General features: G+C 64.5%; 104 protein-coding genes, 1 tRNA gene, 1 rRNA gene and 1 pseudogene (1 of these 107 running past the window's edge). 70 read left to right on the top strand and 37 right to left on the bottom strand.

Translation table 11 applies throughout. The annotated features are described in order from the left end of the window. A protein-coding gene (ilvA, locus tag ACIGGF_RS00535; protein ID WP_397519508.1) for a threonine ammonia-lyase IlvA crosses the window boundary here: on the top strand, nucleotides 1-233 show its end. Its footprint begins 1123 nt before the window's first position; the window shows 233 of its 1356 coding nt (coding positions 1124-1356); the start codon falls outside the window, past its left edge; it ends in the stop codon at nucleotides 231-233. Nucleotide 234: 1 nt separating this feature from the next. On the opposite strand, the gene ACIGGF_RS00530 is transcribed toward ilvA, so the two are convergent. Further along, entirely contained in the window at nucleotides 235-759 is a 525-nt protein-coding gene (locus ACIGGF_RS00530) for a TetR/AcrR family transcriptional regulator (protein WP_397519507.1), read from the bottom strand. A gap of 123 nt (nucleotides 760-882) precedes the next feature. On the opposite strand from ACIGGF_RS00530, the gene ACIGGF_RS00525 reads away from it, so the two are divergent. Next, nucleotides 883-2439 carry an MFS transporter gene (locus ACIGGF_RS00525; RefSeq protein ID WP_397519506.1) on the top strand — a complete coding sequence of 519 codons (1557 nt, stop codon included), beginning with the start codon at nucleotides 883-885 and terminating at the stop codon, nucleotides 2437-2439. Here the strand turns inward: ACIGGF_RS00525 and treZ are convergent. The 6 genes from treZ to ACIGGF_RS00495 all read right to left on the bottom strand — a co-directional run bounded on the left by treZ (nucleotide 2412) and on the right by ACIGGF_RS00495 (nucleotide 12637). Next, nucleotides 2412-4187, bottom strand: a complete 1776-nt coding sequence (gene treZ, locus ACIGGF_RS00520) for a malto-oligosyltrehalose trehalohydrolase (protein WP_397519505.1) — start codon at nucleotides 4185-4187, stop codon at nucleotides 2412-2414. The genes ACIGGF_RS00525 and treZ overlap by 28 nt on opposite strands. After that, nucleotides 4184-6559: a malto-oligosyltrehalose synthase gene (gene treY / locus ACIGGF_RS00515; protein WP_397519504.1), complete on the bottom strand. Its 2376-nt coding sequence runs from the start codon at nucleotides 6557-6559 to the stop codon at nucleotides 4184-4186. Before treY ends, treZ begins: the two co-directional genes overlap by 4 nt. A gap of 3 nt (nucleotides 6560-6562) precedes the next feature. Further along, the gene (glgX, locus tag ACIGGF_RS00510) at nucleotides 6563-8854 is read right to left on the bottom strand and encodes a glycogen debranching protein GlgX (RefSeq protein ID WP_397519503.1); all 2292 of its coding nucleotides are present in this window, start codon (nucleotides 8852-8854) and stop codon (nucleotides 6563-6565) included. 56 nt (nucleotides 8855-8910) lie between these two features. After that, a complete protein-coding gene (locus ACIGGF_RS00505; protein ID WP_397519502.1) occupies nucleotides 8911-11043 on the bottom strand; it encodes an acyltransferase family protein in 2133 nt (710 codons plus the stop codon). A gap of 200 nt (nucleotides 11044-11243) precedes the next feature. Then, entirely contained in the window at nucleotides 11244-11843 is a 600-nt protein-coding gene (locus ACIGGF_RS00500; protein WP_397519501.1) for a hypothetical protein, read from the bottom strand. Next, entirely contained in the window at nucleotides 11840-12637 is a 798-nt protein-coding gene (locus ACIGGF_RS00495) for a MerR family transcriptional regulator (RefSeq protein WP_397519500.1), read from the bottom strand. Before ACIGGF_RS00495 ends, ACIGGF_RS00500 begins: the two co-directional genes overlap by 4 nt. Nucleotides 12638-12784: 147 nt before the next feature. On the opposite strand from ACIGGF_RS00495, the gene ACIGGF_RS00490 reads away from it, so the two are divergent. After that, entirely contained in the window at nucleotides 12785-13651 is an 867-nt protein-coding gene (locus tag ACIGGF_RS00490) for a diguanylate cyclase domain-containing protein (RefSeq protein WP_397519499.1), read from the top strand. Between the two features lie 6 nt (nucleotides 13652-13657). On the opposite strand, the gene ACIGGF_RS00485 is transcribed toward ACIGGF_RS00490, so the two are convergent. After that, nucleotides 13658-14254, bottom strand: coding sequence for a CHAP domain-containing protein (locus ACIGGF_RS00485; protein ID WP_397519498.1), 597 nt, complete (start codon nucleotides 14252-14254; stop codon nucleotides 13658-13660). A 47-nt stretch (nucleotides 14255-14301) separates the two neighbouring features. Between ACIGGF_RS00485 and ACIGGF_RS00480 the strand changes: the two genes are divergently transcribed. The 3 genes from ACIGGF_RS00480 to ACIGGF_RS00470 all read left to right on the top strand — a co-directional run bounded on the left by ACIGGF_RS00480 (nucleotide 14302) and on the right by ACIGGF_RS00470 (nucleotide 18273). Continuing rightward, nucleotides 14302-15078: an SIR2 family NAD-dependent protein deacylase gene (locus ACIGGF_RS00480; RefSeq protein WP_397519497.1), complete on the top strand. Its 777-nt coding sequence runs from the start codon at nucleotides 14302-14304 to the stop codon at nucleotides 15076-15078. Nucleotides 15079-15569: 491 nt separating this feature from the next. Further along, complete coding sequence (gene secA2, locus ACIGGF_RS00475; protein WP_397519496.1) at nucleotides 15570-17873, top strand: accessory Sec system translocase SecA2; 2304 nt, start codon at nucleotides 15570-15572, stop codon at nucleotides 17871-17873. Then, the gene (locus ACIGGF_RS00470; RefSeq protein ID WP_397519495.1) at nucleotides 17866-18273 is read left to right on the top strand and encodes an META domain-containing protein; all 408 of its coding nucleotides are present in this window, start codon (nucleotides 17866-17868) and stop codon (nucleotides 18271-18273) included. Before secA2 ends, ACIGGF_RS00470 begins: the two co-directional genes overlap by 8 nt. 4 nt (nucleotides 18274-18277) lie before the next feature. Here ACIGGF_RS00470 and ACIGGF_RS00465 read toward each other — a convergent pair whose 3' ends face one another. After that, nucleotides 18278-18865: a TetR/AcrR family transcriptional regulator C-terminal domain-containing protein gene (locus tag ACIGGF_RS00465; RefSeq protein ID WP_397519494.1), complete on the bottom strand. Its 588-nt coding sequence runs from the start codon at nucleotides 18863-18865 to the stop codon at nucleotides 18278-18280. Nucleotides 18866-18989: 124 nt separating this feature from the next. On the opposite strand from ACIGGF_RS00465, the gene bioB reads away from it, so the two are divergent. From bioB to ACIGGF_RS00450, 3 genes are read left to right on the top strand one after another with little or no spacing between them, the layout of a single operon-like run. Next, the gene (gene bioB / locus ACIGGF_RS00460; protein WP_397519493.1) at nucleotides 18990-19982 is read left to right on the top strand and encodes a biotin synthase BioB; all 993 of its coding nucleotides are present in this window, start codon (nucleotides 18990-18992) and stop codon (nucleotides 19980-19982) included. Nucleotides 19983-20004: 22 nt separating this feature from the next. After that, complete coding sequence (locus tag ACIGGF_RS00455) at nucleotides 20005-20229, top strand: hypothetical protein (protein ID WP_397519492.1); 225 nt, start codon at nucleotides 20005-20007, stop codon at nucleotides 20227-20229. 54 nt (nucleotides 20230-20283) lie between these two features. Continuing rightward, nucleotides 20284-20817, top strand: a complete 534-nt coding sequence (locus ACIGGF_RS00450; protein WP_397519491.1) for a DUF2567 domain-containing protein — start codon at nucleotides 20284-20286, stop codon at nucleotides 20815-20817. Nucleotides 20818-20831: 14 nt separating this feature from the next. On the opposite strand, the gene ACIGGF_RS00445 is transcribed toward ACIGGF_RS00450, so the two are convergent. Then, nucleotides 20832-21530, bottom strand: coding sequence for an NUDIX domain-containing protein (locus ACIGGF_RS00445; protein WP_397519490.1), 699 nt, complete (start codon nucleotides 21528-21530; stop codon nucleotides 20832-20834). A 79-nt stretch (nucleotides 21531-21609) separates the two neighbouring features. On the opposite strand from ACIGGF_RS00445, the gene nadA reads away from it, so the two are divergent. From nadA to ACIGGF_RS00425, 4 genes are read left to right on the top strand one after another with little or no spacing between them, the layout of a single operon-like run. Continuing rightward, nucleotides 21610-22668 carry a quinolinate synthase NadA gene (gene nadA / locus ACIGGF_RS00440; protein WP_397519489.1) on the top strand — a complete coding sequence of 353 codons (1059 nt, stop codon included), beginning with the start codon at nucleotides 21610-21612 and terminating at the stop codon, nucleotides 22666-22668. After that, a complete protein-coding gene (locus ACIGGF_RS00435; protein WP_397519488.1) occupies nucleotides 22665-24233 on the top strand; it encodes an L-aspartate oxidase in 1569 nt (522 codons plus the stop codon). Before nadA ends, ACIGGF_RS00435 begins: the two co-directional genes overlap by 4 nt. 1 nt (nucleotide 24234) lies before the next feature. Continuing rightward, entirely contained in the window at nucleotides 24235-25110 is an 876-nt protein-coding gene (gene nadC / locus ACIGGF_RS00430; protein ID WP_397519487.1) for a carboxylating nicotinate-nucleotide diphosphorylase, read from the top strand. Between the two features lie 34 nt (nucleotides 25111-25144). Then, nucleotides 25145-25519, top strand: coding sequence for an RNA-binding S4 domain-containing protein (locus ACIGGF_RS00425; protein WP_397519486.1), 375 nt, complete (start codon nucleotides 25145-25147; stop codon nucleotides 25517-25519). Between the two features lie 52 nt (nucleotides 25520-25571). Here the strand turns inward: ACIGGF_RS00425 and ACIGGF_RS00420 are convergent, their stop codons facing one another. Next, entirely contained in the window at nucleotides 25572-26555 is a 984-nt protein-coding gene (locus ACIGGF_RS00420; protein WP_397519485.1) for a LysR family transcriptional regulator, read from the bottom strand. A 78-nt stretch (nucleotides 26556-26633) separates the two neighbouring features. On the opposite strand from ACIGGF_RS00420, the gene ACIGGF_RS00415 reads away from it, so the two are divergent. Next, nucleotides 26634-27050 (top strand): DUF5997 family protein, encoded by a 417-nt coding sequence (locus ACIGGF_RS00415; protein WP_397519484.1) that lies wholly within the window; start codon nucleotides 26634-26636, stop codon nucleotides 27048-27050. Here ACIGGF_RS00415 and ACIGGF_RS00410 read toward each other — a convergent pair. From ACIGGF_RS00410 to ACIGGF_RS00395, 4 genes are all read right to left on the bottom strand, one after another. After that, nucleotides 27047-27430: a YchJ family protein gene (locus ACIGGF_RS00410; protein ID WP_397519483.1), complete on the bottom strand. Its 384-nt coding sequence runs from the start codon at nucleotides 27428-27430 to the stop codon at nucleotides 27047-27049. The genes ACIGGF_RS00415 and ACIGGF_RS00410 overlap by 4 nt on opposite strands. After that, nucleotides 27427-27588 (bottom strand): hypothetical protein, encoded by a 162-nt coding sequence (locus ACIGGF_RS00405; RefSeq protein ID WP_397519482.1) that lies wholly within the window; start codon nucleotides 27586-27588, stop codon nucleotides 27427-27429. Before ACIGGF_RS00405 ends, ACIGGF_RS00410 begins: the two co-directional genes overlap by 4 nt. After that, entirely contained in the window at nucleotides 27585-28211 is a 627-nt protein-coding gene (gene rhtB / locus ACIGGF_RS00400; protein ID WP_397519481.1) for a homoserine/homoserine lactone efflux protein, read from the bottom strand. The genes ACIGGF_RS00405 and rhtB overlap by 4 nt, the downstream gene beginning before the upstream one ends. 237 nt (nucleotides 28212-28448) lie before the next feature. Next, complete coding sequence (locus tag ACIGGF_RS00395) at nucleotides 28449-28664, bottom strand: hypothetical protein (protein WP_397519480.1); 216 nt, start codon at nucleotides 28662-28664, stop codon at nucleotides 28449-28451. A 155-nt stretch (nucleotides 28665-28819) separates the two neighbouring features. Here ACIGGF_RS00395 and ACIGGF_RS00390 point away from each other — a divergent pair, with 155 nt between their 5' ends. From ACIGGF_RS00390 to hisI, 12 genes are all read left to right on the top strand, one after another. Then, nucleotides 28820-29287, top strand: a complete 468-nt coding sequence (locus tag ACIGGF_RS00390) for an SRPBCC family protein (protein WP_397519479.1) — start codon at nucleotides 28820-28822, stop codon at nucleotides 29285-29287. 112 nt (nucleotides 29288-29399) lie between these two features. Beyond that, nucleotides 29400-29918 (top strand): DinB family protein, encoded by a 519-nt coding sequence (locus ACIGGF_RS00385; RefSeq protein ID WP_397519478.1) that lies wholly within the window; start codon nucleotides 29400-29402, stop codon nucleotides 29916-29918. Nucleotides 29919-30007: 89 nt separating this feature from the next. After that, nucleotides 30008-31360 carry a histidinol dehydrogenase gene (gene hisD, locus ACIGGF_RS00380; RefSeq protein ID WP_397519477.1) on the top strand — a complete coding sequence of 451 codons (1353 nt, stop codon included), beginning with the start codon at nucleotides 30008-30010 and terminating at the stop codon, nucleotides 31358-31360. Beyond that, a complete protein-coding gene (locus ACIGGF_RS00375) occupies nucleotides 31357-32487 on the top strand; it encodes a histidinol-phosphate transaminase (protein ID WP_397519476.1) in 1131 nt (376 codons plus the stop codon). Before hisD ends, ACIGGF_RS00375 begins: the two co-directional genes overlap by 4 nt. Then, nucleotides 32484-33107, top strand: coding sequence for an imidazoleglycerol-phosphate dehydratase HisB (gene hisB / locus ACIGGF_RS00370; RefSeq protein WP_397519475.1), 624 nt, complete (start codon nucleotides 32484-32486; stop codon nucleotides 33105-33107). The genes ACIGGF_RS00375 and hisB overlap by 4 nt, the downstream gene beginning before the upstream one ends. Before the next feature lie 61 nt (nucleotides 33108-33168). Beyond that, nucleotides 33169-34287 carry an MFS transporter gene (locus ACIGGF_RS00365; RefSeq protein WP_397519827.1) on the top strand — a complete coding sequence of 373 codons (1119 nt, stop codon included), beginning with the start codon at nucleotides 33169-33171 and terminating at the stop codon, nucleotides 34285-34287. Next, nucleotides 34284-34913 (top strand): imidazole glycerol phosphate synthase subunit HisH, encoded by a 630-nt coding sequence (gene hisH, locus ACIGGF_RS00360; RefSeq protein WP_397519474.1) that lies wholly within the window; start codon nucleotides 34284-34286, stop codon nucleotides 34911-34913. Before ACIGGF_RS00365 ends, hisH begins: the two co-directional genes overlap by 4 nt. Continuing rightward, on the top strand, nucleotides 34910-35125 hold the full coding sequence (locus ACIGGF_RS00355) for a hypothetical protein (protein WP_397519473.1): 216 nt from the start codon (nucleotides 34910-34912) through the stop codon (nucleotides 35123-35125). The genes hisH and ACIGGF_RS00355 overlap by 4 nt, the downstream gene beginning before the upstream one ends. An 84-nt stretch (nucleotides 35126-35209) precedes the next feature. Then, entirely contained in the window at nucleotides 35210-35944 is a 735-nt protein-coding gene (gene priA / locus ACIGGF_RS00350) for a bifunctional 1-(5-phosphoribosyl)-5-((5-phosphoribosylamino)methylideneamino)imidazole-4-carboxamide isomerase/phosphoribosylanthranilate isomerase PriA (protein ID WP_397519472.1), read from the top strand. 6 nt (nucleotides 35945-35950) lie between these two features. Continuing rightward, nucleotides 35951-36781, top strand: a complete 831-nt coding sequence (locus ACIGGF_RS00345) for an inositol monophosphatase family protein (protein WP_397519471.1) — start codon at nucleotides 35951-35953, stop codon at nucleotides 36779-36781. After that, nucleotides 36778-37551 (top strand): imidazole glycerol phosphate synthase subunit HisF, encoded by a 774-nt coding sequence (hisF, locus tag ACIGGF_RS00340; RefSeq protein WP_397519470.1) that lies wholly within the window; start codon nucleotides 36778-36780, stop codon nucleotides 37549-37551. Before ACIGGF_RS00345 ends, hisF begins: the two co-directional genes overlap by 4 nt. Nucleotides 37552-37565: 14 nt before the next feature. Further along, entirely contained in the window at nucleotides 37566-37922 is a 357-nt protein-coding gene (gene hisI / locus ACIGGF_RS00335) for a phosphoribosyl-AMP cyclohydrolase (RefSeq protein WP_397519469.1), read from the top strand. Here hisI and ACIGGF_RS00330 read toward each other — a convergent pair. Further along, on the bottom strand, nucleotides 37913-38434 hold the full coding sequence (locus ACIGGF_RS00330) for a MarR family winged helix-turn-helix transcriptional regulator (protein WP_397519468.1): 522 nt from the start codon (nucleotides 38432-38434) through the stop codon (nucleotides 37913-37915). The two genes, hisI and ACIGGF_RS00330, sit on opposite strands and share 10 nt — an antisense overlap. A 120-nt stretch (nucleotides 38435-38554) precedes the next feature. Further along, nucleotides 38555-39016 carry a peroxiredoxin gene (locus ACIGGF_RS00325; protein ID WP_243610006.1) on the bottom strand — a complete coding sequence of 154 codons (462 nt, stop codon included), beginning with the start codon at nucleotides 39014-39016 and terminating at the stop codon, nucleotides 38555-38557. Nucleotides 39017-39231: 215 nt separating this feature from the next. On the opposite strand from ACIGGF_RS00325, the gene ACIGGF_RS00320 reads away from it, so the two are divergent. From ACIGGF_RS00320 to ACIGGF_RS00265, 12 genes and pseudogenes are all read left to right on the top strand, one after another. Further along, nucleotides 39232-40800, top strand: a complete 1569-nt coding sequence (locus ACIGGF_RS00320; protein ID WP_397519826.1) for an anthranilate synthase component I — start codon at nucleotides 39232-39234, stop codon at nucleotides 40798-40800. Further along, a complete protein-coding gene (locus ACIGGF_RS00315) occupies nucleotides 40797-41480 on the top strand; it encodes a TIGR02234 family membrane protein (protein ID WP_397519467.1) in 684 nt (227 codons plus the stop codon). The genes ACIGGF_RS00320 and ACIGGF_RS00315 overlap by 4 nt, the downstream gene beginning before the upstream one ends. Nucleotides 41481-41542: 62 nt before the next feature. After that, nucleotides 41543-42352, top strand: coding sequence for an indole-3-glycerol phosphate synthase TrpC (gene trpC, locus ACIGGF_RS00310; protein WP_222095782.1), 810 nt, complete (start codon nucleotides 41543-41545; stop codon nucleotides 42350-42352). A 135-nt stretch (nucleotides 42353-42487) separates the two neighbouring features. After that, the gene (gene trpB / locus ACIGGF_RS00305; RefSeq protein WP_397519825.1) at nucleotides 42488-43759 is read left to right on the top strand and encodes a tryptophan synthase subunit beta; all 1272 of its coding nucleotides are present in this window, start codon (nucleotides 42488-42490) and stop codon (nucleotides 43757-43759) included. Then, nucleotides 43756-44559: a tryptophan synthase subunit alpha gene (trpA, locus tag ACIGGF_RS00300; RefSeq protein ID WP_397519466.1), complete on the top strand. Its 804-nt coding sequence runs from the start codon at nucleotides 43756-43758 to the stop codon at nucleotides 44557-44559. Before trpB ends, trpA begins: the two co-directional genes overlap by 4 nt. After that, nucleotides 44556-45599: a prolipoprotein diacylglyceryl transferase gene (gene lgt, locus ACIGGF_RS00295; protein WP_397519465.1), complete on the top strand. Its 1044-nt coding sequence runs from the start codon at nucleotides 44556-44558 to the stop codon at nucleotides 45597-45599. The genes trpA and lgt overlap by 4 nt, the downstream gene beginning before the upstream one ends. After that, entirely contained in the window at nucleotides 45592-46461 is an 870-nt protein-coding gene (locus ACIGGF_RS00290; RefSeq protein WP_397519464.1) for a TM2 domain-containing protein, read from the top strand. The genes lgt and ACIGGF_RS00290 overlap by 8 nt, the downstream gene beginning before the upstream one ends. A 47-nt stretch (nucleotides 46462-46508) precedes the next feature. After that, nucleotides 46509-47093 (top strand): annotated as a pseudogene (locus ACIGGF_RS00285) (NINE protein); the annotation flags it as partial. Between the two features lie 277 nt (nucleotides 47094-47370). Next, nucleotides 47371-51939, top strand: a complete 4569-nt coding sequence (gltB, locus tag ACIGGF_RS00280) for a glutamate synthase large subunit (protein WP_397519824.1) — start codon at nucleotides 47371-47373, stop codon at nucleotides 51937-51939. Continuing rightward, nucleotides 51932-53437 (top strand): glutamate synthase subunit beta, encoded by a 1506-nt coding sequence (locus ACIGGF_RS00275; RefSeq protein ID WP_397519463.1) that lies wholly within the window; start codon nucleotides 51932-51934, stop codon nucleotides 53435-53437. Before gltB ends, ACIGGF_RS00275 begins: the two co-directional genes overlap by 8 nt. 122 nt (nucleotides 53438-53559) lie before the next feature. Beyond that, nucleotides 53560-54978, top strand: a complete 1419-nt coding sequence (gene pyk / locus ACIGGF_RS00270; RefSeq protein WP_397519462.1) for a pyruvate kinase — start codon at nucleotides 53560-53562, stop codon at nucleotides 54976-54978. After that, nucleotides 54979-55905: an acyl-CoA thioesterase gene (locus ACIGGF_RS00265; protein ID WP_397519461.1), complete on the top strand. Its 927-nt coding sequence runs from the start codon at nucleotides 54979-54981 to the stop codon at nucleotides 55903-55905. On the opposite strand, the gene ACIGGF_RS00260 is transcribed toward ACIGGF_RS00265, so the two are convergent. Further along, on the bottom strand, nucleotides 55871-56395 hold the full coding sequence (locus ACIGGF_RS00260) for a DNA-deoxyinosine glycosylase (RefSeq protein WP_397519460.1): 525 nt from the start codon (nucleotides 56393-56395) through the stop codon (nucleotides 55871-55873). The genes ACIGGF_RS00265 and ACIGGF_RS00260 overlap by 35 nt on opposite strands. Nucleotides 56396-56452: 57 nt before the next feature. Between ACIGGF_RS00260 and ACIGGF_RS00255 the strand changes: the two genes are divergently transcribed. After that, nucleotides 56453-56656: a hypothetical protein gene (locus ACIGGF_RS00255; RefSeq protein WP_397519459.1), complete on the top strand. Its 204-nt coding sequence runs from the start codon at nucleotides 56453-56455 to the stop codon at nucleotides 56654-56656. On the opposite strand, the gene ACIGGF_RS00250 is transcribed toward ACIGGF_RS00255, so the two are convergent. The 3 genes from ACIGGF_RS00250 to ACIGGF_RS00240 form a co-directional block, all read right to left on the bottom strand. Beyond that, the gene (locus ACIGGF_RS00250) at nucleotides 56632-57123 is read right to left on the bottom strand and encodes a DUF1772 domain-containing protein (protein WP_397519458.1); all 492 of its coding nucleotides are present in this window, start codon (nucleotides 57121-57123) and stop codon (nucleotides 56632-56634) included. The two genes, ACIGGF_RS00255 and ACIGGF_RS00250, sit on opposite strands and share 25 nt — an antisense overlap. A 48-nt stretch (nucleotides 57124-57171) precedes the next feature. After that, a complete protein-coding gene (locus ACIGGF_RS00245; protein WP_397519457.1) occupies nucleotides 57172-57882 on the bottom strand; it encodes an AAA family ATPase in 711 nt (236 codons plus the stop codon). A 253-nt stretch (nucleotides 57883-58135) separates the two neighbouring features. After that, nucleotides 58136-58212: transfer RNA gene (locus ACIGGF_RS00240), tRNA-Leu, on the bottom strand. 120 nt (nucleotides 58213-58332) lie between these two features. Between ACIGGF_RS00240 and ACIGGF_RS00235 the strand changes: the two genes are divergently transcribed. Then, nucleotides 58333-58965, top strand: coding sequence for an ANTAR domain-containing response regulator (locus tag ACIGGF_RS00235; RefSeq protein WP_397519456.1), 633 nt, complete (start codon nucleotides 58333-58335; stop codon nucleotides 58963-58965). A 173-nt stretch (nucleotides 58966-59138) separates the two neighbouring features. Beyond that, nucleotides 59139-60473 (top strand): ABC transporter substrate-binding protein, encoded by a 1335-nt coding sequence (locus ACIGGF_RS00230; RefSeq protein WP_397519455.1) that lies wholly within the window; start codon nucleotides 59139-59141, stop codon nucleotides 60471-60473. Nucleotides 60474-60612: 139 nt separating this feature from the next. On the opposite strand, the gene ACIGGF_RS00225 is transcribed toward ACIGGF_RS00230, so the two are convergent. The 4 genes from ACIGGF_RS00225 to ACIGGF_RS00210 are packed head-to-tail and all read right to left on the bottom strand — an operon-like array spanning nucleotide 60613 to nucleotide 64807. Then, a complete protein-coding gene (locus ACIGGF_RS00225) occupies nucleotides 60613-61413 on the bottom strand; it encodes an ABC transporter ATP-binding protein (RefSeq protein WP_397519454.1) in 801 nt (266 codons plus the stop codon). Then, entirely contained in the window at nucleotides 61413-62420 is a 1008-nt protein-coding gene (locus ACIGGF_RS00220; RefSeq protein WP_397519823.1) for an ABC transporter ATP-binding protein, read from the bottom strand. Before ACIGGF_RS00220 ends, ACIGGF_RS00225 begins: the two co-directional genes overlap by 1 nt. 52 nt (nucleotides 62421-62472) lie before the next feature. Then, nucleotides 62473-63462 (bottom strand): branched-chain amino acid ABC transporter permease, encoded by a 990-nt coding sequence (locus ACIGGF_RS00215; RefSeq protein WP_397519453.1) that lies wholly within the window; start codon nucleotides 63460-63462, stop codon nucleotides 62473-62475. Nucleotides 63463-63466: 4 nt separating this feature from the next. Then, complete coding sequence (locus tag ACIGGF_RS00210; RefSeq protein ID WP_397519452.1) at nucleotides 63467-64807, bottom strand: branched-chain amino acid ABC transporter permease; 1341 nt, start codon at nucleotides 64805-64807, stop codon at nucleotides 63467-63469. Between the two features lie 261 nt (nucleotides 64808-65068). On the opposite strand from ACIGGF_RS00210, the gene polA reads away from it, so the two are divergent. Further along, nucleotides 65069-67810, top strand: a complete 2742-nt coding sequence (polA, locus tag ACIGGF_RS00205) for a DNA polymerase I (RefSeq protein ID WP_397519451.1) — start codon at nucleotides 65069-65071, stop codon at nucleotides 67808-67810. A 76-nt stretch (nucleotides 67811-67886) separates the two neighbouring features. On the opposite strand, the gene trxA is transcribed toward polA, so the two are convergent. From trxA to ACIGGF_RS00190, 3 genes are all read right to left on the bottom strand, one after another. Next, the gene (gene trxA / locus ACIGGF_RS00200; protein ID WP_032394311.1) at nucleotides 67887-68258 is read right to left on the bottom strand and encodes a thioredoxin; all 372 of its coding nucleotides are present in this window, start codon (nucleotides 68256-68258) and stop codon (nucleotides 67887-67889) included. 115 nt (nucleotides 68259-68373) lie between these two features. Beyond that, entirely contained in the window at nucleotides 68374-69372 is a 999-nt protein-coding gene (locus tag ACIGGF_RS00195; protein WP_397519450.1) for a helix-turn-helix domain-containing protein, read from the bottom strand. A gap of 209 nt (nucleotides 69373-69581) precedes the next feature. After that, on the bottom strand, nucleotides 69582-70088 hold the full coding sequence (locus ACIGGF_RS00190; RefSeq protein ID WP_397519449.1) for a 2'-5' RNA ligase family protein: 507 nt from the start codon (nucleotides 70086-70088) through the stop codon (nucleotides 69582-69584). A gap of 10 nt (nucleotides 70089-70098) precedes the next feature. On the opposite strand from ACIGGF_RS00190, the gene ACIGGF_RS00185 reads away from it, so the two are divergent. Then, nucleotides 70099-71196, top strand: coding sequence for an isocitrate/isopropylmalate dehydrogenase family protein (locus ACIGGF_RS00185; protein ID WP_397519822.1), 1098 nt, complete (start codon nucleotides 70099-70101; stop codon nucleotides 71194-71196). A gap of 9 nt (nucleotides 71197-71205) precedes the next feature. On the opposite strand, the gene ACIGGF_RS00180 is transcribed toward ACIGGF_RS00185, so the two are convergent. Beyond that, nucleotides 71206-72033: a class I SAM-dependent methyltransferase gene (locus ACIGGF_RS00180; RefSeq protein ID WP_397519448.1), complete on the bottom strand. Its 828-nt coding sequence runs from the start codon at nucleotides 72031-72033 to the stop codon at nucleotides 71206-71208. 214 nt (nucleotides 72034-72247) lie between these two features. Here ACIGGF_RS00180 and rpsA point away from each other — a divergent pair, with 214 nt between their 5' ends. Then, nucleotides 72248-73726, top strand: coding sequence for a 30S ribosomal protein S1 (gene rpsA / locus ACIGGF_RS00175; protein ID WP_027497255.1), 1479 nt, complete (start codon nucleotides 72248-72250; stop codon nucleotides 73724-73726). A gap of 157 nt (nucleotides 73727-73883) precedes the next feature. Here rpsA and ACIGGF_RS00170 read toward each other — a convergent pair whose 3' ends face one another. Continuing rightward, a complete protein-coding gene (locus ACIGGF_RS00170; protein ID WP_397519447.1) occupies nucleotides 73884-74093 on the bottom strand; it encodes a hypothetical protein in 210 nt (69 codons plus the stop codon). Between the two features lie 129 nt (nucleotides 74094-74222). Here ACIGGF_RS00170 and coaE point away from each other — a divergent pair, with 129 nt between their 5' ends. Continuing rightward, nucleotides 74223-75440, top strand: coding sequence for a dephospho-CoA kinase (gene coaE / locus ACIGGF_RS00165; RefSeq protein WP_397519446.1), 1218 nt, complete (start codon nucleotides 74223-74225; stop codon nucleotides 75438-75440). Nucleotides 75441-75536: 96 nt separating this feature from the next. Next, nucleotides 75537-76967, top strand: coding sequence for a DUF2252 domain-containing protein (locus tag ACIGGF_RS00160; RefSeq protein ID WP_397519445.1), 1431 nt, complete (start codon nucleotides 75537-75539; stop codon nucleotides 76965-76967). Between the two features lie 7 nt (nucleotides 76968-76974). Here the strand turns inward: ACIGGF_RS00160 and ACIGGF_RS00155 are convergent, their stop codons facing one another. Continuing rightward, nucleotides 76975-77508, bottom strand: coding sequence for a DUF402 domain-containing protein (locus ACIGGF_RS00155; protein ID WP_397519821.1), 534 nt, complete (start codon nucleotides 77506-77508; stop codon nucleotides 76975-76977). Between the two features lie 90 nt (nucleotides 77509-77598). On the opposite strand from ACIGGF_RS00155, the gene uvrB reads away from it, so the two are divergent. Together uvrB and ACIGGF_RS00145 are read left to right on the top strand one after the other, a co-directional pair. After that, nucleotides 77599-79761 carry an excinuclease ABC subunit UvrB gene (uvrB, locus tag ACIGGF_RS00150; protein ID WP_397519444.1) on the top strand — a complete coding sequence of 721 codons (2163 nt, stop codon included), beginning with the start codon at nucleotides 77599-77601 and terminating at the stop codon, nucleotides 79759-79761. Nucleotides 79762-79811: 50 nt separating this feature from the next. Next, nucleotides 79812-80678, top strand: coding sequence for a hypothetical protein (locus tag ACIGGF_RS00145; protein WP_397519443.1), 867 nt, complete (start codon nucleotides 79812-79814; stop codon nucleotides 80676-80678). Between the two features lie 6 nt (nucleotides 80679-80684). Here ACIGGF_RS00145 and ACIGGF_RS00140 read toward each other — a convergent pair whose 3' ends face one another. Together ACIGGF_RS00140 and ACIGGF_RS00135 are read right to left on the bottom strand one after the other, a co-directional pair. After that, entirely contained in the window at nucleotides 80685-81542 is an 858-nt protein-coding gene (locus ACIGGF_RS00140; protein ID WP_397519442.1) for an ABC transporter permease, read from the bottom strand. Then, entirely contained in the window at nucleotides 81539-84460 is a 2922-nt protein-coding gene (locus ACIGGF_RS00135) for an alpha/beta fold hydrolase (RefSeq protein WP_397519441.1), read from the bottom strand. The genes ACIGGF_RS00140 and ACIGGF_RS00135 overlap by 4 nt, the downstream gene beginning before the upstream one ends. A gap of 182 nt (nucleotides 84461-84642) precedes the next feature. Between ACIGGF_RS00135 and ACIGGF_RS00130 the strand changes: the two genes are divergently transcribed. Next, nucleotides 84643-85095 carry a universal stress protein gene (locus ACIGGF_RS00130; RefSeq protein ID WP_032378962.1) on the top strand — a complete coding sequence of 151 codons (453 nt, stop codon included), beginning with the start codon at nucleotides 84643-84645 and terminating at the stop codon, nucleotides 85093-85095. Between the two features lie 70 nt (nucleotides 85096-85165). Here ACIGGF_RS00130 and ACIGGF_RS00125 read toward each other — a convergent pair whose 3' ends face one another. The 3 genes from ACIGGF_RS00125 to ACIGGF_RS00115 all read right to left on the bottom strand — a co-directional run bounded on the left by ACIGGF_RS00125 (nucleotide 85166) and on the right by ACIGGF_RS00115 (nucleotide 89654). Beyond that, nucleotides 85166-87487, bottom strand: coding sequence for a HelD family protein (locus tag ACIGGF_RS00125; protein WP_397519440.1), 2322 nt, complete (start codon nucleotides 87485-87487; stop codon nucleotides 85166-85168). 157 nt (nucleotides 87488-87644) lie between these two features. Next, the gene (locus ACIGGF_RS00120; RefSeq protein WP_397519439.1) at nucleotides 87645-88832 is read right to left on the bottom strand and encodes a DoxX family membrane protein; all 1188 of its coding nucleotides are present in this window, start codon (nucleotides 88830-88832) and stop codon (nucleotides 87645-87647) included. A gap of 132 nt (nucleotides 88833-88964) precedes the next feature. Beyond that, nucleotides 88965-89654, bottom strand: coding sequence for an MBL fold metallo-hydrolase (locus tag ACIGGF_RS00115; protein WP_397519820.1), 690 nt, complete (start codon nucleotides 89652-89654; stop codon nucleotides 88965-88967). Nucleotides 89655-89905: 251 nt separating this feature from the next. On the opposite strand from ACIGGF_RS00115, the gene uvrA reads away from it, so the two are divergent. Continuing rightward, the gene (gene uvrA, locus ACIGGF_RS00110; protein ID WP_397519438.1) at nucleotides 89906-92836 is read left to right on the top strand and encodes an excinuclease ABC subunit UvrA; all 2931 of its coding nucleotides are present in this window, start codon (nucleotides 89906-89908) and stop codon (nucleotides 92834-92836) included. 79 nt (nucleotides 92837-92915) lie between these two features. On the opposite strand, the gene ACIGGF_RS00105 is transcribed toward uvrA, so the two are convergent. Then, nucleotides 92916-93302, bottom strand: a complete 387-nt coding sequence (locus tag ACIGGF_RS00105; protein WP_397519437.1) for a DUF1844 domain-containing protein — start codon at nucleotides 93300-93302, stop codon at nucleotides 92916-92918. 460 nt (nucleotides 93303-93762) lie between these two features. Between ACIGGF_RS00105 and infC the strand changes: the two genes are divergently transcribed. The 20 genes from infC to ACIGGF_RS00005 form a co-directional block, all read left to right on the top strand. Then, nucleotides 93763-94422 (top strand): translation initiation factor IF-3, encoded by a 660-nt coding sequence (gene infC / locus ACIGGF_RS00100; protein ID WP_397519819.1) that lies wholly within the window; start codon nucleotides 93763-93765, stop codon nucleotides 94420-94422. A gap of 116 nt (nucleotides 94423-94538) precedes the next feature. Next, nucleotides 94539-94733: a 50S ribosomal protein L35 gene (gene rpmI, locus ACIGGF_RS00095; protein WP_008715923.1), complete on the top strand. Its 195-nt coding sequence runs from the start codon at nucleotides 94539-94541 to the stop codon at nucleotides 94731-94733. Nucleotides 94734-94819: 86 nt separating this feature from the next. Then, nucleotides 94820-95209 (top strand): 50S ribosomal protein L20, encoded by a 390-nt coding sequence (rplT, locus tag ACIGGF_RS00090; RefSeq protein WP_032378959.1) that lies wholly within the window; start codon nucleotides 94820-94822, stop codon nucleotides 95207-95209. Between the two features lie 38 nt (nucleotides 95210-95247). Then, on the top strand, nucleotides 95248-96054 hold the full coding sequence (locus ACIGGF_RS00085) for a TrmH family RNA methyltransferase (protein WP_397519436.1): 807 nt from the start codon (nucleotides 95248-95250) through the stop codon (nucleotides 96052-96054). Nucleotides 96055-96194: 140 nt separating this feature from the next. Then, a complete protein-coding gene (gene pheS, locus ACIGGF_RS00080; protein WP_397519435.1) occupies nucleotides 96195-97262 on the top strand; it encodes a phenylalanine--tRNA ligase subunit alpha in 1068 nt (355 codons plus the stop codon). 54 nt (nucleotides 97263-97316) lie between these two features. Further along, a complete protein-coding gene (pheT, locus tag ACIGGF_RS00075) occupies nucleotides 97317-99803 on the top strand; it encodes a phenylalanine--tRNA ligase subunit beta (RefSeq protein WP_397519434.1) in 2487 nt (828 codons plus the stop codon). 69 nt (nucleotides 99804-99872) lie between these two features. Further along, nucleotides 99873-100469, top strand: a complete 597-nt coding sequence (locus tag ACIGGF_RS00070) for a hypothetical protein (RefSeq protein WP_397519433.1) — start codon at nucleotides 99873-99875, stop codon at nucleotides 100467-100469. A 52-nt stretch (nucleotides 100470-100521) separates the two neighbouring features. Continuing rightward, nucleotides 100522-101577 carry an N-acetyl-gamma-glutamyl-phosphate reductase gene (argC, locus tag ACIGGF_RS00065; RefSeq protein WP_397519432.1) on the top strand — a complete coding sequence of 352 codons (1056 nt, stop codon included), beginning with the start codon at nucleotides 100522-100524 and terminating at the stop codon, nucleotides 101575-101577. Further along, nucleotides 101574-102812, top strand: a complete 1239-nt coding sequence (argJ, locus tag ACIGGF_RS00060) for a bifunctional glutamate N-acetyltransferase/amino-acid acetyltransferase ArgJ (protein ID WP_397519431.1) — start codon at nucleotides 101574-101576, stop codon at nucleotides 102810-102812. Before argC ends, argJ begins: the two co-directional genes overlap by 4 nt. Next, the gene (gene argB, locus ACIGGF_RS00055) at nucleotides 102809-103723 is read left to right on the top strand and encodes an acetylglutamate kinase (RefSeq protein WP_397519430.1); all 915 of its coding nucleotides are present in this window, start codon (nucleotides 102809-102811) and stop codon (nucleotides 103721-103723) included. Before argJ ends, argB begins: the two co-directional genes overlap by 4 nt. After that, nucleotides 103720-104925, top strand: coding sequence for an acetylornithine transaminase (locus ACIGGF_RS00050; protein WP_397519429.1), 1206 nt, complete (start codon nucleotides 103720-103722; stop codon nucleotides 104923-104925). The genes argB and ACIGGF_RS00050 overlap by 4 nt, the downstream gene beginning before the upstream one ends. Next, a complete protein-coding gene (argF, locus tag ACIGGF_RS00045) occupies nucleotides 104922-105857 on the top strand; it encodes an ornithine carbamoyltransferase (RefSeq protein WP_397519428.1) in 936 nt (311 codons plus the stop codon). Before ACIGGF_RS00050 ends, argF begins: the two co-directional genes overlap by 4 nt. Continuing rightward, nucleotides 105854-106369: an arginine repressor gene (locus ACIGGF_RS00040; protein WP_397519427.1), complete on the top strand. Its 516-nt coding sequence runs from the start codon at nucleotides 105854-105856 to the stop codon at nucleotides 106367-106369. Before argF ends, ACIGGF_RS00040 begins: the two co-directional genes overlap by 4 nt. Before the next feature lie 51 nt (nucleotides 106370-106420). After that, complete coding sequence (locus ACIGGF_RS00035; protein WP_397519426.1) at nucleotides 106421-107620, top strand: argininosuccinate synthase; 1200 nt, start codon at nucleotides 106421-106423, stop codon at nucleotides 107618-107620. Further along, the gene (gene argH / locus ACIGGF_RS00030) at nucleotides 107617-109065 is read left to right on the top strand and encodes an argininosuccinate lyase (RefSeq protein ID WP_397519425.1); all 1449 of its coding nucleotides are present in this window, start codon (nucleotides 107617-107619) and stop codon (nucleotides 109063-109065) included. Before ACIGGF_RS00035 ends, argH begins: the two co-directional genes overlap by 4 nt. 109 nt (nucleotides 109066-109174) lie before the next feature. Next, complete coding sequence (locus tag ACIGGF_RS00025; RefSeq protein ID WP_397519424.1) at nucleotides 109175-112192, top strand: AMP-binding protein; 3018 nt, start codon at nucleotides 109175-109177, stop codon at nucleotides 112190-112192. 101 nt (nucleotides 112193-112293) lie between these two features. Continuing rightward, nucleotides 112294-112500, top strand: a complete 207-nt coding sequence (locus ACIGGF_RS00020; RefSeq protein ID WP_397519423.1) for a Trm112 family protein — start codon at nucleotides 112294-112296, stop codon at nucleotides 112498-112500. A 13-nt stretch (nucleotides 112501-112513) separates the two neighbouring features. Continuing rightward, nucleotides 112514-113179: a DNA-3-methyladenine glycosylase gene (locus ACIGGF_RS00015; protein ID WP_397519422.1), complete on the top strand. Its 666-nt coding sequence runs from the start codon at nucleotides 112514-112516 to the stop codon at nucleotides 113177-113179. 38 nt (nucleotides 113180-113217) lie between these two features. After that, nucleotides 113218-114492 (top strand): tyrosine--tRNA ligase, encoded by a 1275-nt coding sequence (gene tyrS, locus ACIGGF_RS00010; protein WP_397519421.1) that lies wholly within the window; start codon nucleotides 113218-113220, stop codon nucleotides 114490-114492. A gap of 564 nt (nucleotides 114493-115056) precedes the next feature. Then, nucleotides 115057-115343 (top strand): 16S ribosomal RNA (locus ACIGGF_RS00005); the annotation flags it as partial.

Below are 115343 nucleotides of genomic sequence, written 5' to 3'. Positions count from 1 at the left end.
CGCAGGAGCCCGGGGCGCTGCGTCGTTTCCTCGACGAGGTACTCGGACCCGACGACGACATCACCTTGTTCGAGTACGTCAAGCGCAACAACCGGGAGACAGGTGCCGCGCTCGTCGGTATTCAACTGGGTGCAGCGGACGGGCTGTCCGCCCTCCTGGAGCGGATGAGAGCCTCCCACCTGCAGGTGGAGCAGCTGGAGCCGGGTTCGCCGGTGTATCGCTACCTGACCTGAGTCACCGACCGAGCAGGCGATCGACGACGCGTTTGTGCAGTTCGGGGTCCACGGGAGGTAGATCGAGTACTGCTGCGAGGTAGATTCCGTCGCCGACGAGTCGGACGATTTCGGCCTGCACCGGATCGTCGATTTCGGCCCGTAGGCCTTCGTCCCACTGTTGCATCATGTCGACGACCGCATCCTGCACCTCGCCGGAGTTCCCATCCACGCTCCGCAGTGCCGCCAGTGTCGATCGGTACAGCTCGATTTCTTTCTCCGAGATGCAATCGGGTGGTTGCAAATACCATTCCGCGACGGAGGTGCCACCTTCGCCGGCGTCGGCGCGCTGCTGATCGGCTTGAACAGCGAGTCGTCGCACCATGGCGGCAACCAACGAATCCTTGGTCTTGAAGTGGTAGAGCAGGCCGCCCTTCGAGACTCCGGCTGCGGCAGCAACGCTGTCCAGAGTCACTTTCGTCATGCCGTGTTCGAGCAGCATTGTTTCGAGTGAATCGAGAATGCGGTCGCGGGTGTCCGATGACATGAAACTCACTTTACCGGCTGGACGGTTCGAGGTACTCTCGTTCACTGTACCGGCTGGACGGTTGGTACGTGATCGGCTTCGGGCGGCTTCTGCCGTTACCGAGTCCAGAACTGAGGAGATCCAGTGAGTGACGTGCGCACCGGTTCGGTGCACGAGGTCGGCGGAGCGTCCGAGCATCGGGCCGGTCCCAAAGATTGGCTCGGTCTGGTGGTGTTGGCGTTCGCGGTGCTTCTCATCGCCGTCGACGGCACCGTCCTCGACCTGGCTCTGCCGTTCGTCAGCGCGGATCTGGCACCGACCAGCAATCAGCTGCTGTGGATCATCGACGTCTACTCCTTCGTCCTGGCCGGCCTCCTCATCACGATGGGCACTCTCGGCGACCGCATCGGACGTCGTCGACTGCTGCTGATCGGTGCCGCCGGCTTCGGTATCGCCTCGCTCATTGCCGCGTTTTCCGTCAGCGCGGAGATGCTGATTGCCGCACGGGTGCTCCAGGGTATTTCCGGCGCGACGCTGATGCCCGCGACTCTCGGCCTGATTCGCACGATCTTTCTCGATCCGCGCCAGCGGGTCGCCGCTATCGGAGTGTGGGGCGCGATGGCCGGTGGCGGGGCTGCCGCAGGCCCGCTCGTGGGCGGCTGGCTTCTCGAACATTTCTGGTGGGGATCGGTGTTTCTCATCAACCTCCCGGTGATGATCGCGTTGATCGCGCTGGGTCCACTGGTCATTCCGGAGTCGAAGGATCCGAACCCGGGTCGTTTCGATCTGACGAGCTCGGCGCTGTCGATGCTCGCCATCGTGCCGATGGTGTTTGCGGTGAAAGAGACTGCGGCGCATGGATTCGATGTGGTGTATCTGCTCTGTGCGGTGGTCGGTGCAGTTGCCGGGTTCGTCTTCGTCCGTCGCCAGCGGACTCTCGAGGCCCCGATGATCGATATCCGGTTGTTCGCCAACCGTGCCTTCTCGACGGGTGTGGCCACGAACTTCCTGTCCGTGTTCGCGCTCGCCGGCGTGTTGTTCTTCGGCTCGCAGTATCTGCAGCTGGTACTGGGCAACAGTCCGCTCGAAGCCGGGCTGCTGTTGCTGCCGGGTACGGCAGCCAGCATCGTGACCTCACTGCTCGCAGCGGTTCTGGTTCGGTACTTCACGGCAGGCACGGTTCTGGGTGCAGGCATGTTCGCCGCTGCTGCGGGCGCAGGCATCCTGGTCGGTCTCGGAACGGACACCAGCCCGGTGCTGTTCATCGCCGGATTCGTTCTGGTGGGGGCCGGTGTCGGTTTCGCGCTCACGCTGACGTCCAACCTGGTGGTCAGTGCCGTCGAACCCGAACGGGCGGGAGCTGCCTCGGCGGTCTCGGAAACCGCATACGAGCTGGGTATCGCGCTGGGTGTCGCCATCCTCGGCACCGTGGTGATGGCCATCTTCCGACGCGGGATCGACACCTCACAACTCGCTCCCGAACTGGGTGCCCGGGCAGCGGAAACACTCGGCGGTGCCGATGCGGTGGCTCGGGAACTGCCGGATTCGGTGGCGACGGTCCTGCTGGACTCCGCACATGCCGCGTTCGTCTCGGGCATGCACGTAGCGGCCGTCGCCACCGCGGTGGTGCTGGCGATCACCGCCGTGTTCGTGTTGGTGAATTTACGACACAGTCACGATTCGAGCACCGTGACGGAGTGACCGGGAACCGTTGTGGCGGAGCTGGTCTCGTCCGGTTCGGTCGGCTCCCACTCGAGCAGTGGTGAGCCGCCGACCGGCACCGTCACAGCGGATTCGGACAGGTTGCACACCACGCTGAGCCGGCCGCGCCGAACCACTATCCAGTGCTTGTCCTCGTCGTACTCCACCTTCACGTGGTCGAGCCACGGGTCGGTCAACTCGGCCCGGTCACGGCGCAGCCGCAACAGATCACGGTAGAGCGTCAACAGCCTGGCATGGTCGCCGTCGCCCAGCTCGGACCAGTTCAACTTCGATCGCTCGAAGGTCTCGGGATCCTGGGGGTCGGGGATATCGCTCTTGTCCCAGCCGTGTTCGGCGAATTCCGCCTTACGTCCCTCTGCGGTTGCCTTACCGAGTTCGGGCTCGGGATGCGAGGTGAAGAACTGGAACGGAGTCGACGCTCCCCATTCCTCTCCCATGAAGAGCATCGGGGTGAAGGGCGAGGTCAGCACCAGAGCGGCCTTGATCGCGAGCTGGCCGGGGGACAGGTAGAAGCCGGGTCGGTCGCCGATCGCGCGGTTACCGACCTGGTCGTGGGTGGTCGTGTAGGTCACCAGCGAACTGGCCGGGATTCGGCGCGTGTCCAGTGGGCGGCCGTGGATGCGGCCGCGGAAGCTGGAGTACGTTCCGGCGTGGAAGAAGCCTCGCCGCAGTGTGTTCGCCAACCCCTGGAGCGATCCGAAATCGCCGTAGTACCCCTGCCGTTCGCCGGAGACCGCGGCATGGATCGCGTGATGTACGTCGTCGTCCCACTGCGCGTCGAGCCCGTAGCCGCCACCCGACCGTGCGGTGATCAGCGACGGATCGTTCAGGTCGCTTTCGGCGATCAGGGTCAGGGGCCGACCCAGATGCGCTGACAGCGTGCGGGTTTCGATCGAGAGCTGCTCGAGCAGGTGCACCGCGGTGTGGTCGACGATCGCGTGCACTGCATCGAGACGCAGCGCGTCGATGTGGAACTCGGAGAACCAGCGCAGAGCATTGTCCAGGGCGTATCGCCGCACTTCGCCCGAGTCTGCATCGGCGTAGTTGATCGCCTGACCCCAGCTGTTGGCCCCTTCGGTCAGATAGGGGCCGAAACGATCCAGGTAGTTACCGGACGGGCCGAGGTGGTTGTAGACCACGTCGAGGACGACGCCGATGCCGCGGCCATGGCAGGCGTCGACCAAGCGTTGCAGGCCTCCCGGTCCGCCGTACGCCTCGTGCACGGTGTACCAGAGCACGCCGTCGTATCCCCAGTTGTGTACGCCGTTGAAGCCGTTGACCGGCATGATCTCGACGAACGTGACGCCGAGATCGACGAGGTGGTCGAGCTTGTCGATGGCCGCATCGAAGGTGCCCTCGTCGGTGAACGTACCGATATGCAGTTCGTAGATGGACGAACCGGGGAGCTGACGCCCGGTCCACCCCGAATCGGTCCAGAGCGTGGGATCGGTGTCGTACACCTGGGACAGCTCGTGCACGCCGTCGGGCTGTCGGGGTGATCGCGGATCGGGGAGCGCCTTGTCCGCGTCGTCGAGGAGGAACCCGTAGCGACTGTCCGCAGCAGCAGTCACCTCTACTCGCCACCACCCGTCCGAGGAGCGCTGCATGTCGTGTACCGAGTCGTCGAGTTGCAGGCGGACTTTCTGCGGAGTCGGTGCCCATACTGCGAACTCACGGGTCGTGGCCGAAGAAGTCGTTGCCGGAGATGTTGTGGTTGCGGATGTCACGGTGTCACCGTTCCTTCGTTGTCGCGCACCAGAAGTGCAACCGGGAGTGAGGCGAACACCTCGGCCACCGAGACGGTGCCCGTGTGTTCGGCGTCGGTGATGCGGTCGCGCCATCTACCGTCGGGCAGCGTCACGAAGGTCTCCCCCCATCCGTTTTCGGAGATGCCCAGCGACAGCCGGGTGGCCAAGGCGATGACGTCGGCGCTCCCGGGAACCGGACCGCGCGCGAATCCGACGAGATGGTCGGCAGCGGACCCGTCCGCGACGATGGGCGCGTAGGTGCCGCCGACGAAGCTGTCCGGCCGCTCGCGTCGTACGTGCAGTGCCGATCGAACCACGGCCATCTTGGCCGCGCCGGTGTCCACGGACGGCGGACCATCGGTGGACGCGGCCAGCATGGACCGTCGCACCGAGTAGTCGACCGGTCTGCGGTTGTCGGGGTCCACCAGCGAGTCCTCCCACAACTCGGTGCCCTGGTAGACATCGGGGATGCCGGGGCCGGCCAGGTTCAGCAATTTCTGCCCGAGTGCGTCCGAATAGCCGTGCGGAGCGAGCTTCTGAACGAGCATCGTCATCGAGCGCGCGACGGCACCGTCGAAGATCGCGTCGAGCCAGCCGTGCACCGCGGACTCGAAGTCCTCGTCCGGGTCGGTCCATGTCGTCCGACGGGCGGCCTCGCGGATTGCCTTCTCCGCGTAGGCGTGCACGCGTTCACGCAGCTCGGACGTGATCACTCCGTCCACCGGCCAGACTCCGAAAAGGTTCTGCCACAAGAACATTCCTGTTGTTCCATCGGGGCTCGGGGTGAGCTCTTCCCAATCGGTGATGCACCGGGCCCACAGTTCGGGAGTTTGCGAGAGCACCCCGATCCGCGCGCGAACATCCTCGCCGCGTTTGGTGTCATGGGTGGACAGTGTCGTCATCGCGGCCGGCCAACGCTTCGCGCGGTCTGCATTCTTCAGATGGAAGTACGCTGGGCTGCAACCGAAACGAGAAGGATCGCCGCCCACCTCTTGCAGCGAGATCAATCGGTTGGTGCGGTAGAACAAGCAGTCCTCGACACCCTTGGCCGTGACCGCACCGCATACCTGGTCGAACCGCACCGGGGATTCGGTCCCGGCGATCAGGGCCGTGGTCAGAGCATCAAGGCCCGGTGCCAGCTCGGGTCGATCGTCGCCGATTTCGGCGACGACTCCCGGAAGCACACCGGCCAGCGGCGCGTAATCGGTGCGGTACACCGGCACCGCAGCGACGACGGCGACGATCGCGTCGACGACCGAGTCGATATCGACGGAGGTGCCGGATTCGCGGATGACGGCGCGTGCGAGGCGTCGGACCTCGGGGGACAGGTCGCCGCGTGCAACCGCGGTTTTGAGGTCCAGCTCTGTCTCGTGCAGCGTCTCCTCGTCGTAGGCGATGCCCGAGCGCACCTGCGACAGAGCTGTCAGTGCCGGTGCGCCGTCCGGGTCGACGAACACCCCACCGACAGCGGCCAACGCGTCGTATCCGGTGGTTCCGTCGACGGGGAGCGACTCGTCCAGCGGTTCGCCGTCGGCCAGAATTTTCTCGATGACCAGCCAGCGGTCGGGACCGAGCAGCCCGCGGAGCTCGGTGAGGTAGCCGGCGGGATCGGCCAAGCCGTCGGGGTGGTCGACGCGTAGGCCGTCGATCAGGCCGTCTTCGATCCAGCTCGCCACCTGACGATGCGACTCGGTGAAGACGTCGAGGTCTTCCTGCCGAATTCCGGCCAGGCCGTTCACCGAGAAGAAGCGTCGGTACCCGATCAGTCCCGCTGACCAACTGACGAGGCGGTAGGCCTGACGGTCGTGCACGGCCTGAGCGTCGTCACCATCGGTGCCGTCGGCGATGGGGAAGCGGTGCTCGTAGAACGCGAGCAGCGGTCGGTCCTCGGTGCGGTCGACGGTCAGCTCGGCGACGTCGCCGTCGCTCCCGAGGACGGGAATGGCAATCTTGCCGTCGACGCCGTTGTCGGCTCCGAAGTCGATGTCGAAATACGTCGAGTACTGGGAGTCGCGGCCGCGTTCCAGCACGTCCCACCACCACCGGTTCTGCCGCGGATCCTCCACTCCGACGTGGTTGGGGACGATGTCGACGATGATCCCCATGCCCAGTTCGGCGGCGCGAGAATGCAACCGCGTCAACGCATCTCGGCCACCCAGGGCGGCTGACACGGTGGCGGTGTCGGTGACGTCGTATCCGTGTGTCGACCCCTCCGTCGCAGTGAGAATCGGTGACAGATACAGGTGAGTGACGCCGAGGTCGTGCAGGTAGTCGACCACGTCGGAGGCGTCGGCCAGGGTGAAGGCATCGCCCCGCAGTTGTAACCGGTAAGTGCTGGTGGGCAGCGGCATATGTCAGGCAGTCTTTCGTAGAACGAGCAAGGAACGAGCGGTGACTTTCACCGGTGTACCCGCTTCTATCGATTTCTCACCCGCTCCTGTGCGCGTTGCCGTATCCAATGCGACGGTCCACTCCTTGGCGTAGTTGCCATCCGGGGTGACGAACTCGAGAGTTTCGTGATGTGCGTTGAAGCACAACAGGAACGAGTCGTCCACCACTCGCTCCCCGCGCTGATTGGGTTCGGGGATTCCGTCGCCGTTGAGGAATACGGTCAGCGACTTGCCGAAGCCGCTGTCCCAGTCCTCGGGAGTCATCTCTTCGCCTGCGGGGGTGAGCCAGGCTATGTCTCGTGCCTGCTCGCCGGTACGAATGGGACGGCCCTCGAAGAACCGGCGACGACGGAAGACAGGGTGCTCGGCGCGTAAGGCAATCGCGTTGCGCGTGAACTCGATCAGTTCGGCGTTGGTCTCGGCGAGCGACCAGTCCATCCATGCCAGTTCGGAGTCCTGGCAGTAGACGTTGTTGTTACCCTGCTGAGTTCGTGCCATCTCGTCGCCGTGCGCAATCATCGGCGTGCCCTGGCTGAGCAGCAAGGTTGCCATGATGTTGCGAATCTGGCGGGCCCGCAGATCGAGGATCTCGGGATCGTCCGTCGGGCCCTCGACGCCGCAGTTCCACGACCGGTTGTGGCTCTCTCCGTCGTTGTTGTCCTCGCCGTTGGCCTCGTTGTGCTTGTCGTTGTACGACACCAGGTCGTTGAGGGTGAACCCGTCGTGGGCGATGACGAAGTTGATGCTCGCACCCGGTCGACGGCCCGTCGCCTCGTAGAGGTCGGACGATCCGGTCAGGCGTGACGCGAATTCGCCCAGGGTCGCGGGCTCGCCCCGCCAGTAGTCGCGCACGGTGTCGCGGTACTTGCCGTTCCATTCGGTCCACAGGCCGGGGAAGTTGCCGACCTGGTAGCCGCCCTCGCCCACGTCCCAGGGCTCGGCTATCAGCTTCACCTGGCTCACGATCGGATCCTGTTGCACCAGATCGAAGAAGGCGCTCAGTCGATCGACGTCGTGTAGCTCACGCGCCAGGGTCGATGCGAGGTCGAACCTGAACCCGTCGACGTGCATCTCGGTGACCCAGTAGCGCAGCGAGTCCATGATGAGCTGCAGGGTGTGAGGGTGTCGAGCGTTGAGGCTGTTGCCGGTTCCGGTGTAGTCCATGTAGTGCTCGAGGTCACCGTCGACGAGCCGATAGTACGCGGCGTTGTCGATGCCGCGAAAGCTGATGGTGGGACCCATGTGGTTGCCCTCGGCTGTGTGGTTGTAGACCACGTCGAGGATCACCTCGATCCCGGCGGCGTGGAACGAACGGACCATCGCTTTGAATTCGGTCACCGCTGCACCGGGCGATTGGTGCGAGGAGTACTCCGCATGAGGAGCGAGGAATCCGAAGGTGTTGTAGCCCCAGTAGTTTCGCAATCCCTTGTCCAGCAGTACTTGATCCTGCATGAACTGGTGCACCGGCATCAGTTCGATAGCCGTGACACCGAGATGGTTGAGGTGGTCGATGATCACCGGATGCGCCAGCCCGGCGTAGGTCCCGCGCTCGGCCTCGGGGATGTCGGGGTGGTTGATCGTCATCCCTTTGACGTGGGCCTCGTAGATCACCGTCTCGTGGTACGGGCGCTTGGGGGCGCGATCGGCCTGCCAGTCGAAGAAGGGGTTGATCACGACGGTGGTCATCGTGTGTCCGAGCGAATCATGCTGTGGGAAATCGCTGTTCGGTACATCATCATGTGCGACGAGAGCTTCCTCGATGACGTCCCCATCGGCATCGGCGAGGTCGGCAGCGTCCCCGACTGGAACCTCGGTGGCGACCGGATCCGCCGATTCTTCGTCGGCCGGCAGCTCGGCTTCGGGCTCGGGAGCAGGAGCATCCATGTTGTAGGAGAACAGTGAACGGTCACCGTCGAACGAGCCCTCGAAGGCCTTGCCGTACGGATCCACCAGCAACTTGCTGGGATCGCAGCGATGCCCGGCAGCGGGATCCCAGGGGCCGTGAACGCGATATCCGTAGCGCTGACCCGGTACCACCGTGGGCAGGTACGCATGCCACACGTAGCCGTCGGACTCCTCGAAGCGAATGCGAGTCTCGGTGCCGTCCTCGGCGATCAAGCACAGGTCCACTGCTTCCGCGACCTCGGAGAACAAGGCGAAATTGGTTCCTGCTCCGTCGTAGGTCGCGCCCAGCGGATAAGCGGATCCCGGCCATACGGCGATGGCAGGCGTGTCGTCGGAGGGTTCGTGCAGCATGGATCAACCCTACTGTGGCCGGTGGGCCCGGGCTTACCGAGCGCGCGGTGCTCACCTCACGGTCCGGTCCACCAGCCGGTGGCCGATCCGACCTGTCTTCCCAGCTCTGAGGTCAGAGTTCGCGCGTAGGTCGACGTGAGGTGGTGCTCGTCACGATAGATCAGTACATTTCCTTGCTCGACGCGGCACACGGTGTCGTCGCAGACGGCACCGGACAGGTCCAGCGCGGAGAACCCGGGCATCTGGAACGAGGCCGCCAGTGCCGGATTGACAGGATCGAATGCTTCGTCCCTAGCAATGCCGCACGATGTGGCAGTGCCGCCGTCGGCCAGACAATCGTTTGCTCGATAGGGCAGCCACGGGGTGTCCCGAACGCCCAGAATTCCGACACCGTCCGCTGCGAGTTGCCGCCACACTGCGGTGTAGAAGGCGGGGGTGTAGTCCCCGGGGAGCCCCTCCCGAGGCCGCGTGGCCGTGGTGAACAGGTAGGCAGGCTTCATCGCTGCGACCTCGGCGAGCACGGTTTGCGTCCAGTCGAGGCAATCCGGGTATTCGTCGACACCGAGCATCGGCATCGTGTCCACGCTCAATGGGCAGCCCATCTTCAGGAACGTGACGACCTTGAACCCGTGCTGCATACCGAGTGGATCGAGGGCCGACAACCAGTGCTCGGCGTGTGAGCCGCCCGCCAGCACGATGGTTCGGTCGGCGTCCGGGTCTCCGTACGTACACGAGATCGCGTCGGGATTCTCGAAGTCGGCAATGCAGCCTTCGAGCGTGCTGGCGGGTAGATCTTCGGGAGCCGAATACAGCGGGGGGCGGACGTCGGCCGGTTCGGCGCGAACCCCGTCGGTCAGTTCGAGGGCGCCCGGGTAAGTCAGTTCGTCGACCGAGCCGTCGGCCTGCACTGCGGTGACCGACCGGTCGATGTGGGCGTTCCAGCCAATCGAGCCGACCGTGACGGCGACTGCGGCGATCCCTGCGGTGGCAGTGACCGCGATGCGGCCCGGAGTGAATGTGCTCGACTGCGTGGGTCGCTCGATCAGCCGGACGGTCAGCCACGCGAGTACGACCGACGCCCCCACGATTCCAAGACCGCCGAGCACGTCGGCATGGGATCTGCCGGTAACCGACAGGTAGAAGATCAACAGTGGCCAGTGCCACAGGTACAGCGGAAACGCGATCGACCCGACCCAGGCGAAGAACCGGTTGGACAGTGTGGTCGCGACGGCCGTCTCGGAACCGGCGATGATCAACGCCAATGTTGCGAGCACCGGGATCAACGCCAGGGGACCGGGAAACGCAGTGACTCCGTCGACGACGAAACCGCACGCGACGATCACGGTCATGCCGAGAACGGACAGGGCTCCGCGCGCCTTGGCAGCCCAGCGAGACGGCGGCGAGGCTACGTCGACCGAGCTGTTGGTTCGCGCAGCGAAGACCGCCGCCAGCGCGGCACCGAGCATGATCTCCCAGAGCCGTGCACCGGTGTCGTAGTAGTTCCACGCCTGATGCCGTCGAACACCGTCCGCGGCGTACACGAACGAGACAACGGCGATCATGGTGAAGATCACCGCGAAAGTGCGCGGTCGAAGACTTCGCGGTCCTTTCGGGCGGACGGTACGCAGTACCCATGCGAGGCCGAAGACGACAGCGATGGCGAAGAGATAGAACTGGAATTGCACCGCGACCGACCACAGATGCTGGACGGGACTCACCGAGGGGTCGGCTGCCAGGTAGTCGTTCGCTGTCGTCGCCAGTTGCCAGTTCACGTAGTAGAAGACACCGGAGACGAGTTGGTCGCCCAGGTCTGCCCAGCGGGTGCGCGGCAGTAGGAACACCGACGCGACGGCCACTGCCAGCAGCGTGATCAGCAGCGGGGGGCCGAGTCGGCGCAACACCCGCGTGACCCGGGTGATCGGATTCAGGCTTGCTCCGGCCTCGGCCGACCGGAGCAAGGATGCGGTGAAGAAGAAGCCGGACAGCGTCAGGAAAACGTCGACGCCCCCCGATACGCGGCCCATCCAGATGTGGAAAACGACCACGAGTGCGATCGCGACGCCCCGCAAGCCGTTGAGATCCCGCCGCTGCGGTGGTCGACCCTGTGTGCCGGGCACCGAACTGGGTTCGCCCTGGACCGTTGCCGAAAAATCGGTGGCCGAGTTTCCGTAGGTCGGGTGTACGTGCATGAGGGGAAAGTTGCTCCGGCTGTCGATCGACTACTCGTTCGGGTGTGCGATACCGGGCAAACAATACGTGTACTTGGGGTGAAGCACTTCTCGGAGTCTGCTTTCGGCGTCGAGCTGAGCGTGGAAGCCGAATGGTTGGACGACGTCGTGATCTCGGCCTCGTTGTCGCATTCGCACCCGAAGTTGTTCGGCCGGCACTGTCACGGGATCGGTACCGGTGTGGACCGAGAGAGCGCGGCGACCAGTGCTGCGGAATCGTCCACCTGAACTTCGAAGGCGTGCGCAGTACCGTCCACCCTCCACCGCTTCAGAGGCGCGGGTACCGTAACCGTTGTAGCGCAGGACAATTCGATGTCCACGGTGCTCCCGTCCTGATTCGGTAGTACCAGTCTGCCGCCGTCGAGAGTCGGTGCCACGAGGCCGTAGCGGCGGTGGATGCGGGCGGAAACGATGCTCGCGCGGTCCACTGTCGCGACGACCTTCCCAGAAATGCGCAGGGTGAGCGTCGCCGGCGAGAGAACGTGGGGATGGACGCGGGCCAGGGCGACCGACGAGGCGAGCGCGACCAGCGACGCCAGCGACAGTGCGGCCACCACTGCGCTGATCCACGGCACAGGAATGAGCAGATGCAGAACAACCATCTCGATAACGGTGACGACGCCGAACATTGCCGGCATCGCGAGAGTGCCACGTACTGCCGTGAATGCCGTCGAGTCTGCGTCCATCGGCGCGCGCCGCCCCCTCGCCCACAGCAGCAGTGCGTGCCATCTGCCGACCTGCGTCGGAATGTCGGCCGTCATCGAGGATCACCAGGGCGGCTCGGTTCGCTGGTCTGCAGACGTGCGATGGCGTCGATGATCACTGCGCGCTGAGCGGGATCGGGCACGATGTCGTCGAGACTCAGTGGGCCTGCCTCGCGGGCAGTGGCATAGGTCCCCGCCGAGACGAGAGCGTGTATGTCGAGTACCGATGCCAAATCGGTTGCGAGCGAATCGATATCGGCTTCCACCTCCTCGACGTTTCGGCCCTCTATCGCGGCGAATCTGCGCAGCAGCATCAGGTACTTCAGCCGGGTGCCGGGATCGGCCAGCGTCGTCGTCATCGTCTCGAAGAACGACGCGGGAACGGTGCCCGAAATTGCCATCACCTCGAGCAGGTCACGCTCACGCAGCAACGCTTCTCGGTCGGTCTCGTCAGCGGCATCGATCAACGCGGCCAGTGTGTCCGCGGTATCGCGCGGCAGGGCAGTCAGTGGACGATGCTCGACGGCGTCGTCGAGCAGGCCCGACAACCGAGCGTGTTTGCGCGTCAGAGCCTTTTGCTCCGATTCGATACCGACCAGCAGGGCGCGTAGATCGGCGACCACATCGCTCTCGTCCGGTGCAGACCGATCGAGAGCTGCCGCTATGGCGCCGAGCGGCATTCCGCAGTCGGCGAGCCAGCGAATTCTCATCAATCGAACCACGTCGTCGATCGTGTACTCGCGATACCCGTTGGACAGCCGGCGTGGCTCGGCCAGCAGGCCGAGTCGGTGATAGTGACGCACTGTTCGAGCGGTCGTTCCGGCGGCGTCGGCAAGGGATCCGATTCTCATGCGTTCAGTGTGAACCGTGACGCTACGTCAAGGTCAAGAATTCCCGCCGTCGCCTCCGCAGGGGTGCACCCGGGCGCGGCGTATCGTCGGCGTGGTCGTGTGAATCGTCCTGGCTCGCACCGTTCGAGGAAGAGACCTGCCCTGAAGATGGTCGACGCCGATCGTTGGTACCGGGAGATGTTCGAAGCGAGCACGGTCGGTTTGGCGCTTGCCGACGAGAACGGGTTGCTGGTTCTCGCCAACGACGCCTACGCAGCGATCGTCGGTTGTCCGCGCCACCTGTTGCCCGGTCGATCCTCCCGCGAGTTCACCCATCCCGACGACCTCGCGCAGCACGCGGCCATGGAGCAGATCATGGCCGACGCCAAGGCGCGTGGAGAATCGGTCCACCTCGAGAAGCGCTACCTGCATCCCGACGGCACTGTGCGGTGGGGTTGGGTTTCGGCCAGTGAGGTTGCCGGACCGGGGAACCGCACGTGGACGATGGCCGTCGTGCACGACACCACAGACCGGCGGCGGGCAGAGGACGACCTCCGGCACGCCGCGCAAACCGACGCTCTCACGGGATTGCTCAATCGACGTGGATGGCGAGATCGGTTGCACCAGTTGACCACTTCGCCGGGACCCGAGGTTGCCGTCGCGCTGGCCATGATCGATTTCGACCGGTTCAAGTCGTACAACGACAGATACGGTCACGGACGCGGCGATCGAGTGTTGGTCGAGTTCTCTGCTGCTGCCGTCGGTCTGCTCGGTGGACGCGCGTCCATCGCGAGGTGGGGCGGTGAAGAGTTCGCCCTGGTGATGCCGGGTGTGGGTTCGACGACCATGTCTGCCGTGTTGGCCGAGTTGACGGCGATCGTGCCCGACGGCCAGACCTTCTCCGCCGGCTACACGACACTGCGCGTGGGGGAGTCCGTCGACGACTGCTTTGACCGCGCGGACATGTTGCTCTACCGAGCCAAGGGAGACGGCGGTGCACGTTCCTACGGCGACGCACACGTGATCCTTACGTGACGACCGTCAATTCTGTAGGCGACCGAAGCCGGCGACTCCGGAATCGGATGCGAAGTGCAGGGTGTGCACCCTGATCTTGCCGGCTTCGTTGCCGCCGACGGTGATGGCCTCGTCGCCCTCGACCGCGACGATCACGTTGGTGTGTTGGCCGCTGAAGCTGGCGTTGTCGTAGAGCACCACATCACCCACCGACGGCGTGTAGCTCCCCACGGCCTCGAACAGTCCCTGCTGCTGGTAGTACTCCTGCAGGGTGTAGACGCCGGGAATGCGCCACGAACCCGAATGGGGGTTGGACAACGGCAGGCCCGCTTCCTTCATGATCCAGCTGACGAAATCTGCGCACCACGCTTCCTCGACGCCTTCGGCGTAGAACGTTCCCGGCCGCTGCAACTCGTGCTCGGTGCGCAGGAGTTCGAACACCCGTGCCTGATCGGTGGTCAACTCGCCGTTGTTCACCTCGGGAAAGGACTCGGTGTCCCACGGGAAGTATCGGCTCGGTGCCAGCCACAGAACTCCGATCGCCACCACGACGACGACAGCGGTGACGGCTGCCAACCACAGGGGTCGGCGTCGTCGAGTGCGCGCGGCCACGTCGAGGCTCATGCGACCACGGTAGCGCGACGCGGCAGGCCCCTCGGCACAATAACCGTGTGACCACTTCCGAGAACTCGTCGCCCGTTGCTGTTCCGAAGCCTGTCGTGGACTCCGCGCGAGAGGCGTCGCGGATCACCGTACTCACCGGCGCAGGCATGTCTGCCGAGTCGGGAATTGCAACATTTCGGGACGCCGAGACCGGGTTGTGGAAAGACTTCGATCCCACGGACCTCGCCAGCCCCGAGGGCTGGCTGGCCGACAGTGATCTGGTGTGGGGTTGGTATCGGTGGCGCGCGGAATTGGTCCGACGCTCCGAGCCCAATGCCGGTCATGTGGCACTGGCCCAGTGGCAGCAGCGGGCGCACGTCGACATCGCCACCCAGAATGTCGACGACCTCCACGAACGGGCCGGGGCCACGGTTCTCTCGCACGTGCACGGCAGTCTGTTCGAGCCGTACTGCAGCGACTGCGGAACCCGCGCACAGCTCGACGACGTTGCCGACACAGCCGCCGAGGCGGACCAGCGTGTTCCGCCGCCCGAGTGCCCAGTATGCGGTGGGTTGATCAGACCGGGGGCGGTGTGGTTCGGCGAATCGCTGCCGGAGGCAGCGTGGGAGGCGGCCGAGGATGCGGTTCGCAATGCCGACCTCGTTCTCGTCGTCGGCACGTCGGGAGTCGTCTACCCGTTCGCCGGACTGCCTGCTATTGCCCGAAGCGCCGGAGCAACGGTGGTCGAGATCAACCCGGTCGAGACCGAGATCTCGGACATGGCCGATCACCGGTGGCGCACCACGGCCGCGTCGGGATTGCCCGCGTTGGTTGCGCAACTCTGATCTCCCGGACCAGGTCGTGGTACTTCGTCTCGAAGGCTTCGGCACCCTGTTCCGGAAGCAATCAAGGTGTAGGGCTTCGATCCGCCCGAGCAGCGCATCCGAGTATTCCTCGTACTCGGCGACCGTCTCGAGTTCGGCCACGTCTGTCGCCGACAGCGAGTGTCCGAGGCGCAGGACCTGTTTCGTCTGCAGCATCAGTCGAACAGAGGTGGGGAAGCCGGACTGACGAACGACGCGATACGGGATCATCAAGACCCTTCCACTAGTCGACTCAGTGGAAGACGGGCATGCGAACCCTTCGGTTTTTCCATGTTTCCCCTCGATTTGCACGGTTCGCCGTGCAATCCGAATGCAACGACCATCACGTGGAGACACGCGGCGACGGCACGCCTCGGATCGCGGTGACGACGACGCTCGATGCCCGACCTGGGCAGAGCCGCACTCGGTACTGTGGGCGAGAACGGTTTTTCTTTCTCAGGTAGGGATGACAGATGGCTTTGGGCTCCGACCGATTCTGGCGTGTACTCGGCCGCTCCGCGCAGAAGGCGCAGAGCACATCCCGTCAGCACGTCGATCGAGCCCAGGAGCATGCCCAGTGGGCGGCCGATCTCGAAGACGGCGAATTGGCAACGGAGGCGGCCGCCCTCCGTGTCGACGATGCGGCGCGGCTCGACGTTCCGCGATACCTCGCGCTGGTGCGAGAGGCCGGCGATCGCACCCTGTCCATGCGGCCTTTCGATGTACAGCTGCATGGAGCCGTTCGGCTGCTCGCCGGCGATGTGGTGGAGATGGCGACCGGTGAGGGCAAGACCTTGGCCGGTGCCATCGCCGCCGTCGGCTACGTGTTGTCCGGGCGCGCGGTGCACGTCATCTCGGTCAACGACTTTCTCGCGCAACGTGACGCGGACTGGATGCAGCCCCTGTTCGAGTCCCTCGGCATCACCGTCGGTTCCATCGGCGAGTCGTCGACGCCGCAGGAGCGGCGCACCGCCTATGCCTGCGACATCACCTACGCCTCCGTCAACGAGATCGGTTTCGACGTTCTGCGTGATCATCTGGTGCACGACCGTGATGATCTGGTTGCGCCGGTGCCGGACGTCGCCCTCATTGACGAGGCCGATTCCGTGCTGGTCGACGAGGCGCTCGTTCCGCTGGTGTTGGCCGGTTCGGTGTCGGGCGACGTCTCGACGTCGACGGTCATGGATGCAGTCCAATTATTGGACAAGGGTGTTGATTTCGACACCGATGCCGAAGGACGCAACGTGTTCCTCACCGACGAGGGCGCGCTGCGGATGGAGAAGGAACTGGGCGGAATCGACCTGTACTCCGAGCATCACGTCGGAACGACGTTGGTAGCGGTCAACGTGGCACTGCACGCCCAGGTGCTGGTCCAGCGCGATGTCGATTACATCGTCCGCGACGGACGGGTGCAGCTGATCAACGCGTCACGCGGACGCGTGGCCGAACTGCAGCGGTGGCCGGACGGGTTACAGGCCGCGGTCGAGATCAAGGAAGGCCTTGCCCCCACCGAGACCGGTGAGATTCTCGACACGATCACCGTGCAGGCGCTGATCAATCGGTACGCCACGGTGTGCGGCATGACCGGCACGGCCATGGCTGCGGGGGAGCAGTTGCGTACGTTCTACAAGCTCGGCGTCTCGGTGATAGAACCGAACGTGCCGACGGCGCGCGTCGACGAAGTCGACCGTGTCTACGACACCATCGAGCACAAGAATGCTGCGATTGCGTTGCAGGTCCAGAAGATTCACGAGACCGGTCAGCCGATTCTGATCGGAACCCATGATGTCGCCGAGTCCGAGGCGTTGGCCGAGGTCCTCACTGCGTCGGGCGTGGATGTCGTGGTCTTGAACGCGAAGAACGATGCGGAAGAAGCGGCGGTCATCGCTGCGGCCGGAGTTCACGGGGCGGTGACGGTGTCCACTCAGATCGCCGGTCGCGGAACCGATATCAAGCTCGGCGGTCCTGATGGGGCCGATCGCGAGCGCATCGCCGATCTCGGCGGCTTGTTCGTCCTCGGTACCGGTCGCCACACCACCGCGCGGCTGGACAATCAGCTCCGCGGCCGCGCCGGCCGTCAGGGTGATCCGGGTCGGTCGCTGTTCTTCGGCAGCTGGGAAGACGATGTCGTCAAGAACAACATCGGCGACAAGGATGCACCCAAGGGCATCGACGAGTACGGTTTGTTCACCTCGCCTGCAGCCGCCGACCGCGTCGATCACGCGCAGCGCATCGCCGAGGGGCAGATGCTCGAAATACATTCTCGGACATGGCGTTACAATCAACTCACGGCTCAGCACCGTGAGATTCTCGACCGCAGCCGGGCCGCATTACTCGATTCGGACGAGGCGTTGACCTTGCTCGCGGAGCGCTCGCCGAGGCGTGCCGAAGAACTTCGCGAGACTGTCTCCGACGAGACCCTGACCACGGTTGCTCGTCAGATAGTCCTGTACCACCTCGATCGATCGTGGTCCGATTATCTGGCGCACCTGGCAGACGTGCGCGAGAGTATTCATCTGCGGGCACTGGGACGAGAAAATCCTCTGGACGAATACCATCGGATCGCGGTAGAGGCTTTCAAGACGGTGTCGTCGAAGGCGTTGGATCTGTCGCACGCCACCTTCGAATCGGCCGACATCACCTCTGCCGGAATCGATCTGGACGACGCAGGGCTGCGGCGTCCCACGTCCACGTGGACCTACATGGTGCACGACAACCCGTTCGCGTCTCGCGGAAATGCCGGTGCGGCCGGTCTGGGACCGATTTTCGGTGGCTGACGCCGGTCGCGCGTTGGTCGCTCTCGCCTTCGGTGCGAGCATGTTCGCGTGCGGATGCGCGGACTCTTACGGCGAATTTCCCGCCGACAAGACCTACTCCTCCGTAGCTGCTCCCGATTCCTACGTGCCGGTGGACGGAACCACGATCAGGCTCGAATTCGCCGACGACCGCGTCTCGGCGGAGGCCGGATGCAACAGATTGTTCGGCACGGCGGACACCTCGCAGGGACGCATCACCGTCGACTCCCTCGGGTCGACGCGTATGGCCTGCCCTGAGGCGTTGATGGAGCAGGACGCGTGGCTCTCGTCGTTTCTGACGTCCACTCCGCGGTGGTCTCGTAACGACGGCACCATGACCCTGGACAACGGGAGCGAGCGCATCGTCTTCGCGGAGTTCTGACCGATCAGCGGCGGATGCGGTCGGCTGCAGTGTGGCGGACGCCGTCGAGAAACAGTCTCAATCCGAAATCGAATCTGCTCGTCGGGTCGGGGCTGTCGTAGATGGGGGACGCCTCGGGGGTGAGGGCTCCGGCAGAATCCATCTGAATTCTCGCCTGTTCGTCCACTGTCTGGCCGAGCACGTAGTACAGCAGGGTGTCCGCGGTCAGTTCCGCGTCACGCCGCGCGAGTCCTGCTCGAATACACACGGCGGCAATGCGTTCGCGAATGTGGTTGGTGGTCAGCCTCGACGCGTAAGTCGCAGCGACCAGCTCGGCCCCGTCTCGACGGGAGAGGAGCGCGTCGCGTAACCGGTGCGCGATCTGTTCGATCTGCTCGTCCCACGGCGCGTCGGTGGGCGGTGCATCGGCAGTGGCGAGCAGGTGGTCGGCAATCGCGCCGAGCAGGGTCTGTTTGTTGGGGAAGTGCCAGTACAACGCACCCGGTTGCACGTGCAGCGACGTCGCCAGCCGTCGCATGGTCAGGTCTGCCAGGCCGTACTCGTCGAGAATGGCGACAGCGCCGTCCAGCACGTCTTGCCTGTGTAGTTGCACTGCTTCTCCCCACCGTTCGACGCCTACTCGCTTTGACAGTAGTCGAGCATCATGCTTAACGTGAACACCGTTCAACTTGAACGGTGTTCAATTCTGTCGCCGTTCGTCTACGAGGGGATCGGCAATGGACATTTTGCGTAGGGCACGTGCACAGGTGCTCGACGACGGCATCGCGCTGGAACGGTCTCGAGTTCTCGAGATCCTCGAGCTCGGCGACGACCGTCTCGAGGAAACGATGCTGCTTGCGCACGAGGTTCGAATGAAGTGGTGCGGCCCCGAGGTGGAGGTGGAGGGAATCGTCAGCCTCAAGACCGGTGGATGTCCTGAGGACTGCCATTTCTGTTCGCAATCGGGTCTTTTCGCGTCCCCGGTGCGCGCTGCGTGGCTGGATATCCCGTCGCTGGTCGAAGCGGCGAAGCAGACCGCCAAGACCGGGGCAACGGAATTCTGTATCGTCGCGGCCGTCCGTGGGCCCGACGCCAGGCTGCTCGCCCAGGTCGCTGCTGGAATCGAAGCCATTCGCGGTGAGGTCGACATCGACATCGCATGTTCGTTGGGCATGCTCACGCAAGATCAGGTCGACCAGCTCGCCGCGATGGGTGTGCACCGCTACAACCACAACCTCGAGACCTCTCGATCGTATTTTCCCAATGTGGTGACCACACATACCTGGGAGGAGCGGTGGAACACGCTTCGGATGGTGCGGGAGGCGGGCATGGAGGTGTGCTGCGGTGGGATTCTCGGGATGGGGGAGACGCTGGAGCAGCGAGCCGAGTTCGCAGCCGATCTCACTGCACTGGGGCCCGACGAAGTGCCCTTGAATTTCCTCAATCCGAGGCCGGGGACCCCGTTCGGAGACCTCGACGTGCTGCCGGCATCCGATGCTCTTCGCGCCGTTGCCGCTTTCCGTCTCGCGTTACCGCGGACGATTCTGAGATTCGCCGGTGGCCGCGAGATCACGCTCGGTGATCTCGGTGCCGAGCGGGGGATACTCGGCGGGATCAACGCCATCATCGTCGGCAATTATCTGACGACGCTGGGGCGTCCGGCAGAGCAGGACCTCGATCTTCTCGGTGAGCTGCGGATGCCGATCAAAGCGCTGAACTCGACCATCTGATGGGCGTATTAGGGTGGGTCGAATGACGAGCGAGACCCACTACGACCCACATACCGGTCGGCCTGTCACAGCCGAGGCGGGGACGGGTAACAATTCGTTGTCGGTCGCTGTACGCCTCGGGCTCGAACCCCCGCGCTTCTGCGCACGATGCGGGCGGCGAACGGTGGTGCAGATCGTCCCCGATGGATGGACGTCGGTGTGCTCGCGGCACGGACTGCTCGATTCGGCTGCGACGGGTAGGCGCTAGGTGACGACGTCGGAACCGCTCGACAACCCGCGGAGGCGGAGCGCCCGCCGCGTCATGACTGTGGTCGTGGCGGTATCGGTGGCACTGTCCGCTCTGGGCGGCATTCTGTGGGGTCTTCTGGCACCGGCGCAGCAGTTACTCGTGGTGGCTCAGGACCGCGGGGCGGCCCTCACCGGCGAGAGTCTGCACCGATTCGACTCTCTGGCGATGTTCGCTCTCATCTCGTTCGTCCTCGGTCTGGTACTTCCCGTCGGTTGGTGGCAGTGGACGGCGGAGCGGGGTCCACGGCTGTTCGGTGCCGTTTTCGTCGGTGCACTCGCCGGTTCGGTCGTTGCGCTCGGTGTAGGCAACGGCATTGCTGCTCTTCGCTTTCCGAAGGCAGACGATCCCGCAGTTGGGTCGATCGTCGAGGTCGCGCCGAGTATCGCGAGTCCGCTGGCGCTGATCGTTCAGGCGCTGACGGCGTCGTTGGTCATCCTGCTGCTGGCAGCGATGAACCCCCATGACAATTTGCAATACACTGAGGCCGAGGACGCGGAGTCCGAGCCGTTTCCGCCGCCCTCGTTCGATTCCAATCGAGCCGACTGACGCTGCCAACGTATTCACCCCTGCGGAGGACGTAGTGCGGCGAACTCGTCGGTGACTCGAATACTGTTGTCGGCGAATCGGAACAAGGCCGGGGGCCTGCCGCCGGCCCTGCCCGACGGTGCGCGACGGCCGGTGGGTTCGATGACGCCTCGTCGGCTGAGTACTCGCTGCAGGTTGGTGGCATCGACCTGATAGCCGAGCGCCGCACCGTAGATCTCACGCAAGGACGAGATCGCGAAATCGACTGGGGCGAGTGCGAATCCGATGTTGGTGTAGGACAGTTTGGCGACCAGTCGATGCCTCGCGTGATCGACGACGGTTCCGTGATCGAACGACATGTCGGGCAAGGCCGACACCGGATGCCATGCCGTGTCCGAGGGCAGTGTCGGCTCGGTCGAAATCGGCACGAGACCGAGGAACGTCGATGCGATCCGTCGGTCTCCCGGTACGCGATCGGGTTCGCTGAAGATGGACAGCTGTTCGAGGTGAGCAACCGAGCGCAGATCGACCTTCTCGGCGAGCTGACGGCGAGCAGACTCCGCGAGATTCTCGTCGTCACGCAGAGTGCCGCCAGGGAGAGACCAGGTGCCGGCCTCGGGGTCGAGGGCGCGCTGCCACAGCAGGACCGCCAGTTCGGGCACGTCCGGGTCCGAAAACGCTCGAACTTGGAACACCGCGATGAGCACTTCGTGGACGGTGCTACGATGAATCATGTTTTCGATCATAGGTCGAAAACTCCCTCGGAGGAAATTCGGTCACCGACGACCGGATGATCGGTGAAGGAGAACCGTCATGACCAGCAGCGCTACCCGGGTGAACGTTCTGGATACGGCATTCGCCGGAGTCCGCGACATCGTCGACGGAGCAGGTGGCTACGGGGGAGTGGACGCAACTCCGGAATGGGCCGCCGAGGTCAGACGGCTCGCCGACCTACGGGGTGCGACTCTGCTCGCGCACAACTATCAGTTGCCCGCGATCCAGGACGTTGCCGACCATGTAGGCGACTCGCTGGCTCTCTCGCGTATGGCCGCCGAGGTTTCCGAGGACACGATCGTGTTCTGCGGAGTTCACTTCATGGCCGAGACCGCCAAGATTCTGAGCCCTCAGAAAACGATCCTCATTCCGGACCAGCGCGCCGGTTGCTCGCTGGCCGATTCCATCACGGCTGATCAATTGCGCGAGTGGAAGGCCGATTTTCCCGACGCCGTCGTCGTCTCGTACGTCAACACCACCGCCGAGATCAAAGCGCTGACCGACATCTGCTGCACGTCGTCCAACGCGGTCGAGGTCGTCGAGTCGATCGACCCGGGCCGCGACATCCTGTTCCTGCCCGATCAGTTCCTCGGCGCGCACGTCAAGCGCGTCACCGGGCGCGAGAACCTGCACATCTGGGCCGGTGAATGCCACGTCCACGCCGGTATCAACGGCGACGAGCTGGCCGAGAAGTCGCGCAGCCACCCGGATGCCGAGTTGTACGTGCACCCCGAATGCGGTTGCGCCACTTCGGCTCTGTACTTGGCCGGAGAAGGCTTCGTTCCTGCCGACAAGGTCAAGATTCTGTCCACCGGTGGCATGCTCGACGCTGCCCGTGCCACCGCATCGAAGCAGGTTCTGGTGGCCACCGAAATCGGCATGCTGCACCAGCTTCGCAGAGCGGCCCCCGATGTCGAGTTCCTCGCTGTCAACGATCGCGCATCGTGTGGGTACATGAAGATGATCACTCCCGCCGCGTTGCTTCGCTGCCTGGTCGAAGGACGCGACGAGGTGCACGTCGACCTCGAAACCGCGAACATCGCCAGCAAATCGGTGCAGCGGATGATCGAGATCGGTACCCCCGGCGGCGGCGAGTGAATCCGTCCGTCGCGTGGGAAACCGCAGCTGATCTCGTCGTCGTCGGCGGCGGCATCGCCGGACTCACTGCGGCGCGCACCGCAGCCGCCCGCGGTCTGCGGGTGCTGACCGTCAGCAAGGGAAGCTCGACCGACACCGCGACGCAGTACGCCCAGGGCGGAATCGCTGTCGTCGGCGTTGAACTCGACGATTCGATCGAATCGCACGTAGCGGACACGTGCGCCGCCGGTGCCGGACTGTGCGACGAGGACGCCGTGCGCTCCATCGTCGCCGGCGGGCGCGCATCGATCGCGTCGCTCGAGGCCGCGGGTGCGGTGTTCGATCGCGCCGACGACGGCGCCGTCGCTCGTACCAGGGAAGGCGGCCACAGTGTGCGCCGCATCATCCATGCCGGCGGCGACGCCACCGGTGCCGAGGTGCAGCGCACACTCGACGGTGCGGTACCGGCGGTGCAGTTCGACACAACGGCGCTGCGGGTCCTGACCACCGGCGGCGAAGTCGCCGGTTTGCTCGTCCGCGGTCCCCGCGGCGTCGGAGTCGTTCACAGCCCGACGGTTCTCCTCGCCACCGGCGGACTGGGACAGCTGTTCTCGTGCAGCACCAACCCGGCCGGCGCGACGGCCGACGGCATCGCACTCGCCCTCGAAGCGGGTGCCCGCGTGGCCGACCTCGAATTCGTGCAATTCCATCCGACGGTGCTGTTTGCTGCCGGCACGACGGGCCGTCGCCCGTTGATCAGCGAAGCGGTACGCGGCGAGGGCGCTCACCTCGTCGATGTCTCCGGCCGCGCGTTCATGGCCGGAGTGCATCCACTCGGCGATCTTGCGCCGCGCGACGTGGTGTCCCGGGCCATCGCCGAACTCCTGCACGACAGCGGCGACGACCACGTGCTGCTGGACGCCCGCCTCGTGGAGCATTTCCACGAGCGATTCCCGACTGTGACCGCCTCGTGCCTCGAGGTCGGGATCGATCCGACTACCGACCTCGTTCCGGTGGCTCCGGCCGCGCATTATTCGTGTGGAGGAGTGGTGACGGATACGGCCGGCCGCACCTCGGTTCCGGGCCTGCTCGCCGCTGGTGAAGTGGCCCGCACCGGATTACACGGCGCGAACAGGTTGGCGTCGAACAGTCTGCTCGAAGGTCTCGTCGTCGGTGAGCGTGCGGCGCTCGTGGCTGTCGAACGGGTGGGTAGAAGGGTTCAGGTGACAAATCTCGCGTGGCCCACCTATCGCCGCCTCGACCGCGCCGTGCTGCAGCGCACGATGACAGCCGACGTCGGCGTGGTACGCGATGCAGCGGGACTTGCTGCGGCACACCGCGTCCTGGCGCACGGCGTCGTATCGGAACCGCCGGTCGACGCACGTGCTGTCGAGGATGCTGCATTGACAGCTGCTGCGGAGGTGATCGTCCTGGCCGCGAACCATCGGCGCGAGAGTAGGGGGTGCCACACCCGACGCGATTTTCCCGAGTATGCACCGGCGCAACGTCGTAGCCTGCACATCGAACGAGATCCCGAGGGACAGCTGGCAATCGTGAACGACGACGTGATGACGGGAGCACTTTGACATGACCGATATCTCGACCGAAGTGAACCCGGGCGTGGACCGAGCGGAAGTGCTCGCGCTGATCCGGACCGCGTTGGCCGAAGACTTGCGCTTCGGTCCCGACATCACCACCGCAGCAACGGTTCCCGAGGGTTCTGTCGCGACGGCCTCGGTGGTATCACGCCAGTTCGGCACGATCGCCGGCCTGGATATCGGGCTGCTGGTCCTCGACGAGGTGATCGGTTCGGAGAATTATTCGATCGTGCACCGCATCGACGACGGGGCGAGTGTCGAACCGGGGCAGGCCGTTCTGACGGTCGAGGCCCCGACCCGTGGGTTGCTCACCGCCGAGCGCACGATGCTCAACATCGTGTGTCACCTCTCGGGGATCGCCACCGCGACGGCCGGCTGGGTCGCCGAGGTGGCCGATACCGACTGCAAGATCAGGGACAGTCGTAAAACGCTGCCGGGCCTGCGGTCGCTGCAGAAGTACGCGGTGCGCGCCGGCGGAGGCGTCAACCACCGCATGGGCCTGGGCGACGCCGCGTTGATCAAGGACAACCACGTCGCGGCGGCCGGCTCGGTCGTCGCTGCTCTGAACGCGGTGCGGGCCGCGGCGCCGAACATCGCCTGTGAAGTGGAGGTCGACAGCCTCGAACAGCTCGACCAGGTACTCGCCGAGAACGTCGAACTCGTGCTGCTGGACAACTTCGCGCTGTGGCAGACGCAGATGGCCGTGCAGCGTCGTGACAAATTCGCTCCCGAGACCAAGCTGGAATCCTCGGGCGGGTTGACGGTGGACGTGGCACGGGACTACGCCCGGACGGGGGTCGACTTCCTTGCCGTCGGCGGTCTGACACACTCGGTGACAGTGCTCGACCTCGGCCTGGACATGTAGTCGAGCCTCGTGATGTGAGGGAAGATCTTCGAAGATGGAAGCGCAGAGTGCCCGCCTCGACAGCTGGATCTGGGCGGTGCGATTGTTCAAGACGCGGTCCGCGGCCGCCGCTGCCTGCCGCAGTGGGCACGTCCGCGTCAACGGAACCCCCGCCAAGCCCGGTACGCGAATCGGCCCGAACGACGAGATCCGGCTCCGGGTCGACGGGCTGGAGAAGATCGTCGTGGTCGTACGGGCGATCACCAAACGAGTCGGTGCCGCTGTCGTTCCCGAGTGCCTGATCGACCGCAGTCCCCCGCCGCCGCCGAAGGAAGTTCTGGCCTCCGTACCGAGGCGTGATCGAGGAGCAGGTAGACCGACCAAGCGCGATCGTCGCGAAATCGATCGACTTCGGGCTTCGCCCTCGTGAGCGTTTCGCGTACCTGAGGGGGCGCAAAACACGCACGACGGGCGGAGCCCGATTAGCGACGCTTACCGCTGCGGCGGGTGTTCGTTTTCGTCTTGGCAACCGGGCGGGCAGGCTTGGAGGGGTGCGCTTTCTTCTTCTTCACCGGCACGTCGTCTGCCGAGCCTCGTGAACTTCGGGTCGACCGTCCTCGAACGATGCCGATGAACTCCTCGATGCGGTCGTCCTCGTGCTCGGCGACCCAGGCCAGCGCAATCTGGGTGTGCTCGACGTCGGTCACCGGACGGTAGACGAGATCCTTACGCGCGTTGAATCGGGCGACCGAGTGCGGCACGATTGCCATCCCCAGCCCGGCGGCCACGTACTCGAACGTTTCCGCAACGCTGTTCATGGGGGGCAGGGCAGGACGACTTCCGACTTCCAGTTCCGTTGCTACAGCAGCCCATTCGGGCACAGTCGCGGGATTGGCGAGCAAGTGTTCGTCGGCGAGATCGAGCGCGGTGACGGAATCGAACGCTGCAACTGCGTGGTCTTTCGGGACCACTACAACCTGGACTTCCTGATATAGGCCGATCGCGTTCAGGCCCGCGCGATCGATCGGCGGTCGAACGAAGCTCACATCGACCGTTCCGTCGTGCAGGGCCGACACCTGTGTCTCCGGCGTCGTCGCCATCACGGACAGCGTGACGTCCGGAAATCGATCCGCCCAGATGCGCGTCCACTTCGTCAGCGTCACGCCTTCGGCGTATCCGATGGTGAACGTCGTCGGCTCGGCGGCAGCAACCTGAGCGAGCTCGGCCAACCGGTCGTCTTCGGCAATCTCCGTCAGAGCCCGCTCGAGCAAAGCTCGGCCGTCGGCGGTGAGTTCGGTGGGGGAGACCCCCGGAACGAAGAGGTCGACGCCGAGCTGCTCCTCGAGTTCCACGACGGTCTTGCTCAGGCGGATTCGCGAAATCCCCAGCGACTGAGCAGCGCGGGCGAAATGCAGTTGCTGCGCCACTGCCGCGTACCAACGCAGGGTCTGCACATCGATGTTCACGGTGTCGACCCTATGGGACGAAGCGGGCTGGGAGAGACGGTGGCGTCGAGAGCGTGCGTCGGCGGATAAGCTGTTGCGGTGAGCTCGGAGAACAAGCAGCAGACCATGAAGCCATTGACCGCGGCGAACAAGCTCGGGATCTACCTTCCCGCAGCGCCGGAAGAGTTCCAGAACTCGATGGTCAGCAGGTCGGAACTGGACGCCTTGCGTAACGATCCGCCGCAGTGGCTGACCGACTTGCAGACCAACGGACCCTTCCCCCGCGACGTCATCGCCAAGAAGTTGGGTGTGTCCATCGCAGGCCTCGCCCGCGGCGGTGTGACCGAGGCCTTGACCAACGACGCCATCGAGGAACTCGTCGCCAGCCCGCCGCAGTGGCTGGTTCGTGAGCGACGCACTCAGATCCAGGTGCGCAAGGATGCCGAACGTATCAAGGAGAAGCAGGAAGCGCGCCGCACCTCGAGCAACCGACCGACCAAGCTGCGCAACCTCTAGCGCGAGACGATCCCGTCGAGGTAGAGCCATCGGCCGTCCACTCGGACGAATCGGCTCACCTCACTCATGGAGCCCGCTCCGTCGGGATGCCGGTATCGAGCTCGGAACTCGACGGTTCCCGCGTCGTCGAACAGCCCCCCCGCATCGGTTGCGAGAATATCGAGTCGGTACCACTGCTGATCGGGGTCCACATCCAGCTCCGACGGTGCCGTGTCGGGATGCCACGAGGAGTGAAGATAGTCCACATCTGCGACGGCAAATGCAGTGAATCGAGATCGCATCAGCTTCACGGCCGTCGGCGCGCTCGCATCGCCGCGCAGGTACGGCTCACAGCAGGCGTCGAATGTTTCTCCACTCGAGCACGGACACCGTCCAGTCACTCGTCGACAACTTCGACGGTGTAGGTACCGAGTTCGTGCTCGTCCCGCTTGCCGACGTCCTGAATCCACGTGTTGGCTTCGAGGAGAGTGTCGAACAATCCCAACGGAATCGGGTCCCCGCCCAGGGCATTCTTCATGATCACGCGGTACTTCCTCATGGTGTCACCCTACGGACGGTCGCGAGAAACGTTGCGGCAGCGAAGAACATGCCGGCGAACGTCCGATTCATCGTCTTCTGCTGGCGCTGCGATTTCATCAATCGCAGCACCCGCGAGGCCAATGAGGTGTAGCCGGTCATCACGAACATGTCGACCGCGACCATCGTCGCGGCGATCACCAGATACTGAACGACGAGTGGTCGCGTCGGATCGAGGAACTGGGGTAGCACGGCGACCATGAAGACGACAGCTTTGGGATTGCTGGCATTGACGAGGAAACCTCGGGCGAGCATCGTCGACCCACGGTCGGCCACTGCGGGGACGTCGGCGACCTCGGTCGGGGCTGCCCGCCACTGCCGAACGCCGAGGTAGACCAGGTAGGCAACGCCGAACCACTTGATTGCGGTGAAGGCCACAGCCGAGCTGGCCAGAACAGCTCCCAGTCCCACGGCCACGATGGCGATCTGCAGGAGCAGGCCGATCTGCAGTCCGAAGATGTTCAAGTACCCGCGGCGCAGGCCGTAACGAAGCCCGGTGGACATCGATGCGATGGCGCCCGCGCCGGGGGAGAGACTGATGACGATGCTCGCACCGAGGAACGCAAGCCACACTGACCAGTTCAACTGTCTCCCATTACGTACTTGGACCACATCGAAGCGTTCGGCGGTCCAACCTGTGATTCTGCCATGCGCGACGCCGTCGAGCAGCCGCAATACTTGGCGTATCCCTGGACTCGCAGCATCTGGCACCACGGCTACGCCGGTTCGTCACCTATGTTCGGTGCGCCGCCAGTGATCGGACAGCGGTTCGATGCGTTGGAATACGAAGGCTTCCGTGCGAGGGTTCTTCGCAAGAGGTTCTTACAGGCTGATACCGATGCTGTCGAGAATTGGTTGCAGGACGTTCACAACGAAGTCGGCAAGCACGAACCCAACGAACTCGACGGCAGGTCTGGCCCATTCCGGTGCCCACGGATACGGATACGGACTACCAGGCGACGCACTGGCTACGCCCGCCGTCATGAAGAGCACGAGACCTACGGTGACTGTGACCGTGGCAACTCTCAATCTGTTCATGCCGCTGGTATCGCCACCACAGACTATGCGTTACCGACTTCCCGTTCGGACTCACACGCCGACGCAGTACATGGAGTCCTCTCACTACGTGCGTCAACCGGCATCGTGTCCGGTGGACGGGTGTCGATCCTGGCTTTGCGGGGTAGACGCTGCCCATGGCAGACATCAGAACCATCGACACAGGTCCGCAGCAGGTCACCCGACAGACCGAGGTGCGTGCACCGGCAGAGGAGCTGTTCGCCATCGTCGCCGACCCCACCCGGCATGGCGAATTGGATGGGTCGGGCACGGTCAAGGACACCGTCCGCGGCCCTGAACGTCTCAGCACCGGTGCCAAGTTCTCCGTGGGCATGAAGCAGTTCGGCGTGCCCTACAAGATCACCAGCACCGTCACGGAGTTCATCGACGCCGACAAGCACAAAGTCGTCGAGTGGCAGCATCCGATGGGGCACAGCTGGCGCTGGGAATTCGAGGAGAAGCAGCCGGGCCTGACCACGGTCACCGAAAGCTTCAAGTACGGCACCGCCAAGGTTCCGAAGGCGCTCGAGCTGTTCAAGTTTCCGCAGAAGAACGCGCAGGGAATCAAAAGCACACTGCAGAACCTGGCGGCCCGCTACGCCTGACAGCCGTAGCGACAGCACTCGCTGTCCACAATTCGCGTCAGGACGCCGAATCGGATATCTACGAGGCGAATTGTGGACACCAGGTGAGTTGCCCTGCTCTATCCTGACCGGCATGCCGATCGATCCCGACACCAAGAACTGGACCTGGGTCCTCGAACGATCTTGCCCGGACTGTGGGTTCGACTCGAGTGCCGTCGAATACGACGCCGTGCCCGGGTTGATTCGCGGTGACGTGGAGCGTTGGATCGCCGTGCTGCATCGCGGGAACGCGGCAGTGCGGCCCGACGATTCGACGTGGTCGGCGCTCGAATACGGCGCACACGTCCGCGATGCGCACCGGATATTTCTCTCTCGGCTCGCGTTGGTGCTGACCGAGGACGATCCCGAGTTCGACAATTGGGACCAGGACGCCACCGCCGTGGCCGAGAAATACAACGCCCAGAATGCGGCGACCGTGGCGTCGGAACTCGGGGAAGCGGCTCATGCCCTGGCCGACGCGTTCTCGGCTGTGCCGGTGGAGGACCGCGGTCGGCGGGGTCGACGCAGCGACGGCTCGCATTTCACCGTCGAGACTCTTGCCGCCTACTACATTCACGATCCCATTCATCATCTGTGGGACGTGCGGGGCTGAGCCGAATTCGGTGGAACTATCCTGGTGGTTCGGACAACACTGATTCGACCGAACCCCGGCACCGAACCGACTCCACGAAGGGGCCCACTATGCCTGCCCGCATCGAGCTCGCGCGCGTCGATCTACGCGGACGAACTCCATCCACCGCCGAACTACGCGGCGCACTTCCCCGAGGCGGAGTGGATGTCGATTCGGTACTGCATCAGGTTCGCCCCGTTGTCGACGCCGTCCAGGAGCGCGGGGTCGATGCAGCTCTCGAGTTCAGCGAGAAATTCGACGGAGTCCGACCGGACCGGATTCGAGTTCCCCAGCAGGAGTTGATGCGCGCACTCGACGAGTTGGATCCGGCGGTTCGGGCCGCGCTCGAGGTCGCGATCGAGCGAACCCGTCTGGTGCACTCGGATCAGCGTCGGACCGATCACACCACCCAGGTGGTACCCGGCGGCACCGTGACCGAGCGCTGGATCCCCGTCGATCGAGTCGGCCTGTACGTGCCCGGCGGCAACGCGGTGTATCCGTCGTCCGTCGTGATGAACGTGGTGCCTGCGCAGATCGCCGGCGTCGGTTCCCTCGTGGTGGCCTCGCCACCGCAGAAGAATTTCGGCGGCCTGCCGCACCCGACGATTCTGGCCGCAGCTCAGCTCCTCGGTGTCGACGAGGTCTGGGCCGTCGGCGGAGGCCAGGGCGTTGCGCTGCTCACCTACGGCGGCGTCGACACCGACGGTGGTGAACTCGCCCCGGTCGATCTGATCACCGGTCCCGGCAACATCTACGTCACCGCCGCCAAGCGGCTGTGCCGTTCGCTCATCGGAATCGACTCCGAAGCAGGCCCCACCGAGATCGGGATTCTCGCCGACGCCACCGCAGACCCCATCCACGTGGCAGCAGACCTGATCAGCCAGGCCGAGCACGACGTCATGGCCGCCAGTGTCCTGGTGACCGACAGTCTCGAACTCGCCGATGCCGTCGATGAGGCAGTGAACGCGCAGATGGCGTCCACTCGGCACGCTGAGCGCGTGGCCACCGCGCTGAACGGGAGCCAGTCCGGCATCGTGCTGGTCGACGACATCACGCAGGGATTGGCCGTGGTCAACGCCTACGCCGCCGAACACCTCGAGATCCAGACGAAGGACGCTTCCGACGTCGCAGCCCGGGTGCGCAGCGCCGGTGCTGTCTTCGTCGGCGCGTGGTCGCCGGTGAGCCTCGGTGACTACTGCGCCGGGTCCAATCACGTGCTTCCGACGGCCGGGTGTGCTCGACACTCCTCAGGTCTGAGTGTGCAAACGTTTCTCCGTGGCATCCACGTGGTCGACTACAGCGAAGCTGCGCTGAAAGATGTTGCCGCACATGTCATTGCACTGGCAAACGCGGAGGATCTGCCGGCCCACGGCGAAGCGGTACGGCTGCGGTTCGAGGGGTTGCGCACCAGTGGTGCGTCATGAGTGATGCTCTGGGGCAAGGCGTCTCGCTGGACGACCTACCGCTGAGGGAGTCGCTCGTCGGTAAGTCCCCCTACGGCGCACCGCAGTTGACCGTACCGGTGCAACTCAACACGAACGAGAATCCGCACCCGCCGACGCAGGCACTGATCGACGATGTCGCGGATTCGGTCCGGACCGCGGCCGCGCAACTGCATCGGTACCCCGATCGCGATGCCGTCGAACTACGGGCCGACCTGGCGCGCTATCTCACGAAGCAGACCGGCTTCGCGGTCGAGACCGCCAACGTATGGGCAGCCAACGGCTCGAACGAGATTCTGCAGCAACTACTCCAGGCGTTCGGCGGACCCGACCGCACTGCGTTGGGTTTCGTGCCGTCGTACTCCATGCACCCGATCATTTCTTCCGGGACTCAGACCGAGTGGATTCCGGCGACGCGTCGAGCAGACTTCTCGCTCGACGTCGACTATGCGGTGCAGGCGATCCACGAGCGCAGGCCCGACGTCGTCTTCGTCACCAGCCCCAACAATCCGACCGGTCACAGCATCGACGAGGTCGATTTGCGCCAGATCCTGGACGCCGCAACGGGAATCGTCGTGGTGGACGAGGCGTACGCCGAATTCTCTTCGGCCGCAAGCTCAATCGGACTGATCGAGAGCTACCCGAGCACGATCGTCGTCAGTCGAACCATGAGCAAGGCGTTCGCGTTCGCCGGTGGCCGGCTGGGATATCTCGTTGCTTCCCCGGCCGTGATCGACGCAATGTTGTTGGTGCGTCTGCCCTATCACCTTTCGGTGGTCACCCAGGCCGCCGCTCGCGCAGCCCTGCGGCACGCCGACGACACCTTGGCGAGCGTGGCCGAACTGTCGGCCGAACGCGATCGTGTAGCACAAGCGCTTGCTGCCCAGGGGTACGACGTCGTCCCGTCCGACGCCAACTTCCTACTCTTCGGTCGGTTGACCGACACGGCTCGAACGTGGCAGCGATACCTCGACGACGGCGTCCTCATCCGCGACGTGGGTATCCCCGGATATCTCCGCGTCACCATCGGACTCGCGCACGAGAACGACCGGTTCCTCACCGTCAGCGCAGCACTCGCATCGACCGAAAGAGCAGAGGCACCGAAGTGACCACACCCGCTCCCCGTATCGCCAAGATCGAGCGCACCACCAAGGAATCCGACATCTCGGTCGAGCTGAACCTCGACGGCACCGGCATCGTCGACATCTCCACCGGGGTGCCGTTCTACGACCACATGCTCACCGCCCTCGGGACCCATGCCCGTTTCGACCTGACGGTTCGGGCAACGGGTGATATCGAGATCGAGGCACACCACACGGTCGAGGACACCGCGATCGTGATCGGACAAGCTCTGGGACAAGCCCTGGGCGACAAGGCCGGCATCACCCGATTCGGCGACTCGTTCATTCCGATGGACGAGACGCTCGTGCATGCGGCCGTGGATGTGTCCGGACGGCCCTACTGCGTGCACACCGGCGAACCGGACTACATGGTGCACTCGGTCATCGGCGGCTACCCGGGTGTTCCGTACTCCACGGTTATCAACAAGCACGTGTTCGAGACTCTGGCGTCGAATGCTCGCATCGCGCTGCACGTCCGCGTGATCTACGGCCGCGACCAGCACCACATCACCGAGGCCGAGTTCAAGGCGGTCGCGCGGGCGTTGCGTCAGGCCGCCGAATACGACCCTCGGGTCACCGGCGTGCTGTCCACCAAGGGAAGTCTGTGATCGATCGACCGGCGCTCGTGCCTTGACCGGCCTGCGCTCGATCCGCGGCCTTCCGGCCGCAATGGCGATGGGTGCGGCTGCATTCGGCGGTTGGGGTCTGCTGCTCCCGGTAGTACCACTCGCGGTCTCCGAATCGGGGGCGTCCGACGCGGTCGCGGCGGCCAGCACCGCGATCTTCATGGCCACCACCGTCATCACCCAGCTGTTCGTACCGGCCATGCTGGTTCGCGTCGGCCATCGTCCCGTGCTCGCGGCCGGCTGTCTGCTGCTGGGTGTTCCCGCACTGCTGTTCATCGTGTCCGTCGAGGCCGGTCCGGCATTGGCGGTATCGGCCCTGAGGGGAACGGGCTTCGGCATGCTCACGGTGGCCGGAGCGGCCATCGTCGCCGAGTTGGCCCCCACTTCTCTGCTCGGTCGAGCAACGGGCGCGCAGGGGATCGCGGTAGCGCTGTCTCAAATGATCACTCTGCCTCTCGGTTTGGTGATCTTCGCGGCAAGTCCGGTGGCAGTGTTCGTACTCGGTGCCCTGGTGCCTGCGGCGGGCCTGATCGGAGTGGCGCTCCTGCCGCCCACCAGACCGGCACTGCAACCGCCGAAAATCGAGCGGGTTCGCCTCGACGCCCGACTGTTCCTGGTGCCGTGTCTCGTCATCGCGTCGGTGTCCGCGGCCTACGGCGGAATCACCAGCTTGCTGCCGATCGCCGAGTCGAACCGAGCCGCGATGATCGGTCTCTCTCTGGCCGTCGTCAGCGCCGCCATGCTCGTCGGCCGGTACACGGCAGGAACGGTCGCGGACCGCGTCGGCATCGGACGTTCCGTCGTTCCGGCGTTGGTGTCGGCTGGGTTCGGCGTTGCACTGTTCGCGATTGCTGCGCTGGGCAACATGCCGGCGGCGCTGTTCTTCGTCGCTGCAATACTGTTCGGAATCGGGTACGGCGCATGCCAGAACGACAGTCTGGTGATGGCGTTCGACGCCGCCGGGCCCGCTCGCTACAGCAGCGCGAGCGCCGTCTGGAACATCAGCTTCGATGCGGGAACCGGTGCGGGTGCTCTCGCGCTGGGAGTTCTCGCCACGAGCGTCGGGTACACGGCGGGATTCACCGCGGCGGCCGCCGCGGTGGTCATGGTTGCGGCGGTGGCGCTGATCGCCCGACCACGCCCCGATAGACTTTCCTCATGACTTCTGTGGTGTTGCTCGATTACGGCTCGGGCAATCTGCACTCGGCGAAGAGGGCGTTGGCCCGGGTCGGTGCCGACGTGACGGTGACCTCGGACTTCGACGAGGCGTTGAACGCGGAGGCGCTCGTCGTCCCCGGAGTCGGCGCTTTCGCGGCGTGTATGGAGGGCCTGACGGCTGTTCGAGGTGAGCGCATCATCGGGCGCCGTCTCGCGGGTGGACGCCCGGTACTGGGCATTTGCGTCGGGATGCAGATTCTTTTCGACCGTGGTGTCGAGTTCGGCGTCGAAGCGGACGGTTGCGGCGAATGGCCGGGCACGGTCGAACGTCTGCAGGCGGACGTTCTCCCGCACATGGGGTGGAACACCGTCGAGGCCCCGGAGAACAGCGTGTTGTTCGACGGCATCGACCCACAGACACGGTTCTACTTCGTCCATTCCTATGCCGCGCAGCGGTGGGAGCTCGAACCCGGTGACACCATCGCTGCGCCCCTGCTCACATGGGCCGATCACGGCGGCCGATTCCTGGCCGCCGTGGAGAACGGTGCCCTGTCGGCCACCCAGTTCCACCCGGAGAAGTCCGGGGACGCCGGTGCCGCGCTGCTCGAGAATTGGGTTCGGTCGGTGTGAGCGAGCGCGAGTTCTCGCTCGGCCGGTTGGCCTTCCGATCACTCGGCGCGGCCGTGGCGGTGCTGGCTCTCGCCACTGCCCTGATCGCCGTTCTGCAGCCGAGCGCAGGGGCAGCTCTGGCGATTGCCTTGGCCGGTGTGGTCGGGGCAATCGCTGCACTGGCGGTGGTGTCCACTCGCATGACGCGCAAGGAACTCGGTCCCGACAACTGACGGTCCGTCGCCGCGGCATGCGAAGCTACGCAGCGGGCACCCCGTTTTGAATTCGGTGCGAGTCGGCCCGTAGCATAACCGCACGTGAGCCTGGTCTTATTGCCTGCTGTCGATGTCGCAGGCGGCGAAGCTGTTCGTCTCGTTCAAGGAGAAGCCGGGAGCGAGACCAAGTACGGGTCGCCTCGCGACGCCGCGCTTGCATGGCAGAACGACGGCGCGGAATGGGTCCACCTCGTGGATCTCGACGCCGCGTTCGGACGGGGGTCCAACCGGGAGCTGCTGGCGTCGGTCGTCGGCGAACTCGACGTGAAGGTGGAGCTGTCGGGCGGCATTCGTGACGACGATTCGTTGCGCGCTGCGCTTGCGACGGGCTGTGCGCGGGTCAATCTCGGCACTGCAGCCCTCGAGGATCCGCAGTGGTGCTCGCGTGCGATCGGTGAGTTCGGCGATCGTGTCGCGGTCGGCCTCGATGTGTTGATCGTGGACGGTGCGCCGCGTCTGCGCGGACGCGGTTGGGTCAGCGACGGCGGCGACCTGTGGGAGGTCCTCGAGCGGCTCGAGCGCGACGGCTGCTCGCGCTACGTCGTCACCGACGTCACCAAGGACGGCACGTTGACCGGGCCCAACCTCGAACTGCTCGCCGACGTGTGCGCCAAGACCGACAAGCCGGTCATCGCGTCCGGCGGTGTGTCCACCATCGCAGATCTCGAAGCGATCGCCGGACTGGTCGATCGTGGGGTAGAAGGTTCCATCGTCGGAAAGGCGCTGTACGCCGGACGTTTCACGCTGCCCGACGCCCTCGCCGCGGTGTCTCGGTAGCAACGAATGACGCTTCCCGAGGAACCGACTCGTCTGCTCGAGCTTGCCGGCGGATTGCTCGACGGCATTCGTGATCGGTTCGTCGCAGGCGTCGGCGCGCCGAGCGCAGTGCAGAAGGGGCCCGACGACTTCGCGACCGCGGTGGATCTCGAACTCGAACGCAGACTCGGTTCCGAATTGTTGGATGCGACCGGAATCGCCGTTCACGGTGAGGAATTCGGCGGACCCGATCTGAACTCCGGGCTCGTCTGGGTACTCGACCCGATCGACGGCACGTTCAACTACTCGTCGGGTTTGCCTTCTGCGGGAACGTTGCTGGCGTTGCTCGACGACGGAGAGCCCGTCCTCGGTCTCACGTGGCTTCCGCTGGTGGATCAGCGGTTCGCTGCTGTGGCGGGTGGCCCGCTGCTGCTGAACGGCGTCGCACTCCCGATGTTGCAGCCGAAGGTATTGCGCGAGTCGATGATCGGCTTCGGTGCCTTCAACGTGGCCAGCCGTGGTTCACTACCCGGGCGGTTCAGGTTCCGTATTCTCGAAGAGTTGTCGATGCATTCGTCGCGCCTGCGGATGCACGGTGCTACCGGAGTGGATCTGGCCTACACCGCCAGCGGTGTTTTGGGCGGCGCAGTAGTCTTCGGCCATCGAGCCTGGGACAACGCTGCGGGTGCGCTGCTGGTGCGCGCAGCAGGCGGAATCGTCACCGACCTCGCGGGAGCACCCTGGACTGTCGACTCGACGTCGGTGCTCGCGGCAGGGCCCGGCGTGCACGGCGAGCTGTTGAAGGTGATCACCGAACTCGGTGCCCCGGCCGACTACCTGGAAGGACCTGCGAGATGAGCGTCGCGGTCAGAGTGATTCCGTGCCTCGATGTCGATGCCGGACGTGTGGTGAAGGGCATCAACTTCGAGAATTTGCGCGACGCGGGCGATCCCGTCGAACTGGCGGCTGCCTACGACGCGCAGGGTGCCGACGAGCTGACTTTTCTCGATGTCACCGCATCGACATCGGATCGAGGAACGATGCTCGACGTCGTCAGCCGTACCGCCGAGCAGGTGTTCATTCCGCTCACCGTGGGCGGGGGAGTGCGCACGGTCGCCGACGTCGATCGTCTGTTGCGGGCCGGTGCGGACAAGGTCAGTGTCAACACCGCCGCGATCGCCCGACCGGAGTTGTTGCGTGAGCTCAGTGAGCGGTTCGGGTCTCAGTGCATCGTGCTCTCGGTCGACGCTCGTACCGTTCCGCAAGGGCAGCAGGACACACCGTCGGGGTGGGAAGTCACCACCCACGGTGGCAAGCGCGGAACCGGTATCGACGCCGTCGAGTGGGCAGTACGCGGTGCCGAACTGGGCGTGGGAGAGATCCTGCTCAACTCGATGGATGCCGACGGCACGAAGGCCGGGTTCGACCTGCCGATGATCGCTGCCGTCCGGGCTGCCGTGCACGTGCCTGTCATTGCCAGCGGCGGAGCGGGCGCGGTGGAACACTTTTCGCCCGCAGTGCACGCCGGAGCGGACGCCGTTCTCGCGGCCAGCGTCTTCCACTTCGGCGACCTCACCATCGGCCAGGTCAAAGACGCGATGCGCGCCGAGCGCATCGTCGTCCGCTAGCGAAGAGGATCTCGATGACTCTCGACCCGACGCTGGCCGCTCGGCTCAAGCGCAACGACGCCGGACTGTTCAGTGCTGTCGCGCAGGAACGATCCACCGGTCAAGTGTTGATGGTCGCCTGGATGGACGACGAGGCACTCGCCCGAACTCTCGAAACCCGCAAGGGCACTTATTATTCGAGATCCCGGCAGGAATATTGGGTGAAGGGTGAGACGTCGGGGCACACGCAGTACGTGCACGAGGTTCGGCTCGACTGCGACGGTGATGCCGTGCTGCTGGTGGTCGACCAGGTCGGTGCGGCATGCCATACCGGCGCGCACACGTGCTTCGATGCCGACGTGTTGATGGGTCCCGAGACGCCTCAGGCGTGACCGGTCCCTGCTGCAATTCCCTTGTCCAACTGAGCCAACAGGGTCGCGCTCAGTGTCGACATTTGCGCGACCTCATCGTTCGAGAGCCCCTCGAACACCAGCGCCTGCACCGTGCCGACGTGCCCCGGTGCCGCGTCGACGACCTTCGCCATGCCCGCGTCGGTCAGCACCGCGTGGGAGCCGCGGCTGCCCGGAATCGATTCTCGGCGAACCCAACCCGCCTTCTCGAGCTTGGTCACCACGTGTGACAGTCGCGAGAGCGATGCGTTCGCGTACTCCGCCAGGTCTCGGAGTTGGATCCGTCGCTGCGGGTTCTCACTGACGGTGGCGAGGACGAAGTAATCGAAGTGGGTGAGCTGTGAATCACGTTGAAGCTGGGCATCCAACGCTGCCGGAAGTCGAGTGACGAGGGCGACGAGCGACCGCCAGGCCTCCTGTTGGCTCTCGGTGAGCCAGCGGGGGTCGACCGCGCCTTCGGGTGTCGCCTCCTGCGGTGTGGTCGACGTGTCCATTGCGGGGAACCTCTCGATCTCTGGTCGTTCCTGCAGGCACCACCCCTAACCGGATAGTTGTGGTCTGCACATGATGCCTCGAGGTTCCCCCCACCCGAAGCATCGCGTCGGGTAGAAGATCTACGTGCGATGCGCGCGTAGGTATTCCAGAGCTTTGTCCGCGTGAGCTTCGAACCGGACTTCGCTCGAGAAGGTCTCGAGGACCTTCCGGTCGGTGCCGATGACGAACGTCGCGCGCTTGACCGGGGAGAGCTTGGCCAGCAATCCGCGCTTGACGCCGAACGCGGTCGCGACGGTGCCGTCCTCGTCGGAGAGCAGCGGGTAGTCGAATGACTTGGAGGCGGCGAACTCGGCCTGCTTCGCGACGGCGTCGGCGCTGATGCCGACGCGGGTGGCACCGACCTCGGCGAACTCCGATGCCAGGTCCCGGAAGTGGCACGCCTCGGCGGTGCAACCTGGGGTGAAGGCAGCGGGGTAGAAGAACAGGACTATCGGACCGTTCGACAGCAAATCGGTCAGTGTTCGGGTCTCTCCGGTCTGATCCGGTAGGGAAAAGTCGGGAACGAGCTCGCCTGGTTTCATGCTCGGCAGGCTACCGCGAGCAACAACCCCTGCCGGGAGCGGAGCCTGTGGAGTGACCAGGAAGTCGGGAGCGGAGCCTGCGGAGTGACCAACTATGTCGGGAGCGGAGCCTGCGGAGTGACCATCGAGTCGGGAGCGGAGCCTGCGAAGTGACCGATATGTCACGAGCGGAGCCTGCGGAGGGAACCGTGGGCCGAACCTGGGAGGATGGGACCATGCACGGCGAGACGACCACCGACTCCAGTCCCACCTCCGGTACCGACAACTCGGATTCGACCACCTCCCGTGAGGTGTTTCGGCACCTCGCAGCCGAGCATCGTGTGGTTCCGGTGACGCGAAAGGTGCTTGCAGACTCCGAGACTCCGTTGTCGGCGTACCGGAAGCTCGGTGCCGATCGACCGGGCACGTTTCTGCTCGAGTCCGCCGAGAACGGCCGTTCGTGGTCGAGGTGGTCGTTCATCGGTGCAGGCGCTCCGGCGTCGTTGACGGTCATCGACGGCGAGGCGGCCTGGCGCGGCAACGTCCCGGCAGGGGTGCCCAGTGGCGGCGATCCGCTCGAAGTTCTGGCCAGGACCCTGGAGTTGTTGCACTCGGAGCGGGTGCCCGGTCTGCCGCCCTTGACCGGCGGGATGGTCGGCTATCTGGGATACGACTCGGTGCGGCGTATCGAGAAGCTGCCCGAACATGCTCAGGACGATCTCGGGGTGCCCGAGCTGGTCATGATGCTCGCAACCGATCTGGCGGCCGTCGATCACCACGAAGGTGCGATCACTCTGATCGCGAATGCGGTGAACTGGGACGGTACGGACGATAACGTCGACGAGGCCTACGACGACGCCGTGCGCCGCCTCGACCGCATGTGCGCCGACCTGTCGAAACCTGCCGCGTCCACTGTCTCCACCGTCTCCAAGCCCGCACCACAGTTCCGTCGGCAGCGAACCTCCGAGGGATTCGGGGCCGACGTCGTCCGATTGGTGGAGGAGATCGAAGCCGGAGAAGCGTTCCAGGTGGTCCTCTCGCAGCGTTTCGAGATGGACACCGAGGCGTCACCCCTCGATGTCTACCGCATGCTGCGGGCCTCGAACCCCAGCCCGTACATGTACCTGATGCATGTTCCGGGAGACAACGACGAGACGGCCTTCTCCATCGTCGGATCGAGCCCCGAAGCTCTGGTGACGGTGTTCGACGGTCTCGCCACCACACATCCGATCGCGGGCACGCGGTGGCGCGGTACTTCCGAGGAAGAAGACGTACTGCTCGAGAAGGATCTGCTCGCCGACGAGAAGGAGAACGCCGAGCATTTGATGCTCGTGGATCTCGGGCGCAACGATCTCGGGCGCGTCTGCGCTCCGGGCACCGTGCGCGTGAGCGACTACCGCCACATCGAGCGATACAGCCACGTCATGCACTTGGTGTCGACGGTGACGGGCCGTCTGGCCGAGGGCAAGCGTGCTCTCGACGCGGTCAAGGCCTGTTTCCCGGCGGGCACCTTGTCCGGGGCTCCGAAGGTGCGGGCCATGGAACTGATAGACGAATTGGAACCGACGCGACGCGGAATCTACGGCGGCATCGTCGGGTATCTCGATTTCGCGGGTGACGCCGATACCGCCATCTCGATTCGTACCGCTCTGATCAAGGACGGCACCGCATACGTTCAGGCAGGCGCGGGGGTCGTAGCCGACTCGGTCGCGGAATACGAGGACGACGAGGCGCGAAACAAGGCCATGGCGGTGCTGGGTGCAGTTGCGGCCGCAGAATCGCTCCGCGAGGTCGGCGGACGATGACCGAGCGATCCGGTCGCCGCGCGTCGGCCGCTGTGCCGGTTTTCCTCCTCGTGTTGGCCTCGGCGTGCCTCTGGGGCGCATCGCGCATGACGTGGGTACGGGTGACGTCGGCGGACGGCCTCGGGGAGAACCGAACCGACGACCTTCTGGGCGGCACGTGGGCGGCCGCCACCACACCGCTGGCGTTGGTGTTGCTGGCGGCGGTGGCTGCGTCGTTCGCGGTCCGTGGGTGGGCCTCTCGGGTGCTGTCCGTGGCGATTGCGGTGGTGGCCGTGGCGGCCGCTGTTCCGGCCGTGCGCCTGCTCGTCGTGGGAGCCTCCGATTCGGAGGCGGCGGCACTTGCAGAGCTGCCCGCGAGGGCTCAGGTCTCGATGACGGAGGTATCGGTTCTGCCGGCGATCGTCACCCTGATCGGTGCGTCGGCCGCCCTCGCTGCGGCGGTGGTGTCGATTCGGAAAACGGTTGCCTCGCAGGTACTCTCGTCCAAGTACGATGCCCCGGCCGTGCGACGTGACGAGGTGGCTCGACGTGTTCGAGGTTCTTCGTCCGACGACGCCGCGCCGGACGAGGGTGAAGACCTCACCGAACGCATGATGTGGGACGCGCTCGACGCGGGCGAAGACCCTACCGACGAGTCCGGTACCCCGCGTTCGTCCGAACGCGACGGACCTCTACGCTAGGTCCGACGCCGATGAGATTCCTCACATCGACCGTCGACGCTCAGAAAGGACTGGGGGCCACCATGACTGTTCTCGACTCGATTCTCGACGGTGTACGGGCCGACGTGGCCGCGCGTGAATCGGTGGTCGATTTCGCCGCCGTCAAAGCAGCAGCGAAAGCAGCCCCGGCACCTCTCGACGCGGCGGCTGCTCTGCGCGAGGACGGTATCGGCGTCATCGCCGAGGTGAAGCGTGCGAGCCCGTCCAAGGGTGCATTGGCCGATATCGGTGACCCGGCGGTTCTGGCTCGCGCGTACGAGCAGGGCGGTGCCCGCATCATCAGCGTCCTCACCGAGGAGCGTCGTTTCCACGGATCTCTGGCGGACCTCGACGCAGTACGCGCCGCCGTCTCGATTCCGGTGTTGCGCAAGGATTTCATCGTCGGTCCGTATCAGATCCACGAGGCTCGCGCCCACGGTGCCGACGTCATCCTGCTGATCGTCGCGGCACTCGAACAGGATGCGCTCACGTCGCTGCTCGATCGCACCGAATCGCTCGGCATGACGGCACTGGTCGAGGTGCACACCGAAGCAGAGGCGGATCGTGCCCTCGAGGCCGGTGCCACCGTGATCGGCATCAACGCCCGCAACCTCAAGACGCTCGAGATCGATCGAGACAGCTTCGGCCGTATCGCGCCCGGGTTGCCCAGCGAGATCATCCGCATCGCAGAGTCCGGGGTGCGGGGAACGGCCGATCTGCTCGCCTATGCCGGAGCGGGTGCGGATGCCGTCCTCGTCGGCGAGGGCTTGGTCACTGCGGGCGATCCGCGGACCGCCGTGTCGGACCTGGTGACGGCGGGAACGCATCCTTCGTGCCCCAAGCCCGCACGCTGAGCCTGCACGGCCGACGCGGCATCCGACCCGAGCGCGGCGGCGGTCCGCCGTTGGGGCACACTGGACCGGGTGAGCACCAGCAATTCTTCTTCCATCACGGACGCCCCGCAGGCAGTCCGTTTCAAGGGCGCTGATCTGCCGCAGAGCAGCATCGGCCTCACCGATCGCAGCGCGCACGAGCCGGATGTGGGCGGGCACTTCGGTGTGTACGGCGGTCGGTTCGTCCCCGAAGCGCTGATGGGCGTGATCGAGGAAGTCACCGCCGAGTACGAGAAGGTGCGCAGCGACAACGAGTTCCTCAACGAGCTCGATCGGCTGCAGCGCGACTACACCGGCCGACCGTCGCCGGTTTTCGAGGCAACTCGGCTCTCCGAGCACGCCGGTGGCGCTCGAATTCTGCTCAAGCGAGAAGACTTGAACCACACCGGTTCTCACAAGATCAACAACGTTCTCGGGCAGGTTTTGCTCGCGAAGCGAATGGGCAAGACTCGCGTCATCGCCGAGACCGGTGCCGGTCAGCACGGCGTCGCGACCGCGACGGCCTGTGCCTTGATGGGTCTCGACTGCGTGGTGTACATGGGCGAGGTCGACACCGAGCGCCAGGCACTCAACGTAGCCCGAATGCGCTTGCTCGGGTCGGAAGTCGTGGCAGTGAAGTCCGGTTCACGCACTCTCAAGGATGCGATCAACGAGGCACTGCGCGACTGGGTCACCCACGCCGACAACACCTACTACTGCTTCGGTACCGTCGCCGGGCCGCATCCCTTCCCGGTCATGGTTCGTGATTTCCAGCGCATCATCGGCCTCGAAGCGCGACAGCAGGTACTCGCTTCCACCGGCAGGTTGCCCGACGCCATCGCAGCCTGCGTCGGCGGTGGATCCAACGCGATCGGCATCTTCCACGCGTTCATCGACGACGCCGACGTTCGGTTGATCGGCTTCGAGGCGGCCGGCGACGGCGTCGAGACGGGTCGTCACGCTGCGACGATCAGCGGTGGAACGCCGGGTGCGCTTCACGGCGCGTACTCCTACCTGCTGCAGGACGAGGACGGTCAGACCGTCGAATCTCATTCCATCTCAGCAGGATTGGATTATCCGGGTGTCGGTCCCGAGCACTCGTACCTGCACGATATCGGCCGCGCGGAGTATCGGGGCGTCACTGATACCGAAGCGATGAACGCCTTCAAGCTGCTGTGCCGCACCGAGGGCATCATTCCCGCCATCGAGTCCTCGCATGCCATCTCCGGGGCGTTGACCCTCGGCAAGGAGTTGGGCGAAGGCGCAATCATTCTGGTCAATCTGTCCGGACGTGGAGACAAGGATGTCGACACCGCCGCCGAATGGTTCGGTCTGATCGACGGAGACGGCGAGCCGAACGTGGACGACGAAGTGGGTATCAAGGCATGAGCAACAACGACTCTCGCCTGTCCGGGACTTTCGCTCAGTGTCGCGCCGAGGGGCGCGCAGCGCTCGTCGGCTACTTGCCTGCTGGCTTCCCGACGGTGCCGCGCTCGGTCGAGGTGTTCAAGACCATGGTCGACGCCGGATGCGACATCGTCGAGGTCGGAATCCCGTATTCCGATCCGGTGATGGACGGCCCCACGATTCAAGCTGCTGCCGACGTGGCCCTTCGATCCGGCGCTCGGGTCAAGGACGTGTTCGGTGTCACCGAACACGTTGCTGCTGCGGGTGGAAAAGCAGTGGTCATGACGTACTGGAATCTGGTTCTCAAGTACGGCATCGAGAACTTCGCTCGCGATCTCGCCGGCGCGGGCGGGCTCGGAATCATCACCCCGGACCTCATCCCGGACGAGGCGCAGGAGTGGATCGAGGTCTCCGATCGGTACGGACTGGACCGGATTTTCCTCGTCGCTCCGTCGTCCACCGAGGAACGGCTCGTCAGTACCGTCGAAGCAAGCAGTGGCTTCGTCTACGCCGCGTCGACGATGGGAGTCACCGGGGCTCGCGACGCGGTGTCGTCGATGGCTCCTGCACTGTCGGCCCGCATCCGAGAGCATTCCGACATTCCCATCGGTGTCGGCCTCGGTGTTCGCTCGGGTGCTCAGGCCGCCGAGATAGCCCGCTACGCCGATGCCGTCATCGTCGGATCGGCGTTGGTCACTGCCGTGGACAATGGACTCGACGCGGTGCGTGGCCTGACGACGGAACTCGCCGAAGGTGTCCGTTCCGCTAACGTAGCGTCGTGACTTCGACCGATATCCTTGCCTACATTCCCAGTCCCGCGCAGGGGGTGTGGCACGTCGGACCACTGGCTCTGCGGGCCTACGCCCTGTTCATCATCATCGGCATCGTCGTGGCCGTGGTGTGGGGTGATCGCCGTTGGGTCGCCCGGGGCGGAACCAAGGGCACAGTCCTGGACGTCGCTGTCTGGGCCGTCCCGTTCGGTCTGCTCGGCGGGCGTCTGTACCACGTGGCGACCGACTGGAAGACGTACTTCGGTCCCGGTGGAAACCCGATCGAAGCGCTGTACGTCTGGAACGGCGGTCTCGGTATCTGGGGAGCGGTGTTCCTCGGCGGCGTGGGTGCCTGGATTGCGTGCCGTCGACGGGGGATCCCGTTACCTGCGTTCGGTGACGCCGTCGGTCCCCCGATTCTGCTGGCCCAGGCCATCGGCCGCATAGGCAACTACTTCAATCAAGAACTGTACGGTCGCGCCACCACGCAGCCGTGGGGGCTGGAAATCTACGAGCGAGTCGACTCGAGCGGCCGGTTGGATCCTCTGAACGGTGTGTCGACGGGGATCGTCGAGAAGGTCGTTCATCCCACGTTCCTTTACGAACTGCTGTGGAGCGTCGTGGTCGTCGCCCTCCTGGTGTTCATCGACCGCAGGTACACGATCGGCCACGGACGACTGTTCGCGTTGTACGTCGCCGGATACTGCGCCGGACGGTTCTGGGTCGAACTCATGCGTGACGATTTCGCCACCACGATCGCCGGTATCCGCGTCAACAGTTTCACGTCTGCGATCATTTTCGTTCTCGCCGTCGCGTACTTCGTGATCGCCACCAAGGGGCGCGAGGATCCTGCGACCCTGAAATCGAACGACGACCCGGACCACGACAACAATGCAGGACGCGTCGGTGGGCCCGACAATGCTGACCAGTCGCCCTCGGACGAGTCGGGCGAGGTCGAGGTGCGCGGCGTTTCCGGAGACGGCAAGGACGTGCGGGCGCTCGACGAGACAGCAGACGAGAAAGCCGAGGAAGAAGGCAGTACGCGTGGTTGATTTCGACAAGTCCTACGGTCCCGACCCTGAATCCGGTTCCAGCACAGGCCAGTCCAGCGACGTCGGTAAGGATCCGGCTGTGTCGTTCGGAACGCCGTTCGACTACGACGCCACCGCTGAGGCATCGTTGTCGGAGCCGCCCGCCACCTCGGAGTCCGCGCCGTCGCACGGCCCAACCGGACCGACAGGGCCGGGATGGGATACGTACTCGGGCATCGGAAACGGTCCGGGTTGGTCCAGCACACCGAGCTACCCGGCACCGAGTCCGGACGGCAGCATCGACAACCCGGTCGGCGGATTCCCGCCACCCCAGAACTACTCACCTCAGAATTATTCTCAGCAGGGTTATCCGCCCCAGAACTACCCGCAGCAGGGTTATCCGCAACAGGGTTATCCACAACAGAACTACGCACCCCAGAACTACCCGCAACAGAACTACCCGCAACAGAGCTACCCGCAGCCGGGTTACCCACCTCAGAGCTACCCGCAGCAGTGGCCCGGGCAGTACGGAGATTTCGGTGCTCCTGCGGGCTATCCGGGCGGTTACGCCTACGGCGTAGGTCCTGATGCTCCGCACGGCCGCGACCCGATCAGCGGTGAGCCGTTGTCGGACAAGTCCAAGATCGTCGGCGGTCTGCTGCAGATATTTCTCGGCTGGCTGGGTGTCGGTCGCTTCTACATCGGCAGTACCGGTATCGGTGTCGCGCAACTACTCCTGTTCTTCTTCGGCGTTCTGCTCACCGCAGTGTTCGGCCTCGGGCTGATCCTGTTGTTCGGGCTCTTCGTCTGGCATCTCGTCGATGGTGTGCTCATATTGATCGGAAATGTCACCGATGCCCAAGGGCGAAAACTGAGAGACTGAGCGAGTGTTCGCACCGCATCCGCGTAAGGGAGCTCGAAGTGAATGACTCAGGTACATCCCCGTCCGAGGGAACCCCAGGAGACGGAACCGGTCCGACGGAGCCGACGATCTCGTTCGAGAAGGGTGCCCCTCAGGGATCGGGACCTGTCTACGGTGCACCCGACCCCAATTATGCAAACCCGTATCCCGGCGCCCCCGATTCCGGTGGAACGGATCAGGGGCAGTATTTCGGATCCCCGTCCGGTGCCGGATATCCACCGCCCGCGGATGGTTCCGGTCAGTACTTCGCGCCCCCGCCGTACGCGAGTCAGCAGTACGGCGGTACCCAGTTCGGCGGTCCCCAGTACGCCGGTGGGCCCGGCTTCATGGACCCGATGGCGCCCTACGGCCGTCACCCGGTCACCGGTGAGCCGTTCTCGGACAAGCAGAAGCTGACGGCAGGTCTGCTAGGGATTCTGCTGGGCGCGTTCGGAGCGGGACGTTTCTATCTGAATCAACCGGGCATTGCGGTGGCGCAGATTGCTGTTACGTGGCTCACCTGCGGAATCGGCGGGATCTGGCCGCTGATCGACGGGATCCTGATGCTCACCGGCAGTGTCCGTGATCAGCACGGTCGCCCACTGCGAGACTGAAACCGTCTGCACGGTAGCCGGCATTCGCGATTGCATCGATGCGGATACCAGCTGCTACGATTTCGCCATCCGGGAGGATCCCGGATTCGTTCTCGGGCCAGAGCTGTCCCGGTGAATTCCCGACAGGCGTATCGAACTCGGCTCATCCGACCGTTCCGGTCGGTGTGTCGACCAGCCGGCGGGGTTGCCGAGACTCACGGTGCAGCGTCCAGGACACTGCACCGCCTTCACGCACCCACCGGCCGACGTGGAGGTGATCGTGGTGCTGTTCTCTCGGATGCCTGCGGAGCAAGGTCTGTACGACCCGAGCTTCGAGAAGGATTCCTGCGGCGTGGCGATGATCGCCGACGTCGCGGGTCGCCGCTCCCATGCCATCGTCGCCGATGGCGTTCTGGCACTGGAGAATCTGGAACATCGCGGCGCAGCCGGCGCCGAACCCAACAGCGGTGACGGCGCAGGAATTCTCATTCAGCTGCCCGTCGAACTTCTCACCTCCCTCGCGCCCTTCGAGCTTCCTGTTGCCGACGCCGCGGGTGACAACACGTTTGCGGCCGGTGTGTGTTTTCTGCCGCAGGGTATCCGCGAGCGGGCGATCGCCGTCGAGCGCGTTGAAGCCGTTGCGGCCGAGGAAGGTCTGGACATTCTGGGCTGGGTCCCGGTCGAGGTGGATCCGGATCGTGCCGACGTCGGTGTCACCGCCCTCGGCTGCATGCCGTACATGAGCTACCTCTATGTCACCGCCCCCGAGGTCGACGGCGTGCGTCCGGCCGGAATCGATCTCGACCGGCTGGTGTACGGATTACGCAAGCGCTCCGAGCGGGTCACCCCCGAGATCGAGGCCGAGGGATCGGGGCTGTTCTTTCCGTCGCTGTCCGCACGCACCATCGTCTACAAGGGCATGCTCACCACGATGCAATTGCCGCTCTATTTTCCGGAGCTGCGAAACCCGTTGTGCAGAAGTGCAATTGCCATTGTCCACAGTCGATTCTCCACCAACACGTTCCCGTCGTGGCCGCTGGCACACCCGCATCGCTACGTGGCACACAACGGTGAGATCAACACCGTCAAGGGAAACCGGAACCGCATGCGGGCCCGGGAAGCGTTGCTCGCGAGCGACCTGATCCCCGGGGACCTGGAGCGCTTGTTCCCGATCTGCAACCCCGATGCCTCGGACTCGGTGTCCCTGGACGAGGTGCTCGAACTGCTCCACCTGGGCGGCCGCAGCGTGCCGCACGTGGTGATGATGATGGTGCCCGAGCCCTGGGAGAACCACCGCACGATGGATCCACGGGTGCGGGCCTTCTACCAGTTCCACTCGTCGATGATGGAGGCCTGGGACGGTCCGGCGTGCGTGACGTTCACCGACGGCAGCTACGTCGGGGCGGTGCTGGACCGCAACGGCCTTCGCCCCGGCCGCTGGTGGCAGACGACGGACGGCCGCGTGATACTCGCCAGTGAGGCCGGCGTACTCGACGTGCCGCAGTCCGAGGTCGTCGCCAAGGGACGTCTCGAGCCGGGAAAGATGTTCCTGATCGATACCGTCGCCGGGCGTCTGGTGCCGGACGAGGAGATCAAACTCCAACTGGCAACCGAACATCCGTACCAGGAGTGGCTGCACGCCGGCCTGCTCGAGATCAAGAGCCTGCCCGAGCGGGCGCACATCCAGTACAACCACGACTCGGTGGTCCGCCGACAGGTCGCGTTCGGCTACACCGAGGAGGACCTGCGTGTCGTACTGACCCCGATGGCAGCATCCGGGGGAGAACCGTTGGGCTCCATGGGCACCGACACTCCTGCGGCAGTCATGTCGCAGCGTTCGCGTCAGCTCTACGACTACTTCATCGAACTGTTCGCCCAGGTCACCAACCCGCCGCTCGATTCGATCCGCGAGGAGATCGTGACCTCGCTCGCACGGGTGATGGGTCCGGAGCAGAACTTGCTCGAGCCTACTGCGGCGTCGTGCAGGCAGATCGTGTTGCCGTGGCCGGTACTCGACAACGACGAGTTGAACAAGATCATTCATATCAACGACGACGGCGACCATCCTGGGTTGTCGGCGACGGTACTGCGTGGGCTCTACGAGGTGGAGCGCGGCGGTGAAGGTCTCGCCGAGGCCATCGAGGACTTGCGCGCTCGGGCATCGGAGGCCATCGCTGCCGGGTACCGCACGCTGATCATCTCGGACCGCGACTCCGACCACACCCGCGCTCCGATTCCGTCGTTGCTGGCGACCTCGGCCGTTCACCATCACCTGGTGCGGACCAAGGAGCGCACCAAGATCGCTCTCGTCGTCGAATCCGGCGACGCACGCGAAGTCCACCATTTGGCGCTCCTCATCGGGTTCGGTGCCGCGGCGGTCAACCCGTACCTGGCGATGGAATCGATCGAGGATCTGGTCGGCGAGGGCGAGTTGACCGGCGTCGAACCGACGATCGCGGTCCGCAACTACCTCTACGGTCTCGGCAAAGGTGTGCTCAAAGTGATGTCCAAGATGGGCATTTCGACGGTCGGTTCCTACACCGGCGCACAGGTTTTCGAGGCGGTCGGTCTGGACCGCGAGGTGGTGCGCGAGTACTTCAAGGGCACCGTCAGCAAGCTCGGCGGCGTCGGCCTGGACGTGCTCGCCGAGGAGGTCAAGCTGCGCCATCGCAGGGCGTATCCCGAGAACCCGACCGACCGCGTCCACCGCCGGTTGGAGATCGGCGGCGAGTACCAGTTCCGGCGCGAAGGTGAGCTGCACCTGTTCACTCCCGAAACGGTGTTCCTGTTGCAGCACGCGACCCGCACCGGCCGTTACGACGTGTTCCAGAAGTACACCGACGAGGTGGACCGACTCGCCCGTGAGGGCGGTGCCCTGCGCGGACTGTTCGAATTCAAAGAAGCTGTGCGGCAGCCGGTTCCGCTCGACGAAGTGGAATCGGTCGAGTCGATCGTGACGCGGTTCAACACCGGAGCGATGAGCTACGGATCCATCTCGGCCGAGGCGCACGAAACGATGGCCGTCGCGATGAACAATCTCGGCGGGCGGTCCAATTCCGGTGAGGGCGGTGAGGATGTCGACCGCCTCTACGACCCGACGCGGCGCAGTGCCGTCAAGCAGGTGGCCAGTGGTCGCTTCGGGGTGACCAGTGACTACCTGGTCAATGCCACCGACATTCAGATAAAGATGGCGCAGGGAGCCAAGCCCGGCGAGGGCGGTCAGTTACCCGGCTACAAGGTGTATCCGTGGGTGGCGAAGACCAGACACTCGACACCGGGCGTCGGCTTGATCTCGCCGCCCCCGCATCACGACATCTACTCGATCGAGGATCTCGCCCAGCTCATCCACGACCTCAAGAACGCCAACGAGAACGCGCGAGTGCACGTCAAGCTCGTCAGCTCCGTCGGCGTCGGGACGGTCGCGACGGGCGTGAGCAAGGCGCACGCCGATGTCGTCCTCATTTCCGGATACGACGGCGGAACCGGCGCGGCGCCGTTGACCTCGCTCAAGCACGCCGGCGCACCGTGGGAGATCGGTCTCGCCGATGCCCAGCAGACCCTGGTGCTCAACGGGCTACGCGACCGCATCACCGTGCAGTGCGACGGCGGCATGCGCACCGGTCGCGACGTGATCGTCGCTGCACTGCTCGGCGCGGAGGAATTCGGATTCTCGACGGCTCCACTGATCGTTGCCGGATGCATCATGATGCGTGTCTGCCATCTCGATACGTGCCCGGTCGGTGTCGCAACGCAGAACCCGGAGCTACGCAAACGGTTCACCGGCAAGCCCGAGTTCCTCGAGGACTTCTTCAAGTTCATCGCCGAGGATGTCCGAAAGTATTTCGCGCAGCTCGGTTTCCGCAGCATCGACGAGGCGGTCGGTCACGCCGATGTGCTCGAGACCGCGGCCGGGGTCGCGCACTGGAAGAGCAAGGGCCTCGACCTGGCCCCGATCTTCGCGATGCCCGTCGACCGGCACGGTGCCCCGATGACGCAGCGTCGACGCCTGCGGGCGCAGGATCACGGTCTCGACTTCGCACTGGATCGAACCCTGATCCAGCTGGCCGAAGGCGCGCTGGAGGATGCGCATCCGGTGAAACTCGAGCTCCCGGTACGCAATGTCAATCGCACGGTCGGAACGCTGCTGGGGGCCGAGGTCACTCGGCGGTACGGCGCGGTCGGGCTGCCGGACGACACCATCCACATCGCGTTCACCGGATCGGCCGGTCAGTCTCTCGGGGCCTTCTTGCCGCCGGGCATCACCATCGACTTGGTGGGCGACGCCAACGACTATGTCGGAAAGGGACTGTCGGGCGGCCGCATAGTCGTGCGCCCCGCCGAGGATGCGCCGTTCGTCGCCGAGGACAACGTGATCGCAGGAAACACGATTCTCTACGGTGCCACCTCGGGCGAGGTGTACCTGCGGGGTAAGGCAGGGGAGCGGTTCGCGGTCCGGAACTCCGGAGCGATCGCGGTGAACGAAGGGGTCGGTGATCACGCCTTCGAGTACATGACCGGCGGTCGTGTCGTGGTGCTCGGGCCCACCGGTCGCAACGTGGCGGCGGGAATGTCCGGTGGTATCGCGTTCGTCCTCGGTCTCGATCCGGCGGACGTGAACATGGCAATGGTCGAACTACAGGTGCCCAACCCGGACGATCTGGTGTGGCTGCGCGAGACCGTCGAGAAACATCGCCGTTGGACCGGATCGACCGTTGCGGCCTCGTTGTTGGCCGACTGGCCCCGCCGGTCCGCGCTGTTCACCAAAGTCATGCCCGTCGACTACCAGCGGGTGCTGGAAGCGACTCGAATGGCGCGCGCCGAAGGGCGCGACGTCGATGCTGCGATCATGGAGGCTGCACGTGGCTGATCCACAGGGTTTTTTGAAAGTCGTCAGGCGTGATGCTGTCAAGCGTCCGATCGGCGAGCGAGTCAAGGACTGGAACGAGGTGTACTCGCATCAGCCGACGACCGAACGCGCGGCGGAGGTGTCCGATCAAACGCGACGCTGCATGGATTGCGGAATTCCGTTCTGCCACTCCGGAACTGCCGGTTGCCCGCTGGGTAATCTGATTCCCGAGTGGAACGATCTGGTACGCCGTGACCGGTGGGACGCGGCCAGTGATCGACTGCATGCGACCAACAATTTCCCGGAGTTCACCGGTCGGGTGTGTCCGGCTCCGTGCGAATCGGCCTGTGTGCTGTCCATATCCGAGGCCGCAACCGGCGGAAGTGTGACGATCAAGCGAGTCGAGCAGACCATCGCCGACCTCGCCTGGGAGCAGGGCAGTGTCGTCCCGCAGCCGCCCACGATCACCACCGGTAAACGAGTGGCCGTCGTGGGTTCCGGCCCCGCGGGACTGGCTGCGGCGCAACAGCTCACGAGGGCCGGGCACGATGTCACCGTGTACGAGCGGGACGATCGTCTCGGCGGACTATTGCGCTACGGCATCCCCGAGTTCAAGCTCGAGAAGTCGGTGCTCGATCAGCGGTTGATGCAGATGCGGGCCGAGGGAACACATTTCGTGACCGACTGCGAGGTGGGTATCGACTTCACGGTCGAGCAGCTTCGCGATTCCTTCGACGCGGTGGTCCTCGCGGTCGGAGCGCTGAGGGCTCGAGACAACACCGAGGTGATCGGTCGTGAACTCGACGGTATCCACTTGGCGATGGAGCATCTGGTGCCGTCGAACAAGGAATGCGAGGGCGACGGGCCGACGTCGATTTCCGCCGCCGACAAGCACGTGGTGATCATCGGCGGCGGCGACACCGGAGCCGATTGTTTGGGAACGGCGCACCGCCAGGGTGCCGCATCGGTGACGCAACTCGACTACAACCCCGCGCTGCCCGGCGCCCGCGACGAGAGTCTGTCGCCGTGGCCGTCGTGGCCTTTGGTGCTGCGCACCTCGCCCGCACATGCCGAGGGTGGCGTCGTGCGTCATCAGGTCGCGGTCCAGCGGTTCCTCGGCGACGAGCGCGGCCACGTGCGTGCCATGGTGCTGGCCGAGGTGGAGGTGCAGCGCGACGCGGACGGTCGACGCATCGTCACGCCCATCGGGGAGGAGGTCGAACTACCCTGCGATCTTGCGTTGTTCGCCATCGGATTCGAGGGAGTCGAACACGGTCCGCTGCTCGACGACTACGGCCTGGCGCTGACCAAGCGTGGCGCGCTGTCGTGTGGCCCCGATTGGCAGACGACGGCGCCGGGCGTGTTCGTCTGCGGTGATGCACACCGCGGTGCTTCATTGGTCGTGTGGGCAATTGCGGAGGGGCGATCGGCCGCCAACGGCGTCGACGCATTCCTCACCGGGCATTCGGAACTACCGTCGCCGGTGCACCCCACGGCACTGCCTCTCGCGGTGGTGTGACACTCATCTCTGTACCGGTTCAGGTGCTTTCAGCAGCGGCTGAGCGAGGCTACCCGCCGGTAGTGTTGTCGCGCGTTCCTCTGCGATAGAGAACGGCGCATCCAGCGGCTACGCTCGCAACCGTGAGCCGACGTACGAAGATTGTCTGCACCCTTGGACCCGCAACCGCAACCACAGAGCGCATCCGCGAACTCGTAGAGAGTGGAATGGATGTCGCACGACTGAACTTCAGCCATGGTGATCACCCCGATCATCAGGCCAACTACGAGAGGGTTCGCGCAGCATCGGACGCCACCGGCAAAGCCGTGGGCATTCTGGCCGATCTGCAGGGACCGAAGATTCGTCTGGGCCGCTTCGCCGAGGGCTCGACCACGTGGGCCAGCGGTGAGCTGGTCCGAATCACCGTCGAGGAATGCGAAGGCACCCACGACCGTGTGTCGACCACCTACAAGGAATTGGCCCAGGACGCGAAGGAAGGCGACCGCCTCCTCGTGGACGACGGCAAGGTCGGCCTGGTCGTCACCGGCGTCGAGGGCAACGATGTGCTGTGCCGCGTCACCGAAGGTGGACCTGTCAGCAACAACAAGGGTGTGTCTCTGCCCGGCATGGACGTGTCCGTTCCGGCCATGAGCGAGAAGGACATCGCGGACCTCGAGTTCGCACTCGCGCTGGGATGCGACTTCATCGCGCTGTCGTTCGTTCGCTCGCCTGCGGACGTCGAACTCGTCCACGCCGTCATGGACCGCGTCGGCCGGCGGGTTCCCGTCATCGCCAAGCTCGAGAAGCCGGAGGCGGTCGACAACCTCGAAGCGATCGTTTTGGCGTTCGACGCGATCATGGTGGCCCGCGGTGACCTGGGCGTCGAGTTGCCGCTCGAGCAGGTTCCGCTGGTGCAGAAGCGAGCCATTCAGATCGCTCGCGCCAACGCCAAGCCCGTCATCGTCGCGACGCAGATGCTCGAATCGATGATCGAGAACTCGCGTCCGACGCGTGCCGAGGCCTCCGACGTCGCCAACGCGGTGCTCGACGGCACCGACGCGGTGATGCTGTCCGGTGAGACCTCGGTCGGTAAGTACGTGATGGAGACCGTGCGCACGATGGCTCGCATCGTCGAGACGGTCGAGACCGAGGGCGACAGTGTTCCGCCGCTGACGCATGTACCGCGGACCAAGCGAGGCGTGATCTCCTACGCTGCCCGCGACATCGGCGAGCGACTGGACGCGAAGGCACTTGTTGCGTTCACCCAGTCGGGCGACACCGTTCGACGGTTGGCTCGCCTCCACACCAAGCTCCCGTTGCTCGCCTTCACCTCCATCTCCGAGGTCCGCAGCCAGCTGTCGCTGAGCTGGGGCACCGAGACGTTCCTCGTTCCCGACGTGGGCTCGACGGACGCGATGGTCAAAGAGGTCGACAAGGCGCTGCTCGAACTCGGTCGGTACAACAAGGGCGATCAGGTCGTGATCGTGGCCGGTGCCCCTCCCGGCACAGTAGGCTCGACCAACTTGATCCATGTGCACCGAATCGGAGAAGAGGACCGGTAAGTGGTCGAAGCGGGGGGAATCGGTGTCAGCGAGAGCGCGCCGAGCAGTACAGCAGTGAAGACCGATCTCGAGACGCTTCTCGATCTGCTCGCTTTGGAGGAGATCGAGGAGGATGTGTTCGTCGGGGTTCACCCCGAGCAGGTGGGGAGTAGGACGTTCGGGGGGCAGCTCGTAGCTCAGGGCCTGATAGCGGCAAGCCGCACCGTATCCGGTACCTCACGGGACGTGCATGCGATCAATGCGCATTTCATCCGCGGCGGCGACGTCAAAAAGCCGATCGAGTATCGGGTGTCACGGCAGCGCGACGGCCGAGCCTTCGCCAATCGTCAGGTCACCGCAGTGCAGGACGGCAACGAGTTGTTCGTCATGCTCGCTGCCTTCCAGGACTTCGGCAAGGGACTGGAGCACAGCGTCGAGGTGCCCGAGGTGCCGTACCCCGATGCACTACCTCCGCTCGGCGATCACTTCGTCGGCTACGAGGACCGGCTGCAGATGTTCGTCGACGCCCTCAAGCCGATAGACATGCGCTACGCGAACGATCCGGCGTGGATCATGCACGGTACCGGCGAGAAGCTCAATCACAATCGAGTGTGGATGAAGGCCGACGGGGACCTGCCCGACGCGTCGATCTTTCACGCGGCGACCATGGGCTACGCGTCGGACACCACCGTGCTCGATTCGATCATCACCACGCACGGCCTGTCCTGGGGGCTGGATCGGATCGTCGCCGCGACGGTCAACCATTCCATCTGGTTCCACCGCCCGTTCCGGTTCGACGAGTGGGCTCTCTACGCCACCGAGTCACCGGTCGCGGCCGGCTCGCGTGGCCTCGCCACCGGTCGCTTCTTCTCGATGGACGGCCAATTGCTGGCCACCGTCGTGCAAGAAGGGCTCATTCGACACTTTCCGAAGCGGGTCCGCGACTGAACGCGGTGGCCCAGGCCTGAGTTTTGGCGGCGAGGTCCAGCGACGCATGCGCCGGACTGGTCGACGGCAATCGACGGAACTGCACGTGGGGAACCGGCAGTTCCGTCGCAACGTACCGTCGGTAGCTCTCGGCCGCCTTGGCTCCGTTGAAGAATACCCGGTCGATGCCAGGATTCTCGGCGAACAACGTATTGAAATCGTTTGTCTCGATGGATGATTCGACGATTGCCGAATCGAGACTGCCGGCACGCGTGCACAGCTTCAAGACGTCCCAGACGGCGATCCCGTGGCCTCGGAGACTGTCTGTGCGTTCGTCGTAGGGAAGTTCCGGGCCCGCTCCGAACAGCGTTCCCATGATCGGCCAGAACGCATTTCGTGGATGCGCGTAGTACTGCTGCGCGGCCAGTGAGGCGACGCCGGGCATCGACCCCAGGATCAAGGTGGTGGCCCCCGGGGACACTATCGGCTCGAAACTGTGCACGACGTTCATGGCGCGATTACAGCAAATCCCCGCGGGGCTGCCGGACGGGGGACCACAATGGAGGTCATGTTGGATCCACGCGTACTCGACAACAACGAACTCGAAGCCGAACTCGCCGCGCTGCGCCGGGGACGCGACGCGGCCATGGACGAAGGCGCGCGGGATGTCTCGACCGCCGACACCGATCACCTGATCGCGCGGTTCGAGGAGGAAATCCGCAAGCGGCACCAGGATTCGGTGTCCGATCAGCCCGGTGTCGACCTGCCCTGACCGAGGATCAGAACGACGCAGGCCGCAGTCGAGGCCAGAATCCTGACGGTGTTCCACAGCGTCCAATTCGCCGTGAACCTCTGCCACATGTCCGCGCCTGCCGGACTCGCCGGATCCACCGCTGCCAGTGCATCGTTGAGTCGGACGTTGAACGCCACCGTGACAACGAAGCAGCCCACCACGTAGAGCGCCGCCCCCGCACCGACCGAAGCGGTTCGTCCATTTTCGCCGAACACCGCGAGAACCGTTGCGGCAGTGCAGTTCAAGGCGGTGCCGACGAACAGCACCAAGAACACCGGATTGAGTATTGCCGCGTTGAATCTCTGCATCGCGGCGATCGCGTCGGGCACCGGCAGTGTCGCCAGGCCGGGGAGCACGCTGATGGAGAAGGCGAGCAGTATTCCTGCGACGAGCCCGCATCCGACTGCCGCAACCAGAGTGGCGGTCTCGAAGAAAAGGTCGATCATCGGTGCTGCTTCCTGTGGAAACGTCGTTCTTGACGTAGGGGCCGCCGGTCAGTCGAGTAGGTGACGGAGATAGCTGTTCGGGTCGTCGAGGTAGCGACGCCAGTGTTGCACCAGTTCGAGTTCGTCCCAGGTACTTCGCCGCAAACCGTGTTCGCCCACTTCGACGATGTCCGCACCCGGTGTCGACGCCAGGATGGGAGAGTGCGTGGCACAGACGATCTGAGCCCCCTCGTCGCCCAGCTCGGACATCAGGGCAACGAGCTGCAGGGACGCGGTGAACGAGAGGGCAGATTCCGGCTCGTCCAGAACATAGAAGCCGGGTTCGGCCAGCATCGCACCGAACATGGCCAGGAAGCCCTCGCCGTGACTCATCTCGGCTGTGTTCTCTTCCCAGAAACCCGGGACTCCGCCGAGGTTCTCGGCCATGTCGAACGCGGTCTCGGCGCGCAGAAAAAAGCCGCGCTTGTTCAGTCGTGGGCCACGGAGCATTCGGGAACCGCGCGGCGTGGTCTCGAGTTCGAGCACCTCGCCGAGGGCGCTGGTCACTTCGTCGAGGCGACGCGACTGCTGCGCAGCGCGACCCCCTCGGGCATCGATTCCGAAACCCTCTGCGATCGCCTCGACGAGGGTCGACTTACCGGAACCGTTGTCGCCGACCAGAATTGTGACCGGTGCCAAGAATTCGAGACCCTCGCGAGCGAGGTCCGCGACAGCAGGGACGGTGAAGGGCCAGTCCGGCCCGACATCGTCGGTAGGCACATGGGCACGCTCTACGAACATGATTCAGGCAGTGACCAGGCGATCGACATAACCGGTCTGGTGGGCGGTGTCAGCGCTGCAGGTGTAGTAGACCCACTGAGCCGAACGGTCCGCCGAATCCCCGAACCGATGGTCGACCTTCGCCGCGCATAAACTTCCCGCACTGGTGTCGTGGCAACGAAGACTGCTGGGTATGTACATCGCTCCACTGTAGGCGCGATCGTGGGCGATAGTGACCGTCGCCGCTGTGCTGTGGTGCCCTCGGTGAGACTCGAACTCACACTGGACGGGTTTTGAATCCGTTTCCTCTGCCAATTGGGATACGAGGGCTGGCGTCTTTCAAGCAACGATTGACGAGTTTAGAAGACGCGCTTTCGGCCCCGCACACCGGTACCCTTCAGATGCTCGACGGCCCTGACGGGCGAAGACTGTCAAAGGAGACCGATACAGATGAATGCTCCTGGTGCGCACGGTACTGGCAAGCCCCCGCTTCGTGTGGTGGTGGCCGAGGACGAATCCCTGATTCGATTGGACCTCGTGGAGATGCTCCGCGAGGAGGGCTACGACGTGGTCGGTGAGGCGGCCGACGGTCAACAGGCGGTCGAGTTGGCCGTCGAACTGCGTCCGGATCTGGTCTTCATGGATGTGAAGATGCCGCGTCGCGACGGCATCGACGCGGCGTCGGAGATCGCGGAGAAGCGCATCGCCCCCGTCGTCATTCTCACCGCGTTCAGTCAGCGGGAACTGGTCGAGAAGGCTCGGGATGCCGGTGCGATGGCGTATCTGGTCAAACCGTTCACCAAAGCCGATCTCATGCCCGCGGTGGAGTTGGCGGCCAGTCGGTTCAGTGAAATCTCGGCTCTCGAATCCGAGATTGCGGACCTGCAGGATCGACTGGAGACACGGAAGTTGATCGAGAAGGCCAAGGGCATCCTGATGGAGTCGCAATCGCTCACAGAACCGCAGGCGTTCAAGTGGATTCAACGCGCCGCGATGGATCGTAGGACGACGATGAAGGCCGTTGCCGATGTCGTGATCGAAACACTCGGTACTCCTGCGAACAAGCCTGCAGCAGAGGGCTGATCGGCGTGCGAAAGCTACGGCCACGTAAAACTTCGACTCCCTAGGTCACAGTCAGGTCACGAGCGTCGTTCTAGGCCTTGCGAATCGACTCCGAGCATTAGCGTCTGATCCACACGTGAGCCACATGTAACTCAGGTGCGCTTCAACGACGAGCAATTTCAAGGAGAACCTAGATGGCAATTCGGACCTATGTCCGCACGGCTGCGGTGCTGAGCGTTACCTCGCTCGCACTGTTCGGCTGTTCGTCGAGCGACGACTCCGGCTCGACCGACTCCACCAGCGCCGCCGGCAGCACTGCAGCCGCGGAAACGACCGTCTCCACCGATTGCGAGCCCGAGCAGGCCACGGCAGGGGCCGCGCCCGTCACCGACCCTCTGGTCGTCGGGACCTTGCTGCCCAACACCGGCAGCCTCGCATTCCTGGGACCGCCCGAGGTCGCCGGTGTGCAGCTCGCGGTGAACGACATCAACGCGGCCGGTGGCGTCCTGGATCAGCCGGTCACGCTCATCCCCGGCGACTCCGGTGACACCACCACCGACACCGCTAACACCACCGTCGACCGTTTGCTCGCAGGCGGTGCCGACGTCATCGTCGGTGCGGCCTCGTCGGCCGTTTCGCTTCAGGTCATCGACAAGATCACCAGCGCGGGCGTCGTGCAGATCTCGCCGGCCAACACGTCCGACCAGTTCGTCTGCTACGCGGACAGCGGCCTCTACTTCCGCACCGCACCCACCGACGTACTGCAGGCTCAGGCCCTGGCAGACCTCATCGCCCAGGACGGTGCCCAGCGGGTGTCCATCCTCGCCTTGAACGACCCGTACGGAACGGGCCTGGCCAACAACACGGTGGAGAACCTGGAAGCCGCGGGTATCGCCTCCGATCAGCTCCAGACGATCATCTACGACCCCAACGCGCAGTCGTACAACGCCGAGATCGACGACGTGAACAACTTCGCACCCGATGCCGTCGCAGTGATCGGCTTCGACGAGTCTGCTCGCATCATCACCCGTATGCACGAGCTCGGGATCGGACCGTCCGACGGCATGTTGGTCTACGGAGTCGACGGCAACATGGGCAACGCACTCGGGGAGTCGATGGCTCCGGGCCTGCTCGACACGATGCGGGGCACCACGCCGCTGACCGACGTCGGCACCGCGTTCCAGGATCGACTCAAGACCGTCGATCCCGCGCTGGTCGATTTCAACTACGCCGGTGAGTCCTACGACGCCGTGGTGATTCCTGCGCTGGCAGCCGTTCAAGCCGGATCGACTGCGGGCGTGGACATTGCAGCCAACATCAACAGTGTCACCAAGGACGGCGAGAAGTGCACGACGTTCGAGGAATGCCTTCCGTTGCTGCAGGCCGGCACCGACATCGACTACGACGGTGTCACCGGTGCGCTCAACTTCAGTGACGCGGGCGAGCCGGCAACCGGTTCGTACGGCAACCTGGTCTTCGGCCCGGACAACACCCTCACCACGGACGGATACATCGTCGTCGGTGAGTGATCGCTAGACGCGTGCACACGAAGGCCCGAGTCCGAACACGGACTCGGGCCTTCGTCGTCCCAGACGATCGGCACGGGCGCAGAGAACAGCCCCGGTTCGGATCACGCCGAACCGGGGCTGTGCGCTCTCGCGGGAACTGTTACTTCTTCTCCTTGCTTCCCGCCAGTGTGCCGAGGTAGAGCTCGATCACCTTCGGGTCGTTCATCAACGCCGGGCCGGTGTCGGTGTAGGCGTTGCGGCCCTGATCGAGAACGTAACCGCGGTCGCAGATCTGCAGGCACCGACGAGCGTTCTGCTCGACCATGATGATCGAGACTCCGGCCGCGTTGATCTTCTTGCAGCGGATGAACACCTCGTCCTGGAACATCGGAGACAACCCGGCCGACGGCTCGTCGAGCAGCAGGACCGATGGTTCCATCATCAGCGCGCGGCCCATGGCCACCATCTGTCGTTCACCGCCCGAGAGCGCGCCGGCTTTGACCTTTCGCCGGTCGCTCAGGAGCGGAAAGAGTTCGCTGACGAAGTCGAAGCGCTCGTTGAACTTCTTGGGACGCAGATAGATTCCCATCTCGAGGTTCTCTTCGATGGTGAGCGACGGAAACACATTCTGCGTCTGCGGGACGTAGCCGACGCCTTTCGTCACCAGTACGTGTGCTTCCGCGGACGTGATGGTGTCCCCGCGTAGTTTGACGCTGCCCTCCCGCACGGCGACGAGCCCGAACAGCGTTTTCAGCAGGGTCGACTTGCCGGCCCCGTTGGGTCCGATGATCCCGACGATCTCGCCGTCGTTGAGGAAGAAGTTGCACTCACTGAGGATGTTCACTCCGGGGATGTACCCGGCGACCAAGCCGTCGGCGCGCAGCAGAGCACCCTCGGCGAGGCGGGCGTGTTCTCCTGGTGTCGCGGCGAATTCTGCCGGCGTCAGTGTCTGTTCGCTCATCAGTTGACCTCCTTGGCCCGGTGGGACCCACCGTCGGTGGTGTCGGGCTTCACGAACTCCGGCTCCGACAGATCGCCCCCGGCCGAAAGCTCCTCGGCCTCGGCCTTCTTCAGCGTCTCTGCCAGTTCGGCAGTGGCACCGACGGGATTGCCGTCGGCGTCGAATTCGAGCGCTTGATCGTGGTGGCTACCGAGATATGCATCGACGACGGCACCGTTGTTCGAGAGCTCCTCCGGTGTCGATTCGGCGATGACACTGCCCTGTGCCATCACCACGACCCAGTCACTGATGTCACGGATGACATCCATGTCGTGTTCGACGAAGACGACCGTCATGCCGTCGTCGCGCAGTGACTTGATGTGCCCCAGAAGTGACTGCGTCAGTGCGGGATTGACCCCGGCCATCGGCTCGTCGAGCATCACCACGGATGGGTCGGTCATCAGCGCGCGAGCCATCTCGAGCAGTTTTCGCTGGCCACCGGACAGTGAGCCGGCGAGGTCGTCGGCCTTGGCATCGAGTTTGAAGCGGGCAAGCAACTCGTTGGCGCGCTCGGTGACCTCGCGCTCCTGGGCTTTCCAGGTCCAGGGCAGAAATGTGTTCAGTATTCTTTCGCCGCGCTGCCCGGTGGCACCGAGGCGAACGTTGTCCAGCACTGTGAGTTTCGACAGTGCTTTGGTGAGCTGGAACGTTCTGACGACTCCCTTGCGGGCGACCTGATGCGGATGCATCTTGCCGAGTTCCTGACCGTCCATCGACCACGTGCCGGTGTCGGGGCGATCGAACCCGGTGAGCAGATTGAACAACGTCGTCTTGCCTGCACCGTTGGGGCCGATCAGACCGGTGATGCACCCGCGTTGGATCTCCAGATGCGCGACGTCGACGGCCTTGAGTCCGCCGAACGTGCGCGAGATGCCGTCCACGACGAGAGTCGGATCGGGTTTGGCCGAGCCGGGTTCGCCCGCTACTCCGGCGAACAGCGTCGCACGCTGATCGGCGTCGAGAGCCATGGCCGCCCGTGATTCGAGGGTGCTGGGATTCTTGTTCGGCGAGTTCTTCGCGTCAGGCATTGAGCTGAACCTCTCGCTTGTTGCCGAGAATGCCCTGGGGTCTGAACACCATCAGTAGTGCGATCAGGATTCCCAGGAGGACGAATCGGGTGGCACCGACCTGCTGCTCGGTGAGATCGAGCAGCGGATCGGGCCCCGAGATGGCTTGACGCAGAATGGCGTCCGGGATCGACAGCAGGAACCAGAACAGCATGGCTCCGACCACGGGGCCGAAGACCGTGGCTGCGCCACCGAGGATCAGGGCTCCGAAGGCGAAGAACGTCTGCGCCGTGGAGTAGAAGTCGGGGTTGATCGACTTGGTCTGCAGAGCGTTGAACACTCCGCCCATGCCGCCGATCACGCCACCGAGCACGAGCGCTTGCATCTTGTAGACGAAGACGTTCTTGCCGAGCGAGCGCGCAGCATCCTCGTCTTCGCGCACTGCCTTGAGAACGCGGCCCCATGGGCTGTGCGTCAGGAGGTAGACGACGCCGCAGAGGATGAGGACCAGCGACCAGCCGACGACCATGGCCCACAGATCGTCACCGTAGAACTTCACCCCGAGGAAGTCGTATTGCTTGCCCGAGTCGAATGGGCTCAGCGAGGTGAACGGATCGGCGAATCCGAAGAGGCCGTTGGTCGATGCGGTCACCGAGTCGCTGGCCGTGGATCTGAAGACGAGACGAAGGATTTCCGACGCGGCGATCGTCACGATGGCCAGATAGTCCGCGCGCAGTCGTAGCGTGGGAATGCCCAGCACCAAAGCCAATAGACCGGCGGCACCGAGACCGACCAGAATTCCCAACCACAGCGGCTGCTCGTAGGTGATGGTCATGATGCCGACGCCGTAGCCGCCGAGCAGGGCAAAGCCGATCTGACCGAAGTTGAGCAGGCCGGCGTAGCCGAAGTGCAGATTCAGGCCGATGGCGAGCAGTGCGTAGAAGATCGCGGACGGCCCGACGAGCTGAGCGAGTGAAACCTGGAGTGCTCCGAGAATATCCATGAGGTCACCCGATCCTTTGCCGCGAACCGAGAATGCCCTGCGGCCTGACGATGAGGATGAGTATCAAGACGAGCAGTCCTCCGATGTACTTGAGATCGGGATTTATTACCAGCGTCGACCACTGCACGAGCAGACCCACGATGACGCAGCCGAGGAAGGCCCCGTACGCGGTTCCCAAGCCGCCCAGGGTGATTCCGGCGAACATCAGCAGTAGCAGCTTGAAGCCCATCTCCCACTGCACGCGACCGGCGAGTTCGGAGAGACCGAACAGCACACCGCCGAGGGCGGCGAGACCGCCGCCGAGGCACCACACGAACGTCACGACACGCTCGACGTTGATACCCGAGGACGCGGCGAGGTCGCGATTGTCGGCAACGGCACGCATGGCCTTGCCGATTCGGGTGCGCTGCAACATCAGTGCCACACCGACCAGAACCACCACGCTGATGATGATGCACGCGAGGTTGACGTTGGTGATGGCGAACGGGCCCCACTCGTTCTGGGTCTGCGCCTGGTAGTCCGCAAAGGGCTCGGCTCGGTCCGAGAAGAAGATGAGAATCAGGTAGCGGAGCGCGATCGCGAGGCCGATGGACACCACGAGCTGAGCGATGAGCCCGGTACGACGTTTTCGCAGCGGTTTCCAGATGGCCGCGTTGTTGAGCCATCCGATGGCGACGCCGACGACGATGGCAAGGATAGTGGCCGGGATGAGCTGAATGCCCATGGTGACGTTGAAGACCCAGGCCGCGACCGCGCCCAGCGTGACCAGCTCGCCGTGCGCGAAGTTGGTCAGTCCGGTGGTTCCGAAGATCAGGCTCAGGCCGACGGCCGCGAGTGCGATGACGAGTCCGAACCGAAAGCCGTCCACAGTCGTTCGTAGGAACTGCTCCCAGACCGGGACGCTGGTGGCGGTTCGGGCCTCGCCGAACGAGAAGATGACGGTGTTGGATCGTCCGGCCTGCACATCGCGCTGCACCTCGCCCTGGACGCTGACGCCGTCGGGCAGCGTTTCCCCAACGACCTGGAATGTGTATGTGCCGGGAGACAATTCGAGAGTCCATCGGCCGCCGGCTTCACTGGTGGTGCGGGCCACCTCGGAGCCGGACTCGTCGAGCGCTGCGACGTCGACGCCGACAAGCCGCTCGCCGCCGTTGTTGAGAGATCCCGCGACGTCGACCGCGTCTGCGGGCGGTGCCTGTTCGGCACTGGTCCCCGGCGCTGCCGGGGGAGTGGGGGTAGGTTCCTGGGCCGATGCCGGCGCGCTGAACAGCAGCGCAGCAATGGAACTCAGGATGGCGAGTAGAAGTGTTCGCTGTAGGAGGCGAACGGCAGATCTTGCGCGCAACCTCGGCGGTTGCACCCTTCTGGTCCATCGAACATTTGGAGCCACGCACGTCCTCCGGACGGTTGTCGTTGTGCCACGGGTAAGTAGGTTTCCTGCAATTGTCGGACTCTATCCGCTGAAACGACGCAAAATCGGCGACTGAGATTTCCGGCAAGTATCGGTTGTGTTTCGCGGTACGCGCCGCTGGGCGTGAGTGCGATCGCGTGCTGGCGCGTGCATCCGGCTACGAGTTGTCGGACCCGCTCCCTAGACTGGTCAACCGTGAGCCCAGTAACCGAGAACAGTGCAGCGCCCGCAGCCGAAACCGATGCGAAGGCGGGCGGGGAGCGGCCGACGTTGCTGCTCATCGACGGCCACTCGATGGCGTTCCGGGCCTTCTTCGCTCTGCCAGCGGACAACTTCAAGACCACGAGCGGTCAGTCCACCAACGCCGTGTACGGGTTCACCTCCATGTTGATCAATCTGCTCAGGGACGAGAAGCCGACGCACATCGCCGCGGCGTTCGACGTGTCGCGGCAGACGTTCCGCGCCGAGCGGTTCCCCGAGTACAAGGCCAACCGGAGCAAGACGCCCGACGAGTTCGCCGGCCAGGTCGACATCACCAAGGATGTGCTCGGGGCCATGGGTATACCGGTAATGGCCGAGGCGGGATTCGAGGCCGACGACATCATCGCCACCCTGGTGACGCAGGCGGAGGCGCTCGGCTATCGCGTTCTCGTGGTCACCGGTGACCGCGATGCTCTTCAGTTGGTCACCGACAACGTGACGGTGCTGTATCCACGCAAGGGTGTCTCCGACCTCACCCGGTTCACCCCGGAGGAAGTCGCCGGAAAATACGGCTTGACGCCGTCGCAGTATCCGGATTTCGCGGCCCTACGCGGAGACCCGAGCGACAATCTCCCCGGCATACCCGGGGTCGGCGAGAAGACGGCGACCAAGTGGATCATCGAGTACGGGTCGCTCACCGCCCTCGTCGACAACGTGGACAAGGTGAAGGGCAAGGTGGGCGATGCACTGCGGGCCAACCTGTCCAGTGTGGTGCTCAACCGTGAGCTCACCGAGATGGTGCGCGATGTGCCGTTGCCTTACACCCCGGATCAGCTCGAATTGGCCCCGTGGGACCGCGAGAAGATCCACGCTCTGTTCGACGACTTGGAATTCCGAATTCTGCGGGACAGACTGTTCGAGACTCTCGCGTCGGTCGAACCCGAAGCAGAGGAAGGGTTCGACGTCCGGGGTGGCATCGTCGCGCCGGGCGAACTGGCCGCGTGGCTCGAAGAACACGCATCCGACGGCCGACGCACCGGCCTGTCCGTTCTCGGACCGCGCAGGCCGTTCGACAGCGACGCGACATCGGTGGCAATCGCTGCAGCCGACGGTGAGGGCGCGTTCGTCACGACGACAGCTCTCGACGAATCCGACGAGCGCGCGCTCGCGGCCTGGTTCGTCGATCCGGCGCAACCCAAGGCTCTGCACGAAGCGAAATGGGCGCTGCACGCGGTGCGCGGGCGGGGTTGGACGCTGGCAGGATTGACCACCGACACCGCGCTGGCCGCATATCTCGTCAGGCCGGGTCAGCGTTCGTTCAACCTCGACGACCTGTCGCTGCGTTACCTCAAGCGAGAACTTCGCGTCGAGGACGGGGGTGAAGGTCAGATGTCTCTGCTCGACGCAGAGGAGACCGCGGATGCGGCATTCGCCGAGGGCGAGATCCTGAAGGCGCGAGCGGTCATCGACCTGGCCGACGCACTGGACGCCGAGCTCGCGGCCATCGAATCGACCACGCTGCTCTCCGAGATGGAGCTTCCGCTACTGACGGTGCTGGCCGATGTCGAAGCAACGGGTATCGCCGTGAACGGTGATCACCTCCGCTCGCTGCAATCCGGATTCGCTGCGCAGGTGGACGAGGCAGCGAACTCCGCCTACGGCGTGATCGACAAGCAGATCAACCTCGGGTCACCCAAGCAGTTGCAGGTCGTGCTGTTCGAGGAACTCGACATGCCCAAGACCAAGAAGACCAAGACCGGGTACACCACCGATGCCGATGCGCTACAAGGGTTGTTCGAGAAGACCGAGCATCCCTTCCTGAAGTTTCTGCTCGATCACCGAGATGCGACGCGAATGAAGGTGACGGTCGACGGCCTGCTCAAATCCGTTGCCGCCGACGGACGAATCCACACCACGTTCAATCAGACCGTCGCGGCCACCGGGCGTCTGTCGTCCACGGAACCGAACCTGCAGAACATTCCGGTGCGCAACGAGGCGGGACGGCACATCCGCGACGGGTTCGTCGTCGGTGCGGGCTACGACACGCTGCTCACCGCCGACTACAGCCAGATCGAAATGCGCATCATGGCGCACGTCTCCGGCGACGAGGGGCTGATCGAGGCGTTCAACACCGGTGAGGACCTGCACAGCTTCGTCGGCTCCCGTGCGTTCGGAGTTCCGATCGAGGAGGTCACCCCCGAACTGCGTCGTCGGGTGAAGGCGATGTCGTACGGCTTGGCCTACGGTCTCAGCGCGTTCGGTCTCGCCGCGCAGCTGAAGATTTCCACGGACGAGGCGAAGCAGCAGATGGAGGCGTACTTCGCGCGATTCGGTGGCGTGCGCGACTACCTGCGCAACGCTGTCGAGGAAGCGCGCAAGGTGGGGTACACCTCGACGCTGTACGGCCGTCGCCGCTACTTGCCCGATCTCAACAGCGACAACCGTCAGCGCCGCGAGGTGGCCGAGCGCGCTGCCCTGAACGCGCCCATCCAGGGCACGGCCGCCGACATCATCAAGGTGGCGATGATCGACGTGCACAAGTCGCTGGCGGAGTCGACGTTGAAGTCGCGAATGCTGTTGCAGGTGCACGACGAATTGGTGCTCGAAGTTGTCGAATCCGAGCGTGAGGAGGTCGAGGCGCTGGTACGCGACAAGATGTCCTCGGCCATCGAATTGTCGGTGCCTCTCGAAGTGTCGGTCGGCACCGGCCGCAGCTGGGACGCCGCAGCGCACTGATTCAGCCTATGGCCAGACGAAGGGCCGCTCACCGAAGTCGGTGAGCGGCCCTTCGCGTCGTTTCAGCGAGGCGAGTTCACTCCGCTGCGGGAGCCTGCTCGGCGATCTGCTGCCGAACGACGTCCATGTCGAGTGCCTTGATCTGACCGACGAGGTCTTCGAGCGCCGGAGCAGGCAGTGCGCCGGGCTGCGCGTAGACCAGGATTCCCTCGCGGAACGCCATGATCGTCGGGATCGACTGAATCTGAGCTGCTGCGGCCAGGCCCTGCTCGGCCTCGGTGTCGACCTTGGCGTGCACGACGTCGGGGTGCGCGTCGGACGACTTCTCGAATGTCGGAGCGAACTGGCGGCACGGGCCGCACCAGGACGCCCAGAAATCGACCAACACCACGTCGTTGCTCGTCACGATCTCGTCGAAATTCTGCTGGGTCAAAGTCTGAGTGGCCACGCGGTCCCTTTCCATTGATTGCGCTTCTTGTGTGTCTCAACGCGGCCGGTCGCCGGAATCATCCCGAGTGCGACGGGGCTCCCGGTCTCAGGCGGGCTGTGTCACGCGGGCTGTCTCATACGGGCTGGGGCGCGGCGCGGAACGTGCGACGGTACGAGTTGGGCGTGGTGCATCGCAATCTCACGAAGTGCTGCCGAAGTGCCGCGGCGTTGCCGAAGCCGACGACCTCGGCGATGGAGTCCATCGAGAGATCGGAGTTCTCCAGCAACTGCTGCGCCGCCAGTACTCGTTGGTCGTTGAGCCAGCGTGCGGGCGTGGTTCCGGTTTCGGCCGCGAACTTGCGGGCAAAGGTGCGCGCCGACATGTTCACCCGCGCCGCCAATCGACCGATGGTGAGCTCGGATCGAAGATTCTCGGTCATCCAGTCCAGCAGCGGAGCCAGGGTCTCGATGCGAGTGGCGGGCAGGGGACTGGTGACGAATTGAGCCTGGCCGCCGTCACGATGCGGAGGAACGACCATCCTGCGGGCGATCCCGTTCGCCACGACACTGCCCTGGTATTTACGCACGATGTGCAGGCACAGGTCGATGCCCGCGGCCGTGCCCGCGCTGGTGAGTACGTTGCCTGCATCCACGTAGAGGACGTTCGGATCCACTCGAGCCAGAGGGTATTTCGCGGCCAGCGAGGCCGAATGCCGCCAATGCGTCGTGCAGGGTCTGCCGTCGAGGAGTCCTGCTTTGCCGAGTACGAACGCACCGTTGCAGAGGCTGGCGACCATGGCGCCTCGGTCCACTGCCTCACGCAGTTTGGCGAGCAGGGGTTCGATGGATGCGTCGTACTCGGTACCGCACACGAAGCTGCCGTCGACCGCCGCCTCGGTGCCTCCGGCCGGGATGATGATCAGGTCGGCACTGTCCAGGCTGGCGAGATCGTGTGGCACGTCGATGGTGTAGCCGACACGGGTGCGGATCGGTTGGGGGACACCCGCGATCAGAGAGAAGTCGTAGGTGGGCAGGCCCTCGTCCGAGCGATCGAATCCGAACACCTCGCAGGCGACGCCCAGCTCGAACGGTTCGGTCAACGGCATCAGCGCGACTACCACTCGATTCAACATGCTCAGAAGTATGGCAGTAATTCGTCGAGAAGTGGCGTTACTGCCACTCGCGCACCGTTTCCGCAGGTTGGAGGCTAACGGCATGACAATTGTATTGGTAGTTGTGCTGGTGTTCCTGGCCCTCGACGCCCTGGTGGTCGGAGGCTTCACTCCCGATACCCACACGGAGGTGAGTCAGTTCGGCGATTTCCGGTTCTAGGATGCCGGGGTCAGCCGATCCGCCACTCGCGTTTGGCCTCGCCGTCCCATCGGCGCAGCGCAACCGCAGATCCGACCAGATCGACGACGTCCACCGAGAGCAGGCGCACCGCTGCTCCTGCTTCCTCGGGCGTCAACCGTCGGGCCACCGTCACGTGCGGTGTCCATCGACCGGGTTCGAGGTGGTCGAACGAGCCTCCGCCCACGGCCGTGTGCAGCCGGGCGTGCAGATCGAGCAACTCGCTCGACGGAACGACCAGTCGCGCCAACGTGATCGTGCGACCGCCGAACACGACGAGCCCACCGAGACGCACGTCGAACTGATCGAACCAGACCGCATCACCGTCGTCCACCGAAGCCGGCATCGACGACGCCACCGCAACGGTGATGTGCGGGCGGTTCGACTCGCCGCGGTGACGGTTCTGGCTCGGGAGTCCGGCGTCGGAGAGTGCGTCCCACTCGCGGCGAACCGCTGCGTCGAGGCCGGAGTCGAGTAGTAGTTCTGCGGACTGCACCATGGAGGCCATGATGTCGCAGACGAACGCTCGGAATGCAACGGCGCTACGGATCGGGGCCATGACCGGCGACGGCATCGGCCACGAGATCGTTCCCGCAACGATCCGGGTGGTCGACGCAGCCATCGCGGCGGCCGGGGCACCGGCAATCGATTGGGTTCACCTACCACTCGGTCACGGTGCCATCGACGAGTACGGCACGCCGATGCCCGAGACCACGTTGCAACAGCTGGCCGAACTCGAATGTTGGATTCTGGGCCCACACGACAGTGCTTCGTATCCGGAACCGTTTCGTTCGCAGCTGACCCCGGGCGGGCGAATTCGGAAGCACTTCGACCTGTTCGCCAACATCAGACCGGCCACAGCGCTTGCCGGCGTGCGGGCGATGTCGCCGGACATGGACCTGGTCGTGGTGCGGGAGAACACCGAAGGCTTCTATGCCGATCGCAACATGTTCGTCGGCAGTGGAGAGTTCATGCCGACTCCGGACGTCGCGCTCGCGGTCGGAGTGTTCACTCGTGCGGCCTGCGAACGCATTGCACACGAGGCGTTCTCGCTTGCGGAGCGACGCCGTCGGAAGCTGACCATCGTGCACAAGACGAATGTGCTGTCGATGACGACGGGATTGTTTCGCGATGCCTGCCGATCGGTCGGTGAAGAGTTTCCGCATGTCGAGATCACCGAAGAGCATGTGGACGCCCTCGCGGCGCATCTCGTTCGACGCGGTCAGGAGTACGACGTCATCGTGGCCGAGAACATGTTCGGAGACATTCTGTCGGATCTGACGGCAGAGTTGTCCGGGTCGCTCGGCACGGCTCCGTCCATCAATTCCTCGCAGACCCAGGCCATGGCCCAGGCATCACACGGATCGGCTCCGGACATCGCGGGAAAGAATCGTGCCAACCCCATCGCGCTCTTCCTGTCTGCTGCGATGCTGCTCGAGTGGCTCGCCCCGCGGCATCGAGACGAACGGTTGGCCGCGGCCACAGGCAGGATTCGGCACGCGGTCGACGCCACGGTCGAATCCGGAGTCGCCACAGCCGACCTCGGTGGGCAGGCGTCGACCAGTGCCTTCACCGAGACCGTCGAGGCCAGAGTGCATCGCCGCTGAACTGTGGAATCAGAACGGTTTGCGACTGCTGAAGATCGCAGTGCCGGGAAACAACTGCCCGCGCAGTGGGCTCCACTGGCCCCATTCTCGATCCAGCCACTCCGGCCAGTCCGGCTCGACGATGTCGCGCACCTCGAGACCTGCGGCAACCAGTTCGCGCACCCGGTCGCCGATCGTGCGGTGATGCTCCACGTAGCTGGGGGTTCCGTCGGCGTCGTACTCGACGTACGGGGTGCGGTCGAAGTACGGAATCGTCGCGGTCAGCCCGCCGACCCCCGGATCGTCGGGGAACACCCAGCGCATCGGGTGGTTGACGGCGAACACCCAGATCCCGCCCGGTCGCAGTACCCGCGCCACTTCTTTCATGACGTTGCCCGAGTCCGCGACGAACGGAACCGCCCCGAACGCCGAGCAGACGATGTCGAATCGTTCGTCGCCGAACGGCAAGGACTCGGCACTGGCCTGCACCAGCGGAACCGTCGAACCGCCCGCGGCCATCGCGTCGACGCCTTGCCGCAACATCCCCATCGAGATGTCGAGACCGATGGCTCGGGCCCCCTGAGCGCCGAGCCAACGGGCGCACGGTGCGCTACCGCAACCGACTTCGAGGATGTCCTTGCCGTCGACATCCCCCAACAGGTGCACATCGCCTTCGTGCAGTCCCTCGGGACACCAGACGAATTCCCCGGATGCGGTCGACACACCGAGAAACGCGCCGTGCGTACGGTGGTAGTTGTCGGCATCCGAGTCCCACCAGAGTCTGCTGGCGCGATCGCTCGAGGCCGAATCGATTCGGCCGCGGCCGGGGGTGGACGACGGTACGGAAAGATCGCTCACACGCAGACTCTAACCGGGTTTGTGCTGGTACTGCGCCGTCGCGTACCCTGATCACCGCGAGTGTGTTCATGCTGCGCTCAGGTCGGGTCCGCCCGTCCTCGGTGTTCGCGGAGTCGGCGGCAGTTTCGTCGTCTGCACTCGTGCTGCACATGTTTCACAGGTCCGACCGAACATCCATCAACCGATACCCAACCCGTCCGGAGCAACTCAACACATGCCCTCAACCACAACCTCACCGCAGGTGGCCGTCAACGATATTGGCTCCGCAGAGGATTTTCTCGCAGCCATCGACGCGACGATCAAGTACTTCAACGATGGTGACATCGTCGAAGGAACCATCGTCAAGGTCGATCGCGACGAGGTTCTACTCGACATCGGTTACAAGACCGAAGGTGTCATCCCTTCTCGCGAGCTCTCCATCAAGCACGATGTCGACCCCAACGAGGTCGTCTCCGTGGGAGATGAGATCGAAGCACTCGTCCTCACCAAGGAGGACAAGGAAGGCCGCCTGATCCTGTCCAAGAAGCGAGCTCAGTACGAGCGCGCTTGGGGCACGATCGAGGAGCTCAAGGAGAAGGACGAGGCCGTCAAGGGCACCGTCATCGAGGTCGTCAAGGGTGGACTCATCCTGGACATCGGTCTCCGCGGCTTCCTGCCTGCCTCGCTCGTCGAGATGCGTCGTGTCCGCGACCTCCAGCCGTACGTCGGCAAGGAGATCGAGGCCAAGATCATCGAGCTCGACAAGAACCGCAACAACGTCGTCCTGTCGCGTCGTGCGTGGCTCGAGCAGACTCAGTCCGAGGTTCGCAGCGAGTTCCTGCACCAGCTGCAGAAGGGCCAGGTCCGCAAGGGCGTCGTGTCCTCCATCGTCAACTTCGGTGCCTTCGTGGACCTGGGTGGCGTCGACGGCCTCGTGCACGTCTCCGAGCTGTCCTGGAAGCACATCGACCACCCGTCCGAGGTTGTCGAGGTCGGCACCGAGGTCACCGTCGAGGTTCTCGACGTCGACCTGGACCGCGAGCGTGTTTCCCTGTCGCTCAAGGCAACTCAGGAAGATCCGTGGCGTCAGTTCGCTCGCACCCACGCGATCGGCCAGATCGTGCCCGGCAAGGTCACCAAGCTGGTTCCCTTCGGTGCATTCGTGCGCGTCGAAGAGGGCATCGAGGGTCTTGTGCACATCTCCGAGCTGGCCGAGCGCCACGTGGAGGTTCCGGACCAGGTCGTGGGTGTCGGCGACGACGCACTCGTCAAGGTCATCGACATCGATCTCGAGCGTCGCCGTATTTCGTTGAGCCTCAAGCAGGCCAACGAGGATTACGCAGAAGAGTTCGATCCGTCCAAGTACGGAATGGCCGACTCGTACGACGAGGGTGGCAACTACATCTTCCCCGAGGGCTTCGACTCCGAGACCAACGAATGGCTCGAAGGCTACGAGAAGCAGCGTGAAGAGTGGGAAGGTCGCTACGCCGAGGCCGAGCGTCGCCACAAGATGCACACCGCTCAGATGGAGAAGACGGCCAAGGACGAAGCTGCCGAAGCCGCCAACACCAACTACTCCTCCGAGTCGGGTCAGGCTCCCGCCGATGCAGAAGGCGACGCTCCCGCAGCATCGGCTCCCGCGTCGACCGGTGGATCGCTGGCCAGCGATGCGCAGCTCGCTGCACTTCGCGAGAAGCTGTCGGGCAATGCCTGATAGAAGTGGTCCACCTGTGAGGGTGTGACACCGAGCCCCGGTTCTCCACGTGAGAACCGGGGCTTTCTCGTTCGAACGAGATGAGCGGAGAAAGTGCATACACGACAATGGACCCGGTTCTGATGAACCGGGTCCATTCGAGGAGGGGGAGTGCGAACTACGCGGCGGTGGCTGGACTCCACTGCCCAACGCTCGCCGTGCGCTTGCGCATGCTGGCGAAGCTGTGGCGGGCGGGGGTCAAGAGGTTGGTGAACCAGTTACGCCGGTGGTCGGCCAGCGCCGAGGCAACTTCTGGAATGAGAATGCAGTGAACTCCTGCATCCATGCCGAGGCGGTGCCGACCCGGTTGGATCTGATTGCTTTGCATGGGTGTCCTTTTCAATAGCGGTGGGTCGGCACATCGAGGTCGCGTTCGTCGAAGATAACCGACAGACCTCCGAAACCGGTGCATTTGGGGCTGGTGTGCATCGGCGTGTTCGAGTGACAGACTGGGTGCATGCTGAGACTGGGACTGACCGGCGGAATAGGTGCCGGAAAATCGACCGTTGCCAAGGTGCTGACCGAGCTGGGAGGAGTTCTCGTCGACGCCGATGTATTGGCCCGTGAAGTCGTGGAACCGGGAACGCCTGGGCTGCAACAACTGACGGACGCGTTCGGGTCCGACATTCTCGCCCCCGACGGCTCGTTGGACCGTCCGGCGTTGGCGTCCGTGGCGTTCGGGGACGAGGAATCCCGCAAGAAGCTCAACGCCGTCGTGCACCCGCTGGTCGGCAAGCGGACTGCCGAGTTGATCGATGGTGCAGCCTCGGATGCTGTTGTGGTGCAAGATATTCCGCTGCTGGTCGAAGGTTCGATGGGTGCGTTCTTTCACCTGGTCGTCGTCGTCTGGGTCGACGCGGAAGAACGAGTGCGCCGACTCACCGGCCAACGAAACATGCCCGAGCACGATGCCCGCGCACGGATCGCCGCGCAAGCCACCGACGATGCGCGGCGCGCTGCGGCAGATGTGTGGATCGACAACACCGGTGCGCCCGGCAGTGTCGACGAGCAGGTTCGGGCGTTGTGGCACGAGCGGCTGATTCCCTTCGAGCGCAACATCCGAGAGGGCATCGTCGCCCGTACACATCCGAAACAGGTGACGGCGGACCCGGCGTGGGACCTGCAGGCCCGCCGAATCGTCGGGCGTCTCGCGCTCGCGTGCGCGGACAAAGCCGTCAGGATCGATCACGTGGGTTCCACCGCGGTGCCCGGGTTGGATGCCAAGGATGTCATCGACATTCAGATCACTGTGCGCGGTCTCGACGACGCCGACGCTGTCGGGGAACAATTACGCCGCGCAGGGTTCCCTCGCGTGGAGGCCAGCAATTTCGACGAACCGAAGCCCGCGTACGGCGTGGGCGGTGAGACCGATCCAGCCGTGTGGGCCAAGCGGTTTCACGGCAATGCCGACCCCGGCCGGCCGGCAAACGTACACGTCCGGGTGGACGGTTGGCCCAATCAGACCTTCGCACTGCTGTTTCGTGACTGGCTTCGGGCGGACGCAGCGGTCGCGACGGAATACGCGGGAATCAAGCGTCGTGCATCGGAGGCCGCCGCGGGGATCACGGACTACAACTCGGCCATCAACGCCTACGAGGACGCGAAAGCCCCGTGGTTCGATGTGGCATACCGTCGTGCATGGCAATGGGCGAAAGACACCGATTGGTCGTCGTGACCGCCGGGGCACCAGCGTTGTCTGCGGGCTCTGATCCGGGTAGGTCGATCGCGAAGGTGGGTTGAACTTCTCTCGTCTGGGGGTATCAGCACCGGCATGACGCCACGCGAATTGCCCGCCGACCCGAAACCGCAGGACGCTGGGGATTCGGAGAGCGGACTCGGAGGCAGTCCCTCCGCGTCTCGGTTCGAGGCCTTTCGGGAACTGGCGCAGGCCAGAGCCCGAGGAGAGATGGTGTTTCTCCCGCGTCACCTCACCGGTCACGAGCGGCGCAGACACGTGCGTCAGACCATCCGCGAGGATCACGAAACTCGGATCGCGAACAAGGACGAAGAAGCCATCGCCAAGTTCGAGAAACTACACAAGAGCGTCTTCTCGTTCTTCCGCGGAACCTGCCTGTTGTTCTACCGCGATATGGCGGGCGAGGACGCGTGGATGCCGACCGTCCTGGCTCTCGGCGACGTCCACCCGGAGAATTTCGGAGTGATGCCGAGCGTGGACAACGTTCCGATCTTCGGGCCCAACGACTTCGACGAATCGTTCTATGCGCCCTTCACCTGGGACCTCAAGCGAGGGGCAACCGCCTTCATGGTCGGGTCCGCGGTGGAAGGCGGTAAGGGACGCAAGAAGCAGCGGAAGATTGCCGCGTCCTTCGTGACGGGTTACCTAGAAACCATGGAGCAGCTGGCTGCGGACTCCAGTGAGCAGCACCAGCAGATGCGCCAGGACAACGCTCCGAAGTTGATTCGGAAGCTGATCGAGGACTCGTTGGAAGATCGATCGCACTGGTTGGCCAGGAAGTATCACGACGAATACAGCTGGGGTTTCCGAGCGGACGACGAGCATGTTCCGATCACCCATCGGGTCCCCGAGTTCCAGAATGCGCTCGAGCGATTCATCGAGAATTTCGGTGTCGACATTCCGGACCGGGCGGGAGAACTGAAGGTCAAGGATGTGTGCAAACGGCTCGGGCAAGGCACCGCGTCACCGGGCTTACCCCGGTACTACCTGAAGGTGGAGGGTCCGCGTCAGGACGGCACCGACGACATCATCATCGAGTTCAAGCATGCTCGGCGATCTGCCCTGGACGGTCTCACCCCACCGGGCGAATACGTGGTCGACGGAGACGCCGGACGCATCTCGCATGCGCAAGGTGTATTGCTCGTCGGTGGCGACCGCTTCTACGGTGCGGCCGAGGTGGACGGCGTTGCTTTCATGGTTCGCGAACGGGCACCGTTTCGCAACGACATCGATCTCGACGACCTGTCCGGCAAACAATGGAAGACGTACGCAGAGATCTGCGGCCGGTCCCTGGCGAATTCCCACGCGCTGTCCGACGAGGCAGGCTTGATCGACCGTGACATCGAGCCCGACATACTCGCTGCCACCGGCCCCCGCGAGTTGTTCGTGGACGACATAGTTGCCTTCGCAGACGATGCTGCACAGCGGGTGCGTGCCGATCACGAGCATTTCCGTGCGGACCACGAGATGGGCGCGTTTCGGTTCGTCGACAAGGTGTTTCGATGAAGCGGACTCAGGAGGGCTTGCCGTTCCATTCGGTCGGCATTCCTATGGACGCGAGCCACGCGTTCAGGTCGTAGTCGTGCCGCGTCAGTCCTTCGATGGCCGTGATCGATCGGGACAGCGCGAGCTCGGCCGTGGGGGTGTCGAGGTGTTGCGCCACCCTGGCGTCGAACAATTCGTCGACGTCCAGCAGGTCGTAATCGCGGCCGGTACGAACGCTGAGGTCGAGGTAGTGGTCGATGGATGTCCATCGGGTGGCACCGGCGGTGTACTCGCCGATGTCGACGTAATAGTCCTGGTCGCGCGCATGTGCAGGGAGGTAGTGGAACACCGAGGCTCGGAGCCCGAGCGCGGGCAGTAGCCAGGACTCGAGGTAGTCGAAATGCGCGTGGTCCGAGGGGCGGGCCATGTACAGCCCCCACGGTTCGACGCGGTACTCGTCGACATCTCTCACGAAGCCCTTCGGATCGGTGTTCGTGCGAGATGCGAGGTCGAACGTCTCGTGTTTCGGGGCATGAACCTCGAGGTGTGTATCGGCTGACATCTGGGCGGCCATGCCTGTAGAAGCTACCGGGAACCGACCGGCCCGGTTGGTCCGACGGAACTTGTCGGGGGTCGCGTCTAGGCTTGGGTAATGGCGTTTGCATCCGAACATCCCGTTGTCGCGCACTCCGAACACCGTCCGGTGGGCGCGATCGAGCGCACCGGTCCGGCGTTCGAGGTCGTCAGCGAGCACACCCCGGCCGGTGACCAGCCGACAGCTATTGCGGAGCTGGAACGCCGGGTCAAGGCCGACGAGAAGGACATCGTGTTGCTCGGTGCCACGGGTACCGGCAAGTCGGCCACCACCGCGTGGCTCATCGAGAAGTTGCAACGTCCGACGTTGGTGATGGCACCGAACAAGACCTTGGCCGCGCAGTTGGCCAACGAGCTTCGAGACATGTTGCCCAACAACGCCGTCGAGTACTTCGTCTCGTACTACGACTACTACCAGCCCGAGGCGTACATCGCCCAGACCGATACCTACATCGAGAAGGATTCGTCCATCAACGACGACGTCGAGCGTCTGCGGCACTCGGCGACGGCATCGTTGCTGTCGCGCCGTGACGTGGTCGTGGTCGCATCGGTGTCGTGCATCTACGGTCTCGGTACGCCGCAGTCCTACGTCGACCGGTCCATCGAGCTCGAGGTCAACGTCGAGGTCCAGCGCGATGCGCTGCTGCGGCTGTTGGTCGACGTGCAGTACACCCGCAACGACATGGCGTTCACCCGCGGATCTTTCCGGGTTCGCGGCGATACCGTCGAGATCATTCCCTCCTACGAGGAGCTGGCGATTCGCATCGAGTTCTTCGGCGACGAAATCGAAGCGCTCTATTACTTGCACCCGCTGACCGGGGACATCGTCCGACAGGTCGATTCGGTACGCATCTTCCCGGCCACGCACTACGTCGCCGGTCCGGAGCGGATGGAACGAGCAGTCAAGGACATCGAAGCCGAACTCGAGGCTCGTCTGGCGGAACTGGAAGGCAAAGGCAAACTGCTCGAAGCCCAGAGGTTGCGAATGCGGACGCAATACGACCTGGAGATGATCAAACAGGTCGGGTTCTGCTCGGGTATCGAGAACTATTCGCGGCATATCGACGGCCGCGGGGCGGGCACCGCACCAGCCACACTGATCGACTACTTCCCCGAGGACTTTCTGCTCGTCATCGACGAGTCTCACGTGACGGTGCCACAGATCGGTGCCATGTACGAGGGCGACATGTCGCGCAAGCGCAACCTCGTCGATTTCGGGTTCCGCCTGCCGTCCGCGACCGACAACCGACCGTTGACGTGGGAAGAGTTCACTCAGCGCATCGGTCAGACGGTCTACCTCTCGGCAACTCCGGGAAAGTACGAGCTGGGGCAGACCGGGGGAGAGTTCGTCGAGCAGGTTATCCGTCCTACCGGACTGGTCGACCCGAAGGTCGTGATCAAGCCGACCAAGGGTCAGATCGACGACCTGGTGCACCAGATCCGGGAACGCGCGGAGAAGGACGAGCGTGTACTCGTGACCACACTGACCAAGAAGATGTCGGAGGATCTGACCGACTACTTGCTCGAGCTGGGTATTCGCGTCCGCTACCTGCACTCCGATATCGATACGCTGCGACGAGTCGAGCTGCTCCGGCAACTTCGACTGGGCGAATACGACGTACTGGTGGGCATCAACCTGCTCCGCGAGGGTCTCGACCTCCCGGAAGTGTCACTGGTGGCGATTCTCGATGCCGACAAGGAAGGGTTCCTGCGCAGCGGTACCAGCCTTATCCAGACAATCGGTCGTGCCGCGCGAAACGTCTCCGGTGAAGTACACATGTACGCCGACAAGATGACCGACTCGATGACCTATGCGATCGAGGAGACCGAGCGTCGACGCGAAAAGCAGATTGCGTACAACAAGGAGAGGGGAGTCGATCCGCAGCCGCTCCGCAAGAAGATCGCCGACATTCTCGACCAGGTGTATCAGGAAGCTGAGGACACCGACAACGTCGTCGAGATCGGTGGATCCGGTCGCAACGCCAGCCGTGGACGACGAGCGCAGGGCGAAGCCGGCAGATCGGTCAGCACCGGTGTGTACGAGGGCCAGGACGTGTCGTCGATGCCGCGGGCCGAGCTGGCCGACCTGATCAAGAACATGACCGATCAAATGATGAATGCCGCACGTGAGCTCAAATTCGAGCTCGCCGGCCGGCTGCGAGACGAGATCCAGGATCTGAAGAAGGAACTGCGCGGGATGGATGCGGCCGGCCTCAAATAGCCGGGTGGAGCCTGCGCATAGACGTCGAATGGCTCGGTTACGGTTCAGTGATGGACGCAACCACTGCCGGCCGCACCTCGCGCGCGCTCGAATTGATTCACTCGATGACCTATTTCCTACCGGAGACGCAGGACGCGCTGGTCGCCACCGGGTTGCCGCCGAGGGCCTGTTACTTCGCGGGCCGGGCAGCGCCCCTGGGAAGGGTCGGTGCCGGTGTCGTCACCGCCACGTTCTACAACTTCAATCGGGAGCTGGTGGCACCGCTCATCCCCGCCGCCTGGGACATCGCGTCACCCGACGAGATCATGACCATCCGGTACGCCACTCTCGATGCCGCCTTCGGGCGACTGCTCGGACCCGAGGTTCTGACGTCCGCCGACATGGCCGAGGCCGCCGATTTGGCGTCGATCGCGGCCCGCGGAATTCCCGGTGACGACGGTCGACCCCTGTATGCGGCGTACGCCGAGCTCGACTGGCCCAGCGCACCGCATCTGGTGCTGTGGCATGCGCTCACCCTGATCCGCGAATATCGCGGCGACGGCCACATTGCAGCACTGCAGACGGCGGGATTGAACGGCTTGGACGCGCTGATCACCCACACTGCCACCGGCTACGGCTTCGAGAAGGAGTTCGCGCGTAAGCGTCGTGGCTGGTCGAGCGAGCAGTGGGACGAGGCGGTCGCGTCCCTGTCCGATCGTGAACTGCTGACGGCCGACGGCGCATTGACCCAGGACGGCAAGGACCTCCGCACCCTGGTCGAGGACATCACCAACGACCTCGCTCTGGCTCCGTGGGCCGCGCTCGGCGAGGACGGTGCCGCTCGGCTGGTATCGCTCGCTACGCCGTGGCGCGAGTCGATCGTCGGCCAGGGTGCCATTCCCGAAGGCGTCTTCGGGCCTGCGATCAAGAAGAAGTAGTTCGTCTCAGCTGGTGATGTCCTTGGTGCCGAAACGACGCCACGCGATCAGCCCGAACAGAGCCGCGTATGCGATGGCCGAGAACGAGCCGACCACCATGTCGTTCCAGTCGATGCTCGTGCCGAATGCATCGATCCACGAATTGGCGTAGTGCCCCGGTAGGTAATTGCGTAATGATCCGAGTGCGGTGATCTGATCGAGAATCTGCATCAGAATCGACGTCATCACCGCGCCGCCGACGGCCCCGAGAGGGGCGTCGGTGAGAACCGACAGCAGCATTGCCAGGCCGGCCACCCAGAGCAGATTGATGCCGATGTAAGCGACCGCGATCAGCAGCCGCACCAGCGCGGTGCCGTAGGGCAATCCCTCGCCCAGCGGGGTGATCAGCGACTCCGCGCCGTACAGCACGGTGCCTATCAACAGTGACACCACGACGAGCACCACGATCGCAGCGCTGGACAGCGTCGCCGACACCAAGGCCTTCTGCGTCAGCAGACGACTTCGAGGCACCGGAATGGCCAGCAGGTATCGGAGACTCGACCACGAGGCTTCGCTTGCGACCGAGTCGCCGAAGAACAGGGCCACCACCACGATCAGCAGGAATCCCACGGACATGAACAGAGCGAAGATCGTGAAGTTCATGCCTCCGCGAGTGCCCAGCTCGATGAGTCCGTCGGCATCGGAGTCCGCATTCGAGCTGCCGACGGTGAAGGCAATGGCCAGGATCACCGGCAGCAGGGCCAGGAAGCCGATGGCCAGCTGAGTACGACGACGTCCCAGTTGCCTGCGCAACTCGGTACGGAACGGCAAGGTGCTGCCGCCGGTGTACCCGGCAGCGCGCCCGTCGGCATGCGTGGTGCTCATGAGCGATCCTTGCTGGTGTCGGACTCCTTGATGGCAGAGCCTGGGGTGTCGCCGATGGCAGATCCCGGGGTGTCACGATGGACGAGGTCGAGGAACACGTCTTCCAGGCGCGTCGATTGCGAGAATCCGCGCACCGAGACCCCAGCGGTGACGAGCTCCCTGATCACGACGGCGGAGTCCGCGTCGGTCAGGTCGACGGTCACGGTGCCGTCGTCGACGATCACTGCGCCGTCATGGCCCGAGGCGTCGAGTACCGACCGAGCGCGGGTGGCGTCGTCGACTCTGATCTCCGTCTGTCCGCCTGCCGCAGTGAGTTCGCGGACGGTGCCGGAACTGATCACCGATCCGCGATTCATGACGACCACATGGGTACAGGTCTGCTCCACTTCGGCGAGCAGATGGCTCGACACCAACACGGTTCGTCCGGTCTTCGCGTAGTTGATCAGCACATCGCGCATCGTCCTGATCTGCGGTGGGTCGAGTCCGTTGGTCGGTTCGTCGAGGACCATCAGATCCGGCAGCCCCAGCATGGCCTGGGCGATCGCGAGCCGCTGTCGCATGCCCTGGCTGTAGGACTTGACCTTGCGTTCGATCGCGGTGCCCAGGTCGGCAATCTCGAGGGCTTCCTCGAGATGAGCGTCCTCGATCGGTCGGCCTGTCGCTTCCCAGTAGAGGCGCAGATTCTGCGTCCCGGTCAGGTGCGGCAGGAACCCGGACCCCTCGACGAACGAGCCCAACCTCGACAGCACCGGGGCACCGGGCGTCACCTTGTGGCCGAAGACGCGGATGTCGCCACCGCTGGGCGTGATCAGGCCCATCAACATGCGCAGGGTTGTGGTCTTCCCCGCTCCGTTGGGCCCGAGGAGACCGAGAACCTGGCCTTGCTTCACCTCGAAGCTGACGCCGTCGACGGCGCGGAAGCCGTTCGAGTACGTCTTCGCCAGATCGGTGATCACCAGGGGAGTATCGATCAGGTCCTCGTCCACCTCGGCGACTGCACGACGCCTGGTCCGCACGACTCCGGCCACGATTGCACCGGCGACTGCGAGCAGGACGACTCCGATGCCGATCAGCGGTGCCACCGGTACGGTGCTGTTCGCGCTGGCCACGGCGGGGACGGTGGGCAACACGATGGTGTCGTCGGTCATGGCCACGCTGAACTGCGCCGGTTCGAGCGGAACGGCATAGGCCTGATCGGTCGTGGAGATGCTCAGTTCGAGGCGATGACCCTGCTGGACTACATAGCTGATGCCCGGTAGCGCAACGGTGACCTCGACAGGATCGATGCCGTCGGTGTCGGGAAGGCGGATCGCCGAGACCGCACCACCCGGAAGCGTTCTCGTGCCGTTCGGTGCAACGTCGTAGAGCTTCGCGAACAACACCGATTGCCCCGGCGAGGCCAGCGACGCCACGCGCAGATTCACCCGCGGGGTGCCGGTGATCGTCACGGTGGAATCGACGGGATCGCTGGTAAACGTTGCCGACTGGCCCGGCAGGTCGGCGGTGAGGGCCGCACCGGCCCCAGTCGATCCGAGAGTCGAGAGCACCGAGCCCAGACCGGGTATCGACGAGATCGCCGAGGGTGACGCGCCGGGTGGACGAATGATCGACTGGTTCTCAGCCGTGGCGGCGAACGTCACCGACCTGGTCTCCGTGGGATCGGACGCGGGGGTCAGCCCCGGGTAATCGGGAGCGGTCATTCGCCGGTCGCGGTCGCGGTCGCCGCCGCGGTCGTCGACTGCACGCTGAGTGGAGTAGACGAACGGCTCACTGCCGGCGCCGGAGTCCGAGTCGGGGGCGATGCCGGAGTCTCGCAGCGTCGCGTCGAAGAAGTCGGCGACGGCTCGATCGCTCGTCTCGTTCGTCCCGCCTGCGTCGTGTCCTCCGTCGAACCACCGAACAGTGACGCTTCCTCCGGCGGCCGCGATCTGCCGCGCCGTGGCGTCGGCCTGATCCACTCCGAACAGGGTGTCCTGGGTGCCTTGAACCAACAACGTCGGTGCGGTGATGTTCGACGCCACCGCGACGGGAGAGTGGGCCGTCAGCAGATCGAGCAGCTGTTGGCTGGGGATCCCTGTCACCGCAGATTGGACGTAGGCGTCGCAGAACTCGGGGGCGAACCTGCCGCATGCAGATGCACCGTCCGCAGTCGATGCTTCGGTGCTTGGACTGCTGTCGTTTCCGGTCCCCCCGGGCGGTGTGCTCGCGGCACCCGCTCCGAAGAACACTCCGGCCCATCCACGCTTGAGGACACCCGGGCCGCCGTACGGTGCCGCAGCGGGAGTGGTGCCGTTGTCGAGGGCTTCTCGACCCTCGGTGGACGTCACGCCGTAATTGGGAAACAGCGCCTGACCGAGATCGTTCCAGGTGATCGCAGCAGCGATGGAGTCGACGCGAGGGTCGGTGCCGCCGGCGCTCAGTGCCAGTGCGCCGCCGTACGATCCGCCGGCGACACCGATGTGAGGATCGCCGGGAGCGTCGAGTTCCACCTCGGGTTGGTCGGCGAGCCAGTCGATCAGTCCGCGTGCGTCGGCGACCTCGCGGTCGGGGTCGTTGATCGAGATCGAGCCGGTGCTGTCGCCGAACCCGCGTGCGCTGTAGGCCAGGACGGTGTACCCGCGAGCCGCGAGGTCGCGGGCCTCACCGTCGACCGAATCCTTGCTGCCGCCGAAACCGTGGGCCAGAAGCACCGTCGGCGCTGGAGTGAGCACCGGGGCGTACAGCCGCGCGTCGATGTCGACGGTGTCCGTCGACCCAGGGCTCTCCGGTAGCGTGATGCGCGCATCACGCGTGGTCGTGTCGGCGCTCGAATCCTGGGGGAGGAAGACGAATGCGAGGGCGGCTATCGCCAGAACCGCAATCACGGCGGCACCGACAGTCATGGCCCGTCTCGACAGTGGCGGGCGGGGAATCGGCATGGAAACCAATGTATGTGAGTGACGCGGATCGTGTTGTTCCCCAAGTTCACGTGCCGATCGGCCGGTTCCGGCTAATGTCAGCGAATCAGTCCCCGGACCACGTCTTTCGGTCCTGTGACTTGCACCAATCGAGTTCGAACAGAAGTGTCACATCTGTGTGTGACCGACAAATGGAGGAATGAATGAGCGCCTACCGCACCGTCGTCGTCGGGACCGATGGCTCCGAATCGTCACTGCGGGCAGTGGAGAAAGCCGCGGCTCTGGCGGGAGACGCCGATGCCACCCTGGTGATCGCTTGTGCGTACTACCCGGCAGATCCGAAGGACACGTCCGCTGCTGCCGACGCATTGCGCGAGGACGCCTACCAGATCACCGGATCGGCACCGACGCGCGAGATCTTGCGCACGGCGCGGGAACACGCCACCAAGGCCGGTGCGAAGAACATCGAGGAGAAGGCCATCGTCGGCGCTCCCGTCGAGTCGCTGCTCGCTCTCGTGGACGAGGTGAAAGGCGACCTTCTCGTCGTCGGTAACCGCGGCCTGAACTCGCTGACCGGCCGCCTGTTGGGATCGGTCCCGTCGGACGCCGCCCGCAAGTCCACCTGCGATGTGCTGATCGTGCACACTGTCCGCTGATTTCACGCTGCACGGACGAACGGCCCGCTCCATCGATTCGATGGAGCGGGCCGTTCGCGTGTGTGGATCTCTAGGCTTCGGGCTCGAAAGGCTGCAGCGCCGAGAGTTCTTTCGGTAGCGCGTCCACGTGCACTACGCCGAGTCGCTGGGTAGCGCGAGTGAGGGCGACGTAGAGGTCGTTCATGCCCTTGGTCGATTCGGCCACGATCGCGGACGGCTCGACGATGAGGACCGAATCGAACTCGAGTCCCTTGGCGTCCTTGACCGACGACACGGTCACCACGTCCGATGCCAGGTGTCGGAAGTCGGAGACGCGACCGGCCGGTACGAGCACCGCGCTCAGCCCCGGACGTGGGTGCTCGGCGACGCGCTTCTCCACTGACGTGAGCAGATCTGCCTCGGTTACTCGTTGGGCCCACGGTGTCACTCCGGTGCTGCGGATGGACCGGGGCTCGGATTGTTCCGGATCGATCGCGGCCAGGACATCGTGCGCCACCACCATGATCTCCGACGGTGTCCGATAGTTGACCGTCAGTTCGGTCCGCTTCCAGCGCTGGGCAACATACGGTTCGAGGACCGAACCCCACGACGAGGTTCCGGCAGGATCACCGGTCTGCGCGGTATCGCCAACCAGTGTCATCCATCGATTCGGTATGCGCCGCATCACCATTCGCCATGCCATCGCGGAGAGCTCCTGCGCCTCGTCGACGATCACGTGCCCGTAGGTCCACGTGCGGTCACCGGCAGCTCGTTCGGCGGTGGTGAGCCGTTGACCCGAATTCTGTCGGCGCGCAAGCTGATCGGCGTCGATGAGGTCGTAGGCCATCAGGATCTCCGGGTCGAGTTCGTCCTCGAGGTCCTGAGGTGCCGAACCGGTCAGGATATCCAGGGCACCCTGGGCATCGGCGATCTGACCGCGCCATTGACGTTGTGCTTGTTCGCGTTCGGCCGCGTCGTCGACGCCGAGCAGCTCGGCGAGTTCGTCGAGCAGGGGAGCGTCGGCCGACGAGAAGCTGTGGCCTCGTCGAACGAGGGCACCACGCTCCACCTCGTCCAGTGCCGGCGCGGCGGAGGCGATCTTCTCGGGCGAGGCGAACAGGTCGCGGAGAACCTGCTGCGGAGACAGATCCGGCCACAGCTCGTCGACGGCGGCCATCACGTCCTGATCCTCACGCATCTCCTCGCGCATGTCCGCGATGTCGTCGGCGCTGAGCAGGCTGGACCCGTCGACGAGGTTCTGCCCGAGTTTCGCCGCCAATTGATTGGCCAACTGGTCGATGACCGAGGACACGAACAGCGGCCGAGCCAGGTTGTGTGGTCGACGGGAGGAGCGGGCGCGACCGCGCGCCCTGGTGACGATCTTGCGGTCGAGTGTGATGTCGTAGGTGTCGAACTTCAGTCGACGCGGCTGCGCAGGGACTTCCTGACGGTCACGTACCGCCTGCGTCAGCACCTCGACCATCGACAGTCTGCCCTTGACCTCGGTCGCCAAGGCCGAATCTTCCCGTTGTGCGCGCACTCCCGGGTAGAGATCGCCGATCGTGGACAGCAGCACACCCGTCTCTCCGAGAGATGGCAGCACCTGACCGATGTAATCGAGGAACGTGGCGTTGGGTCCGATGATCAGCACGCCACTTTTTCCGAGCTGCTGGCGGTAGGTGTACAGCAGATAAGCGGCGCGATGCAGCGCGACGGCGGTCTTGCCGGTCCCTGGCCCGCCCTGAACCACCAACACACTGCGATGCTGCGATCGGATGATCGCGTCCTGCTCGCTCTGAATCGTCTCGACGATGTCGTTCATCTGCCCGGTACGTGCGGCGTCCAGTGCCGAGAGCAGCGCACCCTCGCTCGCAACGCCACCTGCCACGGCGGCATCACTCGACGATCGCGCAGAGTTCAGATCGAGGAACTCGTCGGCGATCGACGTCACTCGACGGCCGCGGGTGCGAATGTGTCTGCGCCGCAACACGTTCTCCGGAGCCGCCGGGGTCGCCAGGTAGAACGGCCGAGCCATCGGAGCTCGCCAGTCCAGAAGCAGTGTCTCGTAGTCGTTCTTGTCGTCGAGAATTCCGACGCGGCCGATGTAGCGCTCGGGGCGATCATCGACCTTGGGGTCGAGCGAATCGGGATCGAGGTCGATACGCCCGAAGCACAGTCCGTTCTCTGCCGCGTCGTACTTGGCGATGTCCTCGGTGTACATCTGGTTGAACGATTCGCGTTCGCTTCGAGCCTGCGGGGTTCCACCGGTCTCCAACAGCACGGCCCTCAATCGATTCGCCGCGTATTCGCGAAGCGCGTCGAGTTGGGTGTAGAGCCGCGTCAGATGCGCTTGCTCGAGATCTTCTTCGATCGGCGCGTCGGGGCCGCTCGATGTGAGGCCGTCGTCCGGCAAAGGGTCTCCTCGGGAGTTCGGCCGAGGCGAAGATATCGCCTCGAAATCAGCCAGAGCAGTCTACGCCGCACGACGGCCCCGCCGCAGAACCTCGAGTTCCGGGGCGGGGCCGTCGTGCGCGAACGTGTCGCTCGTCCTGTCGTTCTGTTGGTAAGGACTACTTGGCGTACTGCTGGATCTTCTTGTCCAAGTTCTTCTGAGCCTTGGCAACTCGCTTCTCGAGCTTGGCGCGAGCCTGCTCGGTCACCTTCTCGAGTTCCTTGCTCTGCTTCTCGGCCCGCTTGCGAGCGCGCTTGCCGAGCGTTTCCGCCCGATCGGATGCCAGATCGGCCCAGGTGACGCCGCGCTTCTGGGCCTCGTCTGCAAGGATCGAACCCTTCTCGGCGGCCACATCGGCGAGCCTGGATGCACGCTTCTGTGCAACGTTCGTCAGCTCGCCACGACGATCCGCGGCAACGTCGACGAGCTTGGATCCGCGCTTCTGCGCAAGTTCGGCCAAGTCGGTTCCGCGATGCGCTGCCTTGTCGGCGAACTTGGATCCGCGCTTCTGCGCGTCGGCCAGGTCGCTGCCGCGGTCGGCGGCGAGTTCGGCGAGCTTGGAACCACGCTTCTGGGCTTCTTCTGCCAGTTCAGATCCCTTGTCGGCCGCAATGTGTGCCCACCGGTTCAGTGTCGGCTGAGCGGCCTCGGCCAGCTCGGAGCCCTTCTCGGTAGCGACGTCGGCCAGCTTGGCCAACTTCGGCTGGGCAGCGTCTGCGAACTTGGCCAGCTTCGGCTGCGCGGCATCGGCGAGATCGGCGCTGCGGCTCGCGGCGATGGAAGCAATTTCCTTGACGCGTTCGCCGGTCTCGTGGGTGGAATGACCCGGCAGTGCCGAGACGACGCTCTCCTGGGCGCGGCGTGCAGCCCGCTTGCTACGCCATGCAACGGACGGCTTGCCCTCGGTGTCGACGGCGGCAATCAGCAGACCGCCCAGGAGGCTCAGGTTCTTGAAGAAGTGAATCCGCTGCGCAGCCTTGGCTTCGGGGTCGGTTTCGTTCCAGAACGCGTGCCCGGCGAGCGTGGTGGGAACCAGGCTTCCCGCCAGAGCGATCGACGCGATACGCGGTGCCTTACCGGTGGCCAGCAAAATGCCGCCCACAACCTGAATTCCGCCGTTGATCCGGACCAAGGTCTCGGGGTCGCTCGGCACGTTCGCGGTGACCTCGTTGGGGAGGGCCTCTCTGCTCTGCTCGATCAGCGGAGCAGCTGCCTTCGCCCTACCGGAAGGATTACGAAGTGCATCGATGCCCCCCGAGATGAAGATCGTAGACATCAGCGGACGGGCGATACGGCGGACCAGCATTGACAGCCTCCTGGGTAGTTTCTCGTGTCATCGGCGTTCGGACATCGCACCGCGGCCGGAAAACCGACCGGGGTGCGTCCTTTTGTCACATCATTCATACCCCGTGTTCGGCCGTCTCAAGCGCGCTGATCGTCACCAGCCCCGTTCGCGCCATTCGGCCAGGTGAGGGCGCTCGGCCCCGAGGGTGGTGTCCTTTCCGTGGCCCGGATAGACGACGGTGTCGTCGTCGAAGCGGTCGAACAACTGTGCCGTCACGTCATCGAGTAGGCGCGTGAAATCCTCGGGGTTTCCCGTTTTGCCGACCCCGCCGGGGAAGAGGGAATCTCCGGTGAAGAGGTGGGTGCTCGTGCCGTCGGTGTCGGTCAGAGCGAGTGCAATCGAACCCGGGGTGTGTCCAGTCAGGTGGACCACCTCGAAAGTGAGTTCGCCCACCGTCAGCGTGTCTCGATCGGCCAGTAGGCGGTCCGGTGCCACCGGCAACGGCTCGGCATCGAGAGCGTGTGCGGCCGTCGGTGACTCCGTGCCGCCCGCGATGTCGGCGAGGGCCTGCCAGTGGTCGGCGTGCTGATGCGTCGTCACGATCAGCGACAGAGTCGGCGCATTCTCGTCGATGAGCGTCGAGATACGTTCGGCCTCGTTCGCCGCGTCGATCAGCAGCGAGTGGCCCGTTGCGGAACAGACGACCAGGTAGGTGTTGTTGTCCATGGGACCGACCGACATCTTCGTGATCGTCGCGCCGGGGATCGTGCGCCGCTGCGGCGGCGAATCCTGTGTGACGACGCCGTTGTAGTCGTCGTCGATGACCATGAGGTGCTCGTCCATTTCGAGGACGCTACCGTCGGCGCCCGGGCACAGGGCGCCGGGGTCGCGCACGTGGAAAAGTGTGTCGGTGCCTGGACCTACCATGGTCCCGGGTGAGGTTCGTTCCTCACCGAGACAGGTTTTCGACGTGGGGTCCTCGGCTACACGGCTGTCGGATCGGTACCACACGTCATCACGCGACTCGGAAATCGTGCAGTGCTGCGCCCGCAGCTGCTCGATCGGACGTGCTCGTTCGGAAAGAAGGGAACACAGTGGCGGATCGCCTGATAGTGCGAGGTGCACGAGAGCACAATCTGCGAGGAGTCGACATCGACCTCCCTCGGGATGCGCTGATCGTGTTCACAGGTCTGTCGGGTTCGGGCAAATCGTCCCTTGCCTTCGACACGATCTTCGCCGAAGGTCAGCGTCGCTACGTGGAGTCGCTGTCTGCCTATGCACGGCAATTTCTCGGCCAGATGGACAAGCCGGACGTCGATTTCATCGAGGGTCTGTCACCTGCGGTCTCCATCGATCAGAAATCGACCAACCGCAACCCGCGTTCGACGGTCGGCACCATCACCGAGGTCTACGACTACCTCCGTCTGCTGTATGCCCGCGCCGGCACGGCGCACTGCCCTGTGTGCGGCGAACAGATCGCGAAGCAGACTCCGCAGCAGATCGTCGATCAGGTGTTGGACATGGAGGAGGGCCTCAAGTTCCAGGTTCTCGCTCCGGTGGTGCGTACTCGCAAGGGAGAGTTCGTCGACCTGTTCGATTCCCTCAACACCCAGGGCTACTCCCGGGTGCGCGTGGACGGCGTCGTGCATCAGCTCACCAGCCCTCCGGTGCTCAAGAAGCAGGAGAAGCACGATATCGAGGTCGTCGTCGACCGCCTGACCGTCAAGTCCAGCTCCAAGCAGCGATTGACGGATTCGGTGGAGACGGCCCTTCGATTGGCCGACGGTATCGTCGTCCTTGATTTCGTCGACCGCGATGAGAACGCGGCCGATCGCGAGCGACGGTTCTCCGAGAAGCTGGCCTGCCCCAACGGCCACCCGTTGTCCATCGACGATCTCGAACCACGATCCTTCTCCTTCAATTCGCCGTACGGCGCCTGCCCCGATTGCGTCGGACTGGGAGTTCGCAAGGAGGTCGACCCGGAGCTGGTCGTTCCCGACGGCGATCTCAGCCTCGCCGACGGTGCCATCGCACCGTGGTCGATGGGTCAGACGTCGGAGTACTTCGGCCGCCTGCTGTCCGGGCTCGCCGACGCCATGGGGTTCGACCTGCACGCGCCGTGGAACAAGCTGCCGGCCAAGGTCAAGCGCGCGGTCCTCGAGGGCAGCGATCACCAGGTGCACGTGAAGTACAAGAACCGTTACGGCCGCACGCGCTCGTACTACGCCGAATTCGAGGGCGTGATGCCGTTCCTGCACCGTCGTCTCGAACAGACGGAATCCGAGCAGATGAAGGAGCGCTACGACGGGTACATGCGGGACGTGCCGTGTCCCACCTGTCACGGTGCCCGGCTGCGGCCCGAGATCCTGTCGGTGACGATCGCCGCGGGAGACTTCGGACCGAAGTCGATTGCCGAGGTCTGCGAGCTGTCGATCGCCGATACCGCGAATTTCCTGAACAGCCTCACCCTCGGTCGACGCGAGGAGGCGATAGCGGGGCAGGTGCTCAAAGAGGTGCAGGCTCGCCTCGGCTTTCTGCTGGACGTCGGTCTGGAATACCTCTCGCTGGCTCGAACGGCCGGCTCGCTGTCCGGCGGCGAGGCCCAGCGCATTCGACTCGCCACCCAGATCGGATCGGGTCTCGTCGGCGTTCTCTACGTGCTCGACGAGCCGTCGATCGGTCTTCATCAGCGGGACAACCGTCGGCTGATCGACACGTTGACTCGGCTGCGCGACCTCGGAAACACGCTGATCGTGGTCGAGCACGACGAAGACACCATTCGTACCTCGGATTGGGTCGTCGACATCGGGCCGCTGGCCGGTGAGCACGGAGGACGCGTAGTACACAGCGGTTCCTACGAGGATCTGTTGACCAACGACGAGTCGCTCACGGGCGCGTATCTGTCCGGGCGTATGGAGATCCCGCTGCCGGATACTCGCCGGGTCGTCGACAAGAAACGTCAGGTGACCGTGGTCGGTGCCCGTGAACACAATCTGCGCGGAATCGACGTGAGCTTCCCGCTCGGAGTGCTGACCTCGATCACCGGGGTGTCCGGTTCGGGCAAGTCCACACTCGTCAACGACATTCTTGCGACCGTGATGGCCAACAAGCTGAACGGTGCTCGTCAGGTTCCCGGACGGCACACTCGAATCAACGGACTCGATCAGCTCGACAAACTCGTTCGGGTCGACCAGTCGCCGATCGGACGCACGCCCCGATCCAACGCGGCGACCTACACCGGAGTGTTCGACAAGATTCGGACGTTGTTCGCGGCCACCACCGAAGCCAAGGTGCGCGGCTACCAGCCCGGACGGTTCTCGTTCAACGTCAAGGGCGGTCGCTGCGAGGCGTGTTCAGGTGACGGCACTCTCAAGATCGAGATGAACTTCCTCCCGGACGTCTACGTTCCGTGCGAGGTCTGTGAGGGAGCCCGATACAACCGGGAAACCCTCGAAGTGCACTACAAGGGCAAGACCATCGCCGAGGTGCTGGACATGCCGATCGAGGAGGCCGCGGACTTCTTCGAGGCCATCACGTCGATCCACCGATATCTCAAGACACTCGTCGAGGTCGGTCTCGGGTACGTGCGGCTCGGGCAACCGGCAACCACGTTGTCCGGTGGTGAGGCGCAGCGCGTCAAGTTGGCGGCGGAACTGCAGAAGCGATCCACCGGGCGCACCGTCTACATTCTCGACGAGCCGACGACCGGCTTGCACTTCGAGGACATTCGGAAGCTTCTCGGCGTGGTGAACGGTCTGGTGGACAAGGGCAACACAGTGATCGTCATCGAGCACAACCTCGATGTGATCAAGGTCTCCGACTGGGTGATCGACATGGGTCCCGAAGGCGGATCCGGTGGCGGAATGGTGGTGGCGCAGGGCGATCCTGAGGCCGTGGCGGCTGTGCCGGAGAGCTACACGGGCAAGTTCCTGCAGGAAGCGCTCACCCGTGAGTCCGTTGTCTTGCAACCGGTGAAGACGGCCGCGAAGAAGCGCAGGCCGCGCAAGGTCGCGGCAGTCCGATAGCGCTTGGGAACGACGAACGCCGCAACCGATAGCGACCCGGTTGCGGCGTTCGTCGTTCTGGCGTCGTCGACGCTCTCGTTCAGTGCACCGGCCCCGTGTATTTCTCGCCGGGGCCCTTTCCTGGCTCGTCGGGGTGGGCGGACGCTTCTCGGAATGCACGCTGCAGTGCCTGCAACCCGTCGCGAATTGGCCCGGCGTGGGGCCCGAGGTACTCGACCGAAGCGGTGACCAGGCCGGCGAGGGCGGTGATGACGCGTCGCGCTTCGTCGAGGTCCAGGTAGGGGCTTTCGGCGGGATCCGGCTCGGAGAGTCCCAACTTCTCGGCTGCCGAGCTCATCAACATGACTGCTGCTCGGCTGATGACCTCGACTGCGGGAACCTCGGCGAGTTCGCGAACTTCGGGCTCGATGTCGGCCGGGTGGATGCCCGTAGAATCGGCATCGTCGGGTGTGGGGGAGCTGGTCATGCCTACGAGAATCCCACGCCGCGTGCAGTGACGAGAATCCGGTGTCCACGAGGCGGGGCTCCGAGACCGGATTGTTCGTTTCTGGAATCTGCTGGTAGTGTGACTCGACGACCGTCTTCGGCGTGCGCTCTACGATGGAGTTCACCGCACGGAGGCAGCAAGTGGAGCCCGACTCCCACCGGTACGTAGACGTCAACATGCTACTTCCGGTCCGGTCGCACGACGGACACTGTCACAGGTTTCCGATGTGCTTCCTCTCAGTGAGGAGACTGTTCGGCGGTAATCGTCGTTCATGTCGACCGGTCGACATCGGGCCCTGCTGTCGGTTCACACCGAGAGCGGGGTTTTTTCTTTGCAGCGGTGTGCACCGCAGCAGAGGGATGTCGAGGATGACGGCAACGGGCTGTGCCAGTGGCAGGCGGTCGGGTTACACACCACACCGCACTACCTAGGAGGCCCCATCAGCACTGAGACCCGCATCAACGATCGCATCCGAGTTCCCGAGGTCCGGCTTGTCGGACCGGGCGGTGAACAGGTGGGAATCGTGCGTGTTGAAGATGCACTCCGCTTGGCTCTCGAAGCCGACCTCGATCTTGTCGAAGTAGCTCCCGACGCACGTCCGCCGGTCTGCAAGATCATGGACTACGGGAAGTTCAAGTACGAGGCTGCGCAGAAGGCGCGCGAATCGCGCAAGAACCAGACGCTCACCGTCATCAAGGAGCAGAAGCTCCGCCCCAAGATCGACGCGCACGACTACGAGACCAAGAAGCGCAACGTCGTTCGCTTCCTCGAAGCCGGCTCGAAGGTCAAGGTCACCATCATGTTCCGCGGCCGCGAGCAGTCGCGTCCCGAACTGGGTTTCCGTCTGCTGCAGCGCTTGGGCGCGGACGTCGCGGAGCTCGGCTTCGTGGAGACCTCGGCCAAGCAGGACGGCCGCAACATGACCATGGTGTTGGCTCCGCACAAGGGTGCCAAGACTCGCGTCAAGGCACAGGAGAGCGCAGCGGCACCGCCTGCGCAACGCGCACCGGCTCCCGCGCCGGAACAACCCGCCGATGCAGCTCCGGCTGCCGAGGCACCGGCCACACCGGCTCCGGCTACTCCGGGCCAGACCAACTGAGCCTCGTGCTCTACCAGTAAGACAGCCCTACAACGGCTTCGGTGCACAGGATTGCCGCTGCGCTGTACGGCTGTGCCATGCACCACCGAAGAGTTATTACAGAAGAAGAGGATTTCATGCCCAAGCAGAAGACCCACAGTGGTGCCAAGAAGCGATTCAAGGTGTCCGGCAGCGGCAAGATCCTGCGCCAGAAGGCCGGCCGTCGCCACCTGCTCGAGCACAAGCCCACCAAGGTGACTCGTCGCCTCGATGGTGTCGCCGTTGTCAAGAAGGCCGACGTGCCTCGGATCAAGCGCCTCCTCGGTATCTGATCCGGCCCGCCGCCGACTGATCACGGTCGGCTTCATCCCATTACCGCTCGGGGTTTCACACACCCCCAGATCGACAGGATTCACCAGTGGCACGCGTAAAAAGGGCAGTCAACGCCCAGAAGAAGCGCCGTTCGATTCTCGAAGCGTCCAAGGGCTACCGCGGACAGCGCTCACGTCTGTACACCAAGGCCAAGGAGCAGCAGCTCCACTCGCTCACCTATGCGTACCGGGACCGCCGCGCGCGCAAGGGTGATTTCCGCAAGCTGTGGATCACGCGTATCAACGCTGCTGCACGGGCCAACGACATCACGTACAACCGCTTCGTCCAGGGCCTGAAGGCCGCGGGCGTCGAGGTGGATCGCAAGATCCTCGCCGAGCTCGCTGTGTCGGATGCCGCGGCATTCGCGAGCCTGGTCGCCATCGCCAAGGCTGCACTGCCTGCCGATGTCAACGCTCCTGCCGGAGAAGCAGCCTGAGCGAGTCGCCGTACGACGACACAACTCCGAAACGACCCGTGGATTCGCTGACCGAGCGAACACCGCGGGTCGTTTCGGCCGTCAAGCTCGCGCGGGCCGCGGAGCGCAAGAAGACCGGGCAGTTTCTCGCCGAGGGATTCAACGCGGTGTCCGAGGCCGCCAAGTCCGGGCTGGTCCGCGAGTTGTTCTTCACCGCGGACGCCTTCGAGCGTCATCACGCCCTGATCGCCACGATCGAGGCCGGGGGAGCGCGAGTCTTCCCGATCACCGACCGTGCTGCGAAGTCGCTGTCCGACACGGTCACACCGCAGGGGCTCGTCGCGGTCGCCGAACTGGTCGATGTGCCGATCGACCGTGCGTTGGCCGGAACGCCGCGGCTGGTGGCCGTGCCGGTGGAGATGGCCGAGCCGGGCAATGCGGGGACCGTCATTCGAGTCGCCGACGCGGCCGGGGCTGATTCGGTCGTTCTGTTGGGCGACTCGGTGGATCCCCACAACGGCAAGTGCGTTCGCGCCTCTGCCGGCAGCGTGTTCCATCTGCCCATCGCTCGGGAGCGGTCGATCGATGCCGGAATCGACGCGTTGCGCAGTGCGGGTCTGACCGTCGTCGCGACAGCCGCCGACGGCGAGGTCGACTTGGACGACGCGGACGAACTACTGACGCAGCCGACCGCGTGGTTGTTCGGCAACGAGGCACACGGGCTCCCCGAATCCGTGACACGCGCCGCCGATCACCGCATTCGAATCCCAATCCACGGCCGCGCCGAGAGCCTGAATCTGGCAACCGCCGCGGCGATCTGCCTGTATGCGAGTGCGCGCGTGCAGCGACGCTCCGAAACCCGGTGAGCGCGTCTCGCCTAGGATCGATACCTGTCTGCTCCGCGCAGGAGTGAAGCCTGCGCAACGACCCTTGTTGCGCAGGAGTGAAGCTTGCGCAACGACCCTTCGTGGCAGACACCGACTATTACTCGAGGAGTGCAGCTGTCGTGGCGAAGAAAGATGTCGGAACCGAGCCGGTGGATGCGAGCGTTCTCGAGGAGTCCGCGCTCGGATCGGCAGTGGACTCGGCCGAGCAGGCGTTCGCCGACGCGTCGGACCTCGATGCACTGACCAAGGTGAAGATCGATCATGTCGGCGGCAAGGCTCCGTTGGCGCTGGCGCAGCGTGCACTCGGCTCCATCCCGGGCGACCAGAAGGCGGAGGCCGGCAAACGCGTCAAGGCAGCCCGCGATCGCGTGCAGACGGCCTTCGACGAGCGGCGCGCCGCGCTGTCGGCCGAGCGTGACGCCGCCATCCTGGTGGCAGAAACCATCGACGTCACGCTGCCCACCGACCGAGCTCCCCTCGGTGCCCGGCACCCCATCACGATCATTTCCGAACAGGTCGCCGACGTATTCGTCGCGATGGGTTGGGAGGTCGAGGAAGGCCCCGAGGTCGAGACCGAGCACTTCAACTTCGATGCGCTGAACTTCCTGCCCGACCACCCCGCGCGCACGATGCAGGACACGTTCCACATCGCACCCGAGGGTTCACGACAGGTGTTGCGCACCCACACCTCCCCGGTGCAGGTTCGGTCGATGCTCTCGCGCGAGGTTCCGATCTACGTCGTCTGCCCGGGGCGAACGTTCCGTACGGACGAACTCGATACGACGCATACTCCGGTCTTTCATCAGGTCGAGGGACTCGCCATCGACAAGGGCTTGACCATGGCGCACCTGCGCGGCACTCTCGATGCCTTCGCCAAGGCGCTGTTCGGCAACGACACGCGAACTCGCATGCGGCCCAACTACTTCCCGTTCACCGAGCCGTCGGCCGAAGTGGACGTGTGGTTCCCGAAGAAGAAGGGCGGGGCCGGTTGGGTCGAGTGGGGTGGCTGCGGAATGGTCAACCCGAAGGTGTTGCAGGCCAGCGGCATCGACCCCGAGGTCTACACCGGATTCGCATTCGGAATGGGTCTCGAACGGACTCTGCAGTTCCGCAACGACATCCCGGACATGCGCGACATCGTCGAGGGCGACATCAGGTTCACGTTGCCCTTCGGCATTCAGGCCTGAGGCCGTTCCTCCCAGACACACTTCTTCTCGGATACAAGAAAGAGCTGAGCGCACGTGCGAGTCCCACAATCCTGGCTGACCGAGGTCCTGCATGCAGGAACTCCCGACTGGTCCGTGTCGCCCGAGGAGCTCGACTCCGGCTTCGTGCGGGTCGGGTTCGAGGTCGAGGAACTCGAGTCGCTGGACAACGTGACCGGACCGCTGGTGGTTGGTCGCGTGAGTTCGATCGAGGAGCTGACCGAGTTCAAGAAGCCGATTCGCTTCTGCCTGGTGGACGTCGGAGCCGCCGAGCCGCAGGAAATCGTCTGTGGCGCCAGGAATTTCGCCGAGGGTGATTTGATCGTGGCCGCTCTGCCTGGCAGCGTCCTGCCGGGGGGATTCGCCATCGCGTCGCGAAAGACGTACGGCCGCAACTCGAACGGCATGATCTGCTCGACGCTCGAATTGGGGTTGGGCAAGGACCACTCGGGAATTCTCGTGTTGCCCGAGGGCACGGCTGCTCCCGGCGACGACGCGAAAGCCGTTCTCGGGCTGCAGGACTCGGTCATCGAACTCAACGTGACCCCCGATCGTGGGTACGCATTCTCCGTCCGCGGCCTCGCCCGTGAACTTGCCTGCAGTTTCGACCTCCCGTTCGTCGATCCGGCGCGCACGGTCCCCACCGAGGTCACCGGTGACGCGTGCCCGGTCACCGTCGAATCGGCTTCGGGTGCGTCGCGGTTCGCGTTGCGCAAGATCGTCGGTATCGATCCGACGGCGAAAACGCCCTGGTGGATGCAGCGTCGACTCCTGCTGGCCGGCGTTCGCCCGATCTCGGCTGCCGTCGATGTCACCAACTACGTGCTGCACGAGCTCGGTCAGCCGCTGCACGCGTTCGATGCGGCCAAGCTCGACGGCGATCTGGTCGTCCGCCGCGCGAATGCGGGGGAGAAGCTGACCACCCTGGACGGCGTCGAGCGTGCCCTCGATCTCGAGGACGTCGTCATCGCCGACGCATCGGGAGCGATCTCGTTGGCCGGTGTCATGGGCGGCCTGTCCACCGAGGTCGACGACTCGACCAGCGAGGTCGTGCTCGAAGCGGCATCGTTCGACCCGCTCGCGGTGTTCCGCACCGGTCGTCGCCACAAGCTCTCCAGCGCGGCCAGCAAGCGTTTCGAGCGGACCGTGGATTCGGCTCTTCCGGTTGCGGCGCTCGATCGGGCAGCACAGTTGCTGGTCGAGATCGCCGGCGGCCGGATCGAGCCGGTGTTGACCGATATCGGCGACGCCGCCGAATACCCCACGGTCACCATGGACTTCGATCTGCCGGACCGAATCGCTGGAGTGCAGTACCCCAACGGCACCGCTGCCCGACGGTTGACGCAGATCGGCTGCGGAGTCGAGGTGTCGGTCGACGACGCCGGTCACGGCCAGCTGACCGTGACCCCACCGTCGTGGCGGCCGGATCTGGTGCAGGCCGCGGACCTGGTGGAAGAGGTACTCAGGCTCGAGGGGCTCGAACAGATCCCGTCGGTGCTGCCGTCGGCCCCGGGAGGTCGCGGCCTCACCGCCGAACAGAAGCGCAGGCGCGCAGTCGGCAAGGCGCTCGCGTTCTCCGGATACGTGGAGGTGTTGCCTCCGGTGTTCTTGCCCAAGGGCGTGTTCGACACCTGGGGTCTCGATGCGGACGACCCACGGCGCGCCACCACCTCGGTGCTCAACCCACTCGAGGCCGACCGACCCGAGCTCGCAACCACGGTGCTTCCCGGTCTGCTCGAGATGCTGAGCAGAAATATCTCTCGCGGCCAGCGAGACGTCTCGCTGTTCGGCATCGCCCAGGTGGTTCTCCGCCACGATGCCACCGCCGCTGTGGACGCGTTGCCGGTCGATCGTCGTCCCACCGAGGAGCAGATCGCCATGCTGCGCGGTTCGTTGCCGGCGCAGCCGGTGCATGTGGGCATGGTGCTCACCGGTCAGCGTGAGTTGTCCGGTCCCTGGGGTCCCGGCCGTTCCGCCGAGGCCGCCGACGCGTTCGCTGCGGTGCGCACCGTTGCGGAGGCGTCCGGAGTGCACGTCGACCTTCGAGCAGCCCAGCATCTTCCGTGGCATCCGGGTCGATGCGCGGAGGTCCTGCTCGACGGCGAGGTCGTCGGATACGCGGGCGAGCTGCATCCGGCGGTGCTCGAGCGGGCGGGCTTACCGCCGCGTACGTGCGCCGTGGAGTTGAGTCTGAGCGCTCTGCCCGTCGTCGAATCGCTCCCTGCTCCCGAGGTGTCGCCGTATCCGGCGGTGTTGCAGGACGTGGCCGTCGTGGTCGACGCGTCCGTACCTGCGGCGTCGGTGCAAGCCGCACTGACGATCGGTGGTGGCGACCTGCTCGAGTCGATTCGGTTGTTCGACGTCTACGAGGGTGAACAGGTCGGTGAGGGTCGCAAGTCGCTGGCGTTCGCTCTGCGGTTCCGCGGTGCCGACGGCACGTTGACCGAGGATCAGGCCACTGCTGCCCGCGACGCTGCCGTCGACGCCGCAGCCAACGCCGTCGGAGCCGAGCTACGTCGCTGATCCGTCGACGGCCGGACCGTCGGTTCCGTAGCGTGGAGTCACGAACGCCCACGGTGACGGGAGCAATGGATGAGTGAGACCGGAGTAGACGGCACGGCGTCGGATCTGCAAGTCGTGAACGACGTTCTCGCGGCGGTGGCCGGCCGTCCTCGGTTGGCACCGGTGGCGGCTGCCGCGTCGGCTTTGGCCGCTGAGCTGAGCACTGTCGATTCCGAACCCACGGGACCCGATCGAGGTGTCCCGCCGGGAACCGTGCCCGACGTCGACGTTCCTCAGGTCACGAAGCCGAGGATCGATCAGCCACTGGGAGATCCGCCACTCGGGGACCAACCACTAGGGGATTCCCCACTGGGAGATACGCCGCCGAGGGCTCCGCTCGGCGGAACGGTGCCTGGCGTCATCGACGCGGAATTGGTCGACGACTCGTACGGCGGTGTCGGTGGCGGGTATGCGGGCGGCACGATCGGCGATTTCACCGAATCCGGGGTGCCGACGTGGGACGGTGTACGCGACAAAGTGGACCATCGCTCGGGGACTGCAGTCGGGGCGCAGGAGTTGGACCGGGAATCTCGGGCCGGTCGAGATCTCGACGATCAGTGGAACGAGCGTCAGGAAGCCGGCCGTAGGAAGCTCGACGAGATCCGCAAGTCCATGGGCGGAAGCTGACAGTCCGGACCCGTCGATGAATGAGCTTGCATGATGCTGCATAATAAACCGCATGACTATTTCGGAGGCGACGCCGAGGCGCATCGCGGTGGCGGGCGCGAGTGGGTACGCCGGCGGTGAAATTCTTCGATTGCTGCTCGGGCACCCGAGGGTGCTCGACGGTTCGCTGGTCATCGGCTCTCTGACCGCGGGCGGCAATGTCGGTGCGACGCTGGGTGAATTCCATCCACATCTGTTGCCACTCGCAGATCGCGTTCTGGCCCCGACCACCGCGGACGAACTCGCTGGGCACGACGTCGTGTTCCTGGGGCTGCCGCATGGCAAGTCCGCCGAACTCGCGCTGCAGCTGCCCGAGTCCGTGGTGATCATCGATTGCGGTGCCGACTTCCGCCTCACCGACGGTGCGGCCTGGGAGAAGTACTACAAGAGTCCGCACGCGGGTAGCTGGCCGTACGGGCTCCCGGAGTTGCCGGGGCATCGTGAGCGGTTGGTCGGTGCTACTCGCATCGCGGTTCCCGGCTGCTACCCGACGGTGTCGTCTCTTGCGCTCGCACCTGCTGTCGCCGCAGGCATCATCGAACCCCGCGTCAATATCGTTGCCGTCACCGGTAGTTCGGGTGCGGGTCGCGCGCCCAAGGCCGATCTCCTCGGTTCGGAGGTGATGGGTTCGGTTCGGGCGTACGCGGTTGCGGGCGCGCACCGCCACACTCCCGAGATCGCGCAGAACCTCTCGGCCGTCGCCGGTAGCCCTGTCGCGGTGTCGTTTACACCGGTCCTCGCGCCGATGCCGCGTGGAATCCTGGCCACCTGCACCGCGGTCACCACTGCAACGCAGGCGCAGGCCGTCGAGATCTATGAGAAGGCCTATGCCGCAGAGCCGTTCGTGCACGTACTTCCGGCCGGTCGCCTTCCGCAGACCGGTGCGGTCATCGGATCGAACGCGGTGCAGATGAGCGTGTCGGTCGATGCAGACGCCGGCTTGCTCGTCGTGATCGCGGCCATCGACAACCTGGCCAAGGGCACGGCGGGAGCCGCAGTCCAATCCATGAACCTTGCACTGGGAATCACCGAGACCGACGGTCTCTCTACCGTAGGAGTGGCACCATGACCGGCCTGACGAGCGAGACCGACGGGGTCGGCGCAGTCGCGGGAAAGCTGCTCCGCACTCAAGGTGTCACCGCCCCGGCCGGGTTCCGCGCGGCCGGAATCCCCGCCGGCATCAAAGCAAGTGGCAAATCCGATCTTGCTCTCGTGTTCAACGAGGGGCCCGATTTCGCGGCGGCAGGGGTGTTCACCCGTAACAAGGTGAAGGCCGCCCCGGTGCTGTGGTCGCAACAGGTGTTGACCACAGGACGTCTTCGCGCAGTGATCCTCAATTCCGGTGGAGCAAACGCGTGCACGGGTGCTCCCGGATTTCAGGATGCGCACCGCACGGCCGAGGAAGTGGCGTCCGCACTGAGCAATTGGGGTTCCGAGACCGGGGCCATCGACGTTGCCGTGTGTTCGACCGGTCTGATCGGGGACCGGCTGCCCATGGACAAGCTGCTGCCCGGCGTGACCGAGGTCGTGCACGAACTGGCCGGCGGCATCTCGGGGGGTACCGATGCCGCGTACGCGATCATGACCACCGACACCGTGCCCAAGCAGGCGGCAATTCACCACGCCGACAAATGGAACGTGGGCGGCATGGCGAAGGGAGCCGGCATGCTGGCCCCGTCGTTGGCCACGATGCTCAGCGTCATCACCACCGATGCAGTCGCGTCGGCCGAGCAACTCGATACCGCGCTGCGTGCGGCCACCCGGTTGTCGTACGACCGGCTGGACGTCGACGGCGCGTCCTCGACGAACGACACGGTGCTGCTGTTGTCCTCGGGCGCGAGTGGTGTCAGCCCGTCTCAGGAGGAGTTGAACGCGGCCGTTCTGGCGGTGTGTGACGACCTTGCCGACCAGATGATGGCCGATGCCGAGGGCGTCACCAAGCGCGTGAAGATCACCGTCTCCGGTGCGCTGTCCGAGGACGACGCCCTCATCGGTGCGCGAGCTGTGGCCAGAGACAGCTTGACCAAGACGGCCCTGTTCGGTTCGGATCCCAACTGGGGACGGGTGCTCGCGGCAATCGGCATCGCTCCGATCGAGCTCGACCCCGATCGAATTGCCGTGTCGTTCAACGGTGATCCGGTGTGCATCGACGGCGTGGGCGCGCCCGGAGCTCGGCAGGTCGATCTCTCCGGTGTCGACATCGCGGTGACCATCGATCTAGGGCTCGGTTCCGGCACGGCCACGATCAGAACGACGGACCTGTCCCATGCGTATGTCGAAGAGAATTCCGCGTACTCGTCATGACCGCTGCCGCAACACAATTGACGGCCGCGCAGAAGGCGTTCACTCTCGCCGAGGCTCTGCCCTGGCTGCAACGATTCTCGGGTAAGACCGTCGTGGTGAAGTACGGCGGCAACGCCATGGTCGACGACGATCTCAAACGTGCGTTCGCCGCGGACATGGTCTTTCTACGTACCGTCGGAATCCACCCGGTCGTCGTGCACGGTGGCGGCCCGCAGATTTCGGCGATGCTCACCAGGCTCGGAATGACAGGTGAGTTTCGTGGCGGTTTCCGTGTCACCACACCCGAGGTGATGGACGTCGTTCGAATGGTGCTGTTCGGGCAGGTCGGCCGCGAACTCGTCGGCTTGATCAACAGTCACGGTCCGTATGCGGTCGGAATCTCCGGTGAGGACGCGCACCTGTTCACTGCCACTCGGCGAACCGTGCTCGTCGACGGCGATGCGACCGACATCGGTCTGGTGGGTGACGTCACCTCGGTCGATCCGACGGCCATCTTCGATCTCATTGCAGCCGGCCGTATTCCGGTGGTCTCCACCATTGCTCCCGACCGCGACGGCGTCGTGCACAACATCAACGCCGATACTGCGGCCGCCGCACTGGCCAGTGCCATCGGTGCCGAGAAGATGGTCGTACTCACCGACGTCGAAGGCCTCTACACCGCGTGGCCGGATCGTAGCTCGTTGACCTCGGAGATCGACGCGTCTGCGCTCGAGGCGTTGCTACCTTCGCTCGACGCCGGGATGGTGCCGAAGATGGAAGCGTGCCTGCGTGCGGTGCGAGCAGGCGTTCCGTCGGCGCATGTCATCGACGGTCGCGTCGAGCATTCCGTTCTGGTGGAGCTGTTCACCGGTGAAGGAATCGGCACCATGGTCACCCCCGATCATCCTTCTACGTCAGGAGTCACGCCATGACCGGCACCGAGTCCACCCTCGATCTCCAACAGCGGTGGTCGAATTCGTTGATGGACAACTACGGCGTTCCGCGCGTGGCGCTCGTCCGCGGCGAGGGTGCGGTGGTGACGGACGCCGACGGCAAGCAGTACCTGGATCTGCTCGCGGGTATCGCGGTGAACATCCTCGGCCATGCGCATCCGGCGGTGATCGAGGCGGTCACCACTCAGTTGTCCACGCTCGGGCACACCTCGAATCTGTATGCGACAGAACCCGCTATAGCGGTGGCCGAGCAACTGCTCGCGCACCTGGGAGCGGGAGCGACCGGACGCGTGTTCTTCTGCAACTCGGGCGCGGAGGCCAACGAGGCGGCGTTCAAGATCGCGCGGCTGACCGGCCGGCCCAACATCGTGGCGGCGGAGAAGGCCTTCCACGGACGGACGATGGGTGCGTTGGCGCTCACCGGCCAAGCAGACAAGCGGATTCCGTTCGAGCCGATGCCTGCAGGCGTGCACCACGTTCCGTACGGCGATGTGGCTGCGCTGGAAGCCGTTGTCGATTCCGACACGGCCGCAGTGTTTCTCGAACCGATCATGGGCGAGGGCGGTGTCGTGGTTCCGCCCGAGGGATACCTGTTGGCGGCACGCGAGATAACCGCGAGGCACGGCGCACTGCTTGTCCTCGACGAGGTGCAGACCGGAATCGGCCGAACAGGATGGTTCTACGCTCACCAGTCGGTCGGCATCGTGCCCGATGTGATCACGCTCGCCAAGGGTCTGGGCGGCGGCCTCCCGATCGGTGCCTGCATCGGCATCGGAGCGGCCGGGGACTTGCTGCATCCGGGCAAGCACGGCACCACGTTCGGTGGTAATCCCGTATGCGCTGCGGCGGCTCTGGCCGTCCTGTGCACCATCGCCGACGAGGATCTGATCTCGCATGCAGACAGCATGGGCAAGACCATTGCGCACTCCATCGAGAATCTCGATCACCCCCTGATCAGCCATGTTCGGGGCTCGGGTCTTCTCCTCGGCGTGGTCCTCACCGCCGCCGTCGCACCCGCAGCCGAGGCGGCTGCGCGCGATGCGGGCTTCCTCATCAACGCTGCACAGCCCGATGTGTTGAGACTTGCACCGCCATTGATCATCACCGAAGAGCAAGCCGCGTCGTTCGTGACGGCGTTACCGGCAATTCTCGACGCAGCACAGGAGGCTCATCAGCCATGACAGTTCAGCACTTTCTCCGGGACGACGACATCACCCCACAGCAGCAGGGTGAGATTCTCGCTCTGGCCGCCGAACTCAAGCGTGCCCCCTTCTCGAAGCGCCCGCTCGAGGGCCCCAAAGGGATCGGCGTCATCTTCGAGAAGAACTCCACCCGTACTCGTTTCTCTTTCGAACTGGGGATCGCGCAACTGGGCGGGCACGCCGTCGTGGTCACTGGGAGTGACACCCAGCTCGGTCGCGAAGAGACATTGCAGGACACCGGCCGGGTGCTCTCCCGGTACGTCGAGGCCGTCGTGTGGCGAACGTTCGGGCAGAAGCGACTCGAACAGATGGCCACCGGCGCAACGATTCCGATCGTCAACGCACTCTCCAACGAGTTCCACCCATGCCAGGTACTCGCGGATCTGCAGACCTTGATCGAGCACAAGGGAAATCTGAAGGGCCGCACCTTGGCCTACTTCGGTGACGGTGCCAACAACATGGCGCACTCGCTGCTCATCGGCGGAGTGACGGCGGGACTGAACGTACGTATCGCCGCGCCCAAGGACTTCGCGCCGCTCGGCTATGTTCTCGACGCGGCGCATGCGCGCGCCGAGGAGACCGGCGCAACCATCACCGTCACCGAGGACCCGGTCGAAGCCGCCACCGGTGCCGACGCGCTCGTCACCGACACCTGGACGTCGATGGGTCAGGAGAACGACGGTCTCGATCGCGTCGCTCCGTTCCGTCCGTATCGGATCGACTCCGATCTGCTCTCGAAGGCCCAGCCGGACGCCGTCGTGCTGCACTGCCTCCCCGCACATCGCGGCGAGGAAATTACCGACGAGGTGCTCGACGGTCCGCAGAGCGTGGTCTGGGACGAGGCCGAGAACCGCCTGCATGCGCAGAAGGCACTGCTGGTGTGGCTACTCGAACAGGCCCGACGACCATGAGCGAGGACGTCACTGCGGTGCCGTTGACCGCGTCGACCCGCGCGGGGAGGCAGGCGCGGATCATCGCGTTGCTGGCCACGCATCAGGTGCGCAGTCAACCGCAGCTGGCGTCCTTGCTCGCGGCCGAGGGTATCGACACCACTCAGGCCACACTCTCGCGAGACCTCGAGGAGTTGGGTGCGGTGAAACTGCGCGCACCCGACGGTGGAGTGGGGATGTACGTCGTGCCCGAGGACGGCAGCCCGGTCCGCGGGGTGTCCGGAGGCACCGACCGCCTGCTGAAATTGCTGGGGGAGTTGTTGGTGTCCACCGATCACAGCGGAAACCAGGCCGTGCTCCGAACACCACCCGGTGCCGCGCACTACCTCGCCAGCGCACTCGATCGTGCTGCGATGCCCGAGATCGTCGGAACCATCGCCGGCGACGACACGATTCTGTTGATAGCCCGCGAGCCGCATACCGGTGGCGAGGTCGCGGAGAAGATCGAGAAGCTTGCTCGACGCGGTAACTGAGATCCGGTTACCCATCATGCGCAACAAGAACAACGAAGGAGCTTGAACACCATGGCCGAACGCGTCATCCTCGCCTATTCCGGCGGACTCGACACCTCCGTCGCCATCAGCTGGATCGGGAGGGAGACCGGCAAGGAGGTCGTCGCCGTGGCCATCGATCTGGGGCAGGGCGGTGAAGATATGGAGGTCGTGCGTCAGCGAGCACTCGACTGCGGCGCAGTCGAATCCGTCGTCGTCGATGCTCGGGACGAGTTCGCCGACGAGTATTGCTTGCCGACCGTGCAGTCCAACGCGTTGTACATGGATCGGTATCCGCTCGTGTCGGCCATCAGCCGTCCGTTGATCGTCAAGCATCTCGTGGAGAACGCGCGGGCGCACGGGGGAACCGTTGTCGCACACGGCTGCACGGGTAAGGGCAACGATCAGGTGCGGTTCGAGGTCGGCTTCAACACCCTCGCCCCCGAGCTCGAGGTGCTGGCACCTGTCCGCGACTATGCGTGGACCCGCGAGAAGGCGATCGCATTCGCCGCGGAGAACGACATCCCGATCAATGTGACCACCAAGTCACCGTTCTCGATCGACCAGAACGTCTGGGGGCGCGCTGTGGAGACCGGTTTCCTCGAAGACCTGTGGAACGCGCCGACCAAGGACGTCTACGACTACACCGAGGACCCGACGGTCAATTTCCAGGCTCCGGACGAGCTCATCCTTTCGTTCGACAAAGGTCGTCCCGTCGCGATCGACGGCCGTCCGGTCTCGGTACTCGAAGCGATCCAGGAGCTCAACACTCGTGCCGGAGCGCAGGGTGTCGGCCGCTTGGACGTGGTCGAGGATCGGCTCGTCGGCATCAAGAGTCGCGAGATCTACGAGGCACCCGGTGCCATGGTGCTCATCCGCGCCCACGAAGAGCTCGAGCACGTGACGCTCGAGCGCGAACTCGGTCGCTACAAACGGCACACCGACCAGAAATGGGCCGAGCTGGTGTACGACGGCCTCTGGTACTCCCCACTCAAGGGCGCTCTCGATACGTTCGTACAGCACACGCAGGAACACGTGTCCGGAGACATCCGACTGGTTCTGCACGCGGGCGGAATCATCGTCAACGGACGCCGCAGCGGCGAGTCGCTCTACGACTTCAATTTGGCCACCTACGACGAGGGCGACACGTTCGACCAGTCCGCGGCCAAGGGATTCGTTCAGTTGCACGGATTGTCGTCGAAGATCGCCGCGAAGAGGGATCTGGGCCTGTGACCAATTCGGAGACCTCACACGGAACCAACGAGGGTTCGCTCTGGGGCGGAAGGTTCGCATCGGGCCCGGCGGCTGCCATGGCAGCATTGAGCAAGTCGACACACTTCGACTGGGTTCTCGCGCCGTACGACATTCGCGCGTCGATGGCGCACGCGCGTGTCCTGAACGGTGCCGGACTGCTCACCCCGCAGGACCTCGAGACCATGCTCGACGGTTTGCAGCGCCTCGCCGACGACGTGGCCTCGGGCGCGTTCGTGGCAGCCGAGTCCGACGAGGACGTGCACGGTGCCCTCGAGCGCGGGCTCATCGATCGCGTCGGACCCGAGGTCGGTGGCCGGCTGCGCGCCGGTCGTTCCCGCAACGACCAGGTCGCGACCCTGTTCCGGATGTGGTTGCGCGACGCCGTCCGTCGGGTGTCGGTCGGTGTCCTCGACGTTGTGGACGCACTCGCGACCCAGGCTGCGGCTCACCCCACCGCGGTGATGCCCGGTAAGACTCACTCGCAGGCGGCGCAGCCGGTGCTGTTGGCACATCAGCTGCTTGCGCATACCCATCCGCTGCTGCGTGATGTTCAGCGGTTCGCGGACTTCGACAAGCGAGCCGCCGTGTCGCCCTACGGTTCCGGCGCGCTCGCCGGGTCCTCACTCGGTCTGAGCCCCGAGAAGATCGCTGCCGAGCTCGGTTTCGACTCGTCCGCCGAGAATTCGATCGACGCTACGTCCTCACGTGACTTTGCGGCGGAGGCGGCGTTCGTATTGGCGATGACGGCGGTGGATCTGTCGCGGTTCGCCGAAGAGGTCATTTCGTGGAGTACACCCGAGTACGGCTACGTGACGCTGGCCGATGCCTGGTCCACCGGTAGTTCGATCATGCCGCAGAAGAAGAACCCGGACGTCGCAGAGTTGACGCGTGGAAAGACGGGCCGTTTGATCGGCAATCTGACCGGGTTGCTGGCCACTCTCAAGGCTCAACCGCTGGCCTACAACCGTGATCTCCAGGAAGACAAGGAGCCGGTCTTCGATTCGGTGGCGCAGCTCGAGCTGCTGCTCCCGGCGCTCACCGGACTGACGGCAACGCTCGAGTTCCACACCGAACGCATGGCCGAGCTGGCACCGGCGGGCTTCACGCTCGCCACCGACATCGCCGAATGGATGGTGCGGCAGGGAATCGCTTTCCGGGTTGCGCACGAGGCAGCGGGAGCCTGTGTCCGGGCTGCGGAAGCGCGGGGCGTCGGGCTGGCGGATCTGACCGACGACGAGCTCGCCGGCATCGATCCGGCTCTCACTCCTGACGTTCGCGAGGTCCTCACGGTCGAGGGTTCGATCTCGTCGCGAGATGCGCGGGGTGGAACTGCCGCGGTGCAGGTGGCCAACCAGCTCGGCGGTGTGCGGGCGAGCGCGTCGACGCTGCGTGCGTGGGCCGAGGAACCGGTGTTGGCGCACTAGGCGAGCATTGGACATCCACGCCGGTTTCCCCGAGTGTGATGTGAGAAGCTTTCGTCACGTGAAGACCGATGCCGGTCGTTCCGTCGGGGCCGAGCTCAGGAGTGTATTTGTGGGACTGAATGCAGACGCCGTACGTGGTCCACTGCGCCGTGCCATTGCCACGGCCCAGAACGGTCTCGAGGTCATTCGTCTCGGTGGTCTCGAAACCGAGGTGGACCCGTCGCCCTTCAGGGTGATGGACCGGGAGCCCATGTATCGGTTGCGTCGTTACTTTCCCGACGACGTGCCTGCGGACAGTCCTCCCGTGGTGCTCATTCCGCCGATGATGGTCTCGGCCGACGTCTACGACGTCACCACCGAGCAGGGTGCCGCCGGAATTCTGCACGGGATCGGTCTGGATCCCTGGGTGGTCGATTTCGGTTCACCCGACACCGAAGAGGGCGGGTGGAGCCGTACCCTCGCCGATCACGTCGTGGCGATCAGCGAGGTCGTCGACAAGGTGCACGAGTACACCGGCCGAGACGTTCACCTCGGTGGATATTCGCAGGGCGGAATGTTCTGCTACCAGGCTGCCGCTTATCGGGGTGGGCGAAACTTGGCCAGCCTCATCACGTTCGGGGCTCCGGTCGACACATTGGCGGGGCTGCCGCTGGGAATCCCGGCCGGTGTGGCCACCTGTGGTGCGGAGTTTCTCGCCGATCATGTCTTCACCCGGCTGGCCGTGTCGGGCTGGATGGCGCGGACGGGATTCCAGCTTCTGGATCCGGCCAAGACCGTCCGGTCTCGGCTCGACTTCCTGCGGCAGTTGCACGACCGCGAGGCGTTGTTGCCGCGCGAGCCGCAGCGACGTTTTCTGGCGATGGACGGGTGGGTGGCGTGGTCGGGCCCGGCAGTGGCGGAGTTGTTGAAGCAGTTCGTCGTTCACAACCGCATGATGACCGGCGGGTTCGTCATCAAAGACAGACTGTTGACTCTCGCAGAACTGACGGTGCCGGTCCTGGCCTTCGTCGGTGAGGTCGACGACATCGGTCAACCCTTGGCCGTGCGCGGCATTCAGCGAGCGGCACCGCGCGCCCAGGTCTTCGAGACCACTCTGCGTGCAGGCCATTTCGGACTCGTCGTCGGCAGTACGGCAGCCGCGCAGACGTGGCCGACGACGGGTAATTGGATTCGGTGGCGCGAGAACCTGGGACCGAAGCCGGAGGCGGTCCGCCCGATGGAACGGGAGGATCACAGTGACACCGACAGTGGAGTGTCGATCACCAATCGGCTGATCCACACGGCTGCCTCCATCGCCGAGGTGGGCGTCGGCGTCGGTCGGGGTTTGGCGTCGGCGGCCACCGGCGCGGTCCGCGGTACCCGTGAAATCTCGTCCGAAGCCGTGCGGACGTTGCCCCGGTTGGCGCGCTTGGGTCAGATGCAGCCGCACAGTCGGGTGTCGTTGGGACGCTTGATCGCCGAACAAGGGCGTAAGTCGCCGAACGGCGAGTGCTTCCTGTTCGACGACCGTGTGCACACGTACGACGCGGTGAACGTGCGTATCGACAATGTCGTCCGCGGCCTGATCAGTGTCGGTGTGCGGCCCGCGTCGCGCATCGGAGTGCTGATGGAGACTCGCCCCAGTGCACTGGCCGCCATGGCCGCGCTGTCGCGGATCGGGGCAGTGGCCGTCCTGTTGCAACCGGGCAGCGACCTGACGGCGGCACTACGGACGGTCGCTGTGGACACCGTCATCGCAGATCCTGAGAACGCCGCGGCCGCGGTCCCGGTGGCACCGAATGTTCTGGTACTCGGCGGCGGTGAAACACGTCGACTCGAGGTACCGAAAGGGTACGAGGTGACCGACCTCGAGGCGATAGATCCTGACGCGGTGCGTCTGCCGCAGTGGTACGAGCCCGACCCCGGGCGCGCTCGTGAACTCGCAATGATCCTGTTCACCACCACCGATCGCGGCCTCGAACCTCGTTACATCACCAATCACCGCTGGGCTCTGTCGGCCTTCGGAACCGCGACCACAGCCGCGCTCGGCCCCGGTGACACCGTGTACTGCCTTGCACCACTGCACCATTCGGCTGGAATTCTGGTCACGATCGGTGGCGCGCTCGCGGGCGGGTCGCGGATCGCGCTGTCCCGGGGTCTCGATCCCGAGCGGTTCAGCGAAGAGGTCTACCGCTACGGCGTGACCGTGGTCAGCTACACGTGGACGATGATGCGGCAGATTCTCGACGACGGCCGATTCCCGGTGGATTCCGGCCACCCGGTTCGTCTGTTCATCGGCTCCGGGATGCCGGTCGGATTGTGGCGTCGCACGCTGGCTCGATTCAGCCCTGCACGGGTGCTCGAGTTCTATGCATCGACCGAGAACGACGTGATCCTGGCAAACGTGGCCGGGTCGAAAATCGGGTCGAAGGGCCGCCCTCTTCCCGGCAGTGCGCGAGTTGCTCTGGCCGCCTACGACCCGATCACCGGCCGGCTCGAGGAAGACGACGACGGTTTCGTCCGGCAGTGTCGCGACAACGAGATCGGGCTGCTCCTGGGCCGACCGAGCGGCGAGGGCGAAGCGGCCAGTCATGTGATGCGCGGTGTCTTCGATCCCACGGACGCATGGATTCCTACCGAGAACCTGTTCAGGCGGGATTCCGACGGGGACTACTGGCTCATCGATCGCAAGGACACAGTCGTGCGATCGGCTTGTGGCCCCGTCTACACGCAACCCATCGTCGACGCCGTCGGGGATCTCGATCAGGTCGATTCGGCAGTGGTCTACGGCGTACATGTCACGGTCGACCGTCCACGATCGGCACGCGTCGACGCGGCCGCTACCGAAGTTGCCGTCTGTGCCATCTCGCTGCAACCGGAGGCAGTGATCACTGCTCGTGCGCTGACGGACGCACTGGGTGCGCTGCTTCCGGCCGAGCGTCCTGCAATCGTGCACGTGGTGTCCGAAATTCCGGTGGGTCGGGCGTATCGGCCCAACGCGACAGCGTTGCGGGAAGCAGGTATTCCGACGCCCAGCGCGCGGTCTTGGTTCTACGACGCGGAATCGAACAGCTATCGTCGTTTGACGAAAGCTGTTGTCGCGGAGCGTTTCTTAGGACGACAAGTGACGACTGAAAAGTCGTCCTGACGAAGAAGTGCGGGGAACTGCCCACCCGGCGGCTGCCGGGGTTGGGTAGCGTTGAGAAATACCAGCACTCCGATTACGTCGGAGCAAACAGAAGGACACCTGTGGCAATCGACTCGACACTGCTCTCCATACTCGCGTGCCCCGCGGACAAGGGCCCGCTACTGCTGGTCGAAAACGAACTGCTCTACAACCCGCGTCTGCGTCGCGCATACCCGATCGAGAACGGCATTCCGGTGCTGCTCACGGACGACGCACGTGACGTGGACGAGTCCGAGCACGAATCCATTCTGGCCCGCGCAACGTCCTAGTTCGCGGCGAGCGATGGGGCGTGATCGAGTGGGCACGACGGCGGCCGAACTGGAGGCCGGTGAGCCGACCGACGCGGCTCGACGTCTGCTCGGGGCAACGGTCACGTCGGGTGATGTGTCGCTCCGAATCGTCGAGGTAGAGGCCTACGGCGGGCCGATCGACGGACCATGGCCGGATCCGGCGGCGCATTCCTTCCGCGGCCCCACTGCCCGCAACTCGGTCATGTTCGGTCCGGCCGGACATCTGTACGTTTACCTGAGCTACGGCATGCATCTGTGTATGAACGTCACTTGCGGGCCTGACGGTGCTGCCGCTGCCGTACTTCTTCGCGCAGCCGAGGTGCAGACCGGCCATGATCTGGTCGCCGACAGGCGTCCCGGACCCACACCGAGAAGTGCCCGGGTCGAGGCCGGCTGGGCTCGCGGCCCGGGCAACCTCGGCCGCGCTCTGGGTGTCTCCCTCGCCGACAACGGCACCGATCTGTTCGATCCTTCGGCACCGATCACCCTCGAGCTTCCCGATACGCGCGTTCCCGACGACGATGTGTCCTTGGGTCCCCGGGTAGGAGTGAGTACGGCAGCGGACCGACGGTGGCGGCTCTGGCTTCCGGCGTCGACCGCAGTATCGAGCTATCGGCGCAGTCCGAGGGCTCCTGTGCCCGGTCGACACCAGGGCTGACCGACGCCGCGACAAGTCCATGCGGGAAGATCGATGTCGTGAGCGAGAACATCATCGATGAAATGACGTGGCGCGGACTGATCGCGCAGTCGACCGACGTGGACGCACTGAAGAAAGCAACCTCGGACGGCCCGATCACGTTGTACTCCGGGTTCGATCCGACCGGACCCTCGCTCCACGCCGGCCACCTGGTGCCGCTACTGGCGTTGAAGCGTTTCCAGCGGGCCGGTCATCGCCCGATCATTCTGGCCGGTGGAGCGACCGGCATGATCGGTGATCCGCGCGATGTGGGGGAGAGGACGATGAATTCCCGCGAAGTCGTCACCGAATGGGCGTCGCGTATCCGTGGACAGCTCGAACGATTCGTCGATATGGACGATGGCCCGACCGGTGCCGTCGTGGTGAATAATTTGTCCTGGACGGGCGGGCTGTCCACCATCGACTTTCTCCGCGACATCGGCAAGCATTTTTCCATCAACGTGATGCTCGCGCGGGAGACGGTCAAGACCAGGCTCGAGGGCGACGGAATGTCGTACACCGAGTTCAGTTACATGCTGTTGCAGGCCAACGATTACGTGCAACTGCGTCGCGAGTACGGCTGCAGTCTTCAGATCGGCGGCTCGGATCAGTGGGGCAACATCATCGCGGGTGTGGAACTGAACCGCCGCCAGGACGCAGAGTCGGTCCACGCCATGACGGTTCCGCTGGTCACGTCTGCCGATGGCAAGAAGTTCGGCAAATCAACAGGTGGCGGCAGCTTGTGGCTGGACCCGGAGATGACGAGCCCGTACGCCTGGTACCAGTATTTGGTGAATACCGGTGACGCGGACGTGGTCAAGTACCTGCGCTGGTTCACGTTTCTGTCGCAGGGCGAGTTGGCGGAGCTCGAGTCCGCGACGCAGGAGCGACCGCACGCCAGAGAAGCGCAAAAGCGTCTCGCCGCAGAGATGACGACTCTGGTGCACGGTGAAGCCGCGACCCGCTCGGTCGAGCTCGCCAGCCAGGCACTGTTCGGACGGGGTGATCTTGCGGACCTCGACGAGAGCACCTTGGCCGCAGCCTTGCGCGAAGCATCGGTTGCCGACATCGAAGCCGGAGCGCCGAACACGATCGTCGATCTTCTTGTCGCGACGGGGCTGAGCGACAGCAAGGGTGCTGCTCGTCGTGCGGTCAAGGAGGGCGGGGCAGCGATCAACAACGTCAAGATCGCCGACGAGAACTGGACACCGTCCACCGACGACCTCCTGCACGGACAGTGGCTGGTCGTTCGGCGGGGGAAGCGAAATTTTGCGGGGGCACGAGTCGCCCGCTGAGTACTTCATCTGATCGTGTTCGGGGTCACACTGATGTAATTTGGTTTGAGCACCGGGGCGACGGGTAGGCGAGCTGGTGCGACCAGGCTGTTCACATTGATTGTGTCCGAACGACCTGGGGATTTGACGCGTTGTTATCCGGGGCGTAACTTTGTCCAAGTCAGAGCAACACGGACGCCAGCCCAGACCGCAAGGCCTGAGCGAAGCGCAAGTGCTCGACACAATCTGATTCACACGAGACTTCGGTCCGTGTGAATCGTGGATCGAGGGCCAGTTTGACTGAGCCCGAACATCCGAATTAAGCTGGAACGGTTGCCCCGGACACCAACGAGATCATCTCGGGCGTGAATGGTGTGTGCGTGTTCTTTGAGAACTCAACAGTGTGTCGATGAATGTCAGTGCCGAATTTATTTGGTGAAGCATTCGATGTATCAGCTGCCCGCTTGTGGTGGTTGTTGTCGGGTGTTGTTTTGAAAATGCTAGTTGAGTTTTTTTGCTAGTGATTTGACTTGATGTCTTTGACTGATTCGCAGCCTCTTTTGGGGGTTGTTGTTTCGCAGGTCTTTTACGGAGAGTTTGATCCTGGCTCAGGACGAACGCTGGCGGCGTGCTTAACACATGCAAGTCGAGCGGTAAGGCCTTTCGGGGTACACGAGCGGCGAACGGGTGAGTAACACGTGGGTGATCTGCCCTGCACTCTGGGATAAGCCCGGGAAACTGGGTCTAATACCGGATATGACCGCATGCCGCATGGTGTGTGGTGGAAAGATTTATCGGTGCAGGATGGGCCCGCGGCCTATCAGCTTGTTGGTGGGGTAATGGCCTACCAAGGCGACGACGGGTAGCCGACC

This window comes from Rhodococcus sp. NPDC078407, from assembly GCF_044542515.1.
Classification (GTDB): domain Bacteria; phylum Actinomycetota; class Actinomycetes; order Mycobacteriales; family Mycobacteriaceae; genus Rhodococcoides.
The sequence above is the reverse complement of the archived record's forward strand: the minus strand, read 5'-3'. Positions and strand labels throughout refer to the sequence as shown.

What these genes read in the sequence shown, in the direction of transcription:
- hisF (WP_397519470.1), top strand. Translation starts at nt 36,778, where the DNA reads ATGAGCGTCGCGGTCAGAGTGATTCCGTGCCTCGATGTCGATGCCGGA.
- ACIGGF_RS00225 (WP_397519454.1), bottom strand. Translation starts at nt 61,413, where the DNA reads ATGAGCGAACAGACACTGACGCCGGCAGAATTCGCCGCGACACCAGGA.
- ACIGGF_RS00345 (WP_397519471.1), top strand. Translation starts at nt 35,951, where the DNA reads ATGACGCTTCCCGAGGAACCGACTCGTCTGCTCGAGCTTGCCGGCGGA.
- ACIGGF_RS00490 (WP_397519499.1), top strand. Translation starts at nt 12,785, where the DNA reads ATGGTCGACGCCGATCGTTGGTACCGGGAGATGTTCGAAGCGAGCACG.
- argJ (WP_397519431.1), top strand. Translation starts at nt 101,574, where the DNA reads ATGACCGGCCTGACGAGCGAGACCGACGGGGTCGGCGCAGTCGCGGGA.
- ACIGGF_RS00390 (WP_397519479.1), top strand. Translation starts at nt 28,820, where the DNA reads ATGGCAGACATCAGAACCATCGACACAGGTCCGCAGCAGGTCACCCGA.
- ACIGGF_RS00320 (WP_397519826.1), top strand. Translation starts at nt 39,232, where the DNA reads ATGCACGGCGAGACGACCACCGACTCCAGTCCCACCTCCGGTACCGAC.
- ACIGGF_RS00450 (WP_397519491.1), top strand. Translation starts at nt 20,284, where the DNA reads ATGACTGTGGTCGTGGCGGTATCGGTGGCACTGTCCGCTCTGGGCGGC.
- bioB (WP_397519493.1), top strand. Translation starts at nt 18,990, where the DNA reads ATGGACATTTTGCGTAGGGCACGTGCACAGGTGCTCGACGACGGCATC.
- ACIGGF_RS00485 (WP_397519498.1), bottom strand. Translation starts at nt 14,254, where the DNA reads ATGAGCCTCGACGTGGCCGCGCGCACTCGACGACGCCGACCCCTGTGG.
- ACIGGF_RS00215 (WP_397519453.1), bottom strand. Translation starts at nt 63,462, where the DNA reads ATGGATATTCTCGGAGCACTCCAGGTTTCACTCGCTCAGCTCGTCGGG.
- ACIGGF_RS00015 (WP_397519422.1), top strand. Translation starts at nt 112,514, where the DNA reads ATGGGGCGTGATCGAGTGGGCACGACGGCGGCCGAACTGGAGGCCGGT.
- ACIGGF_RS00260 (WP_397519460.1), bottom strand. Translation starts at nt 56,395, where the DNA reads ATGAACGTCGTGCACAGTTTCGAGCCGATAGTGTCCCCGGGGGCCACC.
- argB (WP_397519430.1), top strand. Translation starts at nt 102,809, where the DNA reads ATGACCGCTGCCGCAACACAATTGACGGCCGCGCAGAAGGCGTTCACT.
- trpA (WP_397519466.1), top strand. Translation starts at nt 43,756, where the DNA reads ATGAGCAACAACGACTCTCGCCTGTCCGGGACTTTCGCTCAGTGTCGC.
- ACIGGF_RS00445 (WP_397519490.1), bottom strand. Translation starts at nt 21,530, where the DNA reads ATGATTCATCGTAGCACCGTCCACGAAGTGCTCATCGCGGTGTTCCAA.
- secA2 (WP_397519496.1), top strand. Translation starts at nt 15,570, where the DNA reads ATGGCTTTGGGCTCCGACCGATTCTGGCGTGTACTCGGCCGCTCCGCG.
- nadA (WP_397519489.1), top strand. Translation starts at nt 21,610, where the DNA reads ATGACCAGCAGCGCTACCCGGGTGAACGTTCTGGATACGGCATTCGCC.
- ACIGGF_RS00040 (WP_397519427.1), top strand. Translation starts at nt 105,854, where the DNA reads ATGAGCGAGGACGTCACTGCGGTGCCGTTGACCGCGTCGACCCGCGCG.
- uvrB (WP_397519444.1), top strand. Translation starts at nt 77,599, where the DNA reads ATGGCGTTTGCATCCGAACATCCCGTTGTCGCGCACTCCGAACACCGT.
- treY (WP_397519504.1), bottom strand. Translation starts at nt 6,559, where the DNA reads ATGCCGCTGCCCACCAGCACTTACCGGTTACAACTGCGGGGCGATGCC.
- ACIGGF_RS00160 (WP_397519445.1), top strand. Translation starts at nt 75,537, where the DNA reads ATGACGCCACGCGAATTGCCCGCCGACCCGAAACCGCAGGACGCTGGG.
- ACIGGF_RS00185 (WP_397519822.1), top strand. Translation starts at nt 70,099, where the DNA reads ATGTCGCAGACGAACGCTCGGAATGCAACGGCGCTACGGATCGGGGCC.
- ACIGGF_RS00530 (WP_397519507.1), bottom strand. Translation starts at nt 759, where the DNA reads ATGTCATCGGACACCCGCGACCGCATTCTCGATTCACTCGAAACAATG.
- ACIGGF_RS00155 (WP_397519821.1), bottom strand. Translation starts at nt 77,508, where the DNA reads ATGTCAGCCGATACACACCTCGAGGTTCATGCCCCGAAACACGAGACG.
- ACIGGF_RS00330 (WP_397519468.1), bottom strand. Translation starts at nt 38,434, where the DNA reads ATGGACACGTCGACCACACCGCAGGAGGCGACACCCGAAGGCGCGGTC.
- ACIGGF_RS00500 (WP_397519501.1), bottom strand. Translation starts at nt 11,843, where the DNA reads ATGACGGCCGACATTCCGACGCAGGTCGGCAGATGGCACGCACTGCTG.
- ACIGGF_RS00425 (WP_397519486.1), top strand. Translation starts at nt 25,145, where the DNA reads ATGGAAGCGCAGAGTGCCCGCCTCGACAGCTGGATCTGGGCGGTGCGA.
- nadC (WP_397519487.1), top strand. Translation starts at nt 24,235, where the DNA reads ATGACCGATATCTCGACCGAAGTGAACCCGGGCGTGGACCGAGCGGAA.
- hisH (WP_397519474.1), top strand. Translation starts at nt 34,284, where the DNA reads ATGACTTCTGTGGTGTTGCTCGATTACGGCTCGGGCAATCTGCACTCG.
- argF (WP_397519428.1), top strand. Translation starts at nt 104,922, where the DNA reads ATGACAGTTCAGCACTTTCTCCGGGACGACGACATCACCCCACAGCAG.
- ACIGGF_RS00495 (WP_397519500.1), bottom strand. Translation starts at nt 12,637, where the DNA reads ATGAGAATCGGATCCCTTGCCGACGCCGCCGGAACGACCGCTCGAACA.
- trpC (WP_222095782.1), top strand. Translation starts at nt 41,543, where the DNA reads ATGACTGTTCTCGACTCGATTCTCGACGGTGTACGGGCCGACGTGGCC.
- ACIGGF_RS00325 (WP_243610006.1), bottom strand. Translation starts at nt 39,016, where the DNA reads ATGAAACCAGGCGAGCTCGTTCCCGACTTTTCCCTACCGGATCAGACC.
- ACIGGF_RS00050 (WP_397519429.1), top strand. Translation starts at nt 103,720, where the DNA reads ATGACCGGCACCGAGTCCACCCTCGATCTCCAACAGCGGTGGTCGAAT.
- hisD (WP_397519477.1), top strand. Translation starts at nt 30,008, where the DNA reads ATGCCTGCCCGCATCGAGCTCGCGCGCGTCGATCTACGCGGACGAACT.
- ACIGGF_RS00195 (WP_397519450.1), bottom strand. Translation starts at nt 69,372, where the DNA reads ATGTTGAATCGAGTGGTAGTCGCGCTGATGCCGTTGACCGAACCGTTC.
- hisI (WP_397519469.1), top strand. Translation starts at nt 37,566, where the DNA reads ATGACTCTCGACCCGACGCTGGCCGCTCGGCTCAAGCGCAACGACGCC.
- ACIGGF_RS00405 (WP_397519482.1), bottom strand. Translation starts at nt 27,588, where the DNA reads ATGAGGAAGTACCGCGTGATCATGAAGAATGCCCTGGGCGGGGACCCG.
- ACIGGF_RS00505 (WP_397519502.1), bottom strand. Translation starts at nt 11,043, where the DNA reads ATGCACGTACACCCGACCTACGGAAACTCGGCCACCGATTTTTCGGCA.
- ACIGGF_RS00135 (WP_397519441.1), bottom strand. Translation starts at nt 84,460, where the DNA reads ATGCCGATTCCCCGCCCGCCACTGTCGAGACGGGCCATGACTGTCGGT.
- ACIGGF_RS00070 (WP_397519433.1), top strand. Translation starts at nt 99,873, where the DNA reads ATGAGTGAGACCGGAGTAGACGGCACGGCGTCGGATCTGCAAGTCGTG.
- ACIGGF_RS00220 (WP_397519823.1), bottom strand. Translation starts at nt 62,420, where the DNA reads ATGGCTCTCGACGCCGATCAGCGTGCGACGCTGTTCGCCGGAGTAGCG.
- ACIGGF_RS00255 (WP_397519459.1), top strand. Translation starts at nt 56,453, where the DNA reads ATGTTGGATCCACGCGTACTCGACAACAACGAACTCGAAGCCGAACTC.
- rpmI (WP_008715923.1), top strand. Translation starts at nt 94,539, where the DNA reads ATGCCCAAGCAGAAGACCCACAGTGGTGCCAAGAAGCGATTCAAGGTG.
- ACIGGF_RS00375 (WP_397519476.1), top strand. Translation starts at nt 31,357, where the DNA reads ATGAGTGATGCTCTGGGGCAAGGCGTCTCGCTGGACGACCTACCGCTG.
- ACIGGF_RS00235 (WP_397519456.1), top strand. Translation starts at nt 58,333, where the DNA reads ATGAATGCTCCTGGTGCGCACGGTACTGGCAAGCCCCCGCTTCGTGTG.
- ACIGGF_RS00190 (WP_397519449.1), bottom strand. Translation starts at nt 70,088, where the DNA reads ATGGTGCAGTCCGCAGAACTACTACTCGACTCCGGCCTCGACGCAGCG.
- ACIGGF_RS00395 (WP_397519480.1), bottom strand. Translation starts at nt 28,664, where the DNA reads ATGAACAGATTGAGAGTTGCCACGGTCACAGTCACCGTAGGTCTCGTG.
- ACIGGF_RS00455 (WP_397519492.1), top strand. Translation starts at nt 20,005, where the DNA reads ATGACGAGCGAGACCCACTACGACCCACATACCGGTCGGCCTGTCACA.
- ACIGGF_RS00145 (WP_397519443.1), top strand. Translation starts at nt 79,812, where the DNA reads ATGGACGCAACCACTGCCGGCCGCACCTCGCGCGCGCTCGAATTGATT.
- ACIGGF_RS00385 (WP_397519478.1), top strand. Translation starts at nt 29,400, where the DNA reads ATGCCGATCGATCCCGACACCAAGAACTGGACCTGGGTCCTCGAACGA.
- ACIGGF_RS00250 (WP_397519458.1), bottom strand. Translation starts at nt 57,123, where the DNA reads ATGATCGACCTTTTCTTCGAGACCGCCACTCTGGTTGCGGCAGTCGGA.
- ACIGGF_RS00140 (WP_397519442.1), bottom strand. Translation starts at nt 81,542, where the DNA reads ATGAGCACCACGCATGCCGACGGGCGCGCTGCCGGGTACACCGGCGGC.
- ACIGGF_RS00105 (WP_397519437.1), bottom strand. Translation starts at nt 93,302, where the DNA reads ATGACCAGCTCCCCCACACCCGACGATGCCGATTCTACGGGCATCCAC.
- ACIGGF_RS00315 (WP_397519467.1), top strand. Translation starts at nt 40,797, where the DNA reads ATGACCGAGCGATCCGGTCGCCGCGCGTCGGCCGCTGTGCCGGTTTTC.
- ACIGGF_RS00120 (WP_397519439.1), bottom strand. Translation starts at nt 88,832, where the DNA reads ATGCTGGTCCGCCGTATCGCCCGTCCGCTGATGTCTACGATCTTCATC.
- ACIGGF_RS00130 (WP_032378962.1), top strand. Translation starts at nt 84,643, where the DNA reads ATGAGCGCCTACCGCACCGTCGTCGTCGGGACCGATGGCTCCGAATCG.
- ACIGGF_RS00035 (WP_397519426.1), top strand. Translation starts at nt 106,421, where the DNA reads ATGGCCGAACGCGTCATCCTCGCCTATTCCGGCGGACTCGACACCTCC.
- argC (WP_397519432.1), top strand. Translation starts at nt 100,522, where the DNA reads ATGACTATTTCGGAGGCGACGCCGAGGCGCATCGCGGTGGCGGGCGCG.
- rpsA (WP_027497255.1), top strand. Translation starts at nt 72,248, where the DNA reads ATGCCCTCAACCACAACCTCACCGCAGGTGGCCGTCAACGATATTGGC.
- coaE (WP_397519446.1), top strand. Translation starts at nt 74,223, where the DNA reads ATGCTGAGACTGGGACTGACCGGCGGAATAGGTGCCGGAAAATCGACC.
- ACIGGF_RS00365 (WP_397519827.1), top strand. Translation starts at nt 33,169, where the DNA reads ATGGCGATGGGTGCGGCTGCATTCGGCGGTTGGGGTCTGCTGCTCCCG.
- gltB (WP_397519824.1), top strand. Translation starts at nt 47,371, where the DNA reads ATGCCTGCGGAGCAAGGTCTGTACGACCCGAGCTTCGAGAAGGATTCC.
- ACIGGF_RS00115 (WP_397519820.1), bottom strand. Translation starts at nt 89,654, where the DNA reads ATGGACGAGCACCTCATGGTCATCGACGACGACTACAACGGCGTCGTC.
- ACIGGF_RS00230 (WP_397519455.1), top strand. Translation starts at nt 59,139, where the DNA reads ATGGCAATTCGGACCTATGTCCGCACGGCTGCGGTGCTGAGCGTTACC.
- glgX (WP_397519503.1), bottom strand. Translation starts at nt 8,854, where the DNA reads ATGCTGCACGAACCCTCCGACGACACGCCTGCCATCGCCGTATGGCCG.
- ACIGGF_RS00170 (WP_397519447.1), bottom strand. Translation starts at nt 74,093, where the DNA reads ATGCAAAGCAATCAGATCCAACCGGGTCGGCACCGCCTCGGCATGGAT.